100 protein-coding genes and 1 pseudogene (1 of these 101 running past the window's edge) are annotated in these 115,343 nt (G+C 31.5%); 46 read left to right on the forward strand and 55 right to left on the reverse strand.

What is annotated here, in order from left to right:
- The 3 genes and pseudogenes from AC28QF_RS10855 to AC28QF_RS10865 all read right to left on the reverse strand — a co-directional run.
- Positions 1-11,738 (reverse strand): annotated as a pseudogene (locus tag AC28QF_RS10855) (hypothetical protein); the annotation flags it as partial.
- Positions 11,739-11,780: 42 nt separating this feature from the next.
- Positions 11,781-13,616 carry a PorP/SprF family type IX secretion system membrane protein gene (locus AC28QF_RS10860; RefSeq protein ID WP_488202024.1) on the reverse strand — a complete coding sequence of 612 codons (1,836 nt, stop codon included), beginning with the start codon at positions 13,614-13,616 and terminating at the stop codon, positions 11,781-11,783.
- A 9-nt stretch (positions 13,617-13,625) separates the two neighbouring features.
- Positions 13,626-15,851 (reverse strand): T9SS type B sorting domain-containing protein, encoded by a 2,226-nt coding sequence (locus tag AC28QF_RS10865; RefSeq protein WP_488202023.1) that lies wholly within the window; start codon positions 15,849-15,851, stop codon positions 13,626-13,628.
- Positions 15,852-16,081: 230 nt separating this feature from the next.
- On the opposite strand from AC28QF_RS10865, the gene cmk reads away from it, so the two are divergent.
- On the forward strand, positions 16,082-16,768 hold the full coding sequence (gene cmk / locus AC28QF_RS10870) for a (d)CMP kinase (protein WP_488202022.1): 687 nt from the start codon (positions 16,082-16,084) through the stop codon (positions 16,766-16,768).
- A 121-nt stretch (positions 16,769-16,889) separates the two neighbouring features.
- On the opposite strand, the gene AC28QF_RS10875 is transcribed toward cmk, so the two are convergent.
- On the reverse strand, positions 16,890-17,924 hold the full coding sequence (locus AC28QF_RS10875) for an RluA family pseudouridine synthase (protein WP_488202021.1): 1,035 nt from the start codon (positions 17,922-17,924) through the stop codon (positions 16,890-16,892).
- Positions 17,925-17,939: 15 nt separating this feature from the next.
- Positions 17,940-18,515, reverse strand: coding sequence for a PASTA domain-containing protein (locus AC28QF_RS10880; protein WP_488202020.1), 576 nt, complete (start codon positions 18,513-18,515; stop codon positions 17,940-17,942).
- A 143-nt stretch (positions 18,516-18,658) separates the two neighbouring features.
- Here AC28QF_RS10880 and AC28QF_RS10885 point away from each other — a divergent pair, with 143 nt between their 5' ends.
- The 7 genes from AC28QF_RS10885 to AC28QF_RS10915 all read left to right on the forward strand — a co-directional run bounded on the left by AC28QF_RS10885 (position 18,659) and on the right by AC28QF_RS10915 (position 26,134).
- Positions 18,659-19,633 carry a D-alanine--D-alanine ligase gene (locus AC28QF_RS10885; RefSeq protein ID WP_488202019.1) on the forward strand — a complete coding sequence of 325 codons (975 nt, stop codon included), beginning with the start codon at positions 18,659-18,661 and terminating at the stop codon, positions 19,631-19,633.
- A gap of 1 nt (position 19,634) precedes the next feature.
- Positions 19,635-19,979, forward strand: coding sequence for a DUF3024 domain-containing protein (locus AC28QF_RS10890; protein ID WP_488202018.1), 345 nt, complete (start codon positions 19,635-19,637; stop codon positions 19,977-19,979).
- 32 nt (positions 19,980-20,011) lie between these two features.
- Positions 20,012-20,464 carry a pantetheine-phosphate adenylyltransferase gene (gene coaD, locus AC28QF_RS10895; protein ID WP_488202017.1) on the forward strand — a complete coding sequence of 151 codons (453 nt, stop codon included), beginning with the start codon at positions 20,012-20,014 and terminating at the stop codon, positions 20,462-20,464.
- A 6-nt stretch (positions 20,465-20,470) separates the two neighbouring features.
- The gene (locus AC28QF_RS10900) at positions 20,471-22,216 is read left to right on the forward strand and encodes a M14 family metallopeptidase (protein ID WP_488202016.1); all 1,746 of its coding nucleotides are present in this window, start codon (positions 20,471-20,473) and stop codon (positions 22,214-22,216) included.
- Between the two features lie 48 nt (positions 22,217-22,264).
- On the forward strand, positions 22,265-22,783 hold the full coding sequence (locus AC28QF_RS10905; protein WP_488202015.1) for an RNA polymerase sigma factor: 519 nt from the start codon (positions 22,265-22,267) through the stop codon (positions 22,781-22,783).
- A gap of 61 nt (positions 22,784-22,844) precedes the next feature.
- Positions 22,845-23,768 carry a FecR family protein gene (locus tag AC28QF_RS10910; protein WP_488202014.1) on the forward strand — a complete coding sequence of 308 codons (924 nt, stop codon included), beginning with the start codon at positions 22,845-22,847 and terminating at the stop codon, positions 23,766-23,768.
- On the forward strand, positions 23,765-26,134 hold the full coding sequence (locus AC28QF_RS10915) for a TonB-dependent receptor plug domain-containing protein (protein ID WP_488202013.1): 2,370 nt from the start codon (positions 23,765-23,767) through the stop codon (positions 26,132-26,134). Before AC28QF_RS10910 ends, AC28QF_RS10915 begins: the two co-directional genes overlap by 4 nt.
- Before the next feature lie 31 nt (positions 26,135-26,165).
- Here the strand turns inward: AC28QF_RS10915 and AC28QF_RS10920 are convergent, their stop codons facing one another.
- Positions 26,166-27,341, reverse strand: a complete 1,176-nt coding sequence (locus AC28QF_RS10920; protein ID WP_488202012.1) for a GlmU family protein — start codon at positions 27,339-27,341, stop codon at positions 26,166-26,168.
- Between the two features lie 113 nt (positions 27,342-27,454).
- Here AC28QF_RS10920 and AC28QF_RS10925 point away from each other — a divergent pair, with 113 nt between their 5' ends.
- From AC28QF_RS10925 to AC28QF_RS10935, 3 genes are read left to right on the forward strand one after another with little or no spacing between them, the layout of a single operon-like run.
- Positions 27,455-27,838 carry a 6-phosphogluconate dehydrogenase gene (locus AC28QF_RS10925; protein ID WP_488202011.1) on the forward strand — a complete coding sequence of 128 codons (384 nt, stop codon included), beginning with the start codon at positions 27,455-27,457 and terminating at the stop codon, positions 27,836-27,838.
- Positions 27,831-28,379 (forward strand): acyl-CoA thioesterase, encoded by a 549-nt coding sequence (locus tag AC28QF_RS10930; protein ID WP_488202010.1) that lies wholly within the window; start codon positions 27,831-27,833, stop codon positions 28,377-28,379. The genes AC28QF_RS10925 and AC28QF_RS10930 overlap by 8 nt, the downstream gene beginning before the upstream one ends.
- A gap of 3 nt (positions 28,380-28,382) precedes the next feature.
- The gene (locus tag AC28QF_RS10935) at positions 28,383-29,075 is read left to right on the forward strand and encodes a cyclase family protein (RefSeq protein WP_488202009.1); all 693 of its coding nucleotides are present in this window, start codon (positions 28,383-28,385) and stop codon (positions 29,073-29,075) included.
- Positions 29,076-29,131: 56 nt separating this feature from the next.
- Here the strand turns inward: AC28QF_RS10935 and AC28QF_RS10940 are convergent, their stop codons facing one another.
- The 6 genes from AC28QF_RS10940 to rpmH form a co-directional block, all read right to left on the reverse strand.
- Positions 29,132-30,454: a TolC family protein gene (locus AC28QF_RS10940; RefSeq protein WP_488202008.1), complete on the reverse strand. Its 1,323-nt coding sequence runs from the start codon at positions 30,452-30,454 to the stop codon at positions 29,132-29,134.
- A 15-nt stretch (positions 30,455-30,469) separates the two neighbouring features.
- Complete coding sequence (locus AC28QF_RS10945; protein ID WP_488202007.1) at positions 30,470-33,628, reverse strand: efflux RND transporter permease subunit; 3,159 nt, start codon at positions 33,626-33,628, stop codon at positions 30,470-30,472.
- Positions 33,629-33,631: 3 nt separating this feature from the next.
- A complete protein-coding gene (locus AC28QF_RS10950; RefSeq protein WP_488202006.1) occupies positions 33,632-34,762 on the reverse strand; it encodes an efflux RND transporter periplasmic adaptor subunit in 1,131 nt (376 codons plus the stop codon).
- Positions 34,763-34,773: 11 nt separating this feature from the next.
- Positions 34,774-35,229 (reverse strand): MarR family winged helix-turn-helix transcriptional regulator, encoded by a 456-nt coding sequence (locus tag AC28QF_RS10955; RefSeq protein ID WP_488202005.1) that lies wholly within the window; start codon positions 35,227-35,229, stop codon positions 34,774-34,776.
- Positions 35,230-35,364: 135 nt separating this feature from the next.
- On the reverse strand, positions 35,365-38,217 hold the full coding sequence (gene carB, locus AC28QF_RS10960; protein WP_488202004.1) for a carbamoyl-phosphate synthase large subunit: 2,853 nt from the start codon (positions 38,215-38,217) through the stop codon (positions 35,365-35,367).
- A gap of 104 nt (positions 38,218-38,321) precedes the next feature.
- Entirely contained in the window at positions 38,322-38,483 is a 162-nt protein-coding gene (rpmH, locus tag AC28QF_RS10965; RefSeq protein ID WP_058884776.1) for a 50S ribosomal protein L34, read from the reverse strand.
- A 229-nt stretch (positions 38,484-38,712) separates the two neighbouring features.
- Between rpmH and pyrG the strand changes: the two genes are divergently transcribed.
- From pyrG to AC28QF_RS10980, 3 genes are all read left to right on the forward strand, one after another.
- On the forward strand, positions 38,713-40,326 hold the full coding sequence (gene pyrG / locus AC28QF_RS10970) for a CTP synthase (protein WP_488202003.1): 1,614 nt from the start codon (positions 38,713-38,715) through the stop codon (positions 40,324-40,326).
- A gap of 189 nt (positions 40,327-40,515) precedes the next feature.
- Positions 40,516-42,387 carry a membrane protein insertase YidC gene (gene yidC / locus AC28QF_RS10975; RefSeq protein WP_488202002.1) on the forward strand — a complete coding sequence of 624 codons (1,872 nt, stop codon included), beginning with the start codon at positions 40,516-40,518 and terminating at the stop codon, positions 42,385-42,387.
- A 269-nt stretch (positions 42,388-42,656) separates the two neighbouring features.
- The gene (locus tag AC28QF_RS10980) at positions 42,657-45,119 is read left to right on the forward strand and encodes a TonB-dependent receptor (RefSeq protein ID WP_488202001.1); all 2,463 of its coding nucleotides are present in this window, start codon (positions 42,657-42,659) and stop codon (positions 45,117-45,119) included.
- Positions 45,120-45,776: 657 nt separating this feature from the next.
- Here AC28QF_RS10980 and AC28QF_RS10985 read toward each other — a convergent pair.
- Entirely contained in the window at positions 45,777-45,950 is a 174-nt protein-coding gene (locus AC28QF_RS10985; protein ID WP_218772764.1) for a hypothetical protein, read from the reverse strand.
- A gap of 146 nt (positions 45,951-46,096) precedes the next feature.
- Between AC28QF_RS10985 and fumC the strand changes: the two genes are divergently transcribed.
- Positions 46,097-47,497 (forward strand): class II fumarate hydratase, encoded by a 1,401-nt coding sequence (gene fumC, locus AC28QF_RS10990; protein ID WP_488202000.1) that lies wholly within the window; start codon positions 46,097-46,099, stop codon positions 47,495-47,497.
- Between the two features lie 73 nt (positions 47,498-47,570).
- Here the strand turns inward: fumC and AC28QF_RS10995 are convergent, their stop codons facing one another.
- Positions 47,571-49,070, reverse strand: a complete 1,500-nt coding sequence (locus tag AC28QF_RS10995; protein ID WP_488201999.1) for a hypothetical protein — start codon at positions 49,068-49,070, stop codon at positions 47,571-47,573.
- A gap of 216 nt (positions 49,071-49,286) precedes the next feature.
- On the opposite strand from AC28QF_RS10995, the gene AC28QF_RS11000 reads away from it, so the two are divergent.
- Positions 49,287-49,760, forward strand: a complete 474-nt coding sequence (locus AC28QF_RS11000; RefSeq protein WP_488201998.1) for a nucleoside deaminase — start codon at positions 49,287-49,289, stop codon at positions 49,758-49,760.
- A gap of 175 nt (positions 49,761-49,935) precedes the next feature.
- On the opposite strand, the gene lgt is transcribed toward AC28QF_RS11000, so the two are convergent.
- The 6 genes from lgt to AC28QF_RS11030 all read right to left on the reverse strand — a co-directional run bounded on the left by lgt (position 49,936) and on the right by AC28QF_RS11030 (position 55,316).
- Positions 49,936-50,763, reverse strand: coding sequence for a prolipoprotein diacylglyceryl transferase (gene lgt, locus AC28QF_RS11005; RefSeq protein ID WP_488201997.1), 828 nt, complete (start codon positions 50,761-50,763; stop codon positions 49,936-49,938).
- Between the two features lie 137 nt (positions 50,764-50,900).
- Positions 50,901-51,134 carry a membrane protein insertion efficiency factor YidD gene (gene yidD, locus AC28QF_RS11010; RefSeq protein ID WP_488201996.1) on the reverse strand — a complete coding sequence of 78 codons (234 nt, stop codon included), beginning with the start codon at positions 51,132-51,134 and terminating at the stop codon, positions 50,901-50,903.
- Entirely contained in the window at positions 51,135-52,616 is a 1,482-nt protein-coding gene (gene cysS, locus AC28QF_RS11015) for a cysteine--tRNA ligase (RefSeq protein ID WP_488201995.1), read from the reverse strand.
- Positions 52,617-52,713: 97 nt separating this feature from the next.
- A complete protein-coding gene (locus tag AC28QF_RS11020) occupies positions 52,714-54,240 on the reverse strand; it encodes a hypothetical protein (RefSeq protein WP_488201994.1) in 1,527 nt (508 codons plus the stop codon).
- Complete coding sequence (locus tag AC28QF_RS11025; RefSeq protein ID WP_488201993.1) at positions 54,221-54,775, reverse strand: hypothetical protein; 555 nt, start codon at positions 54,773-54,775, stop codon at positions 54,221-54,223. Before AC28QF_RS11025 ends, AC28QF_RS11020 begins: the two co-directional genes overlap by 20 nt.
- On the reverse strand, positions 54,768-55,316 hold the full coding sequence (locus tag AC28QF_RS11030) for an RNA polymerase sigma factor (RefSeq protein WP_488201992.1): 549 nt from the start codon (positions 55,314-55,316) through the stop codon (positions 54,768-54,770). Before AC28QF_RS11030 ends, AC28QF_RS11025 begins: the two co-directional genes overlap by 8 nt.
- Before the next feature lie 100 nt (positions 55,317-55,416).
- On the opposite strand from AC28QF_RS11030, the gene meaB reads away from it, so the two are divergent.
- From meaB to katG, 7 genes are all read left to right on the forward strand, one after another.
- Positions 55,417-56,502, forward strand: a complete 1,086-nt coding sequence (meaB, locus tag AC28QF_RS11035; protein WP_488201991.1) for a methylmalonyl Co-A mutase-associated GTPase MeaB — start codon at positions 55,417-55,419, stop codon at positions 56,500-56,502.
- Positions 56,503-56,543: 41 nt separating this feature from the next.
- Complete coding sequence (locus AC28QF_RS11040) at positions 56,544-56,885, forward strand: tRNA-binding protein (protein ID WP_488201990.1); 342 nt, start codon at positions 56,544-56,546, stop codon at positions 56,883-56,885.
- A gap of 68 nt (positions 56,886-56,953) precedes the next feature.
- Positions 56,954-57,364, forward strand: coding sequence for a hypothetical protein (locus tag AC28QF_RS11045; RefSeq protein ID WP_488201989.1), 411 nt, complete (start codon positions 56,954-56,956; stop codon positions 57,362-57,364).
- 5 nt (positions 57,365-57,369) lie between these two features.
- Positions 57,370-58,023 carry an FISUMP domain-containing protein gene (locus AC28QF_RS11050; protein ID WP_488201988.1) on the forward strand — a complete coding sequence of 218 codons (654 nt, stop codon included), beginning with the start codon at positions 57,370-57,372 and terminating at the stop codon, positions 58,021-58,023.
- Between the two features lie 140 nt (positions 58,024-58,163).
- The gene (gene hutI, locus AC28QF_RS11055) at positions 58,164-59,396 is read left to right on the forward strand and encodes an imidazolonepropionase (RefSeq protein WP_488201987.1); all 1,233 of its coding nucleotides are present in this window, start codon (positions 58,164-58,166) and stop codon (positions 59,394-59,396) included.
- Position 59,397: 1 nt separating this feature from the next.
- Positions 59,398-60,405: a formimidoylglutamase gene (locus tag AC28QF_RS11060; protein WP_488201986.1), complete on the forward strand. Its 1,008-nt coding sequence runs from the start codon at positions 59,398-59,400 to the stop codon at positions 60,403-60,405.
- Between the two features lie 334 nt (positions 60,406-60,739).
- Positions 60,740-62,980: a catalase/peroxidase HPI gene (gene katG, locus AC28QF_RS11065; protein WP_488201985.1), complete on the forward strand. Its 2,241-nt coding sequence runs from the start codon at positions 60,740-60,742 to the stop codon at positions 62,978-62,980.
- 109 nt (positions 62,981-63,089) lie between these two features.
- Here katG and AC28QF_RS11070 read toward each other — a convergent pair whose 3' ends face one another.
- The 8 genes from AC28QF_RS11070 to AC28QF_RS11105 all read right to left on the reverse strand — a co-directional run bounded on the left by AC28QF_RS11070 (position 63,090) and on the right by AC28QF_RS11105 (position 67,261).
- Complete coding sequence (locus AC28QF_RS11070) at positions 63,090-63,845, reverse strand: LytR/AlgR family response regulator transcription factor (protein WP_488201984.1); 756 nt, start codon at positions 63,843-63,845, stop codon at positions 63,090-63,092.
- A gap of 80 nt (positions 63,846-63,925) precedes the next feature.
- Positions 63,926-64,216 (reverse strand): 2TM domain-containing protein, encoded by a 291-nt coding sequence (locus AC28QF_RS11075; protein WP_488201983.1) that lies wholly within the window; start codon positions 64,214-64,216, stop codon positions 63,926-63,928.
- A 9-nt stretch (positions 64,217-64,225) separates the two neighbouring features.
- On the reverse strand, positions 64,226-64,552 hold the full coding sequence (locus AC28QF_RS11080) for a 2TM domain-containing protein (protein WP_488201982.1): 327 nt from the start codon (positions 64,550-64,552) through the stop codon (positions 64,226-64,228).
- Complete coding sequence (locus tag AC28QF_RS11085) at positions 64,539-64,853, reverse strand: 2TM domain-containing protein (protein WP_488201981.1); 315 nt, start codon at positions 64,851-64,853, stop codon at positions 64,539-64,541. The genes AC28QF_RS11080 and AC28QF_RS11085 overlap by 14 nt, the downstream gene beginning before the upstream one ends.
- Positions 64,854-64,855: 2 nt before the next feature.
- Positions 64,856-65,176, reverse strand: coding sequence for a 2TM domain-containing protein (locus AC28QF_RS11090; RefSeq protein ID WP_488201980.1), 321 nt, complete (start codon positions 65,174-65,176; stop codon positions 64,856-64,858).
- A gap of 1 nt (position 65,177) precedes the next feature.
- Positions 65,178-65,474: a 2TM domain-containing protein gene (locus tag AC28QF_RS11095; protein ID WP_488201979.1), complete on the reverse strand. Its 297-nt coding sequence runs from the start codon at positions 65,472-65,474 to the stop codon at positions 65,178-65,180.
- On the reverse strand, positions 65,464-66,798 hold the full coding sequence (locus AC28QF_RS11100; RefSeq protein WP_488202424.1) for a 2TM domain-containing protein: 1,335 nt from the start codon (positions 66,796-66,798) through the stop codon (positions 65,464-65,466). Before AC28QF_RS11100 ends, AC28QF_RS11095 begins: the two co-directional genes overlap by 11 nt.
- A 46-nt stretch (positions 66,799-66,844) precedes the next feature.
- Positions 66,845-67,261 carry a DUF2141 domain-containing protein gene (locus AC28QF_RS11105; protein WP_488201977.1) on the reverse strand — a complete coding sequence of 139 codons (417 nt, stop codon included), beginning with the start codon at positions 67,259-67,261 and terminating at the stop codon, positions 66,845-66,847.
- 153 nt (positions 67,262-67,414) lie between these two features.
- Here AC28QF_RS11105 and AC28QF_RS11110 point away from each other — a divergent pair, with 153 nt between their 5' ends.
- The 3 genes from AC28QF_RS11110 to AC28QF_RS11120 all read left to right on the forward strand — a co-directional run bounded on the left by AC28QF_RS11110 (position 67,415) and on the right by AC28QF_RS11120 (position 69,097).
- Positions 67,415-67,909 (forward strand): RNA polymerase sigma factor, encoded by a 495-nt coding sequence (locus AC28QF_RS11110; RefSeq protein WP_488201976.1) that lies wholly within the window; start codon positions 67,415-67,417, stop codon positions 67,907-67,909.
- A 3-nt stretch (positions 67,910-67,912) separates the two neighbouring features.
- Positions 67,913-68,521: a hypothetical protein gene (locus AC28QF_RS11115; protein WP_488201975.1), complete on the forward strand. Its 609-nt coding sequence runs from the start codon at positions 67,913-67,915 to the stop codon at positions 68,519-68,521.
- Positions 68,522-68,614: 93 nt separating this feature from the next.
- A complete protein-coding gene (locus tag AC28QF_RS11120) occupies positions 68,615-69,097 on the forward strand; it encodes a hypothetical protein (RefSeq protein WP_488201974.1) in 483 nt (160 codons plus the stop codon).
- On the opposite strand, the gene AC28QF_RS11125 is transcribed toward AC28QF_RS11120, so the two are convergent.
- Complete coding sequence (locus AC28QF_RS11125; protein ID WP_488201973.1) at positions 69,094-70,113, reverse strand: threonine aldolase family protein; 1,020 nt, start codon at positions 70,111-70,113, stop codon at positions 69,094-69,096. The two genes, AC28QF_RS11120 and AC28QF_RS11125, sit on opposite strands and share 4 nt — an antisense overlap.
- A gap of 34 nt (positions 70,114-70,147) precedes the next feature.
- On the opposite strand from AC28QF_RS11125, the gene prfB reads away from it, so the two are divergent.
- Entirely contained in the window at positions 70,148-71,245 is a 1,098-nt protein-coding gene (prfB, locus tag AC28QF_RS11130) for a peptide chain release factor 2 (RefSeq protein WP_488201972.1), read from the forward strand.
- A 65-nt stretch (positions 71,246-71,310) separates the two neighbouring features.
- On the forward strand, positions 71,311-71,652 hold the full coding sequence (gene arsC / locus AC28QF_RS11135) for an arsenate reductase (glutaredoxin) (RefSeq protein ID WP_488201971.1): 342 nt from the start codon (positions 71,311-71,313) through the stop codon (positions 71,650-71,652).
- 355 nt (positions 71,653-72,007) lie between these two features.
- Here arsC and AC28QF_RS11140 read toward each other — a convergent pair whose 3' ends face one another.
- The 14 genes from AC28QF_RS11140 to AC28QF_RS11205 form a co-directional block, all read right to left on the reverse strand.
- Entirely contained in the window at positions 72,008-72,964 is a 957-nt protein-coding gene (locus AC28QF_RS11140) for a glycosyltransferase family 2 protein (RefSeq protein ID WP_488201970.1), read from the reverse strand.
- Positions 72,964-73,743 (reverse strand): DUF3050 domain-containing protein, encoded by a 780-nt coding sequence (locus AC28QF_RS11145; protein WP_488201969.1) that lies wholly within the window; start codon positions 73,741-73,743, stop codon positions 72,964-72,966. Before AC28QF_RS11145 ends, AC28QF_RS11140 begins: the two co-directional genes overlap by 1 nt.
- 73 nt (positions 73,744-73,816) lie before the next feature.
- Entirely contained in the window at positions 73,817-74,623 is an 807-nt protein-coding gene (locus AC28QF_RS11150) for an enoyl-ACP reductase FabI (RefSeq protein ID WP_488201968.1), read from the reverse strand.
- Positions 74,624-74,633: 10 nt separating this feature from the next.
- Positions 74,634-75,149 (reverse strand): hypothetical protein, encoded by a 516-nt coding sequence (locus AC28QF_RS11155; RefSeq protein ID WP_488201967.1) that lies wholly within the window; start codon positions 75,147-75,149, stop codon positions 74,634-74,636.
- A gap of 5 nt (positions 75,150-75,154) precedes the next feature.
- A complete protein-coding gene (gene recN, locus AC28QF_RS11160) occupies positions 75,155-76,807 on the reverse strand; it encodes a DNA repair protein RecN (protein WP_488201966.1) in 1,653 nt (550 codons plus the stop codon).
- 69 nt (positions 76,808-76,876) lie between these two features.
- Positions 76,877-77,047 (reverse strand): hypothetical protein, encoded by a 171-nt coding sequence (locus AC28QF_RS11165; RefSeq protein WP_488201965.1) that lies wholly within the window; start codon positions 77,045-77,047, stop codon positions 76,877-76,879.
- A gap of 2 nt (positions 77,048-77,049) precedes the next feature.
- Positions 77,050-77,940: a type IX secretion system protein PorD gene (gene porD / locus AC28QF_RS11170; protein WP_488201964.1), complete on the reverse strand. Its 891-nt coding sequence runs from the start codon at positions 77,938-77,940 to the stop codon at positions 77,050-77,052.
- 126 nt (positions 77,941-78,066) lie between these two features.
- A complete protein-coding gene (gene coaBC / locus AC28QF_RS11175; RefSeq protein WP_488201963.1) occupies positions 78,067-79,275 on the reverse strand; it encodes a bifunctional phosphopantothenoylcysteine decarboxylase/phosphopantothenate--cysteine ligase CoaBC in 1,209 nt (402 codons plus the stop codon).
- A 1-nt stretch (position 79,276) separates the two neighbouring features.
- Positions 79,277-79,597 carry a DNA-directed RNA polymerase subunit omega gene (locus tag AC28QF_RS11180; RefSeq protein WP_488201962.1) on the reverse strand — a complete coding sequence of 107 codons (321 nt, stop codon included), beginning with the start codon at positions 79,595-79,597 and terminating at the stop codon, positions 79,277-79,279.
- Between the two features lie 3 nt (positions 79,598-79,600).
- Entirely contained in the window at positions 79,601-80,422 is an 822-nt protein-coding gene (locus AC28QF_RS11185) for an outer membrane protein assembly factor BamD (RefSeq protein WP_488201961.1), read from the reverse strand.
- Between the two features lie 121 nt (positions 80,423-80,543).
- On the reverse strand, positions 80,544-81,059 hold the full coding sequence (locus AC28QF_RS11190; RefSeq protein WP_488201960.1) for a ferritin: 516 nt from the start codon (positions 81,057-81,059) through the stop codon (positions 80,544-80,546).
- Positions 81,060-81,191: 132 nt separating this feature from the next.
- Positions 81,192-82,067, reverse strand: a complete 876-nt coding sequence (gene dapA, locus AC28QF_RS11195) for a 4-hydroxy-tetrahydrodipicolinate synthase (RefSeq protein ID WP_488201959.1) — start codon at positions 82,065-82,067, stop codon at positions 81,192-81,194.
- On the reverse strand, positions 82,067-82,579 hold the full coding sequence (locus tag AC28QF_RS11200; protein WP_488201958.1) for a DUF6913 domain-containing protein: 513 nt from the start codon (positions 82,577-82,579) through the stop codon (positions 82,067-82,069). The genes dapA and AC28QF_RS11200 overlap by 1 nt, the downstream gene beginning before the upstream one ends.
- Positions 82,580-82,607: 28 nt before the next feature.
- Positions 82,608-83,684, reverse strand: coding sequence for an esterase-like activity of phytase family protein (locus AC28QF_RS11205; RefSeq protein ID WP_488201957.1), 1,077 nt, complete (start codon positions 83,682-83,684; stop codon positions 82,608-82,610).
- A 124-nt stretch (positions 83,685-83,808) separates the two neighbouring features.
- Here AC28QF_RS11205 and AC28QF_RS11210 point away from each other — a divergent pair, with 124 nt between their 5' ends.
- On the forward strand, positions 83,809-83,949 hold the full coding sequence (locus tag AC28QF_RS11210) for a hypothetical protein (RefSeq protein WP_488201956.1): 141 nt from the start codon (positions 83,809-83,811) through the stop codon (positions 83,947-83,949).
- 261 nt (positions 83,950-84,210) lie between these two features.
- Here the strand turns inward: AC28QF_RS11210 and AC28QF_RS11215 are convergent, their stop codons facing one another.
- From AC28QF_RS11215 to AC28QF_RS11240, 6 genes are all read right to left on the reverse strand, one after another.
- The gene (locus tag AC28QF_RS11215; RefSeq protein ID WP_488201955.1) at positions 84,211-84,867 is read right to left on the reverse strand and encodes a lysoplasmalogenase; all 657 of its coding nucleotides are present in this window, start codon (positions 84,865-84,867) and stop codon (positions 84,211-84,213) included.
- A 46-nt stretch (positions 84,868-84,913) separates the two neighbouring features.
- Positions 84,914-86,911: an NAD-dependent DNA ligase LigA gene (gene ligA, locus AC28QF_RS11220; protein ID WP_488201954.1), complete on the reverse strand. Its 1,998-nt coding sequence runs from the start codon at positions 86,909-86,911 to the stop codon at positions 84,914-84,916.
- 24 nt (positions 86,912-86,935) lie between these two features.
- Positions 86,936-87,499, reverse strand: a complete 564-nt coding sequence (locus AC28QF_RS11225) for a hypothetical protein (RefSeq protein WP_488201953.1) — start codon at positions 87,497-87,499, stop codon at positions 86,936-86,938.
- A gap of 497 nt (positions 87,500-87,996) precedes the next feature.
- Complete coding sequence (locus tag AC28QF_RS11230) at positions 87,997-88,371, reverse strand: hypothetical protein (protein WP_488201952.1); 375 nt, start codon at positions 88,369-88,371, stop codon at positions 87,997-87,999.
- Between the two features lie 96 nt (positions 88,372-88,467).
- The gene (locus AC28QF_RS11235; RefSeq protein ID WP_488201951.1) at positions 88,468-89,910 is read right to left on the reverse strand and encodes a glyceraldehyde-3-phosphate dehydrogenase; all 1,443 of its coding nucleotides are present in this window, start codon (positions 89,908-89,910) and stop codon (positions 88,468-88,470) included.
- 136 nt (positions 89,911-90,046) lie between these two features.
- Complete coding sequence (locus AC28QF_RS11240) at positions 90,047-91,423, reverse strand: trypsin-like peptidase domain-containing protein (protein ID WP_488201950.1); 1,377 nt, start codon at positions 91,421-91,423, stop codon at positions 90,047-90,049.
- Between the two features lie 134 nt (positions 91,424-91,557).
- On the opposite strand from AC28QF_RS11240, the gene AC28QF_RS11245 reads away from it, so the two are divergent.
- The 4 genes from AC28QF_RS11245 to AC28QF_RS11260 all read left to right on the forward strand — a co-directional run bounded on the left by AC28QF_RS11245 (position 91,558) and on the right by AC28QF_RS11260 (position 94,664).
- Positions 91,558-92,331 carry a diaminopimelate epimerase gene (locus tag AC28QF_RS11245; protein WP_488201949.1) on the forward strand — a complete coding sequence of 258 codons (774 nt, stop codon included), beginning with the start codon at positions 91,558-91,560 and terminating at the stop codon, positions 92,329-92,331.
- Entirely contained in the window at positions 92,331-92,855 is a 525-nt protein-coding gene (locus AC28QF_RS11250) for a GNAT family N-acetyltransferase (protein ID WP_488201948.1), read from the forward strand. The genes AC28QF_RS11245 and AC28QF_RS11250 overlap by 1 nt, the downstream gene beginning before the upstream one ends.
- A complete protein-coding gene (gene mltG, locus AC28QF_RS11255; protein WP_488201947.1) occupies positions 92,848-93,876 on the forward strand; it encodes an endolytic transglycosylase MltG in 1,029 nt (342 codons plus the stop codon). Before AC28QF_RS11250 ends, mltG begins: the two co-directional genes overlap by 8 nt.
- 335 nt (positions 93,877-94,211) lie before the next feature.
- Positions 94,212-94,664, forward strand: coding sequence for a peptidoglycan-binding protein LysM (locus tag AC28QF_RS11260; protein ID WP_488201946.1), 453 nt, complete (start codon positions 94,212-94,214; stop codon positions 94,662-94,664).
- A 55-nt stretch (positions 94,665-94,719) separates the two neighbouring features.
- Here AC28QF_RS11260 and AC28QF_RS11265 read toward each other — a convergent pair whose 3' ends face one another.
- The 3 genes from AC28QF_RS11265 to dnaA are packed head-to-tail and all read right to left on the reverse strand — an operon-like array spanning position 94,720 to position 97,309.
- The gene (locus tag AC28QF_RS11265; RefSeq protein ID WP_488201945.1) at positions 94,720-95,427 is read right to left on the reverse strand and encodes an SAM-dependent methyltransferase; all 708 of its coding nucleotides are present in this window, start codon (positions 95,425-95,427) and stop codon (positions 94,720-94,722) included.
- The gene (locus AC28QF_RS11270) at positions 95,427-95,882 is read right to left on the reverse strand and encodes a low molecular weight protein-tyrosine-phosphatase (protein ID WP_488201944.1); all 456 of its coding nucleotides are present in this window, start codon (positions 95,880-95,882) and stop codon (positions 95,427-95,429) included. The genes AC28QF_RS11265 and AC28QF_RS11270 overlap by 1 nt, the downstream gene beginning before the upstream one ends.
- A gap of 2 nt (positions 95,883-95,884) precedes the next feature.
- Positions 95,885-97,309: a chromosomal replication initiator protein DnaA gene (gene dnaA, locus AC28QF_RS11275; protein ID WP_488201943.1), complete on the reverse strand. Its 1,425-nt coding sequence runs from the start codon at positions 97,307-97,309 to the stop codon at positions 95,885-95,887.
- 173 nt (positions 97,310-97,482) lie between these two features.
- Between dnaA and AC28QF_RS11280 the strand changes: the two genes are divergently transcribed.
- From AC28QF_RS11280 to secA, 4 genes are all read left to right on the forward strand, one after another.
- The gene (locus AC28QF_RS11280) at positions 97,483-97,887 is read left to right on the forward strand and encodes an acyl-CoA thioesterase (protein WP_488201942.1); all 405 of its coding nucleotides are present in this window, start codon (positions 97,483-97,485) and stop codon (positions 97,885-97,887) included.
- Between the two features lie 11 nt (positions 97,888-97,898).
- The gene (locus tag AC28QF_RS11285; protein ID WP_488201941.1) at positions 97,899-98,471 is read left to right on the forward strand and encodes a cob(I)yrinic acid a,c-diamide adenosyltransferase; all 573 of its coding nucleotides are present in this window, start codon (positions 97,899-97,901) and stop codon (positions 98,469-98,471) included.
- Positions 98,472-98,571: 100 nt separating this feature from the next.
- Positions 98,572-98,793 (forward strand): DUF2795 domain-containing protein, encoded by a 222-nt coding sequence (locus AC28QF_RS11290; protein WP_028889331.1) that lies wholly within the window; start codon positions 98,572-98,574, stop codon positions 98,791-98,793.
- A 126-nt stretch (positions 98,794-98,919) separates the two neighbouring features.
- Positions 98,920-102,270, forward strand: a complete 3,351-nt coding sequence (gene secA, locus AC28QF_RS11295; RefSeq protein WP_488201940.1) for a preprotein translocase subunit SecA — start codon at positions 98,920-98,922, stop codon at positions 102,268-102,270.
- 56 nt (positions 102,271-102,326) lie between these two features.
- On the opposite strand, the gene ung is transcribed toward secA, so the two are convergent.
- The gene (gene ung, locus AC28QF_RS11300; RefSeq protein ID WP_488201939.1) at positions 102,327-102,989 is read right to left on the reverse strand and encodes a uracil-DNA glycosylase; all 663 of its coding nucleotides are present in this window, start codon (positions 102,987-102,989) and stop codon (positions 102,327-102,329) included.
- A gap of 37 nt (positions 102,990-103,026) precedes the next feature.
- On the opposite strand from ung, the gene AC28QF_RS11305 reads away from it, so the two are divergent.
- The 3 genes from AC28QF_RS11305 (at position 103,027) to AC28QF_RS11315 (ending at position 107,143) form a co-directional block, all read left to right on the forward strand.
- Complete coding sequence (locus AC28QF_RS11305) at positions 103,027-105,234, forward strand: endonuclease MutS2 (RefSeq protein WP_488201938.1); 2,208 nt, start codon at positions 103,027-103,029, stop codon at positions 105,232-105,234.
- A gap of 302 nt (positions 105,235-105,536) precedes the next feature.
- Positions 105,537-106,310, forward strand: coding sequence for a hypothetical protein (locus tag AC28QF_RS11310; protein WP_488202425.1), 774 nt, complete (start codon positions 105,537-105,539; stop codon positions 106,308-106,310).
- Positions 106,307-107,143: a metallophosphoesterase family protein gene (locus AC28QF_RS11315; RefSeq protein WP_488201936.1), complete on the forward strand. Its 837-nt coding sequence runs from the start codon at positions 106,307-106,309 to the stop codon at positions 107,141-107,143. Before AC28QF_RS11310 ends, AC28QF_RS11315 begins: the two co-directional genes overlap by 4 nt.
- Positions 107,144-107,247: 104 nt before the next feature.
- Here AC28QF_RS11315 and AC28QF_RS11320 read toward each other — a convergent pair whose 3' ends face one another.
- Complete coding sequence (locus AC28QF_RS11320) at positions 107,248-107,472, reverse strand: hypothetical protein (RefSeq protein ID WP_218772832.1); 225 nt, start codon at positions 107,470-107,472, stop codon at positions 107,248-107,250.
- A 21-nt stretch (positions 107,473-107,493) separates the two neighbouring features.
- Positions 107,494-108,885, reverse strand: a complete 1,392-nt coding sequence (locus tag AC28QF_RS11325; protein ID WP_488201935.1) for an MATE family efflux transporter — start codon at positions 108,883-108,885, stop codon at positions 107,494-107,496.
- Between the two features lie 113 nt (positions 108,886-108,998).
- Between AC28QF_RS11325 and tpx the strand changes: the two genes are divergently transcribed.
- The 6 genes from tpx to ribB all read left to right on the forward strand — a co-directional run.
- Positions 108,999-109,496 carry a thiol peroxidase gene (gene tpx / locus AC28QF_RS11330; protein ID WP_488201934.1) on the forward strand — a complete coding sequence of 166 codons (498 nt, stop codon included), beginning with the start codon at positions 108,999-109,001 and terminating at the stop codon, positions 109,494-109,496.
- Between the two features lie 6 nt (positions 109,497-109,502).
- Entirely contained in the window at positions 109,503-109,883 is a 381-nt protein-coding gene (locus tag AC28QF_RS11335; RefSeq protein WP_488201933.1) for a diacylglycerol kinase family protein, read from the forward strand.
- A gap of 27 nt (positions 109,884-109,910) precedes the next feature.
- Positions 109,911-112,331: a DNA translocase FtsK gene (locus tag AC28QF_RS11340; RefSeq protein ID WP_488201932.1), complete on the forward strand. Its 2,421-nt coding sequence runs from the start codon at positions 109,911-109,913 to the stop codon at positions 112,329-112,331.
- A gap of 40 nt (positions 112,332-112,371) precedes the next feature.
- Positions 112,372-113,025 carry an outer membrane lipoprotein periplasmic chaperone LolA1 gene (gene lolA1, locus AC28QF_RS11345; RefSeq protein ID WP_488201931.1) on the forward strand — a complete coding sequence of 218 codons (654 nt, stop codon included), beginning with the start codon at positions 112,372-112,374 and terminating at the stop codon, positions 113,023-113,025.
- 90 nt (positions 113,026-113,115) lie between these two features.
- Positions 113,116-114,588: an LptF/LptG family permease gene (locus AC28QF_RS11350; protein ID WP_488201930.1), complete on the forward strand. Its 1,473-nt coding sequence runs from the start codon at positions 113,116-113,118 to the stop codon at positions 114,586-114,588.
- On the forward strand, positions 114,566-115,343 hold the 5' portion of the coding sequence (gene ribB / locus AC28QF_RS11355) for a 3,4-dihydroxy-2-butanone-4-phosphate synthase (RefSeq protein WP_488201929.1). Its footprint extends 365 nt past the window's final position; only the first 778 of its 1,143 coding nucleotides appear in the window; the start codon lies at positions 114,566-114,568; the stop codon falls past the right edge of the window. The genes AC28QF_RS11350 and ribB overlap by 23 nt, the downstream gene beginning before the upstream one ends.

The raw sequence follows: 115,343 nt of genomic DNA on the forward strand, positions 1-115,343 counted from the left end.
TACGTTTTTGTAAACACACAACCTGTTACTGGGTGTGTTGCTGTTATCGTATATGATCCTGTTGGTAAATTTGTAAATGTTAACGCTGCATCTGTTCCTGTTGGTACTGTTTCTGATGTTGGACCTGCATATGCTGCTGGTGCATTTGTAATATCATAAATAACACCATCAATATTTGTACTTGTTTTTACTGAGATATTATCTCCTGTTGCACAATCGATATCTTTTATTGAATTGATATCAATATCTGTAATAGGATCAAAAGCATTTATAACTGTTGATAGTGATATTACTTCACAATTAGCACTATCTACAATACGTACATAATAACTACCGCCCGCAAGATCGCTTATTGAAAACACATGATTTGTTCCGGTTACTGTTACCGTGTTTACTAAAACATCATCTGTTAAATCAGCTGGGGTTCCGTTATCATTATACAACTCTACTATTGTATAAGATAAACTTCCTCCTCCTACATCCGAAGAAGTATCAATACTTAAGGTAGCATTGTTTACAGTATTTGTACCTACTGAACAACCAAACTGAACTGCAGATGGTGCAGTTACTGTTAATAATGGGTTATCTGCTACAACAATATCTGCTTCTTCTGTAAAACAGTCATTATCTCCTGTAACTCTTACCGTATAAGTTCCTGCTGGTACATTGATAAATGAGTTGCTTGCTGCATCCCATGTTGCTTGTCCTGCTACTAAACCGCTTCCTGCTGTTTGAACAATACTGTATGCTAACGGCGTTAAGCCTGCTGTTACAGCAACAGAAATACTTCCGTTGGCTACTCCATTACACGTTGCATCTGTTACGTTTGTTGTGAAAATTGGTAGCACGGCTGGGGCTACTGTAAATACTTTTGTATTTGTACAACCCTCTGCAGTATCAGTAATTGTTATAGTGTATTCATCTGCAATTGCTGTACTGAAAGTAAATGGTGTAGCTGGTAAAGCTGTACCTGCTGTAACTACAACGGTATTTGCTCCACTGTCGTTTCTAATAATTTCATAAGTATATGTTCCACTTCCAGTAACGTTATCTATTTCATATGTTGCTTCATCTGCAGGAGACGGAGTGTCACAAGTTAAGTTTTTAGTTAAATTAACTTCATATTCTAAATCGGGTTGTATTACAACGCCTACTTGTGTTACAGAACACCCGTTTGCATCGTTTACTATAACATCATAAGTACCTGATGTTAATACTGTTCCTGTATACGTTACATTATTTGTTGGTGCAGTAAAATTTGCTCCGCCATCAATAGAATATGTGTATGGTGGTGTACCGTTTGCTGCTGTTACCGTTATTGTTTTAGTTACCCCACAACTATTTGGTATCGCACTTGTGATTGTTGGTGATTGACTTAAAACTAAATCTATCGTTCCTAAACTTACCGGACCACAACCATTAACATCTTCGGCAAATGCTTCTACCGTAATTGGTGTTCCTGTAACAGTAGTTGCATCAACAGTAATAATATCCCCGTTTAAAACTCCTGTTCCATTTGTTACTGTAAATGTATAAGTATAACCACCAAAGCCACCAGATACATTTTCTATACGAACTGAACCATCTACACTACATGTTATATCGTTTATTTTAGTGACTTGACCTGTTATTTGAGTACCGTCATTAATTACTGCATCTTGACTACCAAAATCACATGTTGCAGTATCATTTGTAAGTACTATATAATATAAGCCAGAAGCAAGACCTGTAACAACAATATCTGTAAAAAGTGTTTCAGATTGATTAACGTAAGGTGGAACACTTGCACCTATGTTTGTTACTGGATCTCTTTTGTATAAAGTCCAATTAAAAGGACTAGATAAATCACCACTCGTATTATCTATAGAGAATGTTATTTGACCTGTATTAGCTCCAAAACATGATTGATTATCAACGTTACTTGCAACAGGAACTGTAGGCGTAAAAGCTGCATAGATATTATCATTATTTTGTTTTACACAGCCTGTAGCATCTCTTACATAAAAAGTGTAATCTACTCCAGGTATTAAACCTGTGTAAGTTAGAGTTCTGGCAGGATCACCAAATGTTCCATTATCAGCTGCATCTGGACCAACCCAACCTGTAGGGCTGTTTATAGCAAACTCAAAAGGACCTGTACCGTCAAGAGCTTCTACAGTAACTGTTAAACCTGTTGTACAATCACCTGGTGTTACAATTGGGTTTACTATTAAACCTGTAACATTGTAAGCTATTTCATATCTGCCATAAGCTATTAAACAAAGTTGGTTACCAGAACCATCAATAGTTCTTAAGGTAGGGAATACAATGTCTCCTGAATTGAAACCTCTTACTTGACCACTTGTTGATGTAAAATCTACCCAAGTTACACCGTTATCTGTACTATATTGTAAGGTATTTGGCAAATAATCATTAGGGTTGATACTAATAAAATTAAACCCCGTATTTCCAGAATCTACAGCACAGTTTAAAGGTAAAACATCAAATATATCAATAACTAATGCTGGCGGATCTACCAATTCAATTGCTGGTGTTATGGTAGCTGTACATCCTAAAGCATCTGTAATTACTACAGTATAACTTTCTGCAGGTAAATTATTAAAACTAAAATTAGTTCCTGAAAAATTAGTAATAGTTTCAACTAAAGTAGGAACGCTATTTGTAATGGTTATTGTAAATGGTCCTTGCCCAGTATTGGCTGTTATAACACCATCTATACTACCAGTATCTCCATTACATGTTGGTTGGTTTGCTGTTGCTGTAATTGCTACTGGTGTTATAGCATTTACAATAACATCTTGTACTATATATTCACAGCCAGCATCGTCTCTTACATATACATCGTATATACCTGTTGCTGCAATTACAATAGGGTTTGTTGCTGTGAATGCTCCCGCAGCATTACCATCTGGCACTGCTGAGAACACATACGTACCAGAACCACCTATTGGGCTTACTAGTATTTGACCGTCTGTACAACTTATATCTGTTGGTGTTGCTGTGGCAACTAAAGCATTGTTTATCGTTGCATTTTCTGTATCTGAACAACCTGCAATATCTCTAATAGTTACCGTGTAGGCAATACTAGATAAACCTGTAATACTAAATGTTGTAGCATTGGCAGGTACAAATGGCGTAAAGTTAGTACCGTCTAAACTGTACTCGTAAGTTCCGTTACCACTAGTTACATTTAAATCTATTATTCCGTTAGCTCCATCATAACATTGCGGTGTTGCTGTAAAAGCAACTGCTTGATTTACCGGCACATTTACTAAAACAGGTGTTGAACGACAGTTTTCTGCATCGATTGCAACTACCCAGTAATCTCCTGCGGTATCTATATCGGTAAATGGTGCGCCTGTTTGAACGGCTGGTCCTGTTCCTGCAGCATTATCAAATAATTCATAGGTATAAGGACCTCCATTTCCACCTGATGTTGTTGGTGTTATGGTTATTGTTGCTCCGTCTGAAGCGGCGACATCACACGTAATTTGTTTTGTTACTGTTGCTGCTACATTTATTACTGACGGATCTGATAAAGTTACCGGTGCTAATGTAATATTACAATCTGTAGTTGAACCTGTTGGTCTTACTACAATATTGTATGTTCCATCTGCTAAGTTTGGTATTGTAAACGGGTTTGCTCCTGAAGCCGTCCAATTTGTTCCGCCATCTAATGAATAATCAAAATCTGCTGATAACGTTGCTGGTGCTGGGAAATAAGCGGTTACTTCTATGCTTCCGTTACTATCTCCAATACAAACAGGGTTCGATTGGTCGGTTATTCCTGCTGTAAATTCTTGATTAGCTAAAATTGTAATATTATCAACAGTTGTTGCACAACTACTTCCGTAATCAATACTAACAGAATAAGTTCCATCCGATAAACCACTAAAAACTCCGGTAGTATTAGTCGTTGCTCCTAATGTATAATTATATGTTCCTGCTGCAGCTGGTGTTAACTGTGTTAATGTAATTGTTCCTGTTCCGTCACAATTATAAGTTACCGCATTGCTAAAAGTTGGCTCCTCTGGTAATGGCGCAATGATAATATTTGGGGTTACCGTAAAACTACAACTATTTGCATCTGTTATTGTTACAGTATATGTTCCGTCCGTTAAATCTTCAAATGTATAATTAAAAGTTACCGTGTCTGTTGTAAATGTTGTAGAATTAGTTCCATCACTTAATGTATACGTATATGGTGCTGTTCCTCCACTTACATTTTCTACAGTGATTTCGCCTAATTGAGCACAAGTATAAACTTGTGATTCTCTTGAATCTCCTGATAATGGATTTGGTGCGGCAATTGTAATTTCTGCTGTATCTGTACATCCATTGGCATCCGTAGTTAAAATATCATACGTTCCGTCAGCTAAACTGTTAAAAGAAATGCTAACATCTGATGATGGACCTGATGTTTGTACTGTACCTGGTGCTCCTTGTAATGTTATAGTAGTTGTATAATCTGCTACTCCGTTACTGATAGCAATACTAACTGATCCTGTGCCTCCACTACAATCTGGTTGTGTTGGGGTTGCAACTATAGTAGGATCTGCTATTCTGGTAATGGTTACATCTTCTGTATATTCACAAAATCCTGCTGCTCCGCTTTGATCTCTTACACTTACGGTATAAGAACCTGCGGCAACATTAATTGGACTTGTAGTACTTGTTATTACTGAACCTACTGTTGGAGCAATTGGTGTTACTACATATTGGTAATTACTATCTCCTCCTGTTGGTGTAATTGATATTTGACCTAAAGCGTTACAATGCTCGTTCGTAGTTGAAATAGTAGCGTCTATTTGCGGATTAATTACTGTACCTGTTACTGTTGCCGTACAATTAAAACCATCTGTTACAGTTACATCATACGTACCGTCAGTTAAATCTGTAAATATATTTGATGTTTGCGTGGTAGTTCCACCATCTAAACTATATAGATAGTTACCGTTTCCTGTTAGAATATTAACTGTTAATGTACCGTTATTGCTAGTAGCATTATAACAAACTTGTGGTGTTACTGAAAATGTTACAAGTATAGCATCTGGCACATTTACTAAAACAGGTGTTGAACGACAGTTTTCTGCATCGATTGCAACTACCCAGTAATCTCCTGCGGTATCTATATCGGTAAATGGTGCGCCTGTTTGAACGGCTGGTCCTGTTCCTGTAGCGTTATCAAATAACTCATATGTATAAACTCCTCCGTTTCCACCTGATGTTGTTGGTGTTATCGTTATTGTTGCGCCATTTAATGTAGGATCAGTATCACAAGTAATTTGTTTCGTTACTGTTGCTGCTACATTTATTACTGACGGATCTGATAAAGTTACCGGTGCTAATGTAATATTACAATCTGTAGTTGAACCTGTTGGTCTTACTACAATAGTGTATGTTCCATCTGCTAAGTTTGGTATTGTAAACGGGTTTGCTCCTGAAGCCGTCCAATTTGTTCCGCCATCTAATGAATAATCAAAATCTGCTGATAACGTTGCTGGTGCTGGGAAATAAGCGGTTACTTCTATGCTTCCGTTACTATCTCCAATACAAACAGGGTTCGATTGGTCGGTTATTCCTGCTGTAAATTCTTGATTAGCTAAAATTGTAATATTATCAACAGTTGTTGCACAACTACTTCCGTAATCAATACTAACAGAATAAGTTCCATCCGATAAACCACTAAAAACTCCGGTAGTATTAGTCGTTGCTCCTAATGTATAATTATATGTTCCTGCTGCAGCTGGTGTTAACTGTGTTAATGTAATTGTTCCTGTTCCGTCACAATTATAAGTTACCGCATTGCTAAAAGTTGGCTCCTCTGGTAATGGCGCAATGATAATATTTGGGGTTACCGTAAAACTACAACTATTTGCATCTGTTATTGTTACAGTATATGTTCCGTCCGTTAAATCTTCAAATGTATAATTAAAAGTTACCGTGTCTGTTGTAAATGTTGTAGAATTAGTTCCATCACTTAATGTATACGTATATGGTGCTGTTCCTCCACTTACATTTTCTACAGTGATTTCGCCTAATTGAGCACAAGTATAAACTTGTGATTCTCTTGAATCTCCTGATAATGGATTTGGTGCGGCAATTGTAATTTCTGCTGTATCTGTACATCCATTGGCATCCGTAGTTAAAATATCATACGTTCCGTCAGCTAAACTGTTAAAAGAAATGCTAACATCTGATGATGGACCTGATGTTTGTACTGTACCTGGTGCTCCTTGTAATGTTATAGTAGTTGTATAATCTGCTACTCCGTTACTGATAGCAATACTAACTGATCCTGTGCCTCCACTACAATCTGGTTGTGTTGGGGTTGCAACTATAGTAGGATCTGCTATTCTGGTAATGGTTACATCTTCTGTATATTCACAAAATCCTGCTGCTCCGCTTTGATCTCTTACACTTACGGTATAAGAACCTGCGGCAACATTAATTGGACTTGTAGTACTTGTTATTACTGAACCTACTGTTGGAGCAATTGGTGTTACTACATATTGGTAATTACTATCTCCTCCTGTTGGTGTAATTGATATTTGACCTAAAGCGTTACAATGCTCGTTCGTAGTTGAAATAGTAGCGTCTATTGGTGCGTTTATCGTTGCAGCTATTGGTGGAATTGTACAACCCAATCCGTCTTGAACGGTTACGTTATAAGTACCTGCTGCTAAATTAGAAAATATGTATTGATTTGGTGTTGCTGGATTTGGTGTTTCCCATGTAACTCCATTATCTAAACTAAATAAATAATCATCGTTTCCTCCGGTAACATCTACGGTTAATGTACCGTTATTACCATTATAACAAATTTCTGGAGTTACGGAAAATTCTACTGTGTCTGGTTCTTGTATTGACACATTTACTGGTACACAATTGTTTCTTACAATGGTAATATTAACGTCGTCAATAAAGTTACCTACACTTAAACTACCTGTTGCTGTAGATAAAGCATCAAAAGCAATAACTGTGGTTGATTGCCCTACAGGTACTATATATGTTCCATTATAATCTCCCCAAGCTGAATTACCGTCTGACATTGTTGCTACAATACCTGCTGTTGCTAAATCATCTCCAATTTTAACAGTAGCTACATCTACACCCGCTCTTCCTCTATGAGAAACAGACCAGTTTATTTCATCTCCTGGTTGCGTACAATATTCTTGAAACAAAGAACCTGGATTTTGTGAGTTTAATTCGGCAAAAGCAACCCCATCTTTAGCAGGCACTCCTTGAAAATTATTATACCATATTTCTATTGTATTTGAAGGATCTGTAGTATCCCAACCAGGAACATCATCCTCATTTCGTTGGTTAAAACCAGTGGTAGCTCTTGTTGGTTGCTCGAAACTACCATTTTCAAATAAATTTGAAGTACAACCACATTCGTTACAGTTTCTACTATCACGAATCATAACAATATAATCTGTTACTCTTCCTGGCACATCGTTAAATATATTTGATAATTGCCAAGTAGCACCATCATCTATACTAAATTCATAAGGTGGCACACCTCCTGTAGCTGTTGCTATAATGGTTCCTGATGGTGGTCCTGAACATGTTGGTTGCTGATCTACCGCTGCTGTTAATGTTAACTCGTCTGGTTGTGTAATTGTTACATCTCCTAAATCTATTGTACAAGTTGTTCCTCCATCTACTTCTCTAATAAAAACTTCATAAGTATCTGCTGCTAAACCTACAACTCTGTATGGATTATCTGCCGTAAAAGACCAAGTAGCACCTCCATCTGTCGAATATTCAAAACTAGTACCTATTACATTACTTGCTCCTATTGTTATGGTACCATTGTCTGAACCAAAACATTCACTATCTGAAGTTGCTCTTATGTCTCCAGAAAAAGCATTCCCGCTAGCTACTGTTACAGGAATATCTGTTCTACAATTCCCGAAATAACTTACTCTTACTGAGTGTGCTCCTACCGCTACATCGGTAAAAACATTTGCATTTGCACCTGTTTGGACTACTGTACCATCTAATGTATAGGTGTAAGAAGCATCAAAAGGAGTTATTGTTATATTTCCTTCACCTTCACAGTTATATACTACTGCTTGGTTAAATGTTGGTGCACCCGGAATTGGGTCTATAACAACATCAGATAAATCTCTAGGACATCCGTTGGCATCTTCAACTCTAATATTATAGGTTCCTGCTGCTAAATTTATAACAGGATTACTTGTTGCTGCTGTATAAGTTGCGTCTGGTGCTAATTTATAATAAAAAGTATACGCTCCTGTACCTCCTGCTGGATCTGTAAAGGTTATAGTACCTTGTATGGTATTACCATTAGTATTACAACTATGATCGGTATGTGTTGTACTACCACCTGTTAAAGCAGCTGGCTCTTGAATTTCAATATTTTCGATATCATATATACATTGATATCCTGTTTTTGATGCTCTAACTCTTACTGTATAAGATGGGTTTGCTGCAAGGATAGAAAACACACCTGTTGCGTTCCAATTAGCACCTGCATCTATACTGTATTCAAATGTATAGCCTAAATCTGCACCATTAATACTTACAGCTATTTGTCCGTCTGTTAAACCGTTACACGAAATATCTGTAGTGTCAGTTGTAAATTGCACTTCTGGTTCTACAACAACTGTTGCTGTTGCTGTTGTTGAACAGTTATTGCTATCTGTTACTTCAAAAACATAAACACCTTCATCTCCTACTGAAACATTATAGGTTGTTCCTGTAATAGCAGCAGGCGTTGTTACTGAAGCCGGAGCTGAAATAAGTGAAATATTATATGTTAAACCTGCTGACAAAGTTCCTCCTCCTGGTGTTAACGTTATAATACCATCAGAAGAACCATCAACACATGAAATATTTTTGGTCGTGGTTGCCGTTAAAGTAATTGGGGGTGGCTTATTTATTATACGTGTTTCTGTTGCTGTACAACCATCTACTGTAGTTACGGTGATTACAAAAGTACCTCCGTCATTAAAGTCATAAGTTTGACTATTATTCGCTATAAAACCTCCAGAACCAGCTTCTGAAACTCCATCTCTAGTTATATCATAAGAATACTCACCTGGAACGCCATTAACACTAGCTGTAATTTGTATAACATCATCTGCACAATTAAGAGTTCCCTCTGTTACGTTTAATTGTATAGGTGGTGATTGTATGTTTATATTTTCTTGTGTATAGGTACATGAGCCTGCTGGTGCACCTATTAAACGAATTGATAAATCATAATCTCCAGCATCCGCTATTGAAAAAGTAGCATTTGTAGAAAATGGCTGATTAAAACCTCCAGGACCTGTTAAGCTGTACTCATAACCATCTGGAACATTTGTTATTACTATACTACCTGGTGTATTACAAACAATATCTTGCGTAGTAATTGTTGGGTTTAGCGTAGCCTTATATACATTAAAGTAATAAGTTTGCGGACATCGACCATCGTATAGTACTTCTAAGCGATATTCACCTTCAGTATCAAAGTTTTTATCTAATTCAGTTCCAATATTTGTCCAATCACAATCCGTATCTAAATTAGCACAACCTTCTATTGCATCAACAGCACAGTTAGATGGTTCATCTAATTTAAACCAGTTAACTGTAGTAGCACCTGTAAATGGTAAATTTATATCTACAGAGCTATTAATTCCACATAAATAAACCTCAGCTAATTCAAAACCATTACACTCAGGTAAAACTTGAGAAGCAAAAGGAGCTAAAGGATTTGGCTCATCATTAAAACTAACTACATTAACTGTTTCGGTAGCATCTATACAACCAACCGGAGCTATTTTTGTTACTATGTATGTTCCTGCTTGTGTTACTGTTAGAGTTTGATTTGTTCCGAGTATAACTCCTGGTGCACTTGCTTCTTCCCAAGAATAGGTAGCAAAACCATTACCCGCAACAATATCTATACTTGCACCACAAAGCACTTCTGATCTTTCGAAAGTACAGCCAGAGGTATCAACTAAAAAATTAGAGGTACCTACAATACCAAAATCACAACTATCTATTCCGGAAAAACTTGGTCCATTATCAATAAGGACACCTCCTCTTATACCTTGATAACTAGCAAAAGCTTGGTTTTCTATTTCATTAGAACATACATCTCGTAAATCATTACAGTCTGAAACTACTTGAACACGTATATCAATTTCATGTAAACCTCCTCCTTCTAAAACCATATCATCTGGCACAGAGAACTGTAATTCGGCTCTAAAACCATTACCAACAGCTGGCGGGTCATAAGATATAATAGTTACACCTGCAGGCAAATCTATATTAAAACGTGTACCATCTGGCGCAACTGATCCATTAGGTGCCGCTACTTCTAATAAATCTACATTTTTAGGCAACCTATCTGTAATAATGGTATTGGTAGCATCATCTGTACCAACATTTTGAAATGTAATATTGTAAAACAATTCTGCTCCCAAACCTACAGGAGTACCTGATATTTCTAAACCACCTGGGTCTGTTATTGTTTTTAACAGTTGTACTTCGGGTTCTATAATTTCAACAGTCATTGCATTTAAAAATGGAAAATAGGCATCCTGAGCTGTTGTAAACCTAAGATCAATTGAGCTCTGTCCGTTACCAATAACCGAGTTTGAAGGATTGCTTAGGTTAAATAAATCAACATCAAAGCCTAAAGTATTTGTACTTCTTGGCGACCTATTATTAACAAAATTATTAAATTTGGTTATCGAACTATTAAAAAAGTTATTAGTTTGGTTATTGTTACCTGTAGTTATGTCTACATAGTTATTTGATTGATTTAATATTTGAAAACTATCTCCAACAAAAGGCTTATCACCTTCTAAGGCTGCCGTTAGTAACTGAACCCTAACAGGTCCTGCAGGGATTGTAGTAAATCCAGAAAAAGATACATCTGTATCAACAACTCCATCAATTGTAGAAAAACCATCAAATAACGAAATATTTTTACTCGATTGTCCTTCATTTTCATAAATAATCACTAGAACCCAACCTGCTGAAGAACCTAGTCCTTGGCCTACTGAATCTTGTCCTAGAGTAGCTTTAATATTCGCTCCAAAATAATCTCCATTATAATTAGTACCTAATGATTGCACTATTGAAGTTACATCACTGTAACATACGTAAGGTAATTGAGTAGCCTCTCCATCATCATAAAGTACACTTCCTGTTATATCTTGATACGGTTGACCTGGAGCTTTAAACTTCATGGTATTAAAATCACCATCTCTAGTGTTTATTGCAGCAGACTCATCACTCCATTCATCATATGGATAAATAGCAGCCCAATATAAACCTGCATATACAACTCTTGAACAATTAGGTAGGTTAAGTGTAGACATACTTGATGAAAAAGTAGTATTATTCCCAGGAATACCTAAATCATCATCAATATCAATATAACCTAACTCAAAATCAGTGTTACTATTCCCTCCAAAATTAAAATCATCGTTAGGTCCAATAAAGTTAATTCTTGAATCATCGATACTTAATATATTATTACCGACAAAGGTTATGTTACCTCTAACATTAATTCCCCCAACACCTAATCTGTTTGTAAAAGGAGTGTCAGCCTTTTTATTAGCTGTAGATTTTTCTTGAATTTTGACTGCCTTTTTTGCTTTTAACTTAAGTTCATTCGACACTCTTGAGTCATCAAATAAATTAAGTTTCTCTTGGGAAAAAGTAATATTGGCAAAAAATAAAATTAGTATTATAAGTATTTTTTTCATCATCTTTTCTCGGGAATTAATTGTTTAAGGGGGCTTACAAATTAATTATTTTATACGTACTATCGTTTTACGGTCGTAAAACGAACCGTTTAAATTATTATTATACAACTTAATAGCTTCTTCTCTAGTATCCGTTTTTGCTATATAAGTATGCATATAACCAGTTGTTGGGTTTATAAAGTATCCTGCTTCTATGTTATCGTTTCTTAACTCATCAACATTTCTATCAGCCAATGCTTTATTTCCATTTACATATACTTGTAAATAATATCCTGGTGCAACTCCTTGCATGTTAGACATGGTTCTTACTCTTGCTTTAGGCTGTGTTTTAGGCTCTGTGTAACTCTCGCCGCTTTTACCAATGGTGAGTTTTTCTATATATACAACACCTTTACTATTCTTTTTAATTTTTATAGCTGAATTGTCACTCTTATCTTCGTTTTTCTCAAACAATCCTGTTTCAACACTAAGTCCGAGCTCTTCTACTTTCTCCACTGCATCTTCTTCTTTTGCAAACCTATCTATATATACGTAATAGTATTTTTCTTTTGGTTCATATATATATTTTGCTTTAATATCCGATCTTTTCCATTTTTCTATTAAAGGATCTACATTTTCTTTATTCTTATACCTATCAGAAACAATGTAGTACATAGTACCTCCACCACTACCTGTGGTTGTAATAGTGCTTTGTCTCCATGGCTTGTCTGACCTTCTTCTTATTGATGTATCTTTTTCTTCTACCTTATTTTCTGTAGGAGTTGGTACTATTACTTTTTGTGGCGCTGGTTGGTTTTTTAACAAACGTAAAACCTCATCAACTTTTTTATTTAAAATATCTATAGAGTCTTGCGCTGTTTGAATTTCATCTGATAAATCGTTATGCTCTTCGTTTTTGTAATCCTTTTTAGGAGCTCTTTCTGGCAATGTTACATTTACCGTACCCAATCTTCTTGTTGGTCTTTCTCGCGTATATGATTTTTTACCAAAATTATAAATCAATCCGATTTCGTTGGTTGCTGCGAAAGTACTTTTCTCATAACTAAAACCAACGGCTAGTTTATCTGAAATATTCACACCTATTCCTGCAGAAATACCATAGGTTTTATCGTAACCTGCTTTTACCCAACCTGCTTTTGGTAAATCTAATATTACATTACCACCAGCACTAAAATCATTTTTACCTGGCTTTCTTGCCATTACTAAAGTTCTTAAATCTGCTCCTTCTAAAATACCTGAAGAATAGGTGAATTCATACGAATACATTGCGTGTGCCGAAAATGTTTTTTCGCCGAAAGAAGTAGCCGTTTCGCTAGTCTTTAAGTTAAAATCTACTAAATTCTCAAAAAACACCCCTACATCAAACTTACCAAACGATAAAGTTACTGCTGGTTGTAACATTACTAACGGAATATCCTGAAAATTTGCTACCTGCGGATCTGGCACTGTTGAATTTACCTTTACAGCATCTGCACTTCTTCGACTATATAAAAAATTGAATCCGAAGGTTAAATCTAAGTTTTCATTTAACTGTAATCGTTGTGCGTAGTTTATTAAAGCTCCAAAATCTTTAAAAACGCCTACTTCCTGTTGATAAATAGCAACACCTGCACCTACATTTTCACGCATTTTACCTGAATAGGTTCCTACATATAATCTTGGGTTGTCTTCAAAATCTACATTACTATTACGTACAATAGCAGTCATCTCTGTTTTATTTTCTCGCAAAGCCGAAAAAGTTGGCACCGTTAAAAAGCGGTTAAACTTCATGAAATTTCTTGAAGTAAAACTATTATACTGCTGTGCATCATCAGACAATTGTGCTTCTACTGAAAACACACTTACTAATAACGCGATACATAATGTAATTTTTTTTATCATCTTAAATCTTTAATCTAATACAGATATTGTTCCTGCTTTAATTAATACATCTTCTTTTATAATTTTATAATAGAAGATTTTTTGATTTCCTAAACTTTCTAACGGCCAATCATTTTTATAATCGGTTGTATTTAAAATTTCTTTACCAATAGAATTATACAATTGTATTACTACGGATGGTTGAAATGCGTATTTATTTGATAACTGCCAAGTATCATTTATTCCGTCTTCGTTAGGTGTAACAATGTTTGGTACGATAACCTGATCGTCTTGCTCAACAACTTCAATAGTAAGTATAACACTACAAGCGCCTACGGAAGCTTCTACAGTATAAAAACCTAATGTATTTACATCTAAAGTTTCGTTTGTTGATAAAACAGTTCCGCCAGTATCTTCTCCTAAATGCCAAACATAAGATTCAGCTCCCGACGCTGTTACGGTTACTGTTTGCCCTTGTATAAGCACTACTTTTTCTGAAGGTGTTACCATTACTACCGATTCATCAAACAATACAACATTGATTGGTGTGTATGTTTTTTCACAACCAAAACCAGTTATTTTTAATGTATACTCACCAATTTCTGTTACGGTAAAATCTGTAACGTCTGTTGCCATTGCAATGGTATCATCATCTTTAAACCACTCATAAGTATAGCCTGCTACTAAAACATCAACTGTATATACGATATCGCCACCTGGACATAATGAATTAGAAGAAGATGTTGAAGTGATTTCTGGATCTTCTACAATAAGTTTTATAGGCAACTCATTAGAATTTGTAGTTAATGACCCCACACCTACTTGCAACGCATAAACGCCATTATCTTGGTAAGAACTTACATTATAGGTAGTTTCGGTTGCTCCTGCAACTGCGGTTCCGTCTTTTAACCATTGATAATTTAACATATCTATCTGATCTGCAGATAAATCATACTGTTCATCATCTTGGCCTATAGCTGTAACCCCAACAATACTTAAATCGGTAGTTATCGTATTACACTCTTCATAGGCTGTTTCGGTTCTAATAGTTACATCGAACGATTTTACAGCGATTAACTCATATTTTTCTGAATCGACGATAAGATTACATGAAGTAGCTGAAGTTTTGGTTACGCGTGCAAAATAGGTACCTGGTCCTCTCGAATTCATACATAATTGCGTTCTCGCAGCCAAAGGAGCATCATCTTTATACCATTGAATAGTAGCTGAAGTAGCATCGTGCGTTATGCAAAGCTCTCTTGTTTCTCCAGGAAGAAGAATTGTTTTTAAGGCTCCTACTGTATTTACACTAAAATCGGCAGTTGTTTCTTGTGCCAATACAACATCGTTAGATTTCACTTCACAGTCGCCTAACTTTACTATTAAATGGTAGGTACCAAACTGACCCGCTGTTGGTGTTGTGTACGTATTTGAATTAGAAGCTTGCTTTAAAACATCATCTTGATACCATTCGTAGGTATAATTTATATCGTTTGAACTAGCCGTAAACGTATGTGCTTCGTCACCACAAATCTCAACGGTAGCAGTACCAGTTATTTGCGCATCTGAATTGCTGATTCCAATAGCATTAATAAATCTTGATTTTGGCCCACCACAACTTCCGTAGTCAATTACTACAAAATAAGTTCCTGTTTGTGTTATTGTAAAAGTGGGGTCTTGTGTTGTAGCGACCAACGTATCGGTAGAACCAACTCTTCTAAACCACTGATATTCGCCAACAATTGCTGTTGTTAACGATACTTCTTTACTTTCGCCATTACACAATGCGAAATCTTCATCATTATTAATTCCTATTTCAGAATCGCTTACCATATTGTGGTAAGCTTCGAAAAAAACTGACTCTGAAGTCATTTCTGGAGCAGTTGTACGAATTCTTATCTTATAATTTTTACCAAAAGTACCATCAGGTAATTGTATTGTTGTGCTAATATTAAATGCCTGATTAAAATTATTAGCAGCCGTGCTCTCTAACCTCCTTAATTCTTTCACTAAAGAAGCGTCTGTAAAACTTCCGTCAACATCAGAAAGCTCTATAAAAAAAACATTCTCATCATCAAAAACACTGCCACTAAAAGAAAAATCGACAGAAAAATCTTTCCCTCCAAAAGTATCACATGCAGAGTCACCATCAGCAATAACTGGGGTATTTAACGTTTGCGCTAACATTGTATTGCAGTGAATACAAATAAATAACATACCTAAAAGTATTTGTATGCTTCTAGTTATTTTGTTCATTTAAAGAGGTACTTAAGGGGCGCTAAAAATACACTTTTTTTAAAAAAAAAACAGAATTAACGCTATTATATTACAAGTGAATATATAAAAACTAAATCAAACGAACAAATAAAGTCTTAAAACTATGTTAAAACATTAATTAACTAGCTTTTTAGCTTACTGGTAATTTATACTTTATTGCTCAATAAAATATATTTCTAATGTATATTTGTGTTTTATTTTTATCATTTATGAAACAAAAAATTACCATTGCCATCGACGGGTTTTCATCTACAGGAAAAAGCACTATCGCAAAACAACTTGCAAAAAAACTAGGCTATATTTATGTAGATACTGGTGCGATGTACAGAGCTGTTACGTTATATGCAATGCAACAAAACTACATTTCAAATTCGCACTTTAATCCAGAAGAATTGGTTGCTGATTTACATAAAATATCACTTTCTTTTACTTTTAATGAAGACTTAGGTTTTGCTGAAATGTTCTTAAATGATACCAACGTTGAAACCACTATTAGAACCATTGAAGTTTCTCGTTTAGTAAGTAAAGTAGCTACTATTTCTGAAGTACGAAAGAAACTCGTAAGCGAACAACAAGAAATGGGCAAAAACAAAGGTATTGTGATGGATGGTCGTGATATTGGTACCGTTGTTTTTAAGGATGCTGAATTAAAATTATTTATGACAGCCTCTGCCGATAAACGTGCTACCCGTCGTTATAAAGAATTATTAGACCGAGGTGACAAGGTTAATTATGCCGAGATATTACACAATGTTCAAGAACGTGATCGCATAGATTCTACCAGAGAAGATTCACCACTTGTTCGTGCCGATGACGCTATCGCTTTCGACAATTCTGATATGGGATTAAAGGAACAGTTTGATAGAATTATGAGTTTAGTTAACATGCGATTATAATTCACCCGAAGATTTAATTGACAAAATTACTCCTTATCTAAAAAAATAATTTTCTTAAACCGAAAACAAAAAACCAGCTTCATGAAGCTGTTTTTTTTTGTTTTATAATATATTTTATACTTTATTCTTCATGTTTTGAATTTTCTGAATAGGTTCTCCACTTTGTTAAACACGCTTCAATATCTGCAGGTATTTCTGTATTAAATCGCATAAACTCACCTGTTGTAGGGTGTGTAAAGCCTAATGTTTTTGCATGTAAAGCCTGTCTTGGCAATACTTTAAAGCAATTATGCACAAATTGCTTGTATTTTGTAAACGTTGTACCTTTTAAAACATCATTACCTCCATAACGCTCATCGTTAAAAAGTGTATGTCCAATATATTTAAAGTGTGCTCTAATTTGGTGAGTTCTTCCCGTTTCTAATTTACATTGTACCAAAGTAACATAAGTAAGACGTTCTAAAACTTTATAATGCGTAACTGCATGCTTACCGTAATCTCCATCAGGAAAAACAGCCATTTGCAAACGATTATTAAAACTACGCCCAATATTCCCTTCAATAGTTCCTTCGTCTTCTTTTACATCTCCCCAAACCAATGCATAATACAAACGCTCGGTAGTTCTATCAAAAAATTGCTTCGACAAATGCGCCATTGCAAATTCTGTTTTTGCAACTACTAACAATCCACTAGTATCTTTATCAATTCTATGAACTAAACCAGGTCGTTCATTAGAGTTTGTTGGTAAGTTTTCTATATGATGAATTAATCCGTTAACCAAAGTACCAGAGTAATTACCGTGTCCTGGATGTACTACCATTCCTGCTGGCTTATTTACCACCATTACAGCATCATCTTCATACACAATATCGATAGGAATATCTTCGGCTACCAATAAATTTTCAGCTGGCGGATAGGCTAAAACTACACGCACTATGTCTTTTGGTTTTACTTTATGATTGGGTTTAACAATTTCATCATTAACTAAAACATTTCCTGCTTTTGCTGCTTGCTGAATCTTATTTCGTGTTGAACCTTCAATAAAGTTCATTAAAAATTTATCTACTCTTAAAGGCTCTTGCCTTTCAGTTGCTACAAACCTATGGTGTTCGTATAAATCGTCGTTTTCTATTGCTAAATTTGCGTCTTCCTGCATGAATCAATTATATAATTAGTTACCATCACCTAAAATAAGGTTGATCGTGGTTTTTTTTGGTAATTTTGTTCCTGGTGTAATTCTTTTTCCTTTGTGCTTTAATCCTCTAACAACATCTTTTCCTATATCTCTTACATAAGTAACATCTCTACCTACAATAAAACCTTGAGATTGTAAATGTGTAGTTGCTTGTCTTTTTGTGCGTCCGTTTAAATCAGGAATTATAACATCTCTGTATTTAGACGGGTTTAAAGTTAAGTATATCTTACGGTTTTCTTTTACAAAATCTCCTACTTCAGGATCCTGCTCTATAACCGATTTTTTTGGATACGCTGGGTTATAAGTAGCACTATCAATAATCATAAAACTTAAATTAAGGCTTTCTAATTTTTTTTCAACCTCTAGCAATGACATTTTATGCAAATTAGGTACTTGTATTTTTTGATTGTGGTTTGTTGTGGTTCCTAGCCACCATTGCAGCACAAAAACAACTATAAACAACGAAGCAATCGCTATTCCTATTTGGATAAAAAAGGTTTTACTCTTTAAAAATTGAAATAAATTTTTAAGCTTTTCAGAAAAATTACTCATATTATTTTTTTGTAAGGTGGCGCAAATTTACAGTAAAAATATTACTATTTTTAATTCATTAACTCTTAAAGGAGTTTTTTTGGTAAGTTTGTATAAACTTAGGCAAACAATTTTACATTATAAAACAATTCAAAAGTAGTAAAGTGAAAAAAAACATAGCTATTATTATGGGAGGATATTCTTCTGAAGTAGAAATATCTTTAAAAAGTGGTTCGGTTGTATACAAGCATCTTGATAAAGAAAAATATACGGCTCACAAAATTCATATTTTAAAAAATAAATGGGTTTTGGTTGATGAAGAAAACAATGAATATCCTATAAATAAACATGATTTTTCTGCGGATGTAAAAGGTAATAAAATAACTTTCGATTGCGTATTTAATGCAATACATGGTATGCCTGGTGAAAACGGACTCATACTAGCTTATTTCGATTTAATCGGATTAAAACACACCTCTGCTCCTTTTTATCAAATGGCTTTAACCTTTAATAAACGAGATACTTTAAGTGTTCTTAAAAAATATGGTGTTGCTACAGCAATTTCGGTATATCTAAATAAAGGAGACCATATTAATGTTGATGAAATTATTGCTAAAATAGGCTTGCCTTGTTTTGTAAAGCCAAATAATGCAGGCTCTAGCTACGGTATTTCTAAAGTTCATACCAAGGCTGAATTAATTCCCGCATTAGAAGTTGCTTACAAAGAAGATGCTGAAATATTAATAGAAAGTTTTTTAAACGGAACTGAAGTGTCTGTGGGAGTAATTGAGTATCAAGAAAAAATAACCGTTTTACCAATCACAGAAATTGTTTCAGAAAATGATTTCTTTGATTACGAAGCTAAATACGAAGGTAAATCACAAGAAATTACACCTGCACGAATTTCTAAATTACAAGAAAAAAACGTTACCGAAGTAGCAAAACGCGTGTACGAAGTTTTAAATATGAAAGGTTTTACGCGCGCCGAGTATATTTTTATAAATGATGAGCCTCATTTCTTAGAAATAAATACAGTACCAGGATTAACAGAAGCAAGTATTTTACCGCAACAAGCTAGTTGCGCAGGTATCTCATTAGCTGCACTATTTGGCAACGCTATAGAAACAGCATTAAATTAAAATGAAAAATATTACTATAAATATTAATGAAATAACAATTAAAAAGTTTGCAGAATCTTTACGACCTGAAGATATTGAAATTAGAAAACAATTAGATTTTAGATATTCTTTTGATAAAAACACAGCTATTCTTTATGAAATTAGACCAGATTGGATAAATTCAGCGCAAAAAAACCATATTGAATTCGCTAAAATTAGATTTTACAAATCGAAATCAGAATGGAATCTATATTGGATGCCAGCAAGAGAGAAATGGGAATTATATGAACCTTTTCCTAAATCAACACATTTAGATGAAATCATTCAGGTGATTAAAAAAGATAAAAATGGTTGTTTTTTCGGTTAATAACGAAAGAATATTTTTTAAATATATAACTTATGAAAAAAGCAGTTTTTCCAGGATCTTTCGATCCGATTACTTTAGGGCATGTAGATATTATTGAACGTGGCGTTACTTTATTTGATGAATTAGTTATTGCCATTGGTGTAAATGCTGATAAAAAATACATGTTTTCTTTAGAGGAACGCAAACGTTTTATCGAAGAAACTTTTAAACATCAATCTAAAATTAAAGTAGTTACTTATAGTGGCCTAACAGTAAATTTCTGTAAAGAACAAAATGCTGAATTTATTTTAAGAGGCTTAAGAAATCCTGGTGATTTTGAGTTTGAAAAAGCCATTGCGCATACCAACCGTAAACTTTCAGAAATAGAAACCGTTTTTTTACTAACATCGTCTGGTAAAAGCTATATATCGTCTTCAATTGTGCGTGATGTTATTAGAAATGATGGTGATTATACCGGCTTAGTTCCTGATGCTGTAAAAAATTAATTCTTGATGAAAAAACTACTTATTCTACTTTGTTTAACTTCTTTCTTTGGGTGTAAAAAAGAGCGCTTAAATACAAATGATTTTACAACACTTTTCGAAAAATCAAACGGAACAGAAACGCCAGAATATAAAGAAGTCATTTCTTTTTATGAAGCTTTAGCGGAAACCTATGCTGAAATCTCTTTATTTGAAATAGGTAAAACCGATTCAGGAAAACCGTTACATTTAGTAGTTTTTAATTCAGACGGAAAATCAACTTTAAAAAACATAAAAAATTCAGCTAAAAATAGGATTCTTATTAATAACGGAATTCATCCCGGAGAATCCGACGGAATAGATGCTTCTATGCTGCTTCTAAGAGATATTGTTAAGAATGATTCTTTAAAAAAAACATATAAAAACTCTATAATTTCTGTGATTCCTGTATATAATATCGGAGGCGCTTTAAATCGCAACTCACATACTAGAGCAAACCAAAACGGACCGAAAGAATACGGGTTTAGAGGAAATGCTCGTAACTACGATTTAAATCGCGATTTTATAAAACAAGACACTAAAAATGCCGCTGCATTTGCAGAAATTTTTCATTTAATAAATCCCGATATTTTTATAGATAATCATGTAAGTAACGGTGCCGATTATCAATATGCGATTACACATTTATTTACACAACACAATAAATTAGGTGGTAAACTTGGTGCTTTTTTAGAAACCGAAATGCGCCCGTTTATTGAAAAATCTTTATTAGAAAAACAAATTCCCATTACTCCTTATGTAAACGTTTGGGGCAACACTCCCGAAAAGGGATGGTCGCAATTTTACGATTCGCCAAGATACTCTACAGGTTATACAACCTTATTTAACACCTTGGGTTTAATGGTAGAAACACACATGTTAAAACCATATAAAATTCGTGTAAACCAAACCTATGAATTGTTATTTTCTACATTAGATTTCACAGAGAAAAACACTCTTAAAATTAAAGATTTACGTAAAAAAAATCTTGAAGATCTTTTAAATAAAAAAACATATCCTATTGCTTTTCAAGTTGATAAAAACATTCCTAGTTATTTATATTTTAAAGGTTACGAAGGATCTTATATTGATAGTGAAGTTACCAACGGAAAAAGGTTGTTTTACGACAAAAATAAACCGTATACTAAAAAAGTAACTTATTACAACAACTTTAAAAGTACCAAAGAAATAACAATACCTAAAGCATATATAGTACAACAAGGTTGGCATAAAATTGTTAAAAGATTACAGCAAAACAACATCGTTTTTACACGTTTTAAAAAAGACACACTTCTAACTTTAGAAACGCAACATATAACAAATTTTGAAACTCGCAAAACAGCCTACGAAGGACATTATCTACACTATAATACTTCTATCACAAAAGAGACTAAATCTGTTAAAATTAAAAAAGGAGATATTTATATTTCTACACAGCAAGAAGGGATTAGATATATTATTGAAACATTAGAGGCCGAAGCTACCGACTCTTTTTTTAACTGGAACTTCTTTGATACCATTTTACAACAAAAAGAAGGATTTTCTGCCTATGTTTTTGAAGATATTGCTTCCACGTTTTTAAAAGAAAATCCGTTAGTAAAAGAAGCGTTGATGGATAAAATAAAGAAGGACACCCTTTTTGCAAAAAACACCTATGCACAATTATACTATGTATACAAGAAAACACCTCATTATGAAGAGGCGCATATGAAATTACCTATTTATAAAAAATACTAACTTGGCTCCCCTATTTTACAGCTTTGTTTGTATTAGAAAAATAACCCAATGAGTAAAGACCTTTTAAAATCTGTTTGTGAGCAAAAAAATTTCGAAGAAATTTTTAACAAACACTCTCAAACCCTAAGAAACTACATGTATTATAAATGTGGTAACACTCAGCAGGCAGAAGATATTGTTCAGGAATCTTACATAAAACTTTGGGATAACTGCTCAAAAATAATCTTTGAAAAAGCCAAATCATTTTTATATACGGTTGCTAACAATCGTTTTTTTAACGAAATAGCGCATAAAAAAGTTGTTTTAGAACACCAAAGAAGAAATGTTTCTCTCGATAGAACTAACGAAACTCCCCAATTTATTTTAGAAGAGGAAGAGTTTTATCAAAAGTTAAAGAAAGTAATCGCCGATTTACCTGAAAAGCAACGAGAAGTTTTTCTTTTAAGTAGAATAGACAAGAAAAAATATGCTGAAATTTCTGAAATCGTAGGTATTTCTGTAAAAGCAGTAGAAAAAAGAATGAGCAAAGCATTGCTGATTATCAAAGAAAAAATTGGTAAAATTTAATAAAAAAGTAGGGTAATTAGTAAATTAATTGTTCTTAATATAAATAGCAAGAAAAACGAAAATGAAACAAAAATATAACGATGAAACATTTTTAGCTCGATGGGTTGCTAATGATTTATCATCAGATGAATTAAAGAAATTTAAAGATTCTGAGGATTATCATCAATATAAAAAAATTAATGATGCTTCTCTTTTGCTAAAAACGCCTGATTATAATAAAGAGACCATTTTAAATAAAATAGAAGAAGAAAAAAGTACGAAAAAGAAATCTAAAAAGGTTTTTAAACTTTCATCTTCATGGATGTATAGTGCAGCTGCTTCAATTATTTTATTTTTAACTGTATTTTACATCAACAAAAATAATACTAGTAATTTTTCATCTGCATATGGTGAACAAATAGTTGTTAAATTGCCTGACAATTCTACAGCTTATCTTTCACCTGGCTCTAGTTTAGCATTCGATAAAAAGAATTGGAGCGAAAAAAGAGGTTTACTTTTAACAGGTGAAGCCTATTTTGAAGTTGAAAAAGGAAAATCGTTTACGGTTAACACCAAACAAGGTAAAGTAGTTGTGTTAGGTACCAAGTTTACCGTAAATGCTTCAAGTAATTTTTTTGAAGTTCAGTGTTTTGAAGGAAAAGTAAAAGCTACCTCTAAAAACAATAGCCAAGCTATTTTAACCAAAGGAAAGGCTTTTAGAATTTATGATAACAAAAATGAGAATTGGGAGTTTTCTAACGAGAAACCAACTTGGTTAAAAGGAGAAAGTAACTTTAACAATGCACCTTTAAGTAAAGTTATTTTAACACTAGAAAAGCAATATAATTTAAAATTTAATACTGATAAAATAGATGTAAACAGACGCTTTACTGGTGCTTTTACAAATAATGATGTTAATATCGCCTTAAAAACTGTTTTTGCTCCTATGAAAATTTCATTTAAATTAGCAGAAAATAGTTTGGTTGTATTAACCTCTAATGAATGAATAAAAAATTAAGTATTCTTTTTATATGCTTAACAATGTCTGTTTTTTCTCAAGAAAAAATAGACATTGCTTTTTTTAACACGCCTATGTTAGCCGTTTTAAAAAAAACAGAAACTAATTATAAAATAAAGTTCTCTTTTGATTCTGATATTACGAAAGGAATTCTCTTTTCTTTTTCTAAAAATGCATGTATTCTTGAAGATTTAATTGATGAAATAGAAATACAAACTATACTTAAATTCAATAAAATAAATGAACGGTACTATTTTATTACCGTTCAAAAGCTAGAAAAAAACTTTAATATTTTAAAAGAAATTTCAGTAAGAAATTATATTACCTCTGGTATTAATCAAAAAAAACATGGTTCTATAGCCATTATACCTAAAAAACTAGGTGTACTCCCTGGGTTAACCGAACCCGATGTTTTAGAAACTTTAAAAATTATACCTGGTGTACAAAGTCCCAATGAAACTGCTTCAGGTATTTTTATAAGAGGTGGAACTCCTGATCAGAATTTAATTTTATGGGACGGAATAAAAATGTACTATTCTGGTCATTTTTTCGGAACACTTTCAGCTTTTAATCCTTATACAACAAGAGAAATCACCCTCTCTAAAAGCGGTACACAAGCAAGGTATGGTAATAAAATATCTGGCGTTATAGATATTAAAACAGAAGATGATATTCCTATAAAAACAACTGGTGGATTTGGTTTTAACATGACACATGCTGATGCTTACATTAGAATACCTTTAACTAAAAAAATAGCGATTACGACTTCGTTTAGACGTTCTTTTACCGATTTAATTAACACTTTTACTTTTAACAAATTATCGGACAGAGTTTTTCAAACTTTCGATGCTAATCAAGAGAGAAACATTATAAACGATAACATTCCTTTTGTTAGAGATAATCATTTTTATTTTGCCGATTATTCAGCAAAAATAATTTTAAAACCATCTGTTAACGAAACTTTATCCGTAAGCTTTTTATACACTCAAAATAAGTTATCTAACAGCTTTAAAATACCTATTTATAAAGATATTTATTTAGATGACTTAAACATTAAGAATAATGGTTTGAGTTTTTTATGGAATAAAAGTTTCACTCCGAAATTAAAACAAGAATTAAAACTTTATTATTCTAGTTTTAACCTAAACTATAAAGGTACTTACAATTATATTGATGACTACTTAATCAGGAAATCTATCAAAAAAAATTCGGTTAAAGATGTAGGTTTTTCATACAGCCTAAATTATGAAACAAACAACAATACAAACCTTTTATTTGGTTATGATTTTCTTTCTAACAAAACGAAATACCGTTTAGAATACCAAGCTGATATTAACAATGATAATATAATAAACTCAATAAAAGAAGATGAAGGCATTAACAACTCTCATTCTCTTTTTACAGAATATATTTACGATACCAATAGTTGGAAAATAAACGCTGGCATACGTTTTAATTACTTTGATAAAATTAATAAATTGGTTATTGAACCGAGATTATATGTAGAAAAAAGTCTTACTTATGATCTTAGTTTTAAAGCTTCTTTAGAGCAAAAACATCAAACCTTAGGGCAAATTGTAGAGTTTCAAACATCAAGCTTAGGGTTCGATTTAGAGAATGAAATTTGGGCGCAAGTAAATGATGATGATATTCCTATTCAAAAAAGTTTTCAAGTCTCATCAGGTTTTCTTTTCAATAAAAACAGATGGAAAGTAGATGTTGAAGCTTATTTTAAAAATGTAAACGGAATGACTTCTCAAACAAGAGGTTATAATGACCAAACAACTGATTTCTCTAAAGGAACAGGTAAAATATTTGGTATAGATGTACTTGTTAATAAAAAATTTAATAATTATAGAACATGGATTAACTATTCATACTCTAAAAATCAATTCAAGTTTTTAGATTTAGAAAATAGGTTTTTCCCCTCTAACCACGATATCACAAACTATTTCTCTTGGTCTCATGCCTTTAAGTTTAATAATTATGAGTTTTCATTGGGTTGGAGTCACAGAACAGGTAATGCATACACACCTATTTCTGATTTTTTTATTAATACAAACACTGGATCACCTATTATTATTTTAGATACCGATAATATAAATTCAAAACGTTTGCCTAAATACCATCGCTTAGATGCGTCTGTTACATACTCGTTTAATTTCTCTGATAAATGGAAAGGTAAGCTTGGTTTTTCTATTCTAAACATTTACAACCAAAATAATATAATTAATAGATCATACACTGCTGTTCCGTTTATTAATGATGTTAATGAAATTGATTACCGACTAGATACGGTAGATAAACGCTCGTTAGGTGTAACACCTAATTTAGTTTTTAGAGTTACTTTCTAAAAAAAGCCTCACAAAATTGTGAGGCTTTTTTTTAATAATTTCTATTCTTTTTTGTTTCTTCAAATACGTGTTCCAGAATTTTTTTCTCTTTTTCATCAAATATTATATTACGCCTTTTCATTACAACTTCTGCAACTTCAAAAACTTTTGATGTTTTATATTCTGTAAAACCTGATGCACCTCCCCAACTAAAAGATGGCACAAAATTTCTTGGAAAACCGCTTCCGAAAATATTTACAGAAACTCCTACTACAGTACCCGTATTAAACATGGTATTAATCCCGCACTTAGAATGATCTCCCATCATTAAGCCACAAAACTGTAAGCCCGTTTTAGTAAAACGACCAGTTTCATAACTCCATAATTTTACTTCTGCGTAGTTATTTTTTAAATTAGAATTGTTTGTATCAGCTCCTAAATTACACCATTCTCCTAGTACAGAGTTCCCTAAAAAACCATCATGTCCTTTACTAGAATACCCCATTAAAACTGAATTATTAACCTCTCCCCCTACTTTACAATGTGGTCCTAAAGTAGTTGCTCCGTATATTTTTGCTCCTAATTTTAACACTGAATTTTCACACATTGCTAATGCGCCTCTAACAACAACACCTTCCATTACCTCAGCATCTTTACCTATGTAAATTGGTCCTGTAGAAGCGTTTAAAATAGCATAGGTTAGCTTTGCTCCCTCTTCTATAAAAATATCTTTTCTATTTATACAGCTAACCGTTTCTGGTATTGGTTCTGAATCTCTTCCATCTGTAATTAAATCAAAATCACTTCTAATTGCCTTATCATTTAATGAAAAAATATCCCAAGTATTTTTTATTTGAATAATTTCATCATCAAACTCAATTTGTTCATAAGATGAAAAATCTACTTCTTCTTGTGAATCAACCGTATAAAAAGCAATCACATCTTCTCCTTTAAAAATAGCTTGATTTTTCGTTAAACTTTTAACCATTTCAATTAATGGTTTCGTTGGTAAAAAAGAAGCGTTTAATAAAACGTTTTCTTCCATTTCAACCATCGGGTATTTTTCTTCTAAATACGCTTCAGTTACTGTTGTTGTAGTTAAACCTAAGTGTTTTTCCCATTTTTCCCTAATGGTTAAAATACCAACTCTAATATCGGCAACAGGCTTTGTGTATGTAAATGGTAATAACGCGTTACGTACATCACCATCAAATAAAATATAGTTCATTGCATTTCTTTTTTGAGGACACACAAACTTACTACTTTCCTTTCATTTTTTAAGTCTAAAATTTAACATTACTTTTGTTCTAAATAAACCCTAAAGGTTTTAACTCCTAAACAATGAAAAAGATTTTAGCTTTAATTATTGGTGCTATTTTATTAATTGCTAGTTTGTATTATGCTTTTATATATTATGTACCTTATAGTGAGGGTGTTCGTTCTGGCGAACTAATAAAAATTAGTAATAAAGGAATGTTTATTAAAACATGGGAAGGAGAAATTAGCCAAGGTATTTCTGGCGCGCAAATTTTTTCTTTTTCTGTTGAAGATCAAGCAGAAACGGTAATTGCCGATTTGCAAAAATTTCAAGGTCGCTATGTAAAAGTTACTTACAAAGAACGCTACGATTCTTATTTTTGGCTAGGCGATACAAAATATTTTATAACCAAAGTAGAAGAAGAAGTTTCGCCACATTTTAGAGGATTAAAACCAGCAAATGAATAACAAAAAACATAAATACGTAAAAGAAACTTATATTACAATTTCTGAGTTAATGCTGCCTTCACATGCTAATTTTAGTGGTAAAATTCATGGAGGATACATTTTGTCTTTATTAGATCAAATAGCCTTTGCTTGTGCTTCTAAACATTCTGGTGAATATTGTGTTACTGCTTCGGTAGACACTGTAGATTTTTTAAGCCCGATTGAAGTTGGCGAATTAGTTACCATGAAAGCTTCTATAAACTATACCGGTAGAACCTCTATGGTAGTTGGTATTCGTGTAGATGCAGAAAACATTAGAACAGGGAAAAAGAAACATTGCAATTCTTCTTATTTTACAATGGTAGCTAAAGATAATGAAGGAAAAAGCATGGAAGTTCCTGGTTTAATTGTAAGAAATGACATTGAGATTCGTAGATTTTTAAAAGCGATAAAACGTATTGAAATGAAGAACAAACGTCAAGATGAATTTGACAGCAAAGACTTTGTTCCTAATAATTACATTAACTATTTAGAAAACTATAATGTAAAAATTGAATTATAGTTTATGCCTGAAATTATAGATTTAAGTCAAGAAATTTTTGAAGGAATGCCAGTTTACAAAAGCCTTCCTCAAGTAAAAATGTCTGTTCATAATACACATGAAGAGTGGGATAATATTAAAACCCCAACAACCAAAACTCCCGCTGTTTACAAGTTAGAAATGGGCGAACATACCGGCACTCATGTAGATGCTTTAAATCATATGGCCGCAGAATATAAAGACGAATCTATAGACACAATGCCTCTTTCTATGTTTTATACGGAAGGAATTTGTTTAGATTTTTCACATAAAAAACTACAAGAGTTAATCACCACTAAAGATGTTAAATCTGCCTTACTAAAAAGCAATAAAATTATAAATAAAGGAGATACAGTTTTATTATATACCGATCATTATCGCAAACATTTTAATACTGATAACTGGGACAAAGGACCTGGAATTACAGCCGAATGTGCTCGTTGGTTAGGAGAACAAAAAATAGCCGCTTTTGGTGTTGAAACCATGTCGCCAGGCATTCCAAAAATTTCTAATAAAGAAGTACATCATATTTGTGGAGAATTAAAATTTACGCATTATGAGAATATGATTAATTTATATAAATTGATCAACAGAGGTCGATTTCGCTTTATAGGTCTTCCTTTAAAAATAAGAGGCGGCACAGGCTCTCCCGTTAGAGCTGTTGCTGTTTTTGATTAAAAAATCCGAAGTTAGCTAACTTCGGATTTTTTTCTATTTATGTTAAAATTCTATTTCTAGAAATTCTTATTATCTAATAAAGTTCCTGCTAATTGTAGCAATTGCAATTCAGCATTTTTCGCAGTGTACTTTGCATTACTTACACTTAACTCTGCATTAATTAAATTTACTTGCGCCTGACGAAAATCGATTGAAGTAACTTGCCCTAATTTATAACGCTCATCTGTTCTATCAAAATTAAGCTTATTCGTAATTACATTCTTTTCTTGAACCTGTAATGAAAACAAAGAATTTTGATAGGTTTCCCAAGCATTATTTACATTTCTTTCTAACAACTCTTCTTGTTGCTTCTTTTGAATTTCTTGTGTCTCTAAAGCTATTTTAGCGTTTTTTACATTTGTTTTTGTACGTCCACCATCAAAAAGATTCCAAGACAAGTTTAAACCTGCATTTAATCCTTTTCTGGTGTTAGAAATCGGACTAAAAGCATTCGTAGCATCGTTATTACTTTTATTCCAAGCATACGAGCTTGTTAAGCCTACATTCGGCATCCAACCAGCTTTATTAATCTTAATATCTAATTGTCGGAGTTCAATATTTTTTTTTGATTCTAGTAAAGTGGCATTATTGGCTTTTGCCTTTGCTAATACATCCATTAAATTTAAATCAATCGCATAAGTAACATCTGTACTTACATCAATAGAAGTATTTACACTTCTACCTAATACAACGTTTAAATCTCTTTTTGCATTGGCTAATTCTCTTTTTACACCTAAATACGTAATACTATCATTATTTACATCAACCTCAGCATTTAAAACATCTAACTTTGTATTTTGTCCGTAATCAAAACTATAGGCTGCCCTTTTTAATCGGTTTTTAGATATACTTAACGTTTCTTTTTGTGCTGTTTCGTTTTCAGTTAATCTTCCTACCTCATAGTATGCTAAAAATAGTGTAGTTAATGTATTTTCAATTACTTGTCGGGCTTGTAATTCGGTTAAATTATGAGATTCTTTTAAGCGTTTAAACGTGTTTTGTCTGTTAAAACCATTAAAAATAGTATAATTTAATCCTACAGATGCGTTGTATGCCTTAGATTCTGCTCCTGTAACTGAATTTACAGTACCATCCTGAAACTCATTATCTGTATCATTACTACTATAGGTAGCTCCTGCATTTCCAACTACTGTTGGTAAGTAACCGCTATTATAAATACTCTTATTATTTTTAGCTGTTGCTAAGTTGTTTTTAGTAACACGTATATCGTAGTTATTCTCTAGCGTAACTTCTACCGCTTTTTCTTTCGTTAGTATTTCTTGTCCGTAAAAAGAAACATTCACAAACAGAAGTCCAATAATTAAATAGATTGTTTTCATCTTTATTTTCTTTTACTATGCTTCCTCAGCATTTTCAGATTCTAATTCTTTAATAGCTCTTTCTACCGATTCTCTTTTTGGTTTTTCTCCTTCCCACAACCACTTTGTATATACTTTAGAATAATTAGCGATTGATAATAAAACAGGTAAAGTTAACAGGGTTAAAAAAGTGGCAATCATAATTCCGTATGCAATAGAAATTGCCATCGGAATTAAAAATTGTGCTTGACGGCTTGTTTCTAAAATTAATGGAGCCAAACCTGCAACTGTAGTAATTGTTGTTAAGAAAATAGCTCTAAATCTAGATTTTCCTGCAGCGAATATTGCTTCATCAAAACTCATTCCTTCTTTTAAATAGCTATTAAATTTACTAATCAATACCAAGCCATCATTTACCATAATACCTACTAAAGCAATAATTCCTAGAAGTGATAAAATATTTACAGCAAAACCATGAAACCAATGTCCCCATGCAACACCAATTAAACTAAATGGCACCATAATTAACAACATAAAGGGTTGTCCGTACGATCTAAATGTAAATACGATTACAATATAAATTAACAATAAAATTACAGGACCAACCAATGCTGCTGAACTCGAAACTTTTGCTGCTTCTCTATTCTGCCCTTCATACAAAGCTGTTACCGATGGATATTTCGCTTTAATTTCAGGCATTATTCTGGCCTTAATATCATCTAAAACATCTGTTGCACTTCCTTGAGCATCTTTCATATCAGCATCTACTTTTATTTCACGCTGTCCTTCTATGTGATTTATAGATATTTCTCCTCGTTCAATTTTATAAGTCGCTATTTCAGATAACGGAACTCTACTACCTGTAGGCGTAGCAATTCGCATATCATCTAAATTTTTAATCGACGAGCGTTCATTTTTATCATAACGAACCCAAACTTTTATTTCGTCTTGTCCTCGCTGAAAACGTTGTGCTTGTCTACCAAAAAAACCACTTCTTATTTGCGACATTACCTCGTTTAAATTCAAGCCTAATAAATACGCATTGTCTTTTAACTGTATATTAATTTCTTTGATTCCCTGCGGATCATTATCAGTTACATCTTTTAAATTTTGATTTTTATTTAATTCTGATTTTAATTCGGTTTTAGCCGCTTTTAACTCAGCAATGTTGTTACTTAATAATGACACTGAAACCGGACTTCCACCAAAATTACCTCCCGAACCAAAAGTTAACGACTCTACACCGTAAATCTCTCCAACTCTTTTACGTATTTCGTTGGTAATTTCTCTAGAACCAAAAGTTCTTGTTTCGCCTGGTAATAAATTTATTCTTAAGGATGCTTTTGCTGATCCTGGTCCTATTTGTTTTAAAATATTTTCAACAACTGGCTCATCAGTAATTGCATATTTCTCTGTAAATTCTTTTTCAACTTCCCAAGTTTTTGCTTCAATTACAGAAATAATACTATCTGTAATTTTTTCGTTAGTTCCTTGCGGCATGGTTAAATTTACCGATACTCGATCACTCGCTATCGATGGAAAAAAAGTTCCTTTTATAATTCCTCCCTGAAATGCTCCGATGGTAATTACAAATAAAGCAACCGGAATAACCAATCCGAAGAACTTATTATCTAAAACAAATCGCAATGCAGGTGCGTATAATTTATCACGCATAAAATCCATAAAATCTTCTGCATATTTATTAAAAGCATACAATTTCTGATTTCTATCTAATGCTTTTGAATGCGCAACGTGTGCTGGCAAAATAATTAAAGCTTCTACTAATGAAAGGATTAAGGTAAGTGCAACTACGGTAGCAACTTCTCCAAAAAACTCTCCTATATTTCCTTCTAAGAAAAAGAATACCGAAAAGGCTAAGACTGTAGTAGTAATTGCCGATATAATTGGCGGAACAACTTCCATCGTACCATCAATGGCAGCTCTAATAGGGTTTTTCCCCATTTCATAATGATGGTAAATATTTTCAGCAATTACAATTCCGTCATCTACCAAAATACCAATAACGATAATCATCCCAAATAATGATAATACGTTAATGGTAATATTAAAGTATCCTGCCAACATAAACATTCCGAAAAATGCAACTGGTAATCCGGCAGCTACCCAAAATGCCAATCTAGGACGTAAAAACAACGATAAAAACAACATTACCAGCAACATTCCTTGCCATGCATTTTTAAACAATAACTCGGTACGTTGATTTAATGTGATTGATGAATCTCTTGTAATTTCAATCTTTATATTGTCGTGTTCTTTATTAAATTTCGCTATATATTCATTTATTTTTTTAGCTGAAGTTAATAAATCTTCATTATTGGTATTACTTACCTGAATTCTTACCGCTAAGTTCCCATTGTAAAAATTTCTATTCGGTGTTTCATTCCAAATATCTTTTACGGTTGCAACATCTTTTAATCTGATTATTGTTCCGGAAGCATCTGCTTTTACAACCAAATTATCTAGCTCATCACCATAATAAGAGCGATTTTTTGCTCGAATTAAATACTCTTCTGCAACTGTTTTTACAGAACCTCCAGAGGTTAATATATTTGCCGTAGAAACTGCTCTTGCAACATCATCAAATGTTAAGTCGTATGCTCTTAAATCATTTTCTTTAACAGCTATTTCAATTTCTTCTGCAGGATACCCTGAAACAGAAATCTGTGAAATTCCGTCTATTCTACGGATATCATTTTCTATATCTCTTGCGATATTTTTTAATGATTTTAAAGGAATTTTATCTCCTGTAACCACAAAACTAATCGTTTCAGCAATGTTTTCTATTTTAGCAACCACCGCAGGTTCCATTCCTGATGGAAAGTTAGGTACTTTATCTACCGCATTTTTAACATCAGCTAAAACTACATTAATATCATAACCTTTTAATATTTCTACTGAAATACTCGCTGAGTTTTCTGATGATGTAGATGTTACTCGATCTACACCTACCAATCCTTTTAAATTATCTTCAATTTTTAAAACTACTCCTTCTTCCATCTCTTGCGGAGAAGCTCCTGGATATGCTACATTTATATTGATAAATTTAGCATCCGTTAGCGGAAAAAATGACGATTTTAAAGAAGAAAAACCAAAGGTTCCTAATACAACAAAGGCAATAATAATTATATTTACCGCCACTGGATATTTTATAAAATATGCAATTACTTTTTTCATATCTTATTTTTTTGCAGCGTTAGTTGTTTCTGGAAATATCTTAACAGGCATACCTACATAAGCACCTGCAACCGGCTTATTAATTAATTGAGCACCATTTTGCAATCCTTTTATAACCACCGTATTTTCATTAAAATGTACCGGATTAATATTTATTAAATCTAATACGTTGTTCTTTACAACATACACCGATTTGTTTTCAACCAATAGCTTTCTATTTATTTCTATAGCTTCGGTCATTGTTTTTACAGGTACGTTTGCTTCTAAATACATACCTTCTCTTAAACCTTTTCCTTTTATCTCGATAAAAACTTGAACTGTTTGAGTAGCTTGATCTAGTTTTCCGTTAATTCGAGCAACTTTACCTGACCACATTTTATTTTTTTCTAAATTTTGAAGTGCAACCGTTTTACCAACTTTTAAAATATCAGCAAAGCTTCCGTTTACAGATAAAGCCAATTCAAAAACTGAAGTATCTATAAATTCACCCATTTTCTGACCAACTCTTACTAAAGTTCCGTTTGTTACCAAAGCTTCAGTAATTACACCACTAAAAGGAGCTCTAAGATTGTATTTTCCTAACCTCGACTCTAAATTTTTAACATTATAATACGTTGCATATATATTCTTACCAGTTACGAAATACTTCTCTTTGTCTGAATTCGCCTCAGGAAGTGGTTGTACAGTTTTATTGATATCATAATTTTTTAAATAGGTATTCCATTTTTCAAAAGAACCTGGATAATCCAATCGTAAATCTGGCATAATAGAAGCTATTAAGTTTTGTAAAGAGCTTCTTTGAGACTGAATTGAAGCATAAAACTCTTGGCTATTGATATGTAATAATGTTTGTCCTTTACTATATGATACACCAGCTTTAAAAGGTTTTGATGTAGGTTTTAAAACACCTTGTACCTCTGAATAAATAGCTACTTTATTCTTAGCTTGTAAATTACCGTTTGCAATAATATTTATAGCCACATCACCATTTATAACTTCTTTTACAAAAACAGTTTTTTCTACTTTTGTAACTTTCTGTACAGGAAGTTCCTTACTATCTTTTAAAATATTGGAGATTATAAATGACAATCCGAGTACTACAACTCCGGCTCCTACAACAATTAGTTTTCTCATGGTTTATTTGTTTAGTTGTTACTACAACTTTTAGCTGATTTTATATTTAAGTTTTCTTGTATTTTTTTAATCACATTAATCGTTTGTGCGATTTCTTCTTCTGATATATTTTCTTGTAATGAGGTTACAAATTGCTCCATTAACGGCAATGTTTCTTTAAATAAAACTTCTCCTTTTTTTGTGATATGTATATTGTTAATACGCCTATCTAATTTCGATGGAATTCTAGCTACTAAACCTTTTTTTTCCATTGTATTTACCAGTCTCGCTAGAGACGTCTTATCTCTACCTGTTAAAAAGGCTAATTCCCGTTGTGGTACTCCATTTTTTTCCTGCAATTTTTTTAAGAAAATCCATTGAATTTTTGTCAATGAAATGTTATGCTCACAAAACAAGTCGTGAACATGATTTTCTATCATTTTGGTAGTTTTTCCCAACCATGGGGCTAATGTATTTTCAATACTCATATATTACCTTCAATATCAAAGACAAAATTAACTGAAAGCGTTATTTTAGTTGCATATACAACTAGTTAATTTTTTGTTAAAAAAAATGCCTGTCAAATAATTATTGACAGGCATTTTAAATATATATTATGGTGCTTATTTTGTTAAATACATTTTACGTCTTGAGTATAAATCGTAAAACTGATCATCTTTTAAATCATCAATAAACAAAATACTTTCTCCCGTCGATTTCATTTCTGGTCCCAATTGCTTGTTTACATTCGGAAACTTATTAAATGAAAATACAGGTTGCTTTATCGCATAACCTTCTAACTGCGGATTAAAAGTAAAATCTGTTACCTTTTTCTCTCCTAACATTACCTTGGTTGCATAATTTACATAAGGTTCTTTATATGCCTTTGCAATAAAAGGAACTGTACGAGATGCTCTTGGATTTGCTTCAATTATATAAACAATATCGTTTTTAATTGCAAACTGAACGTTTATTAAACCAACTGTTTTAAGCTCTAAAGCAATTGTTTTTGTGTGATCTTTTATTTGTTGTAATACTAAATCACCTAAGTTAAACACAGGCAAAGTTGCATTAGAATCTCCAGAGTGTACTCCACAAGGCTCAATATGTTCCATTATTCCGATAATTTGCACGTTTTCACCATCACAAATTGCATCTGCTTCTGCTTCAATTGCTCCATCTAAATAATGATCTAATAATAATTTATTACCAGGCATTCTTCTTAACAAATCAACAACATGCTCTATTAACTCTTCTTTGTTGATAACAATTTTCATTCCTTGTCCTCCTAAAACATAAGAAGGTCTTACTAATATCGGAAAATCTAATTTATCAGCTAAAGCTAAAGCCTCATCTGCAGTTTCTGCGATTCCGAATTCTGGATACGGAATATTATTATTTTTTAATAAGTCAGAAAAACTACCTCTATCTTCTGCCAAATCTAAAGCTTCGAAAGAAGTTCCTAGTATTTTAACACCATATTTAGTTAATTTCTCCGCTAACTTTAAAGCAGTTTGCCCTCCTAACTGAACAATAACTCCTTCTGGTTTTTCATGTTTAATTATATCATAAATATGTTCCCAAAAAACAGGCTCAAAATATAATTTATCAGCAGTATCAAAATCTGTAGAAACCGTTTCAGGATTACAGTTAATCATAATAGTTTCGTAACCACATTCTGCAGCTGCTAAAATACCATGAACACAACAGTAATCGAATTCAATTCCTTGCCCAATACGGTTTGGTCCTGAACCTAAAACTATAATTTTTTTCTTAGGAGTAACTTCACTTTCATTTGCAATTGTAGTAACACCTTCTTTAGTTACAATATCACTTTCAAAAGTTGAATAATAATAAGGAGTTTTTGCTTTAAATTCAGCAGCACAAGTATCAACTAACTTGTAAACTCTATTGATATTTAATTCCTCTCTTTTACTATATACTTCACTTTCTAAACAACCTAACATATGAGCAATCTGACGATCTCCATATCCTTTTTGTTTTGCTTCAAGTAATAAATCTCTATCAAGATTTGCTACTGTATTCTTAGAAATTTCTTTTTCTATTTCGTGTAATTCTTCATATTGCTTTAAGAACCACATATCAATTTGAGTAATTTCGTGGATTTTACTCAACGGAATTCCCATTTTAATGGCATCATAAATAATAAAAACACGATCCCAAGAAGCGTATGTTAACTTATCAATAATTTCTTCGTAATTTTTATTTTCTTTTCCATCAGCACCTAAACCATTACGTTTAATCTCTAATGACTGAGTTGCCTTGTGCAATGCTTCTTGAAACGAACGCCCAATCCCCATTACTTCACCTACAGATTTCATTTGTAACCCTAAAGTTCGGTCTGAACCTTCGAATTTATCAAAATTCCAACGTGGGATTTTTACGATTACATAATCTAAAGTTGGCTCAAATAAAGCAGAAGTAGATTTTGTAATTTGATTATCTAACTCATCTAAATGATATCCTAATGCTAATTTAGCGGCAATTTTTGCAATCGGGTAACCAGTTGCTTTACTCGCTAAAGCGGATGAACGCGATACACGTGGATTGATTTCAATAGCAATAATGTCTTCTTTTTCATCAGGAGAAATCGCAAACTGCACATTACACCCACCGGCAAAATCACCAATATTACGCATCATATGAATTGCCATATCACGCATTTTTTGAAAAGTTTTATCAGAAAGCGTCATTGCTGGAGCTACCGTAATAGAATCTCCTGTATGAATTCCGATCGGATCCATATTTTCAATAGAACATATGATAACTACATTATCATTGGCATCTCTTAACAACTCTAACTCATATTCTTTCCAACCGATAAGTGCTTTATCAATCATTACCTCATGAATAGGAGAAACTTCTAATCCGCGAGTTAACAAAGCATCAAAATCTTCTTCTTTATATACAAAAGACGCTCCTTCACCACCTAAAGTAAAAGATGCTCTAATAATTAAAGGAAATCCGAACTCTTGTGCAATCTCTTTTCCTTTTAAGAAAGATGTCGCTGTAGCTTGCGGCGCCATTGGAATACCAATATCTAACATCAAGTTTCTAAACTTCTCACGATCTTCGGTAATATTAATAGCATCAATATTAACACCAATAATCTTTACATCAAAATCTTCCCAAATTCCTTTTTCATCAGCTTCAATACATAAATTCAACGCTGTTTGCCCCCCCATTGTAGGTAAAACGGCATCAATTTGTGGATGCTCTTTTAAAATTTGTATTATCGACTTTGTGTTTAAAGGCAAAAGGTATACATGATCGGCCATTGTTGGGTCGGTCATGATTGTTGCAGGATTCGAATTGATTAAAACAGTTTCAATTCCGTCTTCACGTAAAGAACGCAAAGCTTGTGTTCCAGAATAATCAAACTCACAGGCTTGTCCAATAACAATTGGTCCCGATCCGATTATTAAAATAGATTTAAGGTTTTGATTTTTAGGCATTTTGTTTGTTGTGTTGTGTTGTTGACAAAAATAAAAAATGTTTATATACAAAAAAGGTGTTACTAAAAAATAGTAACACCTAATATATCAATGACTCTTAATCATTATTTCTTTGGTCTTGGAGCTGAAGATACACTTAAGTTCTTTCTTCCTTTAGCTCTTCTTCTTGCTAGCACTTTACGTCCGTTAGCAGATGCCATTCTTTCTCTGAAACCGTGTTTGTTTCTTCTTTTTCTTTTCGATGGTTGGTAAGTTCTTTTCGGCATTATTTATATTTTTAAAAATGGTCTTTAATTGTACGTTGCTTTTATGAAATTCCGTCTGCTAAAAGCGTGGGCAAATATACAACAGTTTTTTTGTTTAACAAATACTAGTTTTACTTTTTTCTAATATTTTTTCACTTGACAAAAATAGGTGATTATTATATATCTTTTATCACTTTTTTATTTGTTCGAATAGCTAGACTTCTTATTTTTGCCCAAACCTAACAACACCATGAACAACACTAAATACGTTTTTGTAACAGGAGGCGTAACTTCATCACTAGGAAAAGGAATTATTGCCGCATCTTTAGCTAAATTATTACAGCAAAGAGGTTTCTCTGTAACCATCCAAAAATTAGACCCATATATTAATATCGACCCAGGAACATTAAACCCGTATGAACACGGTGAATGTTATGTTACTGATGATGGTGCTGAAACAGATTTAGATCTTGGGCACTACGAGCGTTTTTTAAACATACCAACCTCTCAAGCGAACAATGTTACTACAGGTAGAATATATCAATCTGTAATAAATAAGGAGCGTAAAGGAGAATTTCTAGGAAAAACAGTTCAGATAATTCCGCATATTACGGATGAAATTAAGCACCGAGTCCAAATTTTAGGAAATACTGGTGATTATGATATTGTGATTACTGAAATTGGCGGAACCGTTGGTGATATTGAATCGCTTCCTTATATAGAAGCTGTTCGTCAATTACAATGGGAATTAGGAAATGATAATGTTATTGTGGTTCATTTAACACTAGTACCTTATTTAGCTGCAGCTGGTGAATTAAAAACGAAACCTACACAGCATTCTGTAAAAACATTAATGCAAAGTGGTATTAGTCCTGATATTTTAGTGTGTCGTTCTGAACACGAGATAAACGATACCATTAAACGTAAGCTTGCTTTATTTTGCAATGTAAAACAACAAGATGTTATACAATCTTTAGATGCTGAAACTATTTATGATGTACCTAACTTAATGTTTAAAGAAGGTTTAGATTATGTAGTTTTAGATAAATTAAACTTATCTACCCGTAAACAACCTAAATTAAAAGCATGGAATCAGTTTTTAGAGCGTCATAAAAACCCTACTTCTACTATTGAAATTGGTTTGGTAGGTAAATATGTTGAATTGCACGATTCTTATAAATCGATTACTGAATCTTTTATTCATGCAGGTGCAACTAACAAAACAAAAGTAAATGTACGTTGGATTCATTCTGAAGAATTGACTCCTGAAAATGCTTCTTCAAAATTAGCCGGATTAAATGGTGTTTTAGTAGCACCAGGTTTTGGAGATCGAGGAACTGAAGGTAAAATAGCAGCTGTACAATATGTTCGTGAAAATAATATTCCTTTTTTAGGAATTTGTTTAGGAATGCAAATGGCTGTTATCGAATACTCTCGTAATGTTTTAGGTTTAAAAGATGCAGAATCTACAGAAATGAATAAAGATACTGTACATCCTGTTATTAACTTAATGGAAACTCAAAAAGATGTTACCCAAAAAGGAGGTACCATGCGTTTAGGAGCTTGGGATTGTGAAATCATCGAAGATTCTAAAGTATTTAAAGCCTATAAATCTACATTAATTAGTGAGCGTCACCGCCATAGATTTGAATATAACAACGATTATAAGGAACAATTAGAAAATGCAGGAATGAAAGCCACAGGAATCAACCCTAAAACAGGCTTGGTTGAAATAGTTGAAATCCCTACACATCCTTGGTTTGTTGGTGTACAATATCACCCTGAATATAAAAGTACAGTACTAAATCCACATCCACTATTTGTGAGTTTTATAAAAGCAGCTTTTCAACAATCAAAAAAATAAATTTAAAATCCTGTAATTTTTAGTTACAGGATTTTTTTTTATCAAAACGGAATACTATTTGAACTATTAATCTTATCAAAATTAATCACAGTAAAACCTTATAAAATATATAAGGTTTCGCTACATTTGTCGGGTTTTTCAATAATGAGAAAAACAAAAAATGACAAGTTGACATTATAATTCATATCAATGGAACAAAAAAAATTTGATTTAAATTCCTTTATAGGAATGCTTTTATTAGGAGGAATATTACTATGGTGGATGAACAATCGTGAGCCAGAAGTAACCCCTGAAACAACGAAAACAGAACAAGTTTCTGAAGCAGCAACTACTCAAAACAATTTAGCAGAAACAGCTGTCTTAAATGACTCGCTGCAGCAAATTGCTTTAAAAAACAAATTAGGTGCTTTTGCATACGGAGCTTCAACTAGTAAAAACGGAAGTACTACTATAGAGAATGACCTTGTTAAATTAACTATTGATAATAAAGGTGGACAAATTATTGAAGCTTTAATTAAAAACTTCAAAACATACGATTCGCTTCCTTTATATTTAGTAAAAGATAAAAATGCATCTTTTAATATTAATTTCGGAACAACAGATAACCGTATTTTAAACACAAAAGATTTATTATTTACGCCTACTTTAACTAAAAATGGAGACACTCAAATACTTTCTATGAAACTGAAAGTATCTGAAACTAAATTTTTAGAATATCGTTACGAAATTAAAAAAGACGATTACCGCGTAGCTTTTGCTGTTCGTTCTCAAGGATTAAATTCGGTAATAAACAGCTCTCAAGCAATTAATTTAGATTGGAGTTTAAAAGGTTTTAGACATGAAAAAAGTTTAAAAACCGAAAACATGTACTCTTATTACTACTATAAAGCAGATGATGAAGTTGATTATTTACAAATGAACGATGATGAAACTGTTAGCGATATAAATTGGGTTGCTTACAAACAACATTTCTTTTCTTCGATTTTATCTTCGGATACACCTTTTAACGAAGCTAGTTTAAAATCTGTAGATTTTGAAGGCGAAGAAAAAGATAGTGTTTATACAAAATCATATGGTTTGAAAACACCTTTAGCATTAACTAACGGAGAGTTAAATTATAATATGCAATGGTTTTACGGACCAACGGATTATAACTTATTAAAATCTTATGAAGGTACTAATTTAGATGAGATTTCAGATTTAGGTTGGGGTCTTTTTGGTTTTTTAAACCGTACTGTATTTTACCCTGTATTTAACCTCTTAAAAGGATTTATTGGTAACTTCGGATTGATTATTATATTAATGACAATTGTTGTTCGTATTATCATGTCTCCGGTACTTTACAAATCGTATTTATCGAGTGCTAAAATGAAAGTGATTCGTCCTGAAATGGAAGAAATCAATAAAAAATTTCCTGGTAAAGAAAATGCCATGAAGCGTCAGCAAGAAACAATGGCAGTGCAACGAAAAGCTGGTGTAAACATGATGTCGGGTTGTATTCCTGCATTATTACAAATGCCTGTATTCTTTGCTTTATTTAAGTTTTTCCCTACCAATATAGAGTTCAGACAAAAAAGCTTCTTATGGGCAAATGATTTATCATCTTACGATATGGTATATCAATTACCTTTTAACATTCCTTTTTATGGAGATCACGTAAGTCTATTTCCAATATTAGCTTCTATTGCTATTTTCTTTTACATGAGAATGAACCAAAGTCAGCAAGCAAATATGCAAGCTCCTACGCAAGAAGGAATGCCTGATATGCAGAAAATGATGAAGTATATGATTTACTTCTCTCCTATTATGATGTTGTTTTTCTTTAACAACTACGCAAGTGGTTTAAGTTTATACTACTTTATATCTAACTTATTAACTATCATTATTATGTTAATTATTAAAAATTACGTAATCGATGAAGATAAGATTCATGCGAAGATTGAAGAAAACAAAAAGAAGCCTGAAAAAGCTAAAAGTAAGTTCCGTGAGCGTTTAGACAACGCTATGAAGCAAGCACAAGAACAACAAGCTGCTCAGCAAAAAGGAAAGAAAAAAAAATAAGCAAGTAAAACGCTTAGAAATAAAAAACCGAAACTTAAAAGTTTCGGTTTTTTTTATGCTTACGGTTTATTAAAATAATTAGGTTGAATAATCATAAATAACGTTTGTAACGTTAATCAACTATAATTTTATTTTAGTTAAAATTAATTCACTTTTTCTCAAAACAAATCTACCCTCATTTTTAATTTTATTTAACAATCCTTTAACTAAGCAAGATTAAACCTTTAAGGAACTTCGCGGTCTTATCTCTTTACACAATAAACTACTCAATGAAAAAAATAACATTTCTTTTTGCATTATTTATCGCTGTTTCTGCGTTTGCACAAAAACCCACTCGTAAAAAAGTTTCTAACGTTACATTAACAGGTAAAGTTATAGAAGCCAGTTCTAAACAACCTTTAGAGTATGCCACTTTAGTACTAACTCATCTTCAAAATAAACAAGTTTCTGGAGGAATTACAGATGTAAACGGAAATTTTTCTATTACAGTTCCTTCTGGGGAATATGCTTTAAAAGTAGAGTTTATAGGTTTTAAAACTAAAAACCTTCAACAAAGACAAATAACAGAAAACATCAACTTAGGTACAATTACGCTTTCTGAAGATGCTGAAACGTTGGATGAAGTAGAAATTATCGCCGAGAAATCGACCGTAGAAATTCGTTTAGATAAAAAAATATACAATGTAGGTAAAGATATGACTGTAAAAGGTGGTTCTGCCTCTGATGTATTAGACAATGTACCATCTGTAAACGTAGATGCACAAGGTGCTGTTAGTTTACGTGGTAGTGAAAACGTACGTATTTTAATTGACGGAAAACCATCCGCTCTTGTTGGCTTAACAGGTACAGATGCCTTAAGAAATCTTCCTGCTGATGCTATTGAAAAAGTAGAAGTAATTACCTCACCATCTGCACGTTATGATGCAGAAGGAACTGCAGGTATTTTAAATATTATTTTAAGAAAAGGAAAAATAACAGGTTTTAACGGTTCTGTAAACGTTACTGCTGGTAATCCTGATATGTTAAGAGTAGCACCAAACTTAAATTACCGAACAAAAAAGATTAACTTATTTTCTAATCTTGGTTATTCGTACAGAAAAGGTCCTGGTAATTCACAAACCGAGTTTTCATATTTAACAAACGGAGTTTTAGACAGCACACAAACAGAGGATAGAACTTTTGATAGAAAAAACAAAAACTTCAATGCCTCAATTGGTTTAGAATACTACATTAACGATAACAGTTCTATTACAGGTAATTTTGTGTACCGAAAGTCTAATGGAAATGACATTGCAACCAACTTAACAGACAGGTTTTTATTTAACGATCCTAATCAGGTTTTACTTGAAGAAATTAGGGTCGAAAACGAAGTTGAAGATGGAGTAGATAAGCAATACTCTATAAATTACACGAACAAGTTAAATGATAATGGTGAAAAACTAACAATTGATTTACAATACGGAGACAGTAATGAAACCGAAAATTCACCTATTAGTGTAAACGGAATTCCTTCTGAAGATAATTCACAAATCACTAGCTCTAAAGAAAAGTTAGTTCAGGTAGATTATGTATTACCAATCGGAGAAAACAGTCAGTTTGAAGCTGGACACAAAGCTACTTATCAAGATTTAAAATCTGACTTTAGAGTAAATATTTTAGATCCTAATATAAATTTCAACCCTTCTAATGATTTAACTTTTAAGCAAAACGTATATGCTTTTTACACTCAGTATGGAAGTAAAATAGACAAGTTTTCATACCTATTAGGTTTACGTGCTGAAATTACAGACATCGATATCGATTTACAATCAGATACTCAAAAAACAAATTCAGACAAAAATTATACAGAATGGTTTCCTACCGTAAACCTTGGTTACGAATTAAACGACAACGAAAATGTTACTTTAGGATATAGCAGACGTTTAAGAAGACCACGCCACTGGTTTTTAAATCCGTTTGAAAGCCGTAGTTCTGCTACAAGTGTATTTAGAGGTAATCCTGATTTAAATCCAACTTACACAAGTTCTTTCGACTTAGGTTATAACACAAAAATTAGAAAATTCAATTTAGGAGCTTCTATATATTATCAGCTTTCTACCGATATAATCGAGAGAGTTTCAATAATTGAAGAAAGAAACGGAACCAATGTATTTGTTAGTCAGCCTTTAAATTTAAATAGCGAAGATCGTTACGGATTTGAATTTACAAGTAATTACAATCCAACAAAAAAAGTACGCTTATCTGCTAGTTTTAACTACTTTAAGTTTAATACAGATGCTTTTTCATACACTTACACAGCGCAAGACAATTCGCAAGTTACTACCAACCTAGCCGAAGTAAATCAAGACAGTTGGTTTGCTCGTTTTAATGCACGTATAACATTACCAGCTAAGATAGATTGGCAAACACGTATTATGTATCATGGCCCGCAAACAAATGCGCAAAGTGATAGAGAAGGTATGTTTATGGCAAACCTAGCATTTAGTAAAGACATCTTTAAAGACAAAGCGTCGGTTGTTTTAAATTTAAGCGATTTATTTAATTCACGTAAAAGAGAAAGTACCACGTATTATGGTGGTAGAGAAAATCCATCAACAGTTTCTAACGGAGAATTTCAATGGAGAGAACGTCAAATATCATTAAGCTTTACGTATCGTTTTAATCAAAAGAAAAAAAGAGAAAAACCTGAAGGTAGAGGTCAAGAAAATGGTGGCGGAGATTTTAACGGCTAAAATTTGGGCGTTCTAGCGGGCTTTCATTACTCGCTTTTTAGTTAGTATGTTCTAAAAACACACAAACCAAAAGAGCTCAAACAAACCATTCAATCCCTAACGCGATTATCTAATACATATCAAAAAGCTCGTTCTTATTGAACGGGCTTTTTTGTTTCCTGTATTTTAAATAAACACATACATAATGGATACGCATCATTGCGAGGAACGAAGTAATCTCTTCCGCATAAAAAGTACACATGGGTTAAAGATTGCAGTGGCATCATTTTTTAAAGCTTAATAAATATGCGTCATTGTGAGGAACGAAGCAATCTTTTCCATACAAAAAGCAAACATGCATTAAGGATTGAAATGGCATCCTTTTTTAAAACTTAATAAATATACGTCATTGCGAGGAACGAAGTAATCTCTTCAACATAAAAAGTACACATGCGTTAAGGATTGTAGAGGCATCCTTTTTTAAAGCTTAATAAAAAATCCGTCATTGCGAGGAACGAAGCAATCTCATCAAATTCTTAGACTGCCATAGTTAATTAAAAAGTAAACCTCGTTTTTGTAACTATAAAAAAGATATAACGAAAAGCCTGTTTAAACGCCCAGAAACAAAAAAAGCTCGTTCAAATACATGAACGAGCTTATTTTATATCAATTTAAAAACTACTTACCTTCAGCAGCTTTTTTTGCTTCTCTCTTTAACTTTATATTTTCCCAGATTGTTCCACCAATCCAATAAGGAACTACAAATGTTAATAAGAAAATTAACAACCAAAATCCGGTTGTAAAAATAAACATGAATAATACCAATCCTGAAAATTCTGAAAAATCTAACATTTGTTTCCTATTAATAATTGTTGTGCGACAAAATTATAACTATTTTTCTTTGAAAGCAATAAAATCTGATAAAAATCACCTACTAAAACTATTAGAATTTGTAATTTTGACTATCGTTAATTTATATTCTTTTAAATCATTTTAAAATGACAAAGTACAGAATCGAAAAAGACACAATGGGAAACGTTGAAGTTCCTGCTGATAAATATTGGGGAGCACAAACAGAACGCTCTCGTAACAACTTTAAAATAGGTGCTGCTGGCTCTATGCCATTAGAAATAGTATATGGTTTTGCATACCTTAAAAAAGCTGCTGCCTATACAAATGCTGAATTAGGTGTTTTAACTGATGAAAAAAGAGATTTAATTGCACAAGTTTGTGACGAAATCTTAACAGGTAAACACGACAATCAATTTCCGTTAGTCATCTGGCAAACAGGTTCTGGTACACAATCTAACATGAACTGTAACGAGGTAATCGCTAACAGAGCACATGAAATTGCAGGAAATGTAATTGGCGAAGGTGAAAAAACCATACAGCCAAATGATGATGTAAACAAATCGCAATCATCAAACGACACCTTTCCTACAGGTATGCACATTGCTGCTTACAAGAAAATTGTAGAAGTAACCATTCCTGGTGTAGAACAATTACGCGATACTTTACAAGCAAAATCAGAAGCTTTTAAAGATGTTGTAAAAATAGGGCGCACACATTTAATGGATGCTACTCCCCTAACCTTAGGACAAGAGTTCTCTGGTTATGTGGCACAATTAAACTTTGGTTTAAAAGCGTTAAAAAACTCTTTAGAGCATTTATCGCAATTGGCTTTAGGAGGAACTGCAGTAGGAACAGGTTTAAACACACCTGCTGGTTACGATGTATTAGTGGCTAAATATATTGCTGAATTTACTGGCTTACCTTTTATTACTGCTGAAAATAAATTTGAAGCTTTAGCTGCGCATGATGCTTTTGTTGAAACACACGGATCTTTAAAGCAATTAGCGGTTTCTATTAATAAAATAGCAAACGATATTCGTATGATGGCTTCTGGGCCACGTTCTGGAATTGGTGAATTAATTATTCCTGCAAACGAACCAGGTTCTTCTATTATGCCAGGAAAAGTAAATCCTACGCAAGCAGAAGCAATCACAATGGTTTGTGCACAAGTTATGGGTAACGATGTTGCTGTAACTGTTGGTGGTACACAAGGACATTACGAATTAAATGTATTTAAACCAATGATGGCAGCTAACGTATTACAGTCTGCTCAGTTAATTGGGGATGCTTGTGTATCTTTCGATGTAAATTGTGCTGCTGGTATTGAACCAAATCACGATAGAATTACAGAATTGGTAAACAATTCTTTAATGCTTGTTACTGCTTTAAATACTAAAATAGGATATTATAAAGCTGCAGAAATTGCAAACACAGCACACGCAAATGGTACAACTTTAAAAATTGAAGCAGTACGTTTAGGTTATGTAACACCTGAAGAATATGATGAATGGGTAAAACCTGAAAACATGACTGGTGGATTAAAATAAAAACTTACCTATTATAACCATAAAAAAACCGAAACTTAACAGTTTCGGTTTTTTTATGGTTGATTTTTTAAATTTAATTCAGCCTATTCTTTATAAATTCTTGTACTTCTTGCTTTGCTTTTAACATTTCTACTTCATCATGTGTTTTTCCTTCAGCTCTCTTTATATAAGCATCAAATGCGTGACTTATATAAATTGGCGATTTATTGTTAGTATAACTCACCGCATTATGGCAGCTAAAACAATTTGCTAAATTATCTACTTTAATGCTTTTAAGACTACTATTAAATGTTTGCGTAAAAGTTTCCATAGTTACATTTGCATTATTTAAAGAACCTCTTGCTGATGAACCTGGAGTTGCATTACCTATTGAGCCTCCTAAATCGACTAACAATTGTGCTTGAGCATTTGTACTCAAACCATCTGTATCCACCCAAATAGAGCCGTTATAGAAATAATTACCCCAAACGTCTTTTAAGCTCTTTTTAACACATGTGTTTATATTTTTAATGTTTTCAAAATTAATAGGTTCTTGTTGGCAAGTTTTCATAAAGTTTCCTTCACTATCTCTTGGTACACCGTATTTAAATAAATCGTATGCTTTATACAATTTTGATGGTTGTTGTGTAATTGTATCCCAATAAATACCTCCAATACCTGTAGTATTACCTTTTGCAAATAACAACTTATCTGAAGAAGAACTTACTTCATTATTTTTTCTATTATAAAACGGAGCTAAATCATCTTGTTCAAAAGTTGCCCAAATAAATTCCGGGTGATTTTCTACCACTCCAACAACATGCATTCCTAACAAAGCAACTTCAGTATTAACAAAATTTCCTTTGCCGTCATCAACAGCTCCTACCGTAGTAAAATAATTAGCACGTTTATTTTCAGGAATTGCTGTTACTGCAGTCCATGATACCTTTAATTCTAACGAACCTACAGGAAAAGAAGCTAAGTTATCTTTCGCTAATAAACCATTTAAAATTGAGTCTTTAAATTTTTCTGCCGCTATTTTAAAAGTTGGTGAAATATGGATTGAATAAAATACTGTTTCCTCTTTATTATTTGCTGGATTATAAGCTGGATTAGTTCTTAAAATACCCGAAGAACCTGCTTGTGCTGTGTCTTCTAAAACTACCGATGCTCCTGTAATTGACTTTACACTTCCTAAATGAGAGTCTACCTGATGCATTTTTTTGGGATTTAAAAACAATGGTAATATTTCCCCTATATATAAAGGCACATCTTTTCCATCTACTTTTACCAAAAGTTTTTCTATTTGATATTCTGGCTTTGTTAACCATAAAAATTTTTGCCAAGACCATTGATGAAAAATAGCGTTGGTACTCGTATCTACATCAAACGGACTTCCTTTTCCTTCTTCTGGTGCAGGAGTTTGTGAATGCGGAAACCAATCGCTTTCACATAAGTTTTCTAATACAATTTTATTATAAGCAACAGCTGTTACTTTTTTTTCTGATTCTTGTTTTTTCTTATCACAAGAATTTAAAAACACTATACTTAGTAAGAGTAACGTTTTTAAAGTAAATTTAAATGATTTCTTCATGGTTTGATAGTTTTTAATAATCTCAAAACAAAGTTATCATCTTAAATAAAGCCATTTAAAAATAATGTCATGACAACCTATTCTAGAGTCATATAAAAGGAAATATTAATCATAAACGTTTATAACAATTATTATTCTTAATAATTTTTAATTTATTTAACGAACCAAACAAAAGAAAAACCTAATTTTGTAATCCTTTTTTTAAAAATAAAATAGATGAACAAACACGAAGAATATATGAGTGAAGCTGTAAAAGCAGCTTTAAAAGGAATGAGCAATAACGAGGGCGGGCCATTTGGTTGTATCGTTGTAAAAGACGGAGAAATTGTTGGTCGTGGTAATAATAAAGTTACTTCTACAAATGATCCTACTGCACATGCTGAAGTTACTGCTATTAGAGATGCATGTAAAAATTTAGGGTCTTTTCAATTAGATGGTTGTATCGTTTATACTTCTTGCGAACCTTGCCCTATGTGTTTAGGTGCAATTTATTGGGCAAGACCAGATAAAGTATACTACGGAAGTAACCAACAAGATGCAGCTAATATTGGATTTGATGACGAATTTATTTACAAAGAAATTCCGTTACCATATGAAGAGCGTAGCATTCCGTTTGAACAAGTAGGAAGAGAAATTGCCTTAGAGCCATTTGAAAAATGGAGTGAAAAGCAAGATAAAATAGAATACTAACAATTAAAAATAGATTCGTTAGTTTTTGATATAGTTTATTAAAATGAAATTATATTTTAGTTGCTACTTATTTATAATTAATCTATTAACTGTAAAAATAATTCAACCTAAAACATTAAATAACAAAAAAGCTCCAAGTTTTAACTTGGAGCTTTTTTGTCTTCTAAAATCTAACTTATTTCGTTTTTCTAAACATCAACCAAAAACCGATTAAAACAAGTGGTATACTTAATACTTGCCCAGTGTTTAATGAGTTAAATACCCAATCTTCTCTTCCGTCTACTTGTGCTTTCTTTAAAAACTCTATAAAGAAACGCAACGACCATAAAACCACCATAAACAACCCGAATAAAAACCCTGATTGGTTCTTCTTATCTGTTTTCCAATAGAAATGCCACAATGCAAAAAACAATGCTAAATAACTAAATGCTTCATATAATTGTGTTGGATGACACGGAACGGTTTCTCCAGCTCTTTTAAAAATAACTCCGAAACTGCTTCCTGTTGGCTTTCCATAAATTTCAGAATTAAAGAAATTACCTAAACGGATAAAAAATCCTGCTAAGGCAACCATAATACCTAATCTATCTAAAATAAACAACCAAGGTTTGTTTAAATGTTTTTTTGTATAAAAATATAAAGCTACTGGAATACCAATTGCTGCACCATGACTTGCAAAACCAGTAAATCCGGTAAATTTCCAAGAACCATCTGCCATTTCTTTCATTGGTAAAAATATTTCTAACAAATGATTTTGATAATAATCCCAGCTATAAAAGAAAACATCTCCTAATCGCATTCCTACTAGCATTGCTACAAACACATACATGAATAAAGGATCTAGTTTTTCAATAGGAATCTTATCATTTATATAAATTTTCTTCATCAAACGAAGTCCCAATACAAAGGCTGCGATAAACATTAAACTGTACCAACGAATACCTAGACTACCAATTTTTATAATTTCAGGATTTAAATCCCATACTATAGATAAAAAATTCATTTATTCTTATTATATGTCAGGTCGAGCGCAGTCGAGACCTATTTATTAATTCATTATTACTAAAACCTCTTGCAAACTACGTTTCTTTTTTCAACAAAAAATATTTTTATTAAAAATAATACTCGAGGTAACAATTATTATTTCTTTTTTTCAGGCACTGGATCGTAACCACTTCCACCCCATGGATGACAGCTAAAGATTCTTTTTGTTGCCAACCAACTGCCATAAAACAATCCGTGTTTTTGTAATGCTTCAATTGTGTAACTAGAGCATGTTGGCGAATACCTGCATGTTGCTGGTGTAAATGGTGAAATGGCTGTTTGATAAAACCGCACCAATAATATAAACGGATATGTGAATATTTTTTTCAATTAATTAACAGAAAAACTCGTTCCTTCTTTTCCGTCTTTTAACTGAATTCCTAATGCTAATAATCTATCGCGAATTTCATCAGAGAGTGCCCAATCTTTGTTTTCACGTGCTTCTTTTCGCATTTGAATTAGCATTTCTACTACTCCACTTAATTTATCAGAATTATTTCCTTCAGAAACTTCGTTCATCAATCCTAAAACATCAAAAACAAACGCTTTCATTGTTGCTATTAAATCCTCTAAATCATCCGAAGTTAAACTAGCGTTTTGTTCTTTTATTTGATTTACAGCTTTTACGGCTTCAAATAAATGAGAAATTAATACAGGTGTATTAAAATCGTCATTCATGGCTGCATAACATTCTTTCTTCCATTTCTGAACATCAAAAGTTGAAGTATTTCCTGCTTCAATCTTATCTAAGAAATTTACAGCATCCATTAATTTGGTATGTCCTTTTTCTGATGCTTCTAAAGCTTCACCAGAAAAATCAAGAATGCTTCTGTAGTTCGCTTGCATGTTAAAGAAACGTACCACACTTGCTGAAAATGCTTTTGGTAAAATTTCGTTTTCACCAGATAAAATCTCGTTCGGCAAAATAAAATTCCCTGTTGATTTTGCCATTTTCTGGCTATTTAACAACAACATATTGGTATGCATCCAATAGTTAACTGGAGTAACACCACTACAAGTTTGAGATTGAGCTATTTCACATTCGTGATGTGGAAATTTTAAATCCATTCCACCACCGTGAATATCAAATTGTTCTCCTAAATACTTTGTACTCATTACCGAACATTCTAAATGCCAACCAGGAAAACCATCACTCCAAGGAGAAGGCCAACGCATAATATGGCGCTCATCGGCTTTTTTCCAAAGGGCAAAATCTTGTGGATTTTTCTTATCTGACTGTCCGTCTAAAGTTCGTGTATTGTGAATTGCGTCTTCTATTTTTCTACCAGAAAGGATTCCGTAGTTACCAGTTTCGTTGTATTTTAAAACATCAAAATAAACCGAACCGTTTACTTCATATGCCAACCCTTTTTCCATGATTTCTTTAATCATTTCAATTTGTTCAACAATATGACCTGTTGCGGTAGGCTCGATACTTGGCGGTAAAAAATTGTAATTCTTTAAAACATCATGAAAGTCTACAGTATACTTTTGTACCACTTCCATTGGCTCAATTTCTTCTAAACGTGCTTTTTTAGAAATTCTATCTTCTCCTTCATCTGCATCGTTTTCTAAATGCCCAGCATCGGTAATATTACGCACATAACGCACTTTATAACCTAAATGTAAAAAATAACGATATACCACATCAAAAAACATAAATGTACGCACGTTTCCTAAATGGGCATTGCTATATACGGTAGGACCGCAAACGTACATACCTACATATCCATCGTTTACAGTTTTAAAAGGCTCTTTAGTTTTTGATAAAGAGTTGTATACTTTTAATTGATTTTCTTTATATAATTTCATCGAAAAAGTGGCTATTTACAGATGCTAAAGATAGGCACTTTATAAGGAATAATGAAATGGAATTTACTTGTAAAAAGTAATATTTTTTTTATAATCTTTATTCATACTTTTTAAGTGTTAAATGACTATGTTTTCCAGTGATTTTAACCTTCTCATCATTAGATTTAATACTAAAACTTCCATTAACCTCCTTTTTTACTAGATCATTAACATTAAACTTCATAGCAGCCTTTTTAGGATATAAATGTGATTTATCTTCTATAGTATAATTAAGGTTTTGTTTTATTGATTGCATATTTATATTTGCTTCTGATAAATTTAAACCTACATGAAATGTATCATAATTTGGTTGAATTTTTGATATTGTTAACTCCCCAAACTTTGTATTTATTATTACATTTTCATAAATATTATTAATAATTAATTTTGATGAATTAGTATTTAATGTAGAGTTAGTAACCGATGCTACATGAGCATCGGTTACATTATTTAAAAATAATTTAGTAGTATTTAATGAGTTTATTGCAACTGGCGAATATGATATGTTTAATTCGCCTCCGTTTAAAACATCTGCATTAAAAGTACCGTAGCTAACTTTTCCTGAAGCTTTTGTTTTTGGTAATTTTACTTTACAATGGCGTGTATTTAAATCGAAGGTTGCATTTTTAGGTACTTTAATATTTATTTTCTTGGTTACTTTTACTTTTTTTCCGTTTACAGTAACTGTTCCTGATTTATTCAAAAAAATAAAATCTAATTTGCTGTTTTTAAGTGATTCCTGGGCTTTCCTTAATGCTTCTTTAATTTCTTTCGAGTATTCTTTTTCAGACAAACGAGATTTCTGTAACATTTCTATAGCGTTTTTACGAGCTTTTTTTCTAGATTCCTCAGCTATAGCTCTGTGTTTACTCGACGTTTCTCTGCTTTTCAGCATCGTTAAACGACTTTTTCTCATTGTTTCTTTACTCTTTTTAATACTTTCTTTAAACTTCTTATATTTTTTACTTTTCTTAAACTTCTCCCATTCTTTTTTTGACTTTATAGTAATGCCGTTAACTCCATCTTTCCACTGAAAAAAATAATTCTCACCATCTTTGGCATACTTATCAAAATCGAACTCCATATGATCTAAATCAGATACTATTTCTTCAAAGTTGATTTCAGGGATTTCAATTCCCGACATATCAGGCATTTCTGGTAATTCAGGCATCTCTGGCAATACAATAATATTCGATCCATTGGTATTGTAATGATAAACGTTAGCTTTATTGTTTTTTGACGAATTAAAAAATATTATATCATCTGTATTTAAAGAATGAAAACTATTGCTTTTAGCATTAATTTGTACTTTACTTTTATTACCTAAAGCTTCAAATTTCCAATTTTTAAAGTACTTTTCAGCCTCAGCTTTATCTAGTCCTTCTATTTCTATAACTGCCTCTACAGAAACTTCATTTTTATTCCATGTAGTTACATTTACATCCGCATTAGAAGCATTAATATTAACGATTACATCTTTATTTGTTTTAAAGTTTTCGCTAAACTTCTTATCGTACTTCTGAGCAAACACAACACTTGTTGCGAGTAATAAAAAAGTACTTATTTTAAATTGTTTGAATGTCATTTTGAGTTGGATTTTTAAGTTCATTTAATTGTTTTTGCATACGTTTTAACAGCTGTAAACGCAATTGCAGGTTTCCAATCAATGCATTGATCGTATTATCGTTAATTCCTTTTTTATTGAGCTCTTCGGTTAACGATTTATATTCGTTGGTTAGCTCACCTATTTTGGCAAAATAACCATCAAAAAATTCTTTAGTATCATCAGTTAATTCTAACTGACTTAATTCGTAGTTTATCGTATTTATATAATACGATTCTATTGTTTTTAATTCTGGCGAAATAGTACCTAAACTAATGGTATTTGTGCTGTTATTAATTTGTGTATTTATATTTTCTGACGGATAAAATGTTATTCCTAACCCTAACAATATTACAATTGATGCTGCTGCATATAACCATTGAAATGATTTTTTTTCTGATGATTTATCATGTAATTCGTCCATCATTTTTTGTTGAAAACGTTGCCTATGATTTGTTGATAACTTTGCGTTATCTTCACTATTATTTTTTAATATTTCTCTAATATCTTTAGACATTATATACTGCTTTTAATTGTTCTTGCACTTTCTTTTTACCTCTTAATAAATGAGTTCTAGATGTTGATTCAGAAATTCCTAATATTTCGGAAATCTCTCCATGATCATAACCTTCTAGCAAAAACAAGGTTAATACTACGCTGTATTTATCTTTTAATTTTTGAATGCAGCTTATAATTTCTTGGTATGAAATAACGGTTTCCACCTCCCAATTATCATCTGCTGTTATTTTTGTTGTTTCTTCATTTATAGCTACAAACTCTAGCTTTTTCTTTTTTAACCAATCAATACTTTGATTAATTACAATGCGTTTTAACCAAGCTCCGAATAAAACCTCCCCTTTATACATTTTAATATTTTTAAAAGCTTTTATAAAAGCTTCTTGCATAATATCTTCCGCTATAAATGTATCTTTTACATAACGATTTGCAACAGTAAGCATCGCTTCGCAATACAAATCATACAACTGCATTTGTGCTTTTGCATCGTTGTTTTTACACGCATTTATAATTGATTGATGTAACTGTTTGGTCGACTTCATTATTGATTTCTTATACTAAAGACGATACTTTTTAAGCTTCGTTGCATTTTGCTGAATTTTTATTTCTAAATTTACGTTATTATTTCGTTTTTACTAAAATATGGCTAATATCAACAAATCTGCTCTTTCTGAAAAAGATGGTGTTTCTCAACCAGAAACAACCAGTAAATCAGCTGCTGAAAAAATAAAAATAAGTAGAAGAAAAAAGGCTGACACTCCTAAATATATTCGTGAAATTTTAGCAGGTAGTATTCCTTTTTTAAGCAGAGCAATTACTTTGGTTGAAAGCACCAATACTAAACACCAACAACAGGCTAATGAAATTTTAGAAGCTTGTTTACCACACGCAAACAAATCGGTAAGAATTGGTATTACGGGTGTTCCTGGAGTTGGAAAAAGTACATTTATTGAGGCTTTTGGTAAGCACTTAACTTCGTTGGGTAAAAAAGTAGCTGTTTTAGCTGTAGACCCAAGTAGCTCTATTAACAGAGGTAGTATTTTAGGTGATAAAACTAGAATGGAAGAATTGGTTACCGATAAAAATGCGTTTATAAGACCTTCTCCGTCAGGAACTTCTTTAGGTGGTGTTGCTCAAAAAACACGAGAATCTATTATTTTATGTGAAGCCGCTGGTTTTGATACTATTATTATAGAAACCGTTGGCGTTGGGCAGTCTGAAACTGCTGTACATTCTATGACCGATTTCTTTTTATTATTAAAACTTGCCGGTGCTGGTGACGAATTGCAAGGTATAAAACGAGGAATTATTGAAATGGCTGATGCCATTGTTATTAATAAAGCGGATAGCGGTAACGAGAAAAATGCAAAAATTGCAAAAGTCGAGTTCAACAGAGCGTTACACTTATATCCACCAAAAGATAGTGGTTGGCAACCTAAAGTTTTATTAGCAAGTGCGCTACATAATAAAGGTATTGCTGACGTTTATAAAATGATTAACGAGTATATAACCTCAGCAATTAATACTTTTTATTTTCAACAAAAAAGAAATGATCAAAATAAATACTGGTTATTAGAAACAATCAATCAGAAGTTAAAAAGTAATTTTTATAACAATTCTGAAATAAAAAATTTACTTAAAGAAGAGTTTAAAAAGTTAGAAAACGGAAAAACAACACCGTTTACTGCAGCCAACAGGTTATTAAATAAAAACTATGGAAACCCATAATGGGCAGTTGGTTAAAATACTACCTGTAATAATAAACATTTATGAAAGAGAATGCTTTAACTTGGAATGATTTTACAAAAGTAGAAATGCGCGTAGGCACAATACTTTCTGCCGAAATTTTTAAAGAAGTAAAAAATCCTGCTTATAAAATGCAAATAGATTTTGGCGAATTTGGCATTAAAAAAACTTCTGCTCAAATTACAAAACTATACGTTCCAGAAGAATTAATAGGCAACCAAATAGTAGCTGTTATCAACTTTCCTAAAAAACAAATTGCCAACATAATGAGCGAATGTTTGGTATTAGGTGCTGTTGGCGAGCAGCATGAAGTAACGCTTATTTCCCCTGAAAGAAAAATTAAAAACGGAACAAGAATTGGATAGTTTTAAGTAAGTCCATTCTGTCTTTTAAATAAAATATTATAGTTCTTTACTTTCCATAAACCAACATTATGACAATAAACAGCACTACAATTACAAAGGGATTTATTATTGCCGGATTAATGAACGCAACAGTTCTTATTTTTTCGAAGTTTTTCACGAATACTGTTATTAACGAAGCTGATCCAGTCGTAATGTCTAATTTCGGACTCTTAATGATACTTATTTGGGGATTGGCATATATGAGTATTGCAAAGAATTACACCAAAGTAAAGTGGCTTGTAGGTGCTTTTGCTATTGAAAAACTTATTTATGGTTGTATTTGGATAAATTGGATACTTAACAATACTATTTCTAATGTTTTTGAAAAAGACCTAATGGCAGGTGCGTTTTTTGCTATTTACGGAGTAAATGATTGGTTATTTTTCATCTTTTTCACCACCATATTTATTCGTTTATTAAAAATTAAAGACCATATTTAAAAAACATGAAACTAGTCCCTTTCATTATTTTAAGTTTTTTATGTATTAGTTGCAACAACGATAAGAAAAAAACAAATAATTCTAAAAATGATAATCAAGTAAATACAATTACTGATTCTCGTGACGGACAAGTTTATAAAACCATAAGTATTGCCAATAAAGTATGGATGGCAGAGAACTTACGATACAACACTAATGGCTCTATAATAAATCCGAACAATCCCTCTAAAAACTATGGTAGATTGTATACTATAATTTCTTTAAAAGATGCTTGTCCCAAAGATTGGCATCTTCCTTCTGATAAAGAATGGGATGCTCTAGAAATTGCCCATGGCATGCCTACTTATTTTATAGGCAAAGGTGGCTGGCGGGGTAATCATGCAATTCATATGAGAGCTAAAAATTCTTGGAATGACAAAGATAACAACACCAATAAACTACAATTTAATATTTTACCTGCAGGATATTTTGCTTCTGGCAAAATGGGACTTCAAAAAGGGTTTGAAGGCTTAGGCTATGCAGCTGCCTTTTGGTCATCAACAGAAAAAAAAATTACTACTGCCCGATTTATGTTTAACGAGAAAACATTTATTAATAAATGGGAAGACAAAAATAACGATACTGGCGCTGCTTTATCTTGTCGATGTATAAAAAATTAATCCCACATTTTTCTCAATTATAAATATTTATTAGACCGTTTAAATTATGTTCTTAGGTTTTTAACAAGTATTCTCATTTAAAAACTATAGCTTTTATTGTTTTTAACGTAAGTTTGTGTAACAAATTTCATAAAACGATAATGACAACATTATTCATAAATATCAAAGAATTAATTCAGGTTAGAGAAGTTAGTGTTAAGAAAGTTTCAGGAAAAGAAATGAGTATTTTACCTACTATAAAAAATGCTTTTCTATTAATTAAAGATGATAGAATTCTAGATTTTGGTACGATGAATAATTTATCTGCGAAAGCAGATAAAACTATCGATTGTACCGGTAAAATAATTCTTCCTACTTGGTGCGACTCTCACACTCATATTGTATATGCTGGTAACAGAGAACAAGAATTTGTTGACAGAATTAACGGATTAACCTATGAAGAAATAGCTAATAATGGTGGCGGAATTTTAAATTCAGCCAAGAAACTTCAAGAAACTTCAATAGAAGATTTGTATGAGCAATCAGCAGTTCGTATAGAAGAGGTTATGAAACTTGGTACTGGTGCTGTTGAAATTAAATCTGGTTACGGATTAACTGTTAATGCTGAATTAAAAATGTTATGTGTTATTAAAAGATTACGCGAAAACTACAACCTACCCATCAAAGCTACATTTTTAGGAGCCCACGCTTTTCCGAAAGAATACAAAGAGGATAAAAATGGTTACATCAATTTAATTATTAATGAAATGTTGCCCAAAATAGCTGAAGAAAAATTGGCTGATTTTATAGATGCTTTTTGTGAAACCGGTTATTTTTCGGTAGACGATACAGATAGAATTCTAGCAGCAGGTAAAAAACACGGATTAATACCAAAAGTACACGTAAATCAGTTTACAACTATAGGCGGAGTTCAAGTTAGTGTGAAACACAATGCTTTATCTGTAGATCATTTAGAGGTTATGAGTACAGATGATATTAATGCCTTAAAAGGAACAAGTACAATGCCTGTAGCATTACCGTCTTGTTCTTATTTTTTAAGCATTCCCTATACTCCAGCTAGAGATATTATAAATGCGGGATTACCACTAGCTTTGGCTACCGATTTCAATCCAGGTTCTACACCTTCTGGTAATATGAATTTTGTAGTTGCAACTGCCTGTATTAAAATGAAAATGACACCTGAAGAAGCTATAAATGCAGCAACTATAAATGGTGCTTATGCCATGAATTTATCTGATGAAGTTGGAAGTATTACAAAAGGTAAAAAAGCTAATTTTATCGTTACAAAAGAAATTTTAAGTTACGGAGCCATTCCTTATAATTTTGGTTCTGTATTAATTGATACGGTATTTATTAACGGTAAATCAATTTAATATGTTACAGTTATTTACGCAAAAAAACATTAATGATTTTGTAAATCCTCGTGAAGGAGAAGCAAAATTAGGGCAATCTGTACAAGTAATTTCTACTATTGATAACCTTAAAAAAGCTACTGCTAAATTTGTTATTATTGGGGTACCAGAAGATATTGGTATAAAAATGAATTACGGTAACGGTGGCGCACACACCTCTTTTGCTCCTGCTTTAAAATCATTTCTAAATACTCAGAAAAATCAATTTATAAAAGGAGAAGATATTCTTGTTTTAGGTTATATAGATTATCTTGACGAAGTTTCTAATTTTGATGGATCTGATAGGGAAAAAGGTGATTTACTTGTAAAAGCCATAGACAAAAAGCTATCTTCTGTTATTAAAATAATTATTGAAGCTGATAAAATTCCGATTGTAATTGGTGGCGGACATAATAACGCTTATGGAAATTTAAAAGGTTTATCCGAAGGAAAAAATCAACCTATAAATGTTATTAATTTAGATGCACATACCGATTTACGTCGTTTAGAAGAACGTCATAGCGGCAACGGATTTTCTTATGCTATTGAACACAATTATTTAGAAAAATATTTTATGTTTGGCTTACACGAAAACTACACTCCGCAATATGTTTTCGATTATATTCATAGCAATACAAGTATTGATTATAATACTTATGAAGAGTTAGAAATTTACAAATCAATCCCGTTTGAGAATGAATTATTACGCGCTAAGAATTTTATTCAAGATAAGCCTTTTGGTATTGAAATAGATTTAGATTGTATACAAAATTTTCCGAGTAGCGCTATGACTCCTTCAGGATTTACATCGCAACAAGCAAGAGAGTTTGTTTACTATTTTGCTAAAAATGCCAACGCAAGTTATATTCATATTTGTGAAGGTTCTCCTACTACTGTTCAAGATCCTTCGGCTATAAATCAAGTTGGTAAATTTATTAGTTATTTAATTTCTGATTTTATAAAAGCAAAGCAATCGTCACTTGTTAAATAATAAGCAATTTATTTTGTTCTAATTTATCTAAATAACAAACAGCATTTTATATTCATCAATTCTGTTTTTAAACCTTTCGTGCACCCTTTCTTTCTAATTATTACTTTTTATCAGCATAATAATGTAATGTTGTTTTTTTGATAATCTCTGTCTAATATTTATTAAAAATTGCTTTTCCAAACCTTCGAACATATTATATATCAATACAAAATAAATTAACTATAAAATATTTCTATAATAAAATAAATTATTATACTGACTAATAAAGTTTTACAAATAATAGTTTATTAAATTTGGATATTATAATTTATTAACTTCATAAATACTTTCATAAATGGAAAACGAAAAAAATTCAAACTCACTAAATAATGAAAGCAAATGCCCCATGCACAAAGACCAAAAAGAAAGTGTTAAGGTTACACCTTCTGGTAAATGCCCTATAATGCATAGAGGTAATACAACTACAAAATCAGCTGTTACAGATTGGTGGCCTAATGCACTAAATCTTGATATTTTACATCAACATGACACAAAAACAAATCCTTTAGGAGAAGATTTTAACTACCATGAAGAACTAAAAAAACTAGATATTGAATCTTTAAAAAAAGATATGCATATTTTAATGACAGATAGTCAAGAATGGTGGCCTGCAGATTGGGGGCATTACGGAGGTTTATTTATCCGTTTATCTTGGCACTCTGCTGGCTCTTACCGAATATCTGATGGTCGTGGTGGTGGTGGATCTGGTAACCAACGCTTTGCTCCTTTAAATTCTTGGCCAGATAATGCTAATTTAGACAAAGCAAGACGATTGTTATGGCCTATCAAGAAAAAGTATGGTAATAAAATTAGCTGGGCCGATTTAATTATTTTGGCAGGTACTATTGCTTATGAAAACATGGGCTTAAAAACTTTTGGTTTTAGTTTTGGCCGTGAAGACATTTGGCAACCAGAAAAAGATACTTATTGGGGAGCAGAAAAAGAATGGCTAGCACCAAGTGATGAACGCTATGAAAATGTAGATAAACCAACAACGATGGAAAATCCTTTGGCTGCTGTACAAATGGGGCTAATTTATGTGAATCCAGAAGGTGTTAATGGAAAACCAGATCCTTTAAAAACAGCAGCTCACGTACGTGAAACATTTGCTCGTATGGCAATGAATGATGAAGAAACAGTTGCTTTAACAGCTGGTGGTCACACTGTTGGTAAAACACATGGTAATGGTGATGCTAGTATTTTAGGCCCAGATCCTGAAAGTGCAAATGTAGAAGAACAAGGTTTTGGTTGGCACAACCCAAACAAATCAGGAAAAGGTCGTGATACAGTAACAAGTGGTCTGGAAGGAGCCTGGACTACACACCCTACAAAATGGGATGATGGTTTTTTTCAAATGTTGTTTAATCATGAATGGCAATCTGTTAAAAGCCCTGCGGGTGCTTGGCAATGGGAACCTGTAACGATTAAAAAAGAAGATAAACCAAAAGATATTGAAGATGCTACTATTCGTCATAACCCAATGATGACTGATGCAGATATGGCTATGAAAGTAGACCCTATCTACAAGGAGATCTCTTTGAAATTCATGAAAGATCAAAAATATTTTTCTGAAACATTTGCGCGTGCTTGGTTTAAACTAACTCATAGAGACATGGGACCTAGCGCAAATTATTTTGGTACAGACTTACCTAAAGAAGACTTACTTTGGCAAGACCCAATTCCCGCAGGAAATACTAATTATGATGTAAATGCTGTAAAGAAAAAAATTGAGGAATCAAATTTAACCATTTCAGAAATGGTAGCAACAGCATGGGATAGCGCTCGTACCTTTAGACAGTCTGACAAACGTGGCGGAGCCAATGGAGCACGTATTCGTTTAGCGCCTCAAAAAGATTGGGAAGGAAATGAGCCAAAACGTTTGGCTCGTGTTTTAGCTGTTTTAGAACCTATTGCTTCTCAGTTTGATATTAGCATCGCTGATATTATTGTTTTAGCAGGAAATATTGGTGTAGAAAAAGCTGCTAAAGCTGCAGGTTTTAACAAAACTGTTCCTTTCTCACCAGGTCGTGGAGATGCTACTGATAAGATGACAGATGCAGCATCTTTTGAGCCTTTAGAGCCTTTAGCTGACGGATATCGTAACTGGAGTAAAAAAAACTATGTAGTAAGTCCTGAAGAGTTGATGCTCGATAAAACACAACTAATGGGTTTAACTGCACCAGAAATGACAGTTCTTGTAGGTGGTATGCGAATGTTAAATACAAATTACAACAATACAAAACATGGTGTTTTTACTAACACTGTTGGAAAATTAACGAATGACTTCTTCGTAAACTTAACAGATATGACTTATTCATGGAAACCTATCGCTGATAATTTATATGAAATTTGTGATAGAAAAACAGGTAAAGTTGTTTGGACAGCCACTCGTATGGATCTTGTTTTTGGTTCTAATTCTATTCTTAGATCATATGCTGAAGTTTATGCGCAAGATGATAATAAAGAAAAATTTGTTAACGACTTTATAAAAGCATGGGTAAAAGTAATGAATGCTGATAGATTTGACTTAAAATAAAAATAATCTCTTTTTTATAAAATAGTAGCTCACATTATGCTTAGCTTTAGCTAACATGCAATCTTTAATAATGTGAGTTACTTTTTATAAATTATAGTATAAATAATTTTTAATCAATCCAATTTTTAAACTCTTTTACACGCTCTCTACTTACTATTATTTCTGATTCAGTATAAGAATGTAATATTAACTGTAATCGTGAGTTTGTGTATGAAATAATATCTTTTATAGCATTAATATGCACTATAAAAGTTCTGTTTACTCTAAAAAAATGTTCTGGATTTAATTGCTCTTGCCAATGCTCTAATGAATCGTCTATTAAATAATTTCGATTAGAGTTTGTGTGAATATAAGTTGCTTTATTTTCTGAATAAAAACACTCAATTTCATCAACATGTATGATTTTTATATGCTGACCAACCTTAATTGTAAATCGTTTTTTAAATTTTCTATCAACCGGGTTTATAAGTAGTTTACGAATATCATCAATATTAACTTTTACTTCAGATTTTTTAGTTTGATTTTCTTTAAATTTATCTACCGCAACCATTAATTCGTCTTCATCTAAAGGCTTTAACAAATAATCAATTGAATTTAATTTAAATGCTTTTAATGCATATTCATCGTATGCAGTAGTAAAGATAATGGCAGATTTAACTTCAACTTCTTCAAAAATCTCAAAAGATAATCCGTCTGATAATTGAATATCTAAAAAAATTAAATCTGGGTGTTTATTGCTTTGAAACCAATTAATAGATTCTTCAACAGAATGCAACATTGTTTTAACGTCTATATCTAGTACAGATAGCATTCTATTTAATCGCCTCGCTGCTGGTTTTTCATCTTCAATAATTATTACATTCATTATTTACTATGTGTTTTTGATATTTAATACCTTAAAAATTGATTTAAAAATATTTTAACAAACATATTAAAATTACATTTTTATTTATCTTCCTTTTTCATTAATTCTTTTATTTTTCTTTTCTCCCAATTATCTCCAAAACCTAATAAATTAAATCCAAATACTCCCAACCAGTGAAAAAAAAGACCTGTTCCCCAGCCAAAAACAGAAAACCAAAACCAATGAAAATGTGGAACAAACGTTAAGTTTATAAAAATAATTACTGGTATTATTAAACTATAAACTGTTAAATGAACATAAAACCCTTTTATCTGTTTTACTCTTTTTTTTGCTTTAAAGTAACGTTGTTCTTCTGTAAAGTTAGCTTCCATTCTTAACTATTATTTTTCATTCATATATTGTTTTATCTTTCGCTCTTCCCAGTTTTTACTAAACAGGTTTTGTTTACTATACACTTTTACACCGTGTATTACCAAAATAATTCCCCACCAAAAGAAAAAACGATAATTCTCTATATCAAACAAAGCTTCTTCAATTGAGTCACCTAATTTAATATCTTTATAAATTCGACGTGCTATAAAAAACAAATTCACTAGTATATACACAAATAAGTGTTTGTAAAATTGTTTAATTTCTTCTACTTTTTTTTGAGCTATCAGATATTTTTCTGAGTAATTATTAGTTTCCATATTCTTATTTTTCTTCATTCATAAATTCATTTACCTTTTTGTTTTCCCAAGTATCAAGAAAAGTAATTTTACTTTTAAAAACATACAAACCATGAATTAAAACACCAAAAGCCCATAATAAAGAGTTTACCCAAATATTAGCTCGTATCCACTTTAAAGTTCCTGTATTATGAATATGATTTTCAAAAAAATTAAATATTGTATTCGAAAAAACCGCTAATACAGCCATCATAATTACAAAAATTTGCAAATGGTTATAAAAATTCTTGATTCTTTTTACTTTTTTTTCTGCTTGTAAATAGTTTGTTTCAGATTTCATAATTAAAATTTTTTATCGTCCATATATTGTTCTATCTTTTTTTTCTCCCAATCTTTTCCGAAGAATAAATTAGATCCAAAAACTCCTAACCAATGAAAAAACAATCCTATTCCCCAAAATAACCAAGTAGAATACGTACCAAAATTTGTAACTGCTTCTATAAAATTATAGGCACCATCATTCATTAATCCAAATACAATAACTGATGATATAAATATATTTATAACAATAAAAACTGCTAAGTGAATGTAAAAACCTTTTATTTTTTCTACTCGCTTTTTTGCAAGTATGTATTTTTGCTCTTCAGTATAATCTCTTTCCATCTTATTTATAGTTATTTTCTTGGTTCATTAATTCTTTAATCTTTCGCTCTTCCCAGCTTTTAGTTAAACCTGTCTTGTTAAACCCAAAAACATTTAACCAATGGCAAAAAACACCTGTTCCCCACCCTAATGCAGAAAACCAAAACCAATGAAAATGTGGTTCGAATTTTAAGTTTACAAAAATTATTACAGGTATAATAATACAGTATATTGCTAAGTGCGTATAAAACCCTTTAATTTTTTTTACTCTTTTCTTTGCTTGTGTATACTTTTGCTCCGCTATATATTTATTTTCCACCTTGCTTATAATTTTTATCGTCCTTCATCATTTCCTTAATCTTACGCTCTTCCCAATTTTTTCCTAAGAAAATATTGTAATTATTTACTTCTAAGAAATGAAAAGTTAGGCCTACTCCCCAACCAAAAACGGGAAACCAAAACCAATGAAATTGTGATGAAAATCTTAAATTGATAAATATTAAAAAAGGAATTACAATACAATAAGATGCTAAATTTTGATAAAATTCTTTTAATTTCTCTACCTTTTCTACAGCTCTTACATACTTACTGTTTTCTATATTATTTGAATTGTATGACATATTATTTGTTTTTGTTAACAGCGGTAAACTCACTGTAAATGTTTTATTATTGTTTTTAATTTCTACCCGTTCATCGGTTATTAAACCATAACGATCTGCAATATTTCTTAGGCCTACCTTTGTACTTTTTCCTATTGCTTCTTTAGGATTAACCGTATTTTGAATTTGTAAAAAACCATCTTCTTCAAAAATGTGAATTTGTAAAGGTTTAGTTGATGAAACTACATTGTGCTTTACTGCATTTTCGAGTAATAATTGTAATGACAATGGCACTATTTTTAAATCTGAATTACTTACCGTGGTTGGAATATTAAATTGCACAGCATCTTCAAACCTCATTTGTAATAACTCCATATATGTTTTTGCAAACCTTAATTCTTCTTCTAACGGAATTAATTCTTTGTTTCGTTGTTCTAAAACATAGCGATATACTTTTGATAATTTGGTAGTAAACCTTTCTGCTTGCTTTGGATTTTCGCCTATTAAAGAGGTTAAAACGTTTAAACTATTGAATAAAAAATGCGGATCTAACTGACTTTTTAAAGTTTCAAACTTTGCGCTTTCTGTTTTCGCTACAATTTCATGGTGTGTAGTTTCTTGTTTTAACGAAGCTTTCCAATTAATCATAAAACTACGAGCATGAAAAAAACTTGCAATGCCTAAAGAAATTATGATAGCAAATAAATGAGACCACAATAATTTTCCATCAAAAAAACCAGAAAAATCATGCTTAAAAATTAATACATATTGTATGTAATGAATTAATAAAACCGCTATAATAGTGTAACAAATGGTTGCAATTACTCCAGCCCAAACTCTTTCGTTCGTTTGTGTAGCCCAGTTCCATCTAGTATTTAAATAATTATTAATTATTCCGTTTCCTAAACCTAATACAAAAGAATACATTGCTGAAAATAAAAATACAACTGCAGCTCCTTTAATGGTAAATTGCTGATTTATGATTGTAAAAATTACTCCAAAAATTATCGTAAGTTTTAAACATACTAAAAAATCTTTTTTCAAACTTATAAATGTATTAGATGTATATTTTTCCATTGTTATCTTATTGCTAAAATTTAATTTTTAAAGATACATTTTTATCAGCAACCGTAAATTTTGCTTGTTCGTATTGTGGCGGTCCATAAGGATTAATTACATTGTTTGAAGATCCGTAATCTTCTAGTGGCATTCCGTTTGGTTTAAAATCCATTTTATCATTACTATTTTTATCATGAAAACAAATAACAGCATATTCCCCTAGTGGCACATCTTTAAAAACAAAAGTACTTTTACCTTCCTTTATTATAGTTGATGCTGCTTTTATTGGTTTTTTCCTGAAATCATCTTTAGTATATAAAGCATAACTTATTTTACCTAAGTCTGAAGTCGCATTTACAACTGTTACTTTTATTTCTTTATTCTGAGCTGTTAACTCTGCTACTATAAAAAGTTGTACTAGTATTAATGCTGCTGTTAAAAATTTCATGATTCTTCTTTTTTATTGATTAATTACACTTCAAATATGCTACTGATCTATCGTTTTTAAAACTAAAAACAACTGAACTGTATTTTTTTTAGGACGAACTGTAACAATTCGTATTTTTGAGCTACTTATAACTAATCAACTGTAAACAACTTAGTGGAAAAGAAACTAGAAAATAAATTTTTATCTGATTTTGAAGCCAATCAAAACATTGTGCATAAAATTTGTAGGCTTTATACTACAAATCAAGATGCTCATAACGATTTGTTTCAGGAGGTAACAATTCAACTATGGAAAAACTACAGTAAGTTTAGAGGAGAGGCTAAATTTAGTACATGGATGTATCGGGTGGCTTTAAACACCGCTATTTCTTTATACAGAAAATCTACTAGAACTGTAAAGACACAAGATATTACCGACTATGCTTTTAAAATTAAAGCCGTTGATTATGATGAAACAGAAGAGTTACAATTAAAAGCACTTTACAATGCCATTAGAAAACTAAATGACATTGACAAAGCACTAATATTTTTATACCTAGAAGACAAGCCTTATAAAGAGATATCTGTAACCTTAGGTATTAGTGAAGTAAACGCTCGTGTTAAAATGAACAGAGCAAAAGAGAAATTAAAAAAAGTATTAAACCCATAATAAATGGATTTAGATAAATATAAAAAAGCATGGGATAATCAGCCTCAAGAAACAGATACTGTTTCTAAAGTTGATATCTATAAAATGGCACATTCAAGGTCATCATCAATCGTAAAATGGATTTTTATTATTGGAATATTAGAGTTTATACTCCTAAATTCAATCTATTTTTTTGTTGATATGGATGCAGCTAACAAAGAATATGAAAAAATAGGTTTAGGTGGTTTTGTATTTTATTCTCAGATAATAGCTTACATAATATTATTTTATTTTTTAATAAAATTTTATTTAAACTATAAGCGTATTTCAGTTACAGACTCTACAAAAGAATTGATGATTAAAATTGTAAATACCAGAAAAACAGTTAAATATTATGTTTTATTTAACTTATCGTATTTATTTATAATTTCTGTTGCCGTTGCTATTGCAACCGTTAAATCTCATCCAGAGTTTACCAATTCAAAAATGCTAGTTTTCATTATAGTAACCATTGTTATTTCGTTAATAATGTTAGTATTATTATGGTTGTTTTACCAGTTAATTTACGGTATTTTACTACGTAAACTAAATAAAAACTATAAAGAATTATCTAAATTTGACAATTTGAATTAAGTTCTTAAAAAAGAGATTGTTTCACTACAATCTCTTTTTTGCTTTTAACCAATTAAATTTCTTATTTTTACGCAAACTAGATTAAATACTCTTATGAAAAACTTCATCATTTTTTCTTTATTTTTATTATCAATAAGTGCATTCTCGCAAGAATCTAATTTTTGGAACAATACACGTTTTGGTGGTAGTTTTGGTTTTAGTTTTGGTAGTAATACGACTACTCTTTCTATATCACCAAGTGCCGTTTATGATTTTAGTGAGGAGTTTTCAATGGGTGGAAGTATTGGTTATTTATATAGTAAAAGCAGCAACTTTAGTGCTAATATGTACTCTGCAAGTATTATTACTTTATATAGACCAATACCTGAAATAGAGTTTTCTGGTGAGCTTTTACAATCTTATGTTAGCAAAAAAATTGGTAACATTACAGATAACTATAGTTATCCTTCTTTAAATATTGGGGTAGCTTATATTGCTGGTAAAGTTACTTTTGGTGTTCAGTACGATGTATTATACAAAGAAGACAAAAGCATTTATGCAAATGCTTTCTCTCCTTTTATTAGAATCTTTTTCTAAAAATTTTTAAGTTCTTTTAGTACAATAGTCATCATTTCATTTGTAAAATTTAAATGCGTAACAATTCGTATTTTCCCTTCCCCCATAGATATTAATAAAATATCTTTTGATGCCATTTTATTGATAAAATCTATCGGATCAATCTTGTCATCTACATAAAAGATAATAATATTAGTTTCAATAGGCTCTACTTTTGTTACATAAGAACATCCTTCTAAAACAGTTCCTATCTGTTGCGCTTTTTGATGATCTTCTGCTAAACGATTTACATTATTATCTAACGCATAAATTGCTGCAGCTGCTAAAAAACCAGCTTGTCGCATTCCGCCACCAAATAATTTACGCACACGTAAAGCTTTTTCCATATCCTTTTTACTTCCTATTAAAATAGAACCTACAGGAGCTCCTAACCCTTTAGACAAACAAATAGAAATCGTATCAAACAATTCTCCATACTGAGCTGGAGTTTCATTTTTAGCTACCAAAGCATTAAATAAACGCGCGCCATCTAAATGAAAAGCTAATTCATTTTTTTTTGCTACTTTCTGAATCTTTTTCAACTCTTCAAAATCCCAACAGGCACCTCCTCCTTTATTTGTGGTGTTTTCTATACAAACCAAACGACTATAAGGCGCATGAATATCTGCTCTTCCCGACACTGCTTCTTTTAATTGATTTGCCGTAAACATACCTCTATGCCCATCGATTAAATGAGAGGTTACACCCGAATTAAAAGCCGCTCCACCACCTTCATAATTATATACATGTGCCCACTTATCACAAAACATTCTATCGCCAGGTTGTGTATGAATTTTAATAGCCGTTTGATTTGCCATTGTTCCCGAAGGAAAAAACAAAGCAGCCTCCATATTAAAAAGTTTAGCAACCTTTTCTTGCAATGCGTTTACCGTCGGATCAGCACCAAAAACATCATCACCAACTTCTGCATTCATCATTGCCTCCATCATTAATTTTGATGGCTTTGTAACAGTATCGCTTATTAAGTTTATTTCCATTTTTATCTACGATTTTAAAATGTATTTTTGTTGTATGATTACACACGAACAGCTTAAAAATATTACTGAACGAATTGGCAAGTTAAAAGGATATTTAGAGATTGACAAGAAGTTGATTGAAATTAATAATGAAGAAGAAAAAACTGTTGATCCTGATTTTTGGAATAACCCTAAAGAAGCCGAAGTTTTAATGAAATCGCTCCGTTTAAAAAAGAAATGGGTAAACGATTATAATTCAGTAGTTTTAATGAATGAAGATCTTACTGTTTTATATGATTTTTACAAAGAAGATGCTGTTGATGAAACCGAAGTAATAGAACAATTTGAAAAAACAACTACATTTTTAGAAGATATTGAATTTAAAAATATGCTTTCTGAAGAAGGTGATAATTTAAGTGCAACCATTCAGATTACTGCAGGTGCTGGTGGTACCGAAAGTTGTGATTGGGTAGAAATGTTAATGCGTATGTACACCATGTGGGCAGAAAAACAAGGTTTTAAATTAAAAACACTCAATTACCAAGCCGGTGATGTTGCAGGCGTAAAAACAGTTACTATTGAGTTTGATGGTGATTATGCCTTCGGATGGTTAAAAGGTGAAAACGGTGTGCATCGTTTGGTTCGTATTTCTCCTTTTGATAGTAACGGAAAACGACACACCACATTCGGATCTGTATATGTATTCCCTGTCGCTGATGATACTATTGAAATTGAAATAAACCCTGCCGATATCGAAATTGTCACCGCACGCTCTAGTGGTGCTGGCGGACAAAATGTAAACAAAGTAGAAACCAAGGTTCAGTTAACTCATAAACCAAGCGGAATTCAAATTCAGTGTTCTAACTCGCGCTCGCAACATGATAATAGAGCAACTGCTTTAAAAATGTTAAAGTCGCAATTGTATGAAATTGAATTACAAAAACGTTTAGCTACAAGAGAAAACATTGAAGCGGGTAAGCTAAAAACCGAATGGGGAAGTCAGATTCGTAATTATGTAATGCATCCTTATAAATTAGTAAAAGATGTGCGTACAGGACACGAAACAGGAAATGTAGATGCGGTGATGGACGGAAATATAAATCCGTTTTTAAAATCGTATTTAATGTTAAACGGACAAAAAGACAATTCATAAAAAAGTTCTCGATATAATTTTCTCTTAAAATCGAAAATCACTCGAACTGACAAAAATTAAATAAAATGATAAAAATATTTCACAATAACAGATGTAGTAAATCGCGTTGCGGATTAGAAATTTTAGAAAACTCAGGTAAGGAATTTGAAGTTGTAAAATACTTAGAGAATATCCCTACAGAAACCGAATTAAAAGCCATTATTAACTTATTAAACATCTCTCCTATTCAATTAGTTCGTAAAAATGAAAAAGTTTGGAAAGAAGAGTTTAAAGGTAAAGAATTGTCTGATGCTGAAATTATAAAAGTCATGGTTGCTAATCCTAAATTAATAGAACGTCCTATTGTTATTAATGGTAATAAAGCAGCTATTGGGCGTCCGCCAGAAAGTATTTTAGATATTATTTAGTATAAAAGTCATTGCTAACAAAATGAAAAAATCTCTTTTTAAAAGGTGAGATTACTTCGTCATTCTTCCTCGTAATGACGTTGTATTTAGCGCCAAGTTAAACTTGTTTCGTCTCACATTATAACTATTTGTCAAACTTTATGTGATTCCAAATTAAATTCGGAATGACGGAATAAAATCTGATCGTCATTGCGAACGAAGTGAAACAATCTCTATTTCGTAGGATGAGATTACTTCGTCATTCTTCCTCGTAATGACGTTGTATTTCACGTCAAACTGAACTTGTTTAAGTTTCACTTCATGATTAATTGTCAATCTTTATGTGATTCCGAAATAAATTCGGAATGACGCAATTTTATTTTTCAGCAAAAAACTTCGATTCTAAAAAACCCAAACCATAACCTATAAACTGCGTAAAAGAGGTGATAATGCTTAAAAAAGCAACTTTTATATTTTTATTTTGAATTAATGCATCTATAAATAGCAACGCAAAGTAAAATCCGTAGAAAGCAACAAAATACCAATAGCCAAAAATTGCAAAAAGAATACTAATATCAAATCCGATAATAAATAAACTCGGAAACCAATACGTGATTTTAGCTGTTTCTGGATACTTTTTATTTAAAATTGGTCTTGCTGTTCCGAATGAGTATGTTTGTTTAAAAAATTGACGAATCGTGCTTCTGCGTTTGTGATATACAAATGCATTTTCAATGAGTTGAGTCTTAAATCCGTTTTTCCATAAGCGAAATGTTAAATCGATATCTTCACCTGTTTTCATTTTTGAAAACCCGTTTGTTTTTCCGAAAGCTTTCTGCGATAAACCTAAATTAAAACTACGTGGTTGAAATTTACCAACTGATTGCTTTTTACCTCTAATTCCTCCTGTTGTTAAAACCGATGTCATCGAATAATTAATTGCTTTTTGTAAATCCGTAAAACTTTTATGTGCAGTGTCTGGACCACCAAAAGCATCTGTAAAATTATTTTCTAAGACTTTTTTAACTTCGGATATATATTGAGGCGGAACAATAACGTCACTATCTAAAATTATAAAGTAGTTTCCAGTAGCTTGTTGCATTCCGTAATTTCTACTTGCCCCTGCTCCGCTATTTTCTTTATAAAAATATTTTAAATTAAGTTGACTCTTATAATTTTCTACAATATTTTCCGACGAATCATCTGAACCATCTTCTACAATAATCACTTCAAAATTATCTAAAAAATCTTGTTTCGTAAGACTTTCTAACAACTCCTCTATTTCTTTCGGACGATTGTAAACGGGAATTATTATAGAGAAGTTTAATTTCATTAGTTAACAGTATTGTTTATTATTTGTCTTGATATTCCGTCCCAAAGATTAATTCTTCTCTTTAAAGATTCTTTAGCATAATATAAAACATCATTCCACTTTTGTGCATCATTTCCACATAATTCTTCTATCATCCTTAAAGATAATGGCCCATGTTCGTCTCCATCTAACTCTATATGTCTTTTTAAATAATAGGTTAGTTTGTTGTAATTTAAACCTGATTTTTCTTCTGTATTCTTAACAATTTCTAAAAACATATCCGGAATCACATCTTCTCTTCCAAAAGTAAAACTAGCCGCTATAATATGAGGTTCTTGAGTATCAATTACCTTAAAAGAAAATGACACAAACTCTTTTACTTCTTTTAAAACTAAACATTTGTTTAAAGATTTTTCAATAGTATTATGCTCAATAATGCTATTTATAAAACTAGCTATTTCAACTGTACTTGCTTCTGCTTGCTTCATAGCATCAATATACATTTCGAAATGACTTTTAGGCTCTCCTAATTCGTTTACATCTGTTTCTTCGCCTAAAACTATTTCATTAATAAATCTTGCTGTTTTAGAATTTACCACAGGAAGCCAAGGTAAGGTAGTACATGTTAATTTTTCTTGTAAAGCTTTTAACAATGACATAAAATCCCATACTGCAAAAACATGTGACTCCATAAATATCTTTACATCCTCTATCCTTTTTAAGGATGTATATAAAGTGTGCTCTTTTAACTGTTTTCTTAAAGGAGCCAACTCGTTTTCAATATCTAAAATTGTATTCATTTTAATAATTTTATCAATAAAAAATGCAAATCTAACGACTTGCATTTTTCATTTTTTATCACTTTACATAATATTACTCAAACTTTTCCATTACGGCTTCACTCACTCCCATATTAGAGAATCCGCCATCATGAAATAAATTCTGTAAAGTTACTTTTTTCGTTAAATCAGAGAACATCGAAATCGTATAATCTGCACATTCTAACGCAGTAGCATTACCTAGCGGAGACATTTTTTCGGCGTACGAAATAAATCCGTCAAACCCTTTTACTCCTTGTCCAGCAGTAGTTGGTGTTGGTGATTGAGAAATCGTGTTTACACGTACTTTATGATCACGACCAAAAAAGTATCCAAAACTACGAGCAATCGACTCTAAATAGGCTTTATTGTCTGCCATATCGTTATAATCAGGAAAAACTCTTTGCGCTGCCATGTAGGTTAACGCAACAATGCTTCCCCATTCGTTCATAGCTTCTTTGTTGTATAAAACATTCATTACCTTGTGAAAAGATACAGCAGAAACATCCCATCCTTTAGTAGTGAAATCGTATTTAGAATCGGTATAATGACGTCCTTTGCGAACGTTTACCGACATACCGATTGAGTGTAAAACAAAATCGATTTTACCGCCTAAAATTTCCATAGATTTTTCAACTAAATTTGTTAAATCTTCCATAGAAGTAGCATCTGCAGGTATAATTTCTGATCCTGTTTTGGCTGCTAATTCTTTAATATTACCCATACGCATTGCTATTGGTGCGTTGGTTAATACAAATTCTGCTCCTTCTTCATGTGCACGTTCAGCCACTTTCCAAGCAATAGAATTTTCATCTAATGCGCCAAAAATAATTCCTTTTTTACCTTTTAATAAATTGTACATAATTATATGTTTAATCGTTAATAAGTTTTAACTTTTGTAAAATACTCATTTTACCTTTAACCCTATTTACAGATGCATATACTTCATCTATAAACTGGTTATTAATGGCTGATTTTACAGATAGTTTATATTGTTTAAAAGCATTCATTAAATCTCCTTTTAACTCGTATGCTTGTCCCATTTTATTATAAATAGTTCCCTTATCAGCAATATTATTATCAATTGCTTTTTTTCCAAAAACTAGCATTTCATCAAAAAGATTCATCTCTATAAGCAAGTAAGCATAATTTGTATAAACTCCTTGATGACTTGGTGCAAATTTTATAGCCAATTCTAAATGATTTTTGGCTTTTGGATGGTTATTAAACTTTACACTATACAGCCAACCCAAATGATTATGTGCCCTACCGTAATCTGGATATTCATTTAATAAATCTCTTAAAACTTCTTTTGCCTCAATAATTTTATTTTCGTCTATTAATTGATCGGCTTCAAAAAATAAGTTTTCTGCATTGTCTTCGCTCATAATTTTTAATTCAATAACTCTTTTGCGTGTGTTAAAGCGCTTTCAGAAATATCTTTTCCACTTAACATTTCTGCAATTTCTATTACTCTTTCTTCATTAGACAACAACTTTAAATTAGATGTTGTTACGCCTTTTTCTTCGCCTTTATACACTTTATAATGCTGTAATCCTTTTGCTGCAATTTGTGGTAAATGCGTAATCGTAATTACCTGCATACTTGTACCCATATCTTGCATTATTTTTGCTATTTTATTTGAAACTTCACCTGAAACTCCGGTATCTATTTCATCAAAAATAATGGTAGGTAATTGTATATTTTCTGATAATATTTTTTTTATTGAAAGCATTATTCTTGATAGTTCTCCTCCAGAAGCTACTTTTTTAAGCTCTCCGAAATTACCACCTTTATTTGCAGAAAATAGAAAATCTAATACATCTTTTCCGTTTGTAAAATACTCTTTCGATGCTGTTAATTTTATAGAAAAACGTGCATTTGGCATTCCTAATTCTGTTAACAAAAACTCTAAGGCTTTTTGTAATTTCGGAATTCCTTTACTTCTCGATTTAGTTATCATCACTGCAACTTCATCTAACTTTTTAGCTACTTCATTTATCTCAGCATTTTTTGCTTCAATTAACGTTCCTGCATTGGCTACTTGCGATACTTTTTCTGATAGTGCTTCGTTAATAGCCTGTAATCCTTTAATAGAATCTACCGAGTGTTTTTTCTGAAGATTGTAAATTAATTGCAATCTATCATTTAATTCTTCTATTTCATTCGGATTAAAATCTACTGCTTCATTCTCGTTTTCTAGTTCAGAAACAACATCATCTAACTCTAATTTTATACTCGTAACTCTGTTAGAAATCTCTTCGTATTTTTTAGAATATCCACTTATTTTTTGCAAACTATTTTCTAGCGAATACAATAAATTTTGTAATCCTATTTCTTCATTTACTGATATCTCTAAAGATTCTGATAAACTCAGTTTTATTTCTTCTATATTATTTAATCGCTCTAATTTTTCTTCTAAAGCTTCTTGCTCATCACTTTTTAAATTTGCTTCTTCTAACTCGTTAAATAAATGCAAATTATACTCATGCTGTTCGTTAGATTTTTCAGTTTCTTGCTGAAGAGCTTTAAGCTCTTTATTTAATACTGAATACTTTTTTAATCCTCTTTTATAAGATGCTATTTTTGGTTGATTTTTAGCCAAAGCGTCTAATACAGAAAACTGAAAGCTAACATCGGAAAGTTGTGATGTTTGATGTTGAGAATGAATATCAATCAGCTTTGTTTTTAAAGCTGTTAAAACCGATAAATTTACAGGCGTATCATTTACAAAAGCTCTCGACTTACCTGAGGGAAGAATTTCTCTTCTAATAATCGTTTCGGTTTCATAATCTACATCTAGTTTTTCAAATAAACGTTGTAAATCATAACCTTCAACAGCAAATTTAGCTTCTATAACACACTTTTTTTCAGTGTTTTTTAAAGATGATAAATCTGCACGGTTTCCCATTACCAAGCCCAAGGCTCCTAATAAAATGGATTTCCCTGCTCCGGTTTCACCTGTTATGATTGATAAACCTTTTGTAAAATCAATCGATAACTGATTGATTAACGCGTAATTATGTATGGATAATTGTATAAGCAAATTCTATTCTTTAAAAGAATAAAAATACAAATTTTGATTGAATTATAGCACTTTAAAAAGAACGGAAGTTTATTGTTTTTTTCTTCTTGATAATACGTTATCAATCAAAATTGATAAAAGCACAAAAGCTAGTAAAAAACTTCCTGTTTTATCCAAGCCATTATTTATAATTCCAGTTGAAATCACATATAACATAATGATTGAAAGAACTGTTATAAAAGCTATTCTAGTTTTTTTCATACTTACTTAATCTTCTTCCACTTATCTTTATAAGTAGGCGCTATTTTCTCTAAAACACTTAACATTTGTTGTGTATTTTTAGCTGGCTTACCATCAGAAAAAACACTAGCTATTTCATCACTTTTAGCATCTAAAAAAACACGAACCATATAATTACCTATTGCAATATTGTATAGCTTATCTAACGCTATTACATTTTTCTCTATAGTTTCTTTAGCAACTTCTTTAGTGTTTGCGAAATTATCAAACCCGTTTCTATGATAATCATAATAAATAGTACGCAACGGACTAAACTTAGATGACAATAAGTTATCTATCAACGCAAAACGATTTTGTTTTCCTACTTGATTTTGCCAACCTAATTCCCCATTAGATTGTGCTTGTAAGATTACATTTTCTGCTGCCTTTAAATAATCTGTTCCCCCTTTTAAAGCAAACGTGTCTGCATCTACACCTATAATTGTATACGCGTAAAAAGCAATGATTGATATTAAATTTGATTCGTAAGAATTAGGATTAAAATTTAACGGATCAAATTCATTATAACGAAAATTAAAGTTAGTGTCATTAAGATTTAATATTGGTGTTGCATAACTAGAACCATATACAGGCCTTGTAGATTGTACCTGAATACTTGCTCTAAAATTATTACCATTTTGCTCATTTACAATAATTGTAAAAGCGCAATTAATACGTTCTTGTTGTTTAAAGCTTTTGTTTGTCCACTGTTTTTCATTAATAAACTCAGTTAATGATTTTTGAAGTGTTTCATAAACCTGTTTATTACTACTCTGAACTTTATCTGTATTTATAGTAACTAAAGCGTTAAGCTCTTGCGACTGTATTGTAAAAACTGATGATAAAATAAAAACTAAAAAGAAAAACTTACGCATTTAATATAATTTTATTTGTCAGTTCGAGTACAGTAGAGACTTATTAAATCTCTCAATAAACTGCGTTTACATCTTCAAAGTAAAACATTTCACTTTTAAATAATGCTCGAGAAGACGATAGTTATTTTAACTAATTCTGTTTATAATCTCGTTTATAATATCTACTGCTACTGCTTTTTTAGATTTTAACTCGAATAATTTTTCATTAAAATCAGCATCAATAACCGTAATTTTATTGGTATCAGTTGCAAAACCTGCCCCTTTATCTTGCAGTGAATTTAAGATAATTAAATCTAAATTCTTTTTTACTATTTTACCTTTAGCATTTTCTACTTCATTTTCTGTTTCTAAAGCAAAACCTACTAATAACTGATTCTTTTTAGCTTCGCCTAAAGATTTTAAAATGTCTTTTGTAGGCTCTAACTCTATCACTAACGACGAATCTTTCTTTTTTATTTTCTGAGTAGCCACATTTTTTGGTCGATAATCTGCTACAGCTGCCGATAAAATAGCAATATCTACTTCGTCGTAATATTTATGACAAGCATTATACATTTCTTCTGCCGATTTTACATCAACTCTATGAATAAAAGAATGATTTACTTTTTGATGCGATGGCCCTGAAACTAAAAAAACTTCGGCCCCTAAATTAGCAGCTGTTTTTGCTATTTCAAATCCCATTTTACCTGAAGAATGATTTCCTATAAAACGAACAGGATCAATAGCCTCATAGGTAGGACCTGCAGTTAACAACAGTTTTTTTCCACGAAGTGGTAGTTTAGAAACAATGTCTTTTTCTATAAAAGAAACAATATCTTCTGGTTCAGCCATACGGCCTTCTCCAACCAATCCGCTTGCTAATTCGCCTGAAGTAGCAGGAATTAAAATATTACCAAAGTCTTGTAAACTATCTAAACTTTTTTTTGTTGATGGATGCTGATACATATCTAAATCCATTGCTGGAGCGAAATACACAGGACATTTTGCCGATAAATATGTTGCTAATAACAAATTATCGCAAGTACCGTTTGTCATTTTAGACAAAGTATTTGCGGTAGCAGGAGCAATAATCATAATATCTGCCCAAAGCCCTAAATCAACATGATTGTTCCACAACTCGTTTTCATCTTCTTTTTCATAAAAAGTAGAATGAACCGGGTTTTTAGATAATGTGGAAAGTGTTAGTGGAGTAATAAAATCTTTAGACGCAGGAGTCATTACTACTGTAACTTCTGCGCCAGATTTTATAAATAAACGAACTAAGTTCGCTGTTTTGTACGCGGCAATACCAGCGGTAACACCAAGTAATACTTTTTTACCGCTTAATACAGACATATTATTCTACGTCTGGAGTTCTATGATATACTTTACCGTTTAACCATTCATCTACAGCTATAGCATGAGGTTTTGGCAAACGTTCGTAAAATTTAGAAACTTCAATTTGTTCTTTGTTTTCAAACACTTCTTCTAAACTATCGTTATAAGTAGCAAACTCATCTAACTTATCAACCAATTCTTTCTTTAAATCAGAATTAATTTGATCTGCTCTTTTTGCTATGATAGAAATAGCCTCGTAAATGTTTTCTGTTGGAGCTTCGATAGCTTCTTTGTTATAAGTAATAGTACTTAATGCCGCTTTCGTTTCTTTATAATCCATTTTTTAACTTTTAACTAATTGTTCTTGTTCCTTGTTTAATGTTGCTAACATTTCATTCGAATCTCCCATAAATTTAGATTCAGGGAAGCTTCTCTTTAACTTATCGTATGCTTTTAAAGCCGCTTTAATTCTTTCAGCTTTTCTTCGTTGCCTACTCTTCATTGCTAAATCATGTGCTGCTTTTAAACGAAAATATAACGCTTCTTCTTTATATTTAGTTCCTAAATAATCTGACAACAAATTATCGAAAGCTACAATTGCGGCTCTATAATTTCTAGAATCATAAGGCGCCGTTTTGTAATATGTTTTTGCTATTTCAAACGCTTTTTTCTCTAATTTATTACGTAACTCAGCATAATATTTATTTGCTTCGCCTAATTTATCAGAATCTGGGTATTTATCAATAAATCCTTGAAAAGACTCTAACGCTTTATTTGTATCTGTAGGATCTAAACTAAAACTTGGCGCTGCTTTGTAATAACTTAATGCTGATAAAAAAGCGGCTTCTTCTCTTTTAGAACTTTTAGGATAATTTCTTGTAAACCTATTAAAGTAATATCCTGCTATACTATAATTTTTCTCATTAAAATTAGATTGAGAAACCATAAATTGTATACGTTCCATTTGTGGTTTACCACGATATGAAGGTGTTACTTTTTCGAACAAACGTAAGGCTTTACTGTACTTTTGCGTTTCGTACATTTTTACGGCCATTTTGTATTGCTCTTCAACACTTCCTTTATTTAAAGTTTTGTGATATGAGCTACATGATTGTAACACTATTAGTGCTACAACTAAATACGCTAAATTTTTAATTTTTTGCATTTGGCAAAATTAGTGATTAATTATGAATTATTAAAAAGTTTTTTAACTCTAAGTAGAGTATTGCAATAAACCATAAAATATGTTATAAAAACAGGTACGAATACCTAAATGTTTGTTAATCTTATTCAGCATTATTCGCAGCACCTTGCGCCACTATTTGCTTTACATCATTATCAAACAAATATAAACCTCCTTTATCATCGCCAATTAAATTAATTTTATCTAAAATATTTCTTGCCAATGCTTCTTCTTCTATTTGCTCAGATACATACCATTGTAAGAAGTTGTGTGTTGCATAATCTCTTTCCTGCAACGTAATATGTACCAAATCATTAATTGACTCAGAAACCATTACCTCATGATCAAATAGTGTTTGAAACATATCTTTAAAAGAACCAAATTCTGCTGGTGGCGCTGCTAATTCTGATACTTTTGCATGCCCTCCTCTTTCGTTTACAAACTTTACTAACTTTAACATGTGCATACGCTCTTCATCTGAATGTGCATACATAAACTGAGAAACTCCTTCAAAACCTTGAGTTTCTGCCCAACATGCCATTGATAAATATATTTGCGACGATTCTGCTTCTACTTTTATTTGCTTATTTAAAGCGTTTTCTATTATTTTTGATAACATATTTTTACTTTTTTGAAATTGTATTTCTTGTCAACCTTATTTTTAGGTATAAAGGATTAAACAAAGATGCTAAAAAAAGACTACAATTAAAAAACTGTAGCCTCTTATAAATTATATTTTTGTTTAGACAAATTATAGATTGTCTATAAAATCAGAAATTTTTGTTTGTAATTCTTCCGTTGCTTTTACTAATGGCAAACGAACCTCGTCTAAACAAATTCCTTGTTTCATTAATAGCGCCTTAATTCCTGCAGGATTATTCTCTTCGAAGATATAGTTTACAATATCCATTAATTGATAATGAATCTCGTATGCTTCTTTATTTTTTCCTGCCAATCCTAACTGAATCATCTTTGAAAACTCTTTTGGCAATCCTTGTCCTATAACTGATATTACTCCTGCTCCACCAGCTAAAACAACTCCTAAGGCCAAATCATCATCACCCGAAATAATTAAAAAATCTTCTGGTTTATCTTTTAACAATTCTAAATATTGTTGCTGGCTTCCTGCTGCTTCTTTAACACCTATTATATTCTCAAAATCATTTGCTAATCTTAAAATAGTAGCCGGCTCCATATTTTTAGCAGTTCTACCAGGCACATTATATAAAATAATTGGCTTAGTACTTACTGCAGAAATGGCTTTAAAATGCTGATAAAAACCTTCTTGTGTTGGCTTACTGTAATATGGCGCTACCGATAAAATAGCATCGATATTAGATAAATCTAAAGAATTTAATTCGTCTATAACTGTTTGTGTATTATTACTACCAACACCTAAAACTAAAGGTAACAAACCATTGTTTTCACTTGCAATTACCTTAATTATCTCTTCTTTTTCTTTTACTGTAATAGTACCACTTTCAGCAGTAGTTCCATTAATAACTAAGTAATTTGTACCGTTATCGATATTAAATTTCACTAACTTTTTAAGTGCGTTAAAATCTACACTTAAATCTTCGTTAAAAGGAGTTACTAAAGCGACACCCGTACCAACAAATTCTTGCATTATATTTTATTTAATATTGTTAAATATTTTTTTAATTCCTGATTTAAAACTGCCTCATTAAAACCTTCGTCAGAAACAACAAGATCATACAACCTGTCATCAATTCCTGCAAAACCTGTTTTTAGAGATGCTTTAGATAACAAAGTTATTATATTGGCATATAAATTTGGTGTTTTTACGTAGTTAATAAGTAAATCATAATCGTTTTTAACGAAGTTTTTTAAATTGTCTGATTTTAAACTTGCTTTGTAGCCAAAATCATTATTTGTAAAAAACTTAGAAGATATTTCTTGTTTATTTGAATATTCTCTAAAAATTAACACAACAATATTCTCTTTTTTAAAGGGTAATTTATTTATCAAATTAGCCACCATTACATTTTCTAAAGATTCATTATCTAGTATAATTGCCACTTTACCTACTTTGTTAGCATTATAAATCTTTGTTGTGTTTTTTACAATAATAGTATTGTAAATTTTCTGAATAGATTTTTGTTTAAGTTTACTTATCATCTTTAATAATTACTACTGCTAAAATACATTATTTCCCTTCAATTTCTAAGAATAAAAACTGATTGAGTTGCTTGCCGTATATTTGAAAATTATCATCAGACACCAAAATTAAAGATCGGTTACCGTTAGATAATAATGGACCAAAAGTAATCCCTTCAATATTGTCTATAATTTTATCTGTTAACGACTTTTTGATATCTGAAAAATCAAATAATAATTCTTTTTTAAGAGGCGTATACTTTTCTTCTTTTAAAGATTGAAGTGCTAATGTATTCGTTGTTTCTTTGTTAATCGTTGCTTTAAAAATTTTAACTGTATTTCCAAAAGACCCGTAACCACTTTGATAAATTCTCTCCACAACAAAGAAGTTGTTTTTATCATATTCTAAAATAGCTGTTACACCGTTTAAATTCACTTTTCCTTTTACAGGTTTATCTATTTTTTCTAATTGATAAGCAAATTGTTTTGTTGCTGATGTTGTTTTCTTATCAAAATACGTAATTCTTATTGGCGATTTTGTTTCGTAAAATGTTGGTTCCTCTCCGTCTGCTTCAAGTGGTGCTTCCATAGCTACCCAAAAACCTTTTTTATCGTAACTTTTCGAAGAGCTTTCAAAAGTTCCGTTATGTTTTGGTTTTGCATTAGAATCAGCATAGAAATATGCCGGAATTGCAGCACTTTCTATAAACCTACCTACACTATCTATCTTAAAAACACCAGGGTTTTTACCATTGTTTATTGAACCTTCGCTTACCAAATTAATTTGATGATTTTCAACGAAAACAGATTCTAAATCTAATGTGTTATTTTTATAAAACTGACTTGTAGTGTCTATTTGAATTACAGTCTTAAAATCTACTGATTTTATTGAATCGTTTTTAATAAATATACTCCCTACTAAAACTCTAGGATTCTTGGCATCATCAACAACCATGTAATATTGATTATGGTTAAAATCAATTCCTGAAATACCTCCTATTATTGTGTTTTTAAACTTTAGTGAATCTTTAACTACAAATTCGTTTAAAAACTTTAGCGATACTTTTTCTGTTTTGCATCCTACAACACCTAAAAAGACAATTAAATAAAAAAATTTTGTTTTCATGCAACAAAAATAATATTAAATATAGGATGAAAGGAATAAAAAACACCACATCTAAACCAATATAAATAAAAAATGTTTTCCACTATTATTAATAGTAATTGCTGCAATCATTATACTATAAACATTGTTTTTCGAATTTATAGAAGTAGCTGAAAATATTGAATTAAAAGAATTGGTTCGCAAAAATGAAAGTTTTATGAAAATTGAAACTAGAATTTTAGAATTGATTGCCTCTATTTTATTGTTCATCCCTATTAAAACATAGCTAGGTGATGAGTTAACAATCAGATTAATGACTGGTGCAGTTATAGCTCACTTAACAATTCTTGGAATCGATCACGACGGTGATGGTGGCCGTTTATTTATTGTCGTTGTAATTACCCTAATCGCTGAAGCAACTTTATTATTTCAATAACAGAAAAAAATCCCTTTATTAGGAGAAAAATTATAAGTTTTAAACCTATAACTAAATATAGATATTCTGTTGTAAGTTTATTCTAAAAAACACCCCTAACCACTTAAAAACTTACTCATTTTTAACAATCATTACTTTTACAATTAAATACTGAGAAAAAATATATAATATAATAATAGCAATATTAAAAAATGGTTTTGGACTATAAAAATTATTTAAAGCAATTAAACTATCAGACACTATAAACAAGATAGCACCTAGTAATAGCCATAAATTTGCTAATGATTTTTCTTGTTGATAATTTAAAAAAGCACATGTACCAAAACTTGAAATTGCAATTCCGTACACAATTACAGGAACTAACATTTCTCCTAAATTATCTTTTATTAAATATAATACTCCTAAAAACAAAAGCACAAAAACTACCGCTGCTTTTAATATTTTAACAATAGATTTTTTTGCTAAAAATTTAGAAATCATTTTTACATATAAAACATGTGCTATTAAAAAAGATGCTAACCCGAATACAAAATAATTTGTTTTATCTAACAAAAATACATCTCCCCAAAACGAAAAAAACAATGCTGAAACCAACCAGAAATTAGGTTTCTTAACCGATAATAAATAAACTATTACCAAAGTTGTCATTAGTAAAGGTTTAAAAATCATTTCTAAACTTTCATCCTGAATTATTACCGCGTAAACATCTATAATAGCTACTAATAAAAAAATAATGGATGCAATTGTTATTTTAATCTGTTTTGTCATATTACATTATGAGTTTGAGTAAATTTATGTTTTTAAAAATATTTTCTTAATTAATCATATTGATAAAATCTTGCTCAGAAATAATAGAAACACCTAAACTTTCTGCTTTCGCTAATTTACTTGGTCCCATATTATCACCAGCAACAATAAAACTTGTTTTTTTAGAGATTGATGAACTTACTTTTCCGCCGTTATCTTCAATGGCTTTTTTAAGTTCATTTCTACTCATTTGATGAAATACACCCGATATTACAAATACTTTTTCAGCTAATTTATCCGTTAAACCCTCTAAACTCTCTGCCGAAACCTCTAACTGAACTCCGTGAGTTTTTAACCTATTAATTAATTGAATATTTTCTAAATTGTTTGAAAAATCGATAATACTCTGAGCAATTCTACCACCTATTTCATCTACTGAAATCAACGTTTCTAAATCTGCTGCCAATAAATTATCTATTGATTTAAAATGCTTTGCTAGTTTTTTTGCTACAGTTTCTCCCACAAAGCGAATACCTAAAGCAAACAGTACTTTTTCAAACGGAATTTCTTTTGACTTCTCAATTCCTGCTACCATATTCTGAGCAGACTTTTCAGCCATTCTTTCTAACGGAATTACCTGATCAACTGTTAAGTCATATAAATCTGCATAACTCTCAATCAATCCTTCTTTGCGTAATAAATCGACTGTTTCTCCTCCTAAACCATCAATATCCATGGCTTTTCTGCTGATAAAATGCTGAATTCTTCCTGTTATTTGTGGTGCACAACCAAACTCATTCGGGCAGTAATGTTTTGCATCACCTTCATTTCTTATAAGCTCTGTATTACATTCTGGGCAATTGGCGGCATATCTTGTAGGTTCAGAATCATCTGGTCTTTTTAATACATCTACTGCTATAATTTTCGGAATAATCTCTCCTCCTTTTTCTACAAAAACAGTATCATTTATTCGAATATCTAATTTTTCAATCTGATCAGCATTATGCAACGAGGCTCTTTTTACAATAGTTCCTGCTAATTGCACGGGTTTTAAATTTGCTACTGGTGTTATAGCTCCCGTTCGGCCTACTTGATATGTTATTTCTTCTAAAACTGTTGATACCTGCTCCGCTTTAAATTTATAGGCTATTGCCCAGCGCGGTGCTTTTGCCGTATACCCAAGCTCTTCTTGTTGTTGTAAATTATTAACTTTAATTACAACTCCGTCTGTTTCATATGGCAAATCATGTCTTTTAACATCCCAGTCATTTACAAAATCAAAAACAGCATCGATGGTTTTTGCTAACGTAATTGTTTCTGGCACTTTAAAACCTACTTTTCGCGCATTCTCTAAATTCTGATAATGTGTTTTATATTTACGTTCTTCTGTAACCACTTGATACAACAAACAATCTAATGGTCGTTTTGCAACCTCAGCACTGTCTTGCAATTTTAAACTTCCACTTGCTGTATTTCTAGGATTTTTATATTCTTCTTCTCCATTTACAACTCTTGCTTCATTCATTTTACGAAATCCTTCAAGAGGTAAGATGATTTCTCCTCGAATCTGAAAATCAGCAAGAAAATCGCCATTAAGTGTTAATGGAATTGATTTTATAGTACGAATGTTAGTGGTTACATCATCTCCCTGAAAACCATCTCCGCGTGTTACCGCTTTTACAAACTGACCGTTTTCATATGTTAAATTTATGGATGCGCCATCGTATTTAAGCTCGCATGTATATTCAACATCATCAGAGCCTAACATTTTTTGAATACGTTTTTCCCAGTCTTGTAAGTCTTCTTTAGAATATGAATTATCTAAAGAGTACATTCTGTTTTTATGAGTAATAGTTTCGAAATTTTTAGTGATTTCTCCTCCTACTCTCTGCGTTGGTGAATTTGAATTAAAAAACTGTGGATTATCTAACTCTAACTTTTCTAACTCTTTCAGTTTTGTATCGAAATCATAATCTGAAATAGTTGCATTATCTAACACATAATAATTATAATTGTGCAGATTTAGTTCATCGCGAAGCGATTGTATTTGTTGTTGAACTGTCATTAAAATAGTAGCGCTAACAATTTATTATTTTTTTACTGTTCCTGTTAAAAACTGAACTCCTTTTGATATCGGATTCCGTGAAGAACGACGAAAAGAAACTATTTGACCAACATGCCATGTTGCATCCGATATCGGTCCGTTTAAAGTATTCCAAAACGGGAATTCTTTTTCTCCGAATATAATTTTATATTGTGATACATCTTTGCTTGCTCTTAAAATATCACTTGCCTGTTTTAAATTTTCTAACGTTTTTCTACGTTTCTCTGCAAATGTCATTTCAGGTTGTTTTTCTCCATTTGGTTTCATTAACATTGCATTTAAAGTAACTTGAGATAAGCCTAAAATATGGTCTATTGTTTCTGAAGATGTTCTTGCCTCTAAACTAGGTTTAAAAGCCAAATCTTTAACTGTTAAACCTTCTGTTGCCCAATAATAACGAAAACCTAATCCATCAATCATTCTGCTTGCTACTGCTCCTGCAGTATATTCCGTTGCTGCTTCTGGAATTTCGTAATACGGTAATTTTGTTTGCGCGTTGGTTGTTGCTATCATCAACATTATTAAAATAGAAGGAAAAAATAATTTCATGTTTTTAATTTTAAAGCTAATTTAAGAAAAAGTTTTTGGTATTAATCGTCAATAATAAAAGTTGTGTAATACTTTAAAGTTCGCATCACTAATACTTATATAAAACTAGCAAATGTGTTATGTTGATTTTTAACTTAATTACTAAAAAAAATCACAAACAAAAAAGCATCACTTAGAATAAGTGATGCTTTTTTAAAATTTTCAATATTGATTAATCCCCCAATTTATCAATATAATTTCCCCTGTGTATTATGCTGCAAATATGCAACTAAAAAACACTTCACAAAAACACTTTTGTATAAATGGTATGATTTTATGTATAAATGGTTTTTATTTTAGCATAATAATAACCAACCTAGTTTACCCTCAATAAAAAAGTTAATAAATTTAATTATTTATAATTAAACTAAACAATTTAAAAGATATACTAATTTTTAAACGCAAAAAAGACTAAAGCAACTACTTTAGTCTTTTTTAAATATATGGAGTTATATCTATTATTTTCTTAATTTCATTGTGTAAACGATATCACCTTCTGTTGCAGAAAATAAAAGCTCTTTATTATTTAATAGTTTAATTTTTAAACCATTAATTAAACTCTCATCTCCTTCAAATTTAATAGACTCAGTTGCTTCGTCTAGCTTCCAAGTACCATTATTCTCATTGTTACTCATTACAACTTGATACTTTCCATCAGCATGGAAAATCATCCAGTTATTACCCTCTGAATATTCTTGAGTTTCTTCACCAATTTGAACTGACTCTACTAGCCATTTACCTGATGTTAAAAAATTTAGTTCATTAATTTCTTGCGAAAAAGATGTTGCTACAACACTTAGTAACAACAAAAGCATAGGGAATACTTTTCTCATAATCTGAGGAATTAGGGGGTTATAATGCTCAAAGATAACAAAATAGGTCGAAACAAAAAATGTTTCGACCTATTTTCACTAATTTATTATACTATGTTAATAATAAGTATAACGTCTAACTTTAGCAATATGCTTTGCTAAACGCATTACTTGATGAGAATATCCGTACTCATTATCATACCAAACATATATTACAATTGTATTGCCATCTGCAATAGTTGCTTTACTATCAAAAATTGAAGGAGCTGTTGTACCAACGATATCTGAAGATACTAGTTCGTTATTTATTGAATATTGAATTTGCTCTACTAAATCTCCCTCTAATGCATATTGCTTCATTATAGCATTTACTGCTTCTACAGTAGTGTTAGAGTTTAACTGTAAATTTAAAATCGCTAAAGAACCGTTTGGAACTGGTACACGAATAGCACTTGATGTTAATTTACCCTCTAAAGCTGGTAATGCTTTTGCAACTGCTTTACCTGCGCCTGTTTCTGTAATTACCATGTTTAAAGCGGCTGCTCTACCTCTACGATATTTACTATGCATGTTATCTACTAAGTTTTGATCGTTAGTATAGGCATGAATCGTTTCTAAATGTCCTTTTTTAATTCCGAAGTTGTCTTCTAATACTTTTAATACCGGTGTAATAGCATTGGTTGTACATGAGGCTGCAGAGAAAACATCTATATTATCAGGGTTATTTTCAGCATGATTTACTCCGTGTACGATATTCGGAATTCCTTTACCTGGCGCAGTTAATAATACTTTACTTGCTCCTTTTGGTACTAAATGACGACTTAACGCTTCTTTATCTTTAAATGCACCTGTGTTATCTATAATTAATGCATCGTTAATTCCGTATTTAGTATAATCGATATCTTCTGGTTTACTCGCAGAAATCATATACACTGTAGTTCCGTTAATAATTAACGCATTGTTATCTACATCAACCTGAACAGTTCCTAAGAAATCTCCGTGAACTGAATCGATACTTAATAAGGATGCTCTTTTTTCTAATACTGCTTCGTTAATTTCGCCACGAGTAACAACTGCTCTTAATCTTAATTGAGAACCTTTACCCATTTTACTCATTAACTCACGCGCTAATAAACGACCGATACGGCCAAAACCATATAACACAACATCTTTAGGCTGAATATTTTCTGCCTGTGTAGCGTCTTTTAATTGATTTTGTACAAAAGATAATTTATCTGCATTGTTATCATCTTGTAAATGATACTCATATGCTAATTTACCAATATCTAATTTTGATGCTGGTAAGTCGATAGATTGTATTGCTTTTGCTATTTCTAAAGCGTCGTTAATCGAAATTGGTTTTGCTACGAATTCTTTAGCATAGTCAATTAAATTTAAAACCTCACTAGCTCTTTTATCTACTAATTGATTTCTAAATAAAACTAATTCTATCGATTTATCGTACCATAAATCATTAACGATATTAATAAACTCAACCGTAGCTCGTCTCACTTGCGCCTGACTTACTACTTCATTTTCGTAATTTGTTATTGTTGACATAGTTGTGTGTTAACTAAATTTTTAAAAATTTGCTGTAAAAATAAGTATTTCAAACGGCTTCATAAATAATTTCACCAAAGAAAAATGTCGCTAAAAAATAATTTTCAACGACATTTGCACCTTTTATTAAAATATTTTAAAATCTAAAATATTCTTTTTTCCCTTCAGGGCTCATTAATTCTAGTATCATTTGTTGATTACCAGTATAAGCATCTAAAACAGTAACAGCTTCAGAAGCACTCATTATTTCTTTACCGTTTATTTTAGTTAAAATATAACCGGCACCTACTTTATAATACTGAAACCCTTTGTTCTCAGTTGCCGTAATTTTTGCCCCTTGCTTTATATTATACTTTCTTTTTTCTTTTGATGTTAAATCTTTTAATTGCACGCCGAAAGAAAACGAGGTGAATGTACTTTTTTTAGCCAACTTAACAGTTTTCATTAAATCTTCACCATCTCTAGTTATGGTTAAACTCACATACTCTCCCGGTCTTTTAGCAGTTAACTGTCCTTTTAAATCAGAAAACTTAGTTATTTTAATATTGTTTACTTTGGTTATAATATCCCCCTCTAATAAACCTGCTTTTATTGCTTCACTATTGCTTTCTATTTCACCAATTTTAACGCCTTCAATATCTTTTATTGAATTATCAACGCTAATACCAATTATTGCCTCTTGTACCGATCCGAATTCTAACAAATCATCTACTACCTTTTTAGCAATGTTAGATGGTACTGCAAAAGAATACCCAATAAAAGAACCTGTTTTAGATGATATCGCTGTGTTAATTCCTATTAATTCTCCTCTCGTATTTACTAAGGCTCCACCGCTGTTACCAGGATTTACGGCTGCATCTGTTTGAATAAAAGCTTCGATATTTCTATTTCCATCTAAATCACGTCCCTTTGCACTTACAATACCTGCTGTAACTGTTGATGTTAAATTATAAGGATTTCCTACTGCCAAAACCCATTCTCCTATTTTTGCATTATCAGAGTTCCCAAAAGGTAAATACGGTAAATCCTCGTCTGTAGCTACTTTTAACAAAGCAATGTCATTACTTTTATCAGTTCCTACTAAAACAGCTTTTAACTTTTTACGATTATTTAAGGTAATCTCAATTTCACTCGCTCCTTCTATTACATGATTATTGGTTACAATATAACCATCTGGAGAAATTATTACACCACTCCCCGTTCCTACTTGCTCATATTTACGTGTCCCGTTTCGTCCAAAAAGTTGCGCATACGGATTCTGCTGTGTTCTTACTGCTGTATTTTTCACATGCACTACTGCATGTACTGTTTTATCTGCCGCTTCTGTAAAATCTGTCGGTGTAGCAGACGAATTTAAAACTGTGGGTGTATAATTTGCTTTTATAGTTTTTAAGGTAGCATCTATATTTTCACCAACAATTACCTCTGGTTTTTCTAGTGCTACTTTGTATCCTGCAAGTGTTATAACACCTCCAATTATTGCAATTACTAAGGTTTTAAGTATTTTCTTCATATTCTTACAAAATTTAATGGTAACAAATATAACATTTTAACATACTCATAAAATCTGTTTAACTTTGTTTTAACTGACTTTAACCCCTATTTAACACTTCTGGCTAGCTGATAAAATATGTATCTTTGCTTTATATGATTTTGACTTTTTATAAATACCAAGGAACAGGAAACGATTTTATTATTATAGATAATCGTGTAACAGTATTTCCTAAAAATGATATTAAATTAATCACTAAACTATGTGACAGGCATTTTGGTATTGGTGCTGATGGATTAATTCTTTTAGAAAATGACGCCAATACCGACTTTAAAATGATTTATTTTAATGCCGATGGCAGCCAAACTATGTGTGGTAACGGAGCTAGATGTGCCGTTGCTTTTGCAAAAAAACTAAATATCATTAACACTAAAACAACTTTTACTGCTTTTGATGGCGATCATTATGCCGAAATAAATAATAACATTATATCATTACATATGATAGATGTTAATGAAGTAATATTAAATGATGGATATGTTTTTGCTAATACAGGCACACAACACCATGTAGAAATAGTTGAAGATTTAGGTAATTTTCCTGTTTTCGAAAAAGGAAAAGAGATTCGCAATAATATATACGGTAAAAAAGGTAGTAACGTAAATTTTGTAGAACAACTAAATACAAATACCTTTAGAGTGAGAACTTATGAAAAAGGTGTAGAAGATGAAACTTTAGCATGCGGAACTGGTGTAACTGCAGTCGCAATTGCAATGTATGCAACAAAAAAAACAACCGACCAAATAATTAAATTACCTGTTGAAGGTGGTTTACTTGAAGTTAGTTTTGATGAAAAAAACGGAAAATTCAGTAATATATTTTTAAAAGGACCGGCCGTTTGTGTATTTAAAGGCGAAATTGAATTATAATGAATACATTAAAAGGTACACATATAAATTTAAGAGCGCTTGAACCCGAGGATTTGCAGTTTCTATTTCAAATAGAAAACAATGAATCTTTCTGGGAAGTTAGCCATACACAGGCTCCGTTTTCTAAATTTATTTTAAAACAATATTTAGAAAATGCTCATTTAGATATTTATGAAGCAAAACAATTACGCTTAGTTATTGAAGATAATACCTCGTTTAATACTATTGGAATGATTGATCTTTTTGATTTTAATCCACAACATAAAAGAGCAGGTATCGGAATTTTAATTCATCCTGATTATCAACAAAACGGATTTGCATCTGAAGCTTTACAACTATTAATTAACTATTGTTTTACATACTTACAAATACACCAATTATACGCTAATATTACAAGCGATAATAAAAACAGCATTCCTCTTTTCACAAAACACGATTTTAAAGAAATCGGTGTTAAAAAAGATTGGATTCTAAGCAAAAATATATATAAAGACGAAATTTTATTTCAATTAATAAATGAATAAGAAAATAATATACGTAGCTATTGCCATTGTATTTTTAATTGGCGGAATTATTGGGTTTAATTTTTATCAGAAAATATTTGGCAATGCAGTTACTAAAAGCGGCGCTATTTATATAAAATCTGATGATACTTTTGATGGATTAAAAAAACAGCTCTCTAATTACATCGATAAACCTGAAAACTTTATTTGGGTTGCCGAAAAGAAAAAATTCACAAAACCAAAAGGCGGAAAATACATTCTTAAAAAAGGAATGAGTTTAAACGATGTGGTTAACTTATTAAGGAGCGGAAACCAAACCCCGATAAAATTATCTTTTAACAACCAAGATTCATTAGAAAAACTGGCCGGTAGAATTGCCAACCAAATTGAAACTGATTCTATCTCCCTTATAAAAGTAATGAGAGAGAATAACTTTTTAGTGAAAAATGGTTTCAATCAAAAAAATGCTTTAGGTATGTATATTCCTAATAGTTATCAATTTTATTGGAACACCTCTGCTGAAAAATTCCGCAGTAAAATGCTTATTGAATACAATCGCTTTTGGAATACAGCAAGATTAGCAAAAGCTAAAAAGTTAAATTTAACGAAAAAACAAGTTACTACACTAGCTTCTATCGTTCAAAAAGAAACTGCGCAAAAAAGCGAACGCCCAATTGTAGCTGGTTTGTATTTAAATAGGTTAAGAGACGGTTGGCCTTTACAGGCAGATCCAACAGTTATATATGCGATTAAACAACTTAAAGGTGATGACTTTATTGTAAAACGTGTACTTAATAACGATCTTAAAATTAAATCGCCTTATAATACGTATCAAAATACAGGTTTACCGCCATCGTTAATTGCAATGCCAGATGTTTCATCAATAGATGCTGTTTTAAATTACAAAAAGCATGGTTACTATTATATGTGTGCAAGTGTAGATAATATTGGTTTTCATGATTTTGCCAGCTCTTTAGCGCAACACAACAGAAATGCTGCTAAATACCAAAAGTGGATTAATCAACGAGGAATTGTTAGGTAATTTTAACAAAATTTTATTCTCAGTAAAACATCAAAAAAACCACAAATAAGATAAAATAATTATCATTTTACTGAATTTTAAATAACAAAAACATCAATAACAAGGGATATTCATATTTTACAACAATCTTAACATATTGATTGCTAATGCTTTATATTAATTAGTGTACATTTGCACCGCTAAACAGAAAGTAACTAATTATCAAGTATTTAGTATTTTTATTAATAGGTTTTGTAGCGCTCGTTAGCTTTACAACTCCAAAGGTTAAAAAAGATAAAACAACACCTAAACCAAAGAAAACAGCATATTATGCTGATAACTTTAATATTCCTTTCTTGGTTAAAGATTTTGTTGGTTTTAAAGAAGCTTTAGCTTTTAAAGAATCACAAGGAAAATACCGAGTTATAAACAAACTAGGCTATTTAGGTAAATACCAATTTGGAAGAGAAACCTTAAAAAGGTTTAGAATTTACAATACTCAAAACTTCTTAAAAACTCCTGAATTACAAGAAAAGGCATTCGTGGCTTACTGTAAAGTAAATAAATGGATTTTAAGAAAAGACATTAGAAGAAGTGTAGGTAAAACTATTAATGGTACTAAAATTACCGAATCTGGTATTTTAGCTGCAGCACATTTAAGTGGTGCTGGTAACGTTAAAAAATACTTACGATCAAACGGAGTTTTTAGATTTAACGATGCGTTTGGAACATCTATAAAATCATACATGAAAAAATTTGCCGGTTATGATGTTTCTAACATCAAACCAAATAAAAAAGCGCGCGTTTAAAATGTTAAAAATTATAAAACATAAAAAAATCGCATCTTAATAAGATGCGATTTTTTTATGTTTTATGAAGTATAAAAATGGTAGGTCGCTTGTGTAAATCGGTTTTTATATTTTTCCATTCATTAACCGTATGTGTTTTTATATATTCTGATGGCAATGTTATATCACACGCTACACACACACGTGTTTCAGGAGATAAAATTGTACGCAAATCATCTAACATCTTTTCATTTCGATAAGGTGTTTCAATAAAAATTTGAGATTGATTTTTATCTCTAGAAATCTTTTCTAGTTCTTTTATAGCTCTTTTTCTATCCGATTTATCGATAGGTAAATAACCGTTAAAAGCAAAATTCTGCCCATTCATACCAGAACCCATCATTGCCATTAATATTGAAGAAGGCCCAACTAAAGGCACTACCTGAACACCTCTTTCGTGTGCCAATTTTACAATACTTGCGCCAGGATCTGCCACCGCAGGAACACCTGCATCTGATAATAAACCAATTGAAATTCCTTTATCACAGATATCCAAATAATTTCGAATTTCAATATCATTCGAGTATTTATCTAACAACAATAACTCCAATGAAGGTTGTGCTTTATTTGGAGTAATTCTTTTTATAAATCTTCTTGCAGATTTTTCATTTTCTACAATAAAATGCTCAAGATGCTCTATTACTTTTTTAACTGATATAGGCATTACCTCTAATGGTTCTGTTTCTCCTAAAGTTGTTGGTATTAAGTATAATTTCCCTTTCATTAGTTTTCTAATTTTGAAGCTATAATTCCGCAAGCTTCATCTAACATTTTATATACATTTTCAAAACCTTGATTACCTCCGTAATATGGATCTGGAACATTTCTGTTTTCTGCTGGATATTGCTCGTTTAAAATCATTTTTACTTTTCGAGCATCTTCGTTATCATCAATTATAGAAAGAATATTGTGATAATTACTTTCATCCATTGCATAAATTAAATCAAATTCTTTAAAATCTGATTTCACAAATTTTCTTGAGCGCTGTTTTGTAATATCTATTCCGTATTTTTTAGCTATTTCAATAGATCTTTCATCTGGCAATTCACCAACATGATAACCAGCTGTACCAGCTGAATCAACTTTAAAAAATTCGTTTGTTAATTTTGATTGCAAAATACCTTCGGCTAATGGCGAACGACAAATATTCCCCAAACAAACCATTAGTATTTTTCTCATAATTACAAGGTTAACTTCTTTGTTAAATCTTCTACGTATTTTTTAAATTGCTTATCTGTTTCTGTTAAATTATCAACAGTTTTACAAGCATGCAATACGGTAGCGTGATCTCTTTTACCAATCTGGCTACCAATACTTGCTAATGAAGATTTGGTCATACGTTTTGCAAAAAACATCGCTAACTGACGTGCTTGAACAATATGTCTTTTTCGTGTTTTAGATTGTAAAGTAGCAACATCCATATCGAAATACTTCGATACTACTTTCTGGATATAATCGATAGAAACTTCTTTCTTTGTATTCTTAACGAATTTATCAACAATCTCTTTTGCTAATTCAACCGTAAATTCTTTTCTATTAAAAGAAGCTTGTGCAATCATCGAAATAATAACACCTTCTAATTCACGAACATTCGATTTTATATTCTTAGCTATATATTCAACTATATCTTCTGGCATTTCAACACCATCTCTATATAGTTTATTTTGAAGAATAGAAACACGTGTCTCAAAATCTGGTGCTTGTAATTCTGCTGATAATCCCCATTTAAAACGAGATAATAAACGCTGCTCTATGTCTTGCATATCTACAGGCGCTTTATCAGAAGTTAAAATTACTTGCTTTCCGTTTTGATGTAAGTGATTAAATATATGAAAGAACACATCTTGTGTACCTGTTTTTCCTGATAAGAACTGAACATCATCAATAATTAACACATCAACCATTTGATAAAAATGAATAAAATCATTTCTAGTATTCGACTTTACAGAATCGATAAATTGTTGTGTGAATTTTTCTGAAGAAATATATAAAACTGTTTTATCAGCATATTTATCTTTTATCTCTACTCCTATAGCGTGTGCTAAATGTGTTTTACCTAAACCAACTCCCCCATAAATTAATAACGGATTAAATGAAGTTCCTCCTGGTTTATTTGCCACTGCCATACCAGCAGATCGCGCTAATCGGTTAGCATCACCTTCTACAAAATTATTAAAATTATAATTCGGATTTAATTGAGATTCTATTTTAACCTTTTGCAGGCCTGGAATAATAAAAGGATTTTTTAATTCTCTTTTAGATTCTAAAGGAACCGTTACTTTTTGAGGTTTTAATGGATTACGATTTGAACTTGGTATTTTTACTGTTTGCGGACTATTACTACTATACGTATTTTCCATACGCACATCGTAAATTAGTTTTGCTTCGCTCCCTAACTCTCTTACTAAAGCTACTCTTAATAATTTAATGTAATGCTCTTCTAACCATTCGTAAAAAAATTTACTAGGTACCTGAATCGTAAGAGCTTCCCCTGCCAATTTTATTGGCTTAATAGGCTCGAACCAAGTTTTATATGCTTGTGGCTTAATGTTGTCTTTTATAAAAGACAAACATTCATTCCAAACTGAATCAGCAGTTTTAGTCATTTGGGTTAAAAACAATTTAAGTTGTTAATTTTTATTCGATTTTTGGGGACCACAGGTAAACCTGTTTTGGATGACAAAAATGTGAATAAAATTCAGTATAAAAAAATCAATCTACTATTGATTCTTAACTATTTTTTACGTAACGTTATTGCATCTTAAAAACAAAATATAATTTGTTAAAAAACAAAACTACAATCCGTGTTCGATATTCAGAGACTGACCAAATGGGAGTGGTATATCACGGTAATTACGCGCAATACTTCGAGATTGGCCGTACAGAACTACTCCGTTCTACAGGTGTTACATACAAATATATGGAAAAAAACGGGGTAATGCTGCCAGTTATTTCATTATCCTGTAATTTTAAAAAATCAGCCGTATATGATGATGAAATAACAATAACAACTGTTATAAAAAAAACACCCTTTGTTAAAATAGAATTTGACTACGAAATTACCAATCAACACAATCAATTAATTTGCACAGGTAACACTATTTTAGCTTTTATAAATATGGAAACAAAAAAACCAATGCGTTGCCCTAAATATATTTTAGAAAAACTAATTTTACCACAATAATAAAAAAGCACATGAAAATATATACTAAAACTGGTGATAAAGGAACTACTGTTCTTTTTGGAGGAACTAGAGTTCCTAAACACCATTTACGAATTGAAAGCTATGGTACTGTAGATGAATTAAATTCATATATAGGTTTAATAAGAGATAAAAACACAGATGAATTATTAAGAAATTCTCTTTCTAAAATTCAAAGTGAATTATTTACACTTGGTGCAATGCTTGCAACTCCACCAGAAAAAGAAACCTTAAAAAATGGTAAAGAGCGTTTAAATATAAATAAAATTACAGATGCTTCAATTCAGTTTTTAGAAGATCAGATGGATTTTATGAACACGAGCTTACCGCAAATGACTCATTTTATTTTACCAGGAGGACACGAAACTGTGTCAATCTGTCATATAGCGCGCTGTGTGTGCCGAAGAGCAGAGCGTTTATCTGTAGCTTTAAATGAAGAAGAAGAAATTAACAGTGCTATTTTAATGTATTTAAACCGACTTTCTGACTACCTTTTTGTGCTGGCACGAAAATTGTCCCAAGAGTTAAACGCAGAGGAAGTTAAATGGATTCCTGAAAAACTATAACTAAGTTCTTTTTTTATTGATTTCACATTTTTTTAAAAAAAACTTGACTTTCTCCAAAAAAAAATTATTTTTGCGAGAATCTTACTAAACAGATAAATAAATGTATTGGACACTTGAACTAGCATCATATTTAGCAGATGCACCTTGGCCTGCAACTAAAGACGAACTAATCGATTACGCTATTCGTACTGGAGCGCCTTTAGAAGTGGTTGAAAACTTACAAGATATTGAAGATGAAGGAGATTCATACGATTCGATAATTGAAATTTGGCCAGACTATCCGACTGAAGAAGATTATCTTTGGAACGAAGACGAATACTAAAAATACAATCATAAAAAGTCTCTAATAATAAGAGGCTTTTTTTTTGCTTACTTTTAAGCATAAACACAACTATATAATTAACGCTATTAACCAAAAGTTAACTAGCTATAAAACAATATTTTAAAAATGAGCGTTTTAAATTCGATTCTAAAACTTTTTGTTGGTGATAAACAACAAAAAGACCTAAAATCCTTACAACCAATTGTTGAGAAAGTACGATCTTTCGAAAATTCATTAAATAGTTTATCTAATGATGAGTTACGAGCAAAAACAATCGAATTTAAATCGAAGATAAAAGAGGCGACAAAATCTTTTACTGAAACGATAACAACATTAGAAGAAGAAGCTTTAACTGCCGATATTGATCGTCAGGAAGAAATATATACTGAAGTTGATAGATTAAAAGACGAATCTTACCAAACATCTGAAGCTGTTTTATTAGATATTATGGCAGAAGCGTTTGCTGTAGTTAAAGAAACCGCTAAGCGTTTTACAAACAATGATAAAATAGCGGTAACTGCGACTGCCTTCGACAGAGAATTATCTGCCACTAGAGAACATATCACTTTAGATAACGACAAAGCTTATTGGGCTAGTTCATGGGATGCTGCAGGTAAAGAAGTTACTTGGGACATGATTCATTATGACGTGCAATTAATTGGTGGATCTGTTTTACACAATGGTAAAATTGCAGAAATGATGACAGGTGAAGGTAAAACACTTGTATCTACCCTTCCTGTTTTCTTAAACGCCTTAACAGGTAACGGTGTGCATGTAGTAACCGTAAATGATTACTTAGCAAAACGTGACCGCGCTTGGATGGCGCCAATTTTCGAATTTCATGGTTTAAGCACCGATTGTATCGACTTTCACCAACCTAATTCAGAAGAACGTAGAAAAGCTTATAATGCCGATATTACTTACGGTACCAACAATGAGTTTGGTTTCGATTACTTACGTGATAATATGGCTAGCTCTAAAAACGATTTAGTACAAAGAGCACCTAACTACGCAATTATTGATGAAGTAGATTCTGTTTTAGTTGATGATGCTCGTACACCTTTAATTATTTCTGGTCCTGTACCACAAGGTGATCGTCATGAATTTAATGAATTAAAACCATTAGTAGCCGATTTAGTTTCACTACAAAATAAATATTTAGTTGGTGTTTTAGCAGAAGCTAAAGCATTGCTAAAAGAAGGAAATACTAAAGATGGTGGTTTCCTATTATTAAGGGTTTACCGTGGTCTTCCTAAAAACAAAGCATTAATTAAGTTTTTATCTCAAGAAGGAATCAAACAAATTCTTCAAAAAACAGAAAACTTTTATATGCAAGACAATAATAAGTTGATGCCTGAGGTTGATACTGAATTATGGTTTACTGTTGAAGAAAAAAACAATCAAATTGATTTAACAGATAGAGGTATTGCACATTTATCAGAAAAAACAACCAACGACACCTTTTTTGTTTTACCTGACATTAGTGTTATTGTAGGTAAGATTGATAACAGTAATGATTCCCCTGAAGAAAAAGCGAATAAAAAAGAAGAATTATACCGCGATTTTAGTATAAAAAGCGAACGTATTCATACTATGAATCAACTTTTAAAAGCATATACTGTTTTTGAAAAAGATGTTGAATATGTTGTTATGGATAATAAAGTAATGATTGTTGATGAACAAACCGGTCGTATTATGGACGGCCGTCGCTACTCTGACGGATTACACCAAGCATTAGAAGCTAAAGAAAACGTAAATATCGAAGATGCAACACAAACGTTTGCAACCGTTACTTTACAAAACTACTTTAGAATGTATCGTAAGCTATCTGGTATGACAGGTACTGCAATTACTGAAGCTGGTGAATTTTGGGAAATCTATAAATTAGATGTTGTTGAAATCCCAACAAACAGACCTATTCAAAGAGATGATAAAGAAGATTTAGTTTACAAAACTACTCGCGAAAAATACAACGCTGTTATTGAAGATGTTGTAGAGCTATCTAAAGCTGGGCGTCCAGTTCTTATTGGAACAACTTCTGTAGAAATATCAGAATTATTAGGTAGAATGTTACAAATGCGTAAGATTCCACATAACATATTAAATGCAAAATTACACAAACGTGAGGCTGATGTTGTTGCTCAAGCAGGTAATGCAGGTGTTGTAACCATTGCAACAAACATGGCTGGTCGTGGTACCGATATTAAATTATCTAAAGAAGTAAAAGAAGCTGGTGGTTTAGCTATTGTTGGTACAGAGCGTCATGATTCTCGTCGTGTAGACCGTCAGTTACGTGGTCGTGCAGGTCGTCAAGGAGATGTTGGTTCTACGCAGTTTTATGTGGCACTAGATGACAACTTAATGCGTTTATTTGGTTCTGACAGAATTGCTAAAATGATGGACAGAATGGGATTAAAAGAAGGTGAAGTAATTCAGCATTCTATGATTTCTAAATCTATCGAAAGAGCTCAAAAGAAAGTAGAAGAAAATAACTTTGGTATTCGTAAACGTTTACTTGAGTATGATGATATTATGAATGCACAACGTGAGTTTGTTTACAAACGTCGTCGTCATGCATTAGATGGTCAGCGTTTACAGATTGATATTGCAAATATGATTTACGATACTTGTAGCTCAATTGTAAAGCAAAACAAAATGAATAGCGATTACAAGAACTTCGAGTTCGAATTAATTCGTTTTTCATCAATGACCTCACCTTTCTCTGAAGAAGAATTCAATAAATTAACAGAAGAAGAGTTAACAGATAAATTATATGTTATTGTTTCTGCTCATTATAAAAATGATACAGAAAGACATGCAGATAACGCTTTTCCTGTAATTAAAAATGTTTTTGAAACAGAAGGTGATCGTTACGAACGTATTGTGGTTCCTTTTACTGATGGTGTAAAAACATTACAAGTTGTAACCAACTTAAAAGAAGCTTACGAATCTGAAGGAAAATCATTAGTAAATGATTTCGAAAAGAATATTACGTTATCTATTATTGATGAAAACTGGAAAGACCACTTACGTAAAATGGATGAGTTAAAACAAACCGTTCAAAATGCAACGTATGAGCAAAAAGATCCTTTATTAGTTTATAAGTTTGAAGCTTTCGAATTATTTCAAGAAACTGTTGATAAGATTAACAAAGAGGTTTTATCTTTCTTATTTAAAGGTCAGTTGCCAAGTCAAGATGCATCACAAGTATCAGAAGCTACTGAACAAAAAAGAGAGCAATTAGACACTCGTAAAGACGAGGTTCAAAACTCTTCTCAACAAGCAATGAACAGAGCTCGTAATCAGCAAACTCAAGAAGAACAAGTTATTGAAACTGTAGTTCGTGAGCAACCAAAAATTGGTCGTAACGAAAAAGTTACTATTAAAAATGTAATGTCTGGCGAAGAAAAAGATGTTAAATACAAACAAGCAATACCTTTATTAGAAAAAGGAACTTGGGTGTTATATAACAAATAAGTAGTCTTAATTTTATAATAAAAAAGCTTGGTAATTAAATTACCAAGCTTTTTCTTTTACCATTTTATTTCATCATAATCCTTGCTCCTCAGAAAATCATTTGTTTTAGAGAAATGACCACTACCAAACCAACCTCGCCAAGCTCCTAATGGTGACGGATGCGGAGCTTTAAAAACAGTGTGTTTTTCTAAATCAATAACGCTTCCTTTTTTTTCTGCAAATTTTCCCCAAAGCAAAAACACAACATTTTCTTTTTCTTCTGATATTTTTCTAATAACAACATCGGTAAACTCTTCCCAGCCTTGTTGTTGATGACTTCCTGCCTCTCCTTCTCTTACCGTTAAAGTGGCATTTAGCAACAAAATTCCCTGTTTAGCCCAACGAGATAAATCTCCAGAAACAGCATACGGAATACCAACATCTGTTTCTACTTCTTTAAAAATATTCTTTAATGACGGCGGATGCTTAATTCCATCATGTACCGAAAAACACAATCCGTTTGCTTGCCCTTTTCCGTGATATGGATCTTGCCCAATAATTACCACTTTTAAATCATCAAAAGAACAATAATTAAAAGCTGCTAAAACATCTTCTTTATTCGGAAAACAAGTGTGATTATCATATTGATTATCAACAAAAATAGTTAATTTTTTTAAATATGGCTTTTCGAACTCAGTTTGTAAAATATTTTTCCAGCTATCACTAATATTTAGTTGCATTGTTTGTTATTTTTGTATCCGTTTCAAATATACTATTTTGACTAAAAACATTTCAGAAAAGACACTTCAAGATTTAGAATTCACAACCGTTTTAGAACAAGTTGCAGAACATTGTATTACAAATTTAGGTAAAGAAAAAACACTTGCTGTTCAGCCAATATCAAATAAAAGAAAATTATTTTTCGAATTAAATTTAGTAAACGAATATCTGTCTTCTTTTGAAAACGAAAACAGACTTCCGAATCACTTTTTTGAAGATATCACAGAAGAAACTAAACGATTAGCTATAGAAAATAGTTTTTTAGAAACCGAAGCTTTTTTAAGAGTTGCTACAGTTACAGAAACTGTAAACGAAATGAAAAAGTTTTTAAAAAAATTTCAAACCTACTACCCTACTTTATTTACTTTAAGTGATCAGATAGAACTTACTACTTTTGTTTCTGATAGCATTAAAGAAATAATTACTTCTTACGGTAAAGTTGCAGATAACGCTTCGCCTGTTTTAAAACAAATACGAAAAGATGTTAATAACGTACGCGGAAAAATATCTGAAAGTTTTACACATGCTTTAAGCAGAAATATTGCCAACGGTTATTTAGATGATATTAAAGAAACTATTGTAGATAACCAGCGTGTTTTGGCTGTTACAGCAATGCATCGTCGTAAAATAAAAGGAAGTTTATTAGGCGCTTCTAAATCGGGTAACATCGTTTATATCGCGCCACAAGCTACCTTGGCTTATAGTAGAGAATTGCAAAACTTAGTTTATGAAGAAAAGCAAGAGGTTGTTAAAATATTAAGAGCCTTAGCTAGTAAAATTCACCCTTTTACACCTTTACTAAAGGAATATATTGTCTTTTTAACGCATTTAGATGCGGTTGCTGCTAAAGCTAAGTACGCGAAAAGCATCAACGGATTATTACCTAAAATTACCAAAGAAAAAAAGATTCTTTTTAAAGATGCATATCATCCTGTGTTATGGAAAAAGAATAAAGATCAGAATAAAAAGACATTTGCTCAAACAATACAACTAGACGAGAAACAACAAATCATTGTTATTTCTGGTCCCAATGCTGGTGGAAAAAGTATCACTTTAAAAACAATTGGTTTATTACAGTTGATGCTACAAAGCGGATTATTGATTCCTGTTCACGAGCGAAGTGAAACTACGTTATTCAACACTATATTAACGGATATTGGAGATAATCAATCCATAGAAAATCAACTAAGTACTTATAGTTATCGATTAAAAAATATGCGCTCATTTTTGAAAAAATGCGACGATAACACCTTGTTTTTAATTGATGAATTCGGTACCGGTTCTGATCCTGAATTAGGTGGTGCTTTGGCGGAGATTTTCTTAGAAGAGTTTTACGAAAGAAAAGCATTCGGAATTATTACAACGCATTATGCTAATTTAAAGGTATTAGCGAACGAACTAGATAATGTTACTAATGCAAACATGCAATTTGATGAACGCACTTTAGAGCCTTTATATAAATTATTTATAGGACAAGCAGGTAGTTCGTTTACTTTTGAAGTTGCTCAGAAAAACGGAATTCCGTACAGCTTAATCAACAGAGCTAAGAAAAGAGTAGAAACTGAAAAAATTAGATTAGACAAAACTATTTCTAAGCTTCAAAAAGAACGCAATCGTTTACAAAAAACTTCTGAAAGCTTGGTTAAACAAAAATCTAAAGGTCAAGAACACATTGACAGCTTGCAGGAAAAAGAAGATAAGTTACAAAGTAAACTTTCAGGTTTTCAAGAATTATACGACAACAACCAACGAATGCTTACCTTAGGTAGAAAAACAAATGAGTTATTAAATAAGTATTTTCAAACAAATAACAAAAAGGAATTATCTACCGAGTTTTTTAAATGGGTTGCTACAGAAAACACAAAACGTATAAAAAAAGCACCACTTAAAAAGCTTACAAAACTAGAAAAAAAACAAGATAAAATTACTACTCAAAAGCAAGAAGAAGCAATAAAAAAAGTAGAAAAAGAAGTGCTTCAAAAAGTGGTAAAAGTTAGAGCCGAAAAGAAAGAAGAAGCTAAAAAAATAGCCATTGAAAGAGCGGCTTATATTTACAAAATAAATGATCGTGTTCGCTTAATTGACGGTAACTCCGTTGGTACTATTGATAAAATTGAAAAGAAAAATGTTTTTATCAATTATGGTTTATTTACAACCAAAGCAAAACTCGAACAGTTAGAATTGGTAGAACGTGCTAAAAAGTAGTTTATTTTTTCTTGATTTCCATTAAAAAAAATCGAACTTTGCTTACTCTTGATATAACGAATTGAAACTCGTAATATTATTAAGCAAAAAACAAAAATTATTAAAAAAGTTAAAAAAAGAAAAGTAGAATACTATAAACTATTAACATTAACTAACTAAAATAGTTACTAATATATTAATTCGAGGAAATAAAGTACATGATTCTATTACTTAAAAAAATCTATGAAAGGCTTGTTAACCATAACAAGTTGTTAAAATATACTCACTATATCATTAGGGAGATTTCACTAATTATGATTACGATGTATAGAAATAATTGGAATAAAAGAAAAATAAAATATAATAAAGAATATAAATTAAAATATTCATTATCAACATTGATAATCATAATTGTCATTAATAGTACAAATGCACAGTTAGAACTCGAATCTTTTATAGATATTGGTGAAAACAATGTATCTGAAGGTGTTTATATAAAAAATGCCTATAGAGGTAATTATCAGTATAAAAAATACAATATTGAAACTGGAATACAATTTGATCTAATGAGTAGTAATCCAAACACACTTACAGGAGTTGACATCATAGGTTCTAGAAAATTTTTAATTAAAAACTTTTCTTTTGATGTTAAAGGTTTTTTTATGCTAGATAGGTTTTCAGACTTATTGTATGAAACCAATTATGGAATAAGATTAGAAACAAAGAGTCTTAAACATATACTATTTGAAATTGGCACAAATTTTAAAACGTATACAATAAATGCCAAAGCCAGAAAAGAATACAACATTGATAAATCTAATAGTAAACTGCATGAAGATTATATTGTAATGTACTTAGTTACTGCTTTCCTTAAAACTCATGATAGTGATTGGAATGTTGGTTTTTCTGTTACTAATTTTGATTATTATGCAATTGATCAATTGGTTCATCCTCGTATTAATTTACAAATGAAATATAAATTAAAACCAAATCTAACCTTATATCTTGACTCATGGTATAGACGTTCGGGTATCTTTAATATCAGTGCTAATCATTTTGGTTATTTTTTTAGAGGAGGTATAAAATGGAAAATATGAAAATAAAAATATTATTACCTTGTCTATTATTCACTATATTGTCTTGTGATGACAATGAATTCCGTGGTTTTTTTACTTCTTATGAAGATGCTAATACACGTTTTGAGCAATCTCTTAATTGGAATGAACAGTATGGATATTCTGAATTAAATTTAGATAAAAATACGTACGCGCTCCATTTAATGGGAGACTCTCATATTGGTGGAATAAAAGGTATAGACGCTTTCTTTAAAGAAGCCATAGATAAAGAAGCAACGGCAGCAGTATTATTAGGTGATTTAACATCAGGCCGTAAAGATGATTATGATTTTTTTGCAGAGAACATTCCTTCAAAAGATTTGCTAATGTACTTTCCTATTGCAGGAAATCATGATTTATATTTTGATGGTTGGAAAAGTTTTTATTCTTTATTTGGTTCGTCTTCTTACTACTTTGTTGTAAATACTCCTGCTGCAAGCGATCTTTTTATTTGTTTAGATACTGGTGGTGGAACTTTAGGAGACAAACAATTAGAATGGTTAAAAAAACTATTAGCAACGAAGCGAAAAGATTATAGGTACTGTAATGTATTTACTCATAACAGTCTATTTCGCCTAGATTCAAAATCTAACTTACCACTTATAGGTGAAGAGGTACAAGTTCTATTAGATTTATTTATACGACATCGTGTAGATGTGGCAGCCACAGGTCATGACCACAAGAAAAATACGGCTATTTTGGGTAATACAACTCACATTGTCGTGGATGACTTGAAAGACGATAATAAAACTCCAAATTATTTAAAACTTGTTTTTACAGAAGAAAAAATTGATTATAATTTTATTAAACTTTAACTATTTTTAATAAATTTATTACTAAACAAAAATTGCTAGCTAAAATTTATTTAAATGATTTTTAGCTAGCATTTTATATCGAAAAATAAGTCTTTAGAAAGTTCTTACTCTAAACCTTCCATTTCTTTATCATAAAACTCTCCCGCCTTATCCATTAAACCAGCTAATTCGGTAGTAATATCTTCTTCTGTTTCCCCTGTTAAATCTTCAAACCATTCTACTTCATCATCTTTTAAATTGATTAAAAAACGAGGAAACTCTGTATGCAATACAAAAATATCTTCTGGATGATTGCTGTTATCTGCTAATAAAAATTTAGGTAAATTCATAAAAAACGTATTATTTATATTTTATTTATCCCCAATAACGGGGTTTCTTTCAATCAATTTTAAAGTTAATCTGTTAAATCTAATAAAAAGTAAAATAGATGCTGTTGTTAAACCTGCTAGTAAACCCAACCAAATACCAAAACTACCATAAGTTTCTTCAGTTCCTAAAAAATAACTGATAGGAAAACCTACAACCCAATACGATATAAAAGTAATTATTGTTGGTATTTTAACATCTTGTAATCCTCTTAACGCACCTAATATTACAACTTGAATACTATCTGATATTTGAAAAATAGCTGCAGCTATTAATAAATTTGCTGCAATCTTCATTACTTCCATATTATCCATATAGTTTTCGGCATCACTTAAATCTACATATAAATTAGGTAGCGATTTATGAAATAGGTAAAATAAGGTTGCGAATCCTATTGCTAATATTATCCCTAATAAAAAGATAGAAAAAGCAATTCTTCTAAGTTCAATAAAGTTTTTTAATCCTTTTTGATTTCCTACTCTAATCATAGAAGCAACTCCTAATCCCATAGCGACCATAAATGTCATTGAAGACAAGTTTAAGGCTATTTGATTTGCTGCTTGTGCATTTTTACCTAACAATCCGCTTAACCAAATGGCTGCTGTAAAAATAGCAACTTCAAAAAACATTTGCATAGCACTAGGCGCACCTAAATTTATTATTTTACGAAGCATTAATTTATCGAGTACAAATAATTTGATATTTGTTACCAATAGCTTCGAGCGTTCTTTCCTTTTTAAAATCCACCAAAGGTGAAATACCATTACAAATCTAGATAATAAAGTTCCGTATGCAGCACCTACGATTCCCATTTCTGGAAAACCGAATTTCCCAAAAATCAATAAATAGTTCAAAACTACATTCATAACATTCGCTAAAATTGTAGCGTACATTGGGTAGCGTGTCATCGACAAACCGTCACTAAATTGTTTGAATGCCTGAAAAACAATCATCGGAATTAAAGAAAAAGCGACCAAATCTAAATACGGAATCGCTAATTCAACAACTTCTAAAGGTTGTTTCATTAAATACATTAAGGGTTTTGATAAGAAAACCAATAGAAACATTAAAATTCCTATAGTTGTGCATAAAAACAAACCGTGTTTAAAGGTAGATTTTGCTTCTTTAAAATTGTTAGAAGAATCTGCTTCTGCAATTAATGGTGTAATTGCTGTAGAAAACCCGATTCCTAAAGACATGGCAATAAACATAAAACTGTTTCCTAAAGAAACAGCTGCTAATTCCGCCGTTCCTAATTGCCCTACCATAATATTATCTACAAAACTTACAAAAGTATGCCCTAACATTCCTAACATTACTGGGGCTGCAAGCTTTAAATTGTATTTAAATTCTGATGTATATTGTTGTAAGTTCAAAAGGTATTGTATTTCAAAACGCGAAGATAACTTTTTTAACACTCCGCTGTCTTTATCCTCTTCGTTTTTTAATTAATTTAATTACCTTTGATTTTTATAAAAAAAAACAGAAAATGGCGACAATAACACTAAAAGGGAATTCAATAAATACAACAGGTAATTTACCAGAAAACGGTAGTAAAGCAACTGATTTTTCTTTAGTTGCAACCGATTTATCAATTAAAAAATTAGTTGATTTTTCAGGTAGCAGATTAATTTTAAATATTTTTCCTAGTGTAGATACAGGTACATGTGCTGCATCTGTTAGAGAATTCAATAAAAAAGTTGCAGGTTTAGACAATACAAAAGTTTTATGTATTTCTAGAGATTTACCTTTTGCTCAAGGTCGTTTTTGTGGCGCTGAAGGAATTGAAAACGTAATTATGTTATCTGATTTTGCTACTGGAAAATTCGGTAAAGATTATGGTTTAGAAATTACAAATGGTCCTTTAGCTAACTTACACTCTCGTTGTATTGTTATAATTAACGAAGAAGGAAACGTTGTATATACAGAACAAGTAAGTGAGGTTGTTGATGAACCAAATTACGAAACAGCTTTAAAAGCTTTATAATATTTTATGAAAAACCCTAATGATGGTTTTATTAAAGGAAGGTTGCGTAGTATGACCTTTGCTTTAAAAGGAATGTGGTTATTAATTACCACTGAAGATAGTATTAAAGCACAACTTTTTTTTGGCTTTATTGCTACTTTTTTAGGTTTTTATTTTAATATTTCTATGAATGAATGGATGCTTCAAACTTTAGTTATCGGAATGGTTTTAGTAGCGGAAGCTTTAAATACTGCTGTTGAAAAAGTAGCTGATTTTGTGCATCCTGATTATCATGAAAAAATAGGTTTTATAAAAGATATTGCTGCTGGCGCACCAGCTTTTGCTGCATTTACCTCGTTAATTATTGCAGGTATAATTTATCTTCCTAAAATAATAGCTATCTTGTAACGTTCAATTTATTTCTAACACAAATACATGGCAAAAAAAAAGACAACCACTCTAAAGAAACAACCTAACGATAGTTCTTTTAAAAAGATTTCTTCTTTTCTTTCGAATAAGCATAATCAGACTATTTTAGGCGCCTTTTTAGTGCTTTTTTCAATATTTTTAACTGTTGCTTTTATCTCTTTTTTCTTCTCATGGCAAGAAGATCAAAGTGCTTTATCGCAGTTCTCTAACAAAGCTATTCCTACTAAAAACCTATTAGGTAAAATCGGTGCCAAATTAAGTAATTTCTTTATTTACAAAGGTTTTGGCTTAGGTGCTTTTATTATACCTGTTACGCTATTTTTAACGGGAGCTAGGATTTTACTGCAAACCAATTTAAAAAGAATCGTAATTTCATGGAATTGGGGTTTATTAATAATGCTTTGGTTATCTATTTCATTAGGATTTGTAGAAAAAAAGAACGCACTTTTGTCTGGTGTCATTGGCTTTGAGTTAAATGAATATTTACAAACATTTTTAGGTAAAACAGGATTAAGTATTTTACTGTTTTTCTTTTTGATTGCTTATTTAATTATTCGTTTTAGCATTACTCCTGAAAAAATTAATGAGAAAGTAAAAGCTGCTAAAGAAAAGAAAATAATAGACACTGTAATCGTTAATGAAGATATAGTTGAAGAAACTATTAAAGAAAAGGATACAGAACCAAAATCTGGATTTGAATTATCTGTAGAAAACTTGCAGCCTACCATTTCCAAACATTCTGAAGTTAAAACTGCTACAGAACCAAAAGAGGAAGAAATTACTTTAAATGTAGCTTTAAAAAGTGAACCTTCATTAACAGTATCCGAAGAAACAAAAAAAGAAATTGAAATTGCTATTGAACAAAATTCTGAGGAAAAAAGTGTTGCTGAAAACTTATCAGATAAATTAGTTAAAGATTTTGGTGAATTTGATCCTACCTTAGATTTAGGTAATTTTAAATTCCCAACCTTTAATTTATTAAAAGAATATAACGAAACTATTTCTATAGATCCGGAAGAACTTGAGGCAAACAAAAACCGAATTGTAGAAACACTTAAGAACTATAAAATTGGTATTGCTCAAATTAAAGCAACTGTAGGGCCAACGATTACATTATATGAAATTGTTCCTGAAGCCGGTATTCGTATCTCGAAAATAAAGAATTTAGAAGATGATATTGCCTTATCTCTTTCTGCCTTAGGTATTCGTATCATCGCTCCTATTCCTGGTAAAGGAACTATTGGTATTGAGGTTCCCAATAAAAAATCCACGATTGTTTCTATGCATTCTGTTATTGCATCAAAGAAATTTCAAGAATCTCAAATGGAGCTTCCTATTGCTTTGGGTAAAACAATTTCTAATGAAACCTTTGTTGTCGATTTAGCAAAAATGCCACACTTGTTAATGGCAGGTGCAACAGGTCAAGGAAAGTCAGTTGGTTTAAATGCTGTTTTAACTTCTTTATTATACAAAAAACACCCTGCAGAAGTTAAGTTTGTTTTGGTAGATCCGAAGAAAGTAGAATTGACATTGTTTAATAAAATTGAACGCCATTATTTGGCAAAATTACCAGATAGTGAAGATGCAATTATTACAGATACAGCCAAAGTTGTAAACACACTAAATTCTTTATGTATTGAGATGGACAACCGTTACGACTTACTTAAAAACGCAATGGTTCGTAATATTAAAGAATACAATACGAAGTTTAAAGCGCGTAAATTAAATCCGAATGACGGGCATCAGTTTTTACCATATATAGTTTTAGTAATTGATGAATTTGCTGATTTAATTATGACAGCCGGTAAGGAAGTAGAAACACCAATTGCTCGTTTGGCGCAATTAGCACGTGCTATCGGAATTCATTTAATTGTGGCTACACAAAGACCTTCTGTAAACGTTATTACAGGTATTATCAAAGCAAACTTCCCTGCAAGAATAGCGTTTAGAGTAACCTCTAAAATAGATTCTAGAACAATTTTAGATGCTGGTGGAGCAGATCAATTAATTGGCCGTGGAGATTTATTATATACCGCAGGAAATGACTTAAACAGAATTCAGTGTGCTTTTGTAGATACGCCTGAAGTTGAAAAAATAACAGATTTTATTGGTTCTCAACGCGCATATCCAGATGCTTACTTATTACCAGAATATGTAGGTGAAGAAGGTGGCACAAATGTTGATATAGACATTGAAGACAGAGATAAATTGTTTAAAAGTGCTGCTGAAGTTATTGTTACAGCACAACAAGGTTCGGCATCTTTATTGCAACGTAAATTAAAACTAGGTTACAATAGAGCTGGTAGAATAATAGATCAACTAGAAGCTGCTGGTATTGTGGGGCCTTTTGAAGGAAGTAAAGCTAGGCAAGTTCTAGTTCCTGATTTTGTTGCTTTAGAACAATTATTAGAAAACGAAAAAAATTAATAGTTATAAAAATATTCCCGTAACGGAAAAAAGGTATAAAATGAGAAAACTAGCATTATTATTTATTGGATTATTTATTAGTGTAACCACCATCGGTCAAAACACTTCTACGAAAGCTAAACAGTTATTAGATGAAGTTTCTAGTAAAATGGGCGCTTACAATAACATGCTTATTGGCTTTAACTCTTCTTTAATTAATAGAGAAGCTGGTATAACGAACGATCCTCCTATACGCGGAGAAATTACACTTTCTGGTGAAAAATACAACTTAGATTATTTAGGAAATAATTTTGTTTTTGACGGAAAAAAATTAGTTGTAATTAATAAAGAAGAAAAAGAAGTAAATATCTCTAATGGAGATTTAGAGGAAGAAGACGGATTTATTTATCCATCTAAACTATTAACTTTTTACAAAGAAGGTTATAATTTTTCTATGGGAAAACTAGAAAACAACAACGGTCGTAAAGTTCAGTTTGTAAACTTAACGCCTATCGATAGTAATTCTGACATTGTTAAGGTTCTATTAGGTATAGATGCGAAAACAAAGCATATTTATAAATTAGTTCAAATAGGATCTAACGGAGCAGAAACAACTTTTACAATAACTAAATTTAAAAGTAACCAACCTATTTCTAAAAATCTATTTTCTTTTGATAAAGAAAAATTCCTAAAACAAGGATACTTTATCGATTAAATTTTTAAAATACAAGTTTTGTTAATAAGACTAAAAATCATTAACAAAACTTTTATTCTTTTATTCATCTAACCCACTACCTTTGCTACTGTGAAAACATTAGACAAATATATTTTAAAAAGCTTCTTACAGCCTTTTTTCGCTACATTTTTAATCATACTATTCGTTTTAGTAATGCAAGCACTTTGGCTTGCTTTTGATAATTTCGCAGGTAAAGGAATTAGCCTTGTTATTATCTTAAAATTCCTTTGGTATACGATGTTACTTATGGCACCGCAAGCCTTACCAATTGGAGTTTTACTTTCTTCTATCATGACTTTAGGTGGCTTATCTGAAAATTACGAATTTGCAGCTGCAAAATCTGCTGGTATTTCGTTACCAAGAATGGTGAGGCCTTTAATATTTTTAACTATTTTTTTAAGTGCTGTAAACTTTGTGTTTTTAAACAATGTATATCCGTATGCAATGTTAAAACAACTAAACATGAAGGTAAATATTAAAAAGAAACAACCTGCAATTGCATTAGTTGCTGGAAGTTTTAATACCGAATTACCAAACTTTCAGATTAAATTTGAAGAAAAATATGGTGAAGAGAATAATCTTTTAAAGCAAGTAATGATTTATGATTTATCTGCTAAAAAAGGAAACAATAAAATTATAACAGCGAAAAAAGGGAAAATAATATCTGAAGAAGGTAGCAGATATATGACCCTAATTTTAGAGGATGGTTATTATTTTGAACATCATATTAGTAACGGTATGACATTTAAGGAGAAGCAAAAAATGCCAGCTTCTCATGCTTATTTTGATGAATACACTATTAATATAGATATCTCTTCTTTTAACGAAGATGATATTGGTGAAGAAAAATACACAAGGCAATACAACATGTTAAGTTTAGCACAGCTTAAAGACACGTTACCTACCTTGAAAAAAAACTACGATGCTTTTATTACTAGCCGATCTAAAAACTTATTCTTAAGTATTGATATAGAAGATTTACATTCATATCCAGACTCTTTAATTAATAAAGAACTTTCATCAGAAGTACTTGAAAATTTTGAACTTAGAGAAAAACAAAACATATTAAATACTGCTAGTTCAAAAATTGAACGTAGCTTAAATAATTATAAATCAAATAAAGAACCGTTAAAAAGAAAGAGAAAGTATCTTAACTTATATGATATTGAGTTTTATAACAGAGTCGCTTTTTCACTCTCTTGCCTATTACTATTCTTTATAGGTGCACCATTAGGATCTATCATACGAAAAGGAGGAATGGGCTTACCTATGGTTTTAGCAATAGGTATATATGTTCTTTACTTTTTTACAAATACATTTGGTAGAAATTTGGCAGAAGAAAGCTCTATAACTGCTATAACAGGTTCTTGGCTAAGTGTATTTTTAATGCTACCTTTGGCTATAACATTAACTATTAGAGCAAGTAAAGACAAGGGGTTATTCGATTTTAAAACCTTTATTAGTCCAATTGTCAATTTATTTAAAAACCTATTCTCTAAAGCGAGTAAACAACATAACAATGACAACACAAACAGCAACTAGAATTCAATTAAATACAATTGAAGAGGCTATACAAGATATTAGAGACGGAAAAGTTATAATTGTTGTAGATGATGAAGATCGCGAAAATGAAGGTGATTTTCTAGCTGCGGCCGAAAAAATTACTCCAGAGATGGTTAACTTCATGGCAACACACGGTAGAGGTTTAATTTGCACCCCACTTACCGAAGATCGTTGTAAAGAACTGGAGTTAAACATGATGGTTAACAACAATACAGATCCTTTAGAAACTGCTTTCACCGTTTCTGTAGATTTAAGAGGAAAAGGCGTTACCACTGGTATTTCTGCTGCCGATAGATCTAAAACAATTAAGGCTCTAGTTGATGCTGACACGAAACCATTTGATCTTGCTCGTCCAGGACATATTTTTCCTTTAAAAGCAAAAAACGGAGGTGTTTTAAGAAGAACTGGTCATACCGAAGCTGCAATTGATTTTGCACGTTTAGCTGGTTTAAAACCAGCAGGTGTTATTGTAGAAATCATGAACGAAGATGGTACGATGGCTCGTTTACCACAGCTATTAAAAGTAGCCAAAAAATTCGATCTTAAAATTGTTTCTATTGAAGATTTAGTTGCCTATAGAATGGAACATGATTCTTTAATTGAAAAGAAAGAAGATTTTAATATACAAACTCGTTTTGGTGATTTTCGTTTAAGAGCTTATCAACAAACTACCAATAAACAAATCCATATCGCTTTAACGAAAGGTAATTGGACAAAGGATGATGCTGTTTTAA

It is taken from the genome of Tenacibaculum sp. M1.3A (assembly GCF_057732375.1).

Coding starts and splice junctions, on each gene's coding strand:
- ung (WP_488201939.1), bottom strand. CDS start 102,989: ATGCAACTAAATATTAGTGATAGCTGGAAAAATATTTTACAAACTGAG.
- AC28QF_RS10875 (WP_488202021.1), bottom strand. CDS start 17,924: ATGCAGGAAGACGCAAATTTAGCAATAGAAAACGACGATTTATACGAA.
- AC28QF_RS11070 (WP_488201984.1), bottom strand. CDS start 63,845: ATGAATGTAATAATTATTGAAGATGAAAAACCAGCAGCGAGGCGATTA.
- AC28QF_RS11090 (WP_488201980.1), bottom strand. CDS start 65,176: ATGGAAAGAGATTATACTGAAGAGCAAAAATACATACTTGCAAAAAAG.
- AC28QF_RS11050 (WP_488201988.1), top strand. CDS start 57,370: ATGAAACTAGTCCCTTTCATTATTTTAAGTTTTTTATGTATTAGTTGC.
- AC28QF_RS10995 (WP_488201999.1), bottom strand. CDS start 49,070: ATGAAGAAATCATTTAAATTTACTTTAAAAACGTTACTCTTACTAAGT.
- AC28QF_RS11085 (WP_488201981.1), bottom strand. CDS start 64,853: ATGAAATCTGAAACAAACTATTTACAAGCAGAAAAAAAAGTAAAAAGA.
- AC28QF_RS10920 (WP_488202012.1), bottom strand. CDS start 27,341: ATGAACTATATTTTATTTGATGGTGATGTACGTAACGCGTTATTACCA.
- yidC (WP_488202002.1), top strand. CDS start 40,516: ATGGAACAAAAAAAATTTGATTTAAATTCCTTTATAGGAATGCTTTTA.
- AC28QF_RS11020 (WP_488201994.1), bottom strand. CDS start 54,240: ATGACATTCAAACAATTTAAAATAAGTACTTTTTTATTACTCGCAACA.
- AC28QF_RS11105 (WP_488201977.1), bottom strand. CDS start 67,261: ATGAAATTTTTAACAGCAGCATTAATACTAGTACAACTTTTTATAGTA.
- AC28QF_RS11180 (WP_488201962.1), bottom strand. CDS start 79,597: ATGGATTATAAAGAAACGAAAGCGGCATTAAGTACTATTACTTATAAC.
- AC28QF_RS10900 (WP_488202016.1), top strand. CDS start 20,471: ATGAAAAAACTACTTATTCTACTTTGTTTAACTTCTTTCTTTGGGTGT.
- AC28QF_RS11245 (WP_488201949.1), top strand. CDS start 91,558: ATGATTTTGACTTTTTATAAATACCAAGGAACAGGAAACGATTTTATT.
- AC28QF_RS11030 (WP_488201992.1), bottom strand. CDS start 55,316: ATGAAGTCGACCAAACAGTTACATCAATCAATTATAAATGCGTGTAAA.
- AC28QF_RS11215 (WP_488201955.1), bottom strand. CDS start 84,867: ATGACAAAACAGATTAAAATAACAATTGCATCCATTATTTTTTTATTA.
- AC28QF_RS10980 (WP_488202001.1), top strand. CDS start 42,657: ATGAAAAAAATAACATTTCTTTTTGCATTATTTATCGCTGTTTCTGCG.
- arsC (WP_488201971.1), top strand. CDS start 71,311: ATGATAAAAATATTTCACAATAACAGATGTAGTAAATCGCGTTGCGGA.
- mltG (WP_488201947.1), top strand. CDS start 92,848: ATGAATAAGAAAATAATATACGTAGCTATTGCCATTGTATTTTTAATT.
- AC28QF_RS10890 (WP_488202018.1), top strand. CDS start 19,635: ATGAAAAATATTACTATAAATATTAATGAAATAACAATTAAAAAGTTT.
- AC28QF_RS10860 (WP_488202024.1), bottom strand. CDS start 13,616: ATGATAAAAAAAATTACATTATGTATCGCGTTATTAGTAAGTGTGTTT.
- meaB (WP_488201991.1), top strand. CDS start 55,417: ATGGCTAATATCAACAAATCTGCTCTTTCTGAAAAAGATGGTGTTTCT.
- AC28QF_RS10925 (WP_488202011.1), top strand. CDS start 27,455: ATGAAAAAGATTTTAGCTTTAATTATTGGTGCTATTTTATTAATTGCT.
- AC28QF_RS11225 (WP_488201953.1), bottom strand. CDS start 87,499: ATGAAATTATTTTTTCCTTCTATTTTAATAATGTTGATGATAGCAACA.
- AC28QF_RS11230 (WP_488201952.1), bottom strand. CDS start 88,371: ATGAGAAAAGTATTCCCTATGCTTTTGTTGTTACTAAGTGTTGTAGCA.
- AC28QF_RS11075 (WP_488201983.1), bottom strand. CDS start 64,216: ATGGAAGCTAACTTTACAGAAGAACAACGTTACTTTAAAGCAAAAAAA.
- AC28QF_RS11150 (WP_488201968.1), bottom strand. CDS start 74,623: ATGTACAATTTATTAAAAGGTAAAAAAGGAATTATTTTTGGCGCATTA.
- AC28QF_RS10915 (WP_488202013.1), top strand. CDS start 23,765: ATGAATAAAAAATTAAGTATTCTTTTTATATGCTTAACAATGTCTGTT.
- AC28QF_RS11145 (WP_488201969.1), bottom strand. CDS start 73,743: ATGAATACAATTTTAGATATTGAAAACGAGTTGGCTCCTTTAAGAAAA.
- AC28QF_RS11155 (WP_488201967.1), bottom strand. CDS start 75,149: ATGAGCGAAGACAATGCAGAAAACTTATTTTTTGAAGCCGATCAATTA.
- AC28QF_RS11270 (WP_488201944.1), bottom strand. CDS start 95,882: ATGAGAAAAATACTAATGGTTTGTTTGGGGAATATTTGTCGTTCGCCA.
- lgt (WP_488201997.1), bottom strand. CDS start 50,763: ATGAATTTTTTATCTATAGTATGGGATTTAAATCCTGAAATTATAAAA.
- AC28QF_RS10905 (WP_488202015.1), top strand. CDS start 22,265: ATGAGTAAAGACCTTTTAAAATCTGTTTGTGAGCAAAAAAATTTCGAA.
- AC28QF_RS11190 (WP_488201960.1), bottom strand. CDS start 81,059: ATGTTATCAAAAATAATAGAAAACGCTTTAAATAAGCAAATAAAAGTA.
- coaD (WP_488202017.1), top strand. CDS start 20,012: ATGAAAAAAGCAGTTTTTCCAGGATCTTTCGATCCGATTACTTTAGGG.
- lolA1 (WP_488201931.1), top strand. CDS start 112,372: ATGAGAAAACTAGCATTATTATTTATTGGATTATTTATTAGTGTAACC.
- AC28QF_RS11080 (WP_488201982.1), bottom strand. CDS start 64,552: ATGAAGAAAAATAAGAATATGGAAACTAATAATTACTCAGAAAAATAT.
- AC28QF_RS11235 (WP_488201951.1), bottom strand. CDS start 89,910: ATGTCAACAATAACAAATTACGAAAATGAAGTAGTAAGTCAGGCGCAA.
- carB (WP_488202004.1), bottom strand. CDS start 38,217: ATGCCTAAAAATCAAAACCTTAAATCTATTTTAATAATCGGATCGGGA.
- dapA (WP_488201959.1), bottom strand. CDS start 82,067: ATGCAAGAATTTGTTGGTACGGGTGTCGCTTTAGTAACTCCTTTTAAC.
- AC28QF_RS11285 (WP_488201941.1), top strand. CDS start 97,899: ATGAAAATATATACTAAAACTGGTGATAAAGGAACTACTGTTCTTTTT.
- AC28QF_RS10945 (WP_488202007.1), bottom strand. CDS start 33,628: ATGAAAAAAGTAATTGCATATTTTATAAAATATCCAGTGGCGGTAAAT.
- ligA (WP_488201954.1), bottom strand. CDS start 86,911: ATGACAGTTCAACAACAAATACAATCGCTTCGCGATGAACTAAATCTG.
- AC28QF_RS10865 (WP_488202023.1), bottom strand. CDS start 15,851: ATGAACAAAATAACTAGAAGCATACAAATACTTTTAGGTATGTTATTT.
- AC28QF_RS11140 (WP_488201970.1), bottom strand. CDS start 72,964: ATGAAATTAAACTTCTCTATAATAATTCCCGTTTACAATCGTCCGAAA.
- porD (WP_488201964.1), bottom strand. CDS start 77,940: ATGCGTAAGTTTTTCTTTTTAGTTTTTATTTTATCATCAGTTTTTACA.
- AC28QF_RS11200 (WP_488201958.1), bottom strand. CDS start 82,579: ATGATAAGTAAACTTAAACAAAAATCTATTCAGAAAATTTACAATACT.
- AC28QF_RS11290 (WP_028889331.1), top strand. CDS start 98,572: ATGTATTGGACACTTGAACTAGCATCATATTTAGCAGATGCACCTTGG.
- AC28QF_RS11060 (WP_488201986.1), top strand. CDS start 59,398: ATGTTACAGTTATTTACGCAAAAAAACATTAATGATTTTGTAAATCCT.
- AC28QF_RS11240 (WP_488201950.1), bottom strand. CDS start 91,423: ATGAAGAAAATACTTAAAACCTTAGTAATTGCAATAATTGGAGGTGTT.
- AC28QF_RS11340 (WP_488201932.1), top strand. CDS start 109,911: ATGGCAAAAAAAAAGACAACCACTCTAAAGAAACAACCTAACGATAGT.
- secA (WP_488201940.1), top strand. CDS start 98,920: ATGAGCGTTTTAAATTCGATTCTAAAACTTTTTGTTGGTGATAAACAA.
- AC28QF_RS11205 (WP_488201957.1), bottom strand. CDS start 83,684: ATGAAAACAAAATTTTTTTATTTAATTGTCTTTTTAGGTGTTGTAGGA.
- AC28QF_RS10955 (WP_488202005.1), bottom strand. CDS start 35,229: ATGAGTATTGAAAATACATTAGCCCCATGGTTGGGAAAAACTACCAAA.
- cmk (WP_488202022.1), top strand. CDS start 16,082: ATGAAACAAAAAATTACCATTGCCATCGACGGGTTTTCATCTACAGGA.
- AC28QF_RS11320 (WP_218772832.1), bottom strand. CDS start 107,472: ATGAATTTACCTAAATTTTTATTAGCAGATAACAGCAATCATCCAGAA.
- dnaA (WP_488201943.1), bottom strand. CDS start 97,309: ATGACTAAAACTGCTGATTCAGTTTGGAATGAATGTTTGTCTTTTATA.
- AC28QF_RS11125 (WP_488201973.1), bottom strand. CDS start 70,113: ATGGAAATAAACTTAATAAGCGATACTGTTACAAAGCCATCAAAATTA.
- AC28QF_RS11040 (WP_488201990.1), top strand. CDS start 56,544: ATGAAAGAGAATGCTTTAACTTGGAATGATTTTACAAAAGTAGAAATG.
- cysS (WP_488201995.1), bottom strand. CDS start 52,616: ATGAAATTATATAAAGAAAATCAATTAAAAGTATACAACTCTTTATCA.
- prfB (WP_488201972.1), top strand. CDS start 70,148: ATGATTACACACGAACAGCTTAAAAATATTACTGAACGAATTGGCAAG.
- AC28QF_RS10930 (WP_488202010.1), top strand. CDS start 27,831: ATGAATAACAAAAAACATAAATACGTAAAAGAAACTTATATTACAATT.
- AC28QF_RS10910 (WP_488202014.1), top strand. CDS start 22,845: ATGAAACAAAAATATAACGATGAAACATTTTTAGCTCGATGGGTTGCT.
- AC28QF_RS11000 (WP_488201998.1), top strand. CDS start 49,287: ATGAACAAACACGAAGAATATATGAGTGAAGCTGTAAAAGCAGCTTTA.
- hutI (WP_488201987.1), top strand. CDS start 58,164: ATGACAACATTATTCATAAATATCAAAGAATTAATTCAGGTTAGAGAA.
- AC28QF_RS11310 (WP_488202425.1), top strand. CDS start 105,537: ATGTATAGAAATAATTGGAATAAAAGAAAAATAAAATATAATAAAGAA.
- katG (WP_488201985.1), top strand. CDS start 60,740: ATGGAAAACGAAAAAAATTCAAACTCACTAAATAATGAAAGCAAATGC.
- AC28QF_RS11250 (WP_488201948.1), top strand. CDS start 92,331: ATGAATACATTAAAAGGTACACATATAAATTTAAGAGCGCTTGAACCC.
- AC28QF_RS10940 (WP_488202008.1), bottom strand. CDS start 30,454: ATGAAAACAATCTATTTAATTATTGGACTTCTGTTTGTGAATGTTTCT.
- AC28QF_RS10935 (WP_488202009.1), top strand. CDS start 28,383: ATGCCTGAAATTATAGATTTAAGTCAAGAAATTTTTGAAGGAATGCCA.
- AC28QF_RS11335 (WP_488201933.1), top strand. CDS start 109,503: ATGAAAAACCCTAATGATGGTTTTATTAAAGGAAGGTTGCGTAGTATG.
- AC28QF_RS11315 (WP_488201936.1), top strand. CDS start 106,307: ATGAAAATAAAAATATTATTACCTTGTCTATTATTCACTATATTGTCT.
- AC28QF_RS10950 (WP_488202006.1), bottom strand. CDS start 34,762: ATGAGAAAACTAATTGTTGTAGGAGCCGGAGTTGTAGTACTCGGATTG.
- AC28QF_RS10985 (WP_218772764.1), bottom strand. CDS start 45,950: ATGTTAGATTTTTCAGAATTTTCAGGATTGGTATTATTCATGTTTATT.
- AC28QF_RS11025 (WP_488201993.1), bottom strand. CDS start 54,775: ATGTCTAAAGATATTAGAGAAATATTAAAAAATAATAGTGAAGATAAC.
- rpmH (WP_058884776.1), bottom strand. CDS start 38,483: ATGCCGAAAAGAACTTACCAACCATCGAAAAGAAAAAGAAGAAACAAA.
- AC28QF_RS11115 (WP_488201975.1), top strand. CDS start 67,913: ATGGATTTAGATAAATATAAAAAAGCATGGGATAATCAGCCTCAAGAA.
- fumC (WP_488202000.1), top strand. CDS start 46,097: ATGACAAAGTACAGAATCGAAAAAGACACAATGGGAAACGTTGAAGTT.
- AC28QF_RS11265 (WP_488201945.1), bottom strand. CDS start 95,427: ATGAAAGGGAAATTATACTTAATACCAACAACTTTAGGAGAAACAGAA.
- AC28QF_RS11120 (WP_488201974.1), top strand. CDS start 68,615: ATGAAAAACTTCATCATTTTTTCTTTATTTTTATTATCAATAAGTGCA.
- coaBC (WP_488201963.1), bottom strand. CDS start 79,275: ATGTCTGTATTAAGCGGTAAAAAAGTATTACTTGGTGTTACCGCTGGT.
- pyrG (WP_488202003.1), top strand. CDS start 38,713: ATGAACAACACTAAATACGTTTTTGTAACAGGAGGCGTAACTTCATCA.
- AC28QF_RS11165 (WP_488201965.1), bottom strand. CDS start 77,047: ATGAAAAAAACTAGAATAGCTTTTATAACAGTTCTTTCAATCATTATG.
- AC28QF_RS10880 (WP_488202020.1), bottom strand. CDS start 18,515: ATGAGTAATTTTTCTGAAAAGCTTAAAAATTTATTTCAATTTTTAAAG.
- tpx (WP_488201934.1), top strand. CDS start 108,999: ATGGCGACAATAACACTAAAAGGGAATTCAATAAATACAACAGGTAAT.
- AC28QF_RS11185 (WP_488201961.1), bottom strand. CDS start 80,422: ATGCAAAAAATTAAAAATTTAGCGTATTTAGTTGTAGCACTAATAGTG.
- AC28QF_RS11045 (WP_488201989.1), top strand. CDS start 56,954: ATGACAATAAACAGCACTACAATTACAAAGGGATTTATTATTGCCGGA.